The 115,343-nt window shown below is 40.3% G+C and carries 101 protein-coding genes, 5 tRNA genes, 2 pseudogenes and 1 riboswitch (2 of these 109 cut by a window edge); of the genes and pseudogenes, 50 read left to right on the plus strand and 58 right to left on the minus strand.

Annotated elements, in window-relative coordinates; genetic code table 11:
- From B806_RS0102410 to B806_RS0102420, 3 genes are all read right to left on the minus strand, one after another.
- Positions 1–116, minus strand: the start of a protein-coding gene (locus B806_RS0102410; RefSeq protein ID WP_002114898.1) for a YafY family protein. 580 nt of this gene lie to the left of the window's left edge; only the first 116 of its 696 coding nucleotides appear in the window; it begins with the start codon at positions 114–116; its stop codon lies beyond the left edge, outside the window.
- A 74-nt stretch (positions 117–190) separates the two neighbouring features.
- Positions 191–865, minus strand: a complete 675-nt coding sequence (locus tag B806_RS0102415; protein ID WP_017385681.1) for an HAD-IA family hydrolase — start codon at positions 863–865, stop codon at positions 191–193.
- A complete protein-coding gene (locus tag B806_RS0102420; protein WP_017385680.1) occupies positions 862–1,794 on the minus strand; it encodes an RluA family pseudouridine synthase in 933 nt (310 codons plus the stop codon). Before B806_RS0102420 ends, B806_RS0102415 begins: the two co-directional genes overlap by 4 nt.
- A gap of 721 nt (positions 1,795–2,515) precedes the next feature.
- On the opposite strand from B806_RS0102420, the gene B806_RS0102425 reads away from it, so the two are divergent.
- The 4 genes from B806_RS0102425 to B806_RS0102440 all read left to right on the plus strand — a co-directional run bounded on the left by B806_RS0102425 (position 2,516) and on the right by B806_RS0102440 (position 8,278).
- A complete protein-coding gene (locus tag B806_RS0102425; RefSeq protein ID WP_017385679.1) occupies positions 2,516–5,839 on the plus strand; it encodes an Rne/Rng family ribonuclease in 3,324 nt (1,107 codons plus the stop codon).
- A gap of 191 nt (positions 5,840–6,030) precedes the next feature.
- A complete protein-coding gene (locus tag B806_RS0102430; RefSeq protein WP_017385678.1) occupies positions 6,031–7,872 on the plus strand; it encodes a long-chain-acyl-CoA synthetase in 1,842 nt (613 codons plus the stop codon).
- A 232-nt stretch (positions 7,873–8,104) separates the two neighbouring features.
- A tRNA-Lys gene (locus B806_RS0102435) sits at positions 8,105–8,180 on the plus strand.
- Between the two features lie 22 nt (positions 8,181–8,202).
- A tRNA-Lys gene (locus B806_RS0102440) sits at positions 8,203–8,278 on the plus strand.
- 63 nt (positions 8,279–8,341) lie between these two features.
- Here the strand turns inward: B806_RS0102440 and B806_RS0102445 are convergent.
- A complete protein-coding gene (locus B806_RS0102445; protein ID WP_017385677.1) occupies positions 8,342–9,238 on the minus strand; it encodes a LysR family transcriptional regulator in 897 nt (298 codons plus the stop codon).
- Between the two features lie 112 nt (positions 9,239–9,350).
- On the opposite strand from B806_RS0102445, the gene B806_RS0102450 reads away from it, so the two are divergent.
- On the plus strand, positions 9,351–10,106 hold the full coding sequence (locus B806_RS0102450) for an SDR family oxidoreductase (RefSeq protein WP_017402570.1): 756 nt from the start codon (positions 9,351–9,353) through the stop codon (positions 10,104–10,106).
- Positions 10,107–10,151: 45 nt separating this feature from the next.
- Here the strand turns inward: B806_RS0102450 and hemW are convergent, their stop codons facing one another.
- Complete coding sequence (hemW, locus tag B806_RS0102455; RefSeq protein WP_017385675.1) at positions 10,152–11,306, minus strand: radical SAM family heme chaperone HemW; 1,155 nt, start codon at positions 11,304–11,306, stop codon at positions 10,152–10,154.
- A 116-nt stretch (positions 11,307–11,422) separates the two neighbouring features.
- Between hemW and B806_RS0102460 the strand changes: the two genes are divergently transcribed.
- Complete coding sequence (locus tag B806_RS0102460; protein ID WP_005065993.1) at positions 11,423–11,884, plus strand: DMT family transporter; 462 nt, start codon at positions 11,423–11,425, stop codon at positions 11,882–11,884.
- A gap of 32 nt (positions 11,885–11,916) precedes the next feature.
- On the plus strand, positions 11,917–13,263 hold the full coding sequence (gene abeM, locus B806_RS0102465) for a multidrug efflux MATE transporter AbeM (protein WP_017385674.1): 1,347 nt from the start codon (positions 11,917–11,919) through the stop codon (positions 13,261–13,263).
- Between the two features lie 33 nt (positions 13,264–13,296).
- Here the strand turns inward: abeM and B806_RS0102470 are convergent, their stop codons facing one another.
- Both B806_RS0102470 and B806_RS0102475 read right to left on the minus strand, forming a co-directional pair.
- Complete coding sequence (locus B806_RS0102470; RefSeq protein ID WP_005301987.1) at positions 13,297–14,547, minus strand: acyl-CoA dehydrogenase family protein; 1,251 nt, start codon at positions 14,545–14,547, stop codon at positions 13,297–13,299.
- A 32-nt stretch (positions 14,548–14,579) separates the two neighbouring features.
- Positions 14,580–15,827, minus strand: coding sequence for an SfnB family sulfur acquisition oxidoreductase (locus B806_RS0102475; RefSeq protein WP_017385673.1), 1,248 nt, complete (start codon positions 15,825–15,827; stop codon positions 14,580–14,582).
- Positions 15,828–16,083: 256 nt separating this feature from the next.
- On the opposite strand from B806_RS0102475, the gene B806_RS0102480 reads away from it, so the two are divergent.
- From B806_RS0102480 to B806_RS0102490, 3 genes are all read left to right on the plus strand, one after another.
- Positions 16,084–17,382: an AarF/ABC1/UbiB kinase family protein gene (locus B806_RS0102480; RefSeq protein ID WP_017385672.1), complete on the plus strand. Its 1,299-nt coding sequence runs from the start codon at positions 16,084–16,086 to the stop codon at positions 17,380–17,382.
- A 101-nt stretch (positions 17,383–17,483) separates the two neighbouring features.
- On the plus strand, positions 17,484–17,738 hold the full coding sequence (locus B806_RS0102485) for a type B 50S ribosomal protein L31 (protein WP_002114896.1): 255 nt from the start codon (positions 17,484–17,486) through the stop codon (positions 17,736–17,738).
- 249 nt (positions 17,739–17,987) lie between these two features.
- Positions 17,988–18,320, plus strand: coding sequence for a HopJ type III effector protein (locus B806_RS0102490; protein WP_002114866.1), 333 nt, complete (start codon positions 17,988–17,990; stop codon positions 18,318–18,320).
- A gap of 158 nt (positions 18,321–18,478) precedes the next feature.
- Here the strand turns inward: B806_RS0102490 and B806_RS19110 are convergent.
- From B806_RS19110 to B806_RS0102510, 5 genes and pseudogenes are all read right to left on the minus strand, one after another.
- Positions 18,479–18,606: pseudogene (locus tag B806_RS19110) on the minus strand (hypothetical protein).
- Between the two features lie 166 nt (positions 18,607–18,772).
- Positions 18,773–19,153, minus strand: coding sequence for a fluoride efflux transporter CrcB (gene crcB, locus B806_RS0102495; protein ID WP_017385671.1), 381 nt, complete (start codon positions 19,151–19,153; stop codon positions 18,773–18,775).
- Between the two features lie 124 nt (positions 19,154–19,277).
- A riboswitch (Fluoride riboswitch) is annotated at positions 19,278–19,344 on the minus strand.
- Between the two features lie 45 nt (positions 19,345–19,389).
- Positions 19,390–19,800, minus strand: a complete 411-nt coding sequence (locus B806_RS0102500) for a GFA family protein (RefSeq protein ID WP_017385670.1) — start codon at positions 19,798–19,800, stop codon at positions 19,390–19,392.
- 78 nt (positions 19,801–19,878) lie between these two features.
- Complete coding sequence (locus B806_RS0102505) at positions 19,879–21,084, minus strand: TIGR03862 family flavoprotein (protein ID WP_017385669.1); 1,206 nt, start codon at positions 21,082–21,084, stop codon at positions 19,879–19,881.
- Positions 21,074–21,712 carry an SAM-dependent methyltransferase gene (locus tag B806_RS0102510; RefSeq protein ID WP_079380909.1) on the minus strand — a complete coding sequence of 213 codons (639 nt, stop codon included), beginning with the start codon at positions 21,710–21,712 and terminating at the stop codon, positions 21,074–21,076. Before B806_RS0102510 ends, B806_RS0102505 begins: the two co-directional genes overlap by 11 nt.
- A gap of 87 nt (positions 21,713–21,799) precedes the next feature.
- On the opposite strand from B806_RS0102510, the gene B806_RS0102515 reads away from it, so the two are divergent.
- Positions 21,800–21,994 (plus strand): DNA gyrase inhibitor YacG, encoded by a 195-nt coding sequence (locus tag B806_RS0102515; RefSeq protein WP_002114956.1) that lies wholly within the window; start codon positions 21,800–21,802, stop codon positions 21,992–21,994.
- On the opposite strand, the gene B806_RS0102520 is transcribed toward B806_RS0102515, so the two are convergent.
- The 5 genes from B806_RS0102520 to B806_RS0102540 all read right to left on the minus strand — a co-directional run bounded on the left by B806_RS0102520 (position 21,991) and on the right by B806_RS0102540 (position 26,394).
- Entirely contained in the window at positions 21,991–22,635 is a 645-nt protein-coding gene (locus tag B806_RS0102520) for an MBL fold metallo-hydrolase (protein WP_017385667.1), read from the minus strand. The two genes, B806_RS0102515 and B806_RS0102520, sit on opposite strands and share 4 nt — an antisense overlap.
- 23 nt (positions 22,636–22,658) lie before the next feature.
- The gene (hemH, locus tag B806_RS0102525) at positions 22,659–23,675 is read right to left on the minus strand and encodes a ferrochelatase (RefSeq protein ID WP_017385666.1); all 1,017 of its coding nucleotides are present in this window, start codon (positions 23,673–23,675) and stop codon (positions 22,659–22,661) included.
- 73 nt (positions 23,676–23,748) lie between these two features.
- Positions 23,749–24,753: a DUF4062 domain-containing protein gene (locus B806_RS0102530; protein ID WP_017385665.1), complete on the minus strand. Its 1,005-nt coding sequence runs from the start codon at positions 24,751–24,753 to the stop codon at positions 23,749–23,751.
- Between the two features lie 116 nt (positions 24,754–24,869).
- Positions 24,870–25,736 carry a glutamate racemase gene (murI, locus tag B806_RS0102535; protein ID WP_005804179.1) on the minus strand — a complete coding sequence of 289 codons (867 nt, stop codon included), beginning with the start codon at positions 25,734–25,736 and terminating at the stop codon, positions 24,870–24,872.
- Between the two features lie 46 nt (positions 25,737–25,782).
- Complete coding sequence (locus B806_RS0102540; RefSeq protein ID WP_017402571.1) at positions 25,783–26,394, minus strand: DUF1285 domain-containing protein; 612 nt, start codon at positions 26,392–26,394, stop codon at positions 25,783–25,785.
- Between the two features lie 187 nt (positions 26,395–26,581).
- Between B806_RS0102540 and B806_RS0102545 the strand changes: the two genes are divergently transcribed.
- Both B806_RS0102545 and B806_RS0102550 read left to right on the plus strand, forming a co-directional pair.
- Positions 26,582–28,294, plus strand: coding sequence for an electron transfer flavoprotein-ubiquinone oxidoreductase (locus B806_RS0102545; protein WP_005804177.1), 1,713 nt, complete (start codon positions 26,582–26,584; stop codon positions 28,292–28,294).
- A 69-nt stretch (positions 28,295–28,363) separates the two neighbouring features.
- Positions 28,364–30,214 carry an AAA family ATPase gene (locus B806_RS0102550; protein ID WP_017402572.1) on the plus strand — a complete coding sequence of 617 codons (1,851 nt, stop codon included), beginning with the start codon at positions 28,364–28,366 and terminating at the stop codon, positions 30,212–30,214.
- Between the two features lie 51 nt (positions 30,215–30,265).
- Here B806_RS0102550 and tusA read toward each other — a convergent pair whose 3' ends face one another.
- Positions 30,266–30,523 carry a sulfurtransferase TusA gene (gene tusA / locus B806_RS0102555; protein WP_002053527.1) on the minus strand — a complete coding sequence of 86 codons (258 nt, stop codon included), beginning with the start codon at positions 30,521–30,523 and terminating at the stop codon, positions 30,266–30,268.
- Positions 30,524–30,707: 184 nt separating this feature from the next.
- Here tusA and B806_RS0102560 point away from each other — a divergent pair, with 184 nt between their 5' ends.
- Both B806_RS0102560 and lnt read left to right on the plus strand, forming a co-directional pair.
- On the plus strand, positions 30,708–31,547 hold the full coding sequence (locus tag B806_RS0102560; protein WP_001154809.1) for a CBS domain-containing protein: 840 nt from the start codon (positions 30,708–30,710) through the stop codon (positions 31,545–31,547).
- Positions 31,544–33,103 carry an apolipoprotein N-acyltransferase gene (lnt, locus tag B806_RS0102565; protein WP_017402573.1) on the plus strand — a complete coding sequence of 520 codons (1,560 nt, stop codon included), beginning with the start codon at positions 31,544–31,546 and terminating at the stop codon, positions 33,101–33,103. Before B806_RS0102560 ends, lnt begins: the two co-directional genes overlap by 4 nt.
- A gap of 1 nt (position 33,104) precedes the next feature.
- Here lnt and B806_RS0102570 read toward each other — a convergent pair whose 3' ends face one another.
- The 4 genes from B806_RS0102570 to gspF all read right to left on the minus strand — a co-directional run bounded on the left by B806_RS0102570 (position 33,105) and on the right by gspF (position 35,943).
- A complete protein-coding gene (locus B806_RS0102570) occupies positions 33,105–33,443 on the minus strand; it encodes a tRNA-binding protein (protein ID WP_017402574.1) in 339 nt (112 codons plus the stop codon).
- Between the two features lie 143 nt (positions 33,444–33,586).
- Entirely contained in the window at positions 33,587–33,931 is a 345-nt protein-coding gene (locus B806_RS0102575) for a hypothetical protein (RefSeq protein WP_017398750.1), read from the minus strand.
- Between the two features lie 267 nt (positions 33,932–34,198).
- Positions 34,199–34,714 carry a type II secretion system major pseudopilin GspG gene (gene gspG, locus B806_RS0102580; protein WP_017402575.1) on the minus strand — a complete coding sequence of 172 codons (516 nt, stop codon included), beginning with the start codon at positions 34,712–34,714 and terminating at the stop codon, positions 34,199–34,201.
- 23 nt (positions 34,715–34,737) lie between these two features.
- Complete coding sequence (gene gspF, locus B806_RS0102585) at positions 34,738–35,943, minus strand: type II secretion system inner membrane protein GspF (RefSeq protein ID WP_005065941.1); 1,206 nt, start codon at positions 35,941–35,943, stop codon at positions 34,738–34,740.
- A 148-nt stretch (positions 35,944–36,091) separates the two neighbouring features.
- Between gspF and B806_RS0102590 the strand changes: the two genes are divergently transcribed.
- From B806_RS0102590 to B806_RS0102615, 6 genes are all read left to right on the plus strand, one after another.
- The gene (locus B806_RS0102590; RefSeq protein ID WP_017402576.1) at positions 36,092–38,320 is read left to right on the plus strand and encodes a primosomal protein N'; all 2,229 of its coding nucleotides are present in this window, start codon (positions 36,092–36,094) and stop codon (positions 38,318–38,320) included.
- Between the two features lie 76 nt (positions 38,321–38,396).
- The gene (locus tag B806_RS0102595) at positions 38,397–40,241 is read left to right on the plus strand and encodes a monovalent cation:proton antiporter-2 (CPA2) family protein (protein ID WP_017402577.1); all 1,845 of its coding nucleotides are present in this window, start codon (positions 38,397–38,399) and stop codon (positions 40,239–40,241) included.
- A 163-nt stretch (positions 40,242–40,404) separates the two neighbouring features.
- Positions 40,405–41,280, plus strand: coding sequence for an Hsp33 family molecular chaperone HslO (locus tag B806_RS0102600; protein WP_017402578.1), 876 nt, complete (start codon positions 40,405–40,407; stop codon positions 41,278–41,280).
- Positions 41,281–41,417: 137 nt separating this feature from the next.
- Complete coding sequence (locus tag B806_RS0102605) at positions 41,418–42,029, plus strand: LysE family translocator (protein WP_017402579.1); 612 nt, start codon at positions 41,418–41,420, stop codon at positions 42,027–42,029.
- 134 nt (positions 42,030–42,163) lie between these two features.
- The gene (locus B806_RS0102610; protein ID WP_017402580.1) at positions 42,164–43,120 is read left to right on the plus strand and encodes a DnaJ C-terminal domain-containing protein; all 957 of its coding nucleotides are present in this window, start codon (positions 42,164–42,166) and stop codon (positions 43,118–43,120) included.
- A gap of 11 nt (positions 43,121–43,131) precedes the next feature.
- Entirely contained in the window at positions 43,132–43,461 is a 330-nt protein-coding gene (locus B806_RS0102615) for a chaperone modulator CbpM (RefSeq protein WP_017402581.1), read from the plus strand.
- Between the two features lie 230 nt (positions 43,462–43,691).
- Here B806_RS0102615 and B806_RS0102620 read toward each other — a convergent pair whose 3' ends face one another.
- The 3 genes from B806_RS0102620 to rpsO all read right to left on the minus strand — a co-directional run bounded on the left by B806_RS0102620 (position 43,692) and on the right by rpsO (position 47,603).
- Positions 43,692–44,903 (minus strand): magnesium transporter CorA family protein, encoded by a 1,212-nt coding sequence (locus B806_RS0102620; protein WP_014208248.1) that lies wholly within the window; start codon positions 44,901–44,903, stop codon positions 43,692–43,694.
- Between the two features lie 85 nt (positions 44,904–44,988).
- Complete coding sequence (gene pnp, locus B806_RS0102625) at positions 44,989–47,076, minus strand: polyribonucleotide nucleotidyltransferase (RefSeq protein ID WP_170814194.1); 2,088 nt, start codon at positions 47,074–47,076, stop codon at positions 44,989–44,991.
- Between the two features lie 257 nt (positions 47,077–47,333).
- The gene (rpsO, locus tag B806_RS0102630; RefSeq protein ID WP_002114951.1) at positions 47,334–47,603 is read right to left on the minus strand and encodes a 30S ribosomal protein S15; all 270 of its coding nucleotides are present in this window, start codon (positions 47,601–47,603) and stop codon (positions 47,334–47,336) included.
- Positions 47,604–47,813: 210 nt separating this feature from the next.
- Between rpsO and B806_RS0102635 the strand changes: the two genes are divergently transcribed.
- Complete coding sequence (locus B806_RS0102635) at positions 47,814–49,112, plus strand: EstA family serine hydrolase (RefSeq protein WP_017402582.1); 1,299 nt, start codon at positions 47,814–47,816, stop codon at positions 49,110–49,112.
- 702 nt (positions 49,113–49,814) lie between these two features.
- On the opposite strand, the gene recD is transcribed toward B806_RS0102635, so the two are convergent.
- The 3 genes from recD to B806_RS0102650 form a co-directional block, all read right to left on the minus strand.
- Positions 49,815–51,566 (minus strand): exodeoxyribonuclease V subunit alpha, encoded by a 1,752-nt coding sequence (recD, locus tag B806_RS0102640; RefSeq protein WP_017385386.1) that lies wholly within the window; start codon positions 51,564–51,566, stop codon positions 49,815–49,817.
- A gap of 108 nt (positions 51,567–51,674) precedes the next feature.
- Positions 51,675–55,373: a UvrD-helicase domain-containing protein gene (locus B806_RS0102645; RefSeq protein ID WP_017402583.1), complete on the minus strand. Its 3,699-nt coding sequence runs from the start codon at positions 55,371–55,373 to the stop codon at positions 51,675–51,677.
- Positions 55,374–55,376: 3 nt separating this feature from the next.
- Positions 55,377–59,012 carry an exodeoxyribonuclease V subunit gamma gene (locus B806_RS0102650; protein ID WP_017402584.1) on the minus strand — a complete coding sequence of 1,212 codons (3,636 nt, stop codon included), beginning with the start codon at positions 59,010–59,012 and terminating at the stop codon, positions 55,377–55,379.
- A 168-nt stretch (positions 59,013–59,180) separates the two neighbouring features.
- Here B806_RS0102650 and B806_RS0102655 point away from each other — a divergent pair, with 168 nt between their 5' ends.
- Positions 59,181–59,687, plus strand: coding sequence for a hypothetical protein (locus tag B806_RS0102655; protein ID WP_016142355.1), 507 nt, complete (start codon positions 59,181–59,183; stop codon positions 59,685–59,687).
- Positions 59,688–59,709: 22 nt separating this feature from the next.
- Here B806_RS0102655 and B806_RS0102660 read toward each other — a convergent pair whose 3' ends face one another.
- The gene (locus B806_RS0102660; RefSeq protein WP_017402585.1) at positions 59,710–61,128 is read right to left on the minus strand and encodes a polyphosphate--AMP phosphotransferase; all 1,419 of its coding nucleotides are present in this window, start codon (positions 61,126–61,128) and stop codon (positions 59,710–59,712) included.
- Between the two features lie 209 nt (positions 61,129–61,337).
- Here B806_RS0102660 and B806_RS0102665 point away from each other — a divergent pair, with 209 nt between their 5' ends.
- From B806_RS0102665 to B806_RS0102735, 15 genes are all read left to right on the plus strand, one after another.
- Complete coding sequence (locus tag B806_RS0102665) at positions 61,338–62,045, plus strand: hypothetical protein (RefSeq protein ID WP_017385382.1); 708 nt, start codon at positions 61,338–61,340, stop codon at positions 62,043–62,045.
- Positions 62,046–62,192: 147 nt separating this feature from the next.
- Positions 62,193–63,140 (plus strand): bifunctional demethylmenaquinone methyltransferase/2-methoxy-6-polyprenyl-1,4-benzoquinol methylase UbiE, encoded by a 948-nt coding sequence (gene ubiE, locus B806_RS0102670; protein WP_005079312.1) that lies wholly within the window; start codon positions 62,193–62,195, stop codon positions 63,138–63,140.
- Positions 63,141–63,151: 11 nt separating this feature from the next.
- On the plus strand, positions 63,152–63,820 hold the full coding sequence (locus B806_RS0102675) for a hypothetical protein (RefSeq protein WP_017385381.1): 669 nt from the start codon (positions 63,152–63,154) through the stop codon (positions 63,818–63,820).
- Between the two features lie 12 nt (positions 63,821–63,832).
- On the plus strand, positions 63,833–65,452 hold the full coding sequence (locus tag B806_RS0102680) for an AarF/UbiB family protein (protein WP_017385380.1): 1,620 nt from the start codon (positions 63,833–63,835) through the stop codon (positions 65,450–65,452).
- A 123-nt stretch (positions 65,453–65,575) separates the two neighbouring features.
- Entirely contained in the window at positions 65,576–66,889 is a 1,314-nt protein-coding gene (locus B806_RS0102685; protein WP_017402586.1) for an NAD(P)/FAD-dependent oxidoreductase, read from the plus strand.
- A gap of 26 nt (positions 66,890–66,915) precedes the next feature.
- Positions 66,916–67,302 (plus strand): VOC family protein, encoded by a 387-nt coding sequence (locus B806_RS0102690; RefSeq protein WP_017385378.1) that lies wholly within the window; start codon positions 66,916–66,918, stop codon positions 67,300–67,302.
- A 174-nt stretch (positions 67,303–67,476) separates the two neighbouring features.
- Complete coding sequence (hisIE, locus tag B806_RS0102695; protein WP_017385377.1) at positions 67,477–68,250, plus strand: bifunctional phosphoribosyl-AMP cyclohydrolase/phosphoribosyl-ATP diphosphatase HisIE; 774 nt, start codon at positions 67,477–67,479, stop codon at positions 68,248–68,250.
- A gap of 9 nt (positions 68,251–68,259) precedes the next feature.
- Positions 68,260–69,762 carry a UvrD-helicase domain-containing protein gene (locus tag B806_RS0102700; protein ID WP_017385376.1) on the plus strand — a complete coding sequence of 501 codons (1,503 nt, stop codon included), beginning with the start codon at positions 68,260–68,262 and terminating at the stop codon, positions 69,760–69,762.
- A gap of 23 nt (positions 69,763–69,785) precedes the next feature.
- Entirely contained in the window at positions 69,786–71,171 is a 1,386-nt protein-coding gene (locus B806_RS0102705; protein WP_017385375.1) for an AAA family ATPase, read from the plus strand.
- Positions 71,172–71,466: 295 nt separating this feature from the next.
- Positions 71,467–74,316 (plus strand): monovalent cation/H+ antiporter subunit A, encoded by a 2,850-nt coding sequence (locus tag B806_RS0102710; protein ID WP_017385374.1) that lies wholly within the window; start codon positions 71,467–71,469, stop codon positions 74,314–74,316.
- Positions 74,313–74,681, plus strand: a complete 369-nt coding sequence (locus B806_RS0102715) for a Na+/H+ antiporter subunit C (protein ID WP_002115033.1) — start codon at positions 74,313–74,315, stop codon at positions 74,679–74,681. The genes B806_RS0102710 and B806_RS0102715 overlap by 4 nt, the downstream gene beginning before the upstream one ends.
- A complete protein-coding gene (locus B806_RS0102720; RefSeq protein WP_017402587.1) occupies positions 74,681–76,492 on the plus strand; it encodes a monovalent cation/H+ antiporter subunit D in 1,812 nt (603 codons plus the stop codon). The genes B806_RS0102715 and B806_RS0102720 overlap by 1 nt, the downstream gene beginning before the upstream one ends.
- A gap of 2 nt (positions 76,493–76,494) precedes the next feature.
- Positions 76,495–77,022 (plus strand): Na+/H+ antiporter subunit E, encoded by a 528-nt coding sequence (locus B806_RS0102725; protein WP_005079335.1) that lies wholly within the window; start codon positions 76,495–76,497, stop codon positions 77,020–77,022.
- Positions 77,019–77,294 carry a monovalent cation/H+ antiporter subunit F gene (locus tag B806_RS0102730; protein WP_005065886.1) on the plus strand — a complete coding sequence of 92 codons (276 nt, stop codon included), beginning with the start codon at positions 77,019–77,021 and terminating at the stop codon, positions 77,292–77,294. The genes B806_RS0102725 and B806_RS0102730 overlap by 4 nt, the downstream gene beginning before the upstream one ends.
- Positions 77,295–77,305: 11 nt before the next feature.
- Entirely contained in the window at positions 77,306–77,710 is a 405-nt protein-coding gene (locus B806_RS0102735) for a Na+/H+ antiporter subunit G (RefSeq protein WP_005065884.1), read from the plus strand.
- Positions 77,711–77,766: 56 nt separating this feature from the next.
- Here the strand turns inward: B806_RS0102735 and B806_RS0102740 are convergent, their stop codons facing one another.
- The 9 genes from B806_RS0102740 to tpiA form a co-directional block, all read right to left on the minus strand.
- Positions 77,767–78,168 (minus strand): ribosome-binding factor A, encoded by a 402-nt coding sequence (locus B806_RS0102740; protein ID WP_002114836.1) that lies wholly within the window; start codon positions 78,166–78,168, stop codon positions 77,767–77,769.
- On the minus strand, positions 78,168–80,867 hold the full coding sequence (gene infB, locus B806_RS0102745; protein ID WP_017402588.1) for a translation initiation factor IF-2: 2,700 nt from the start codon (positions 80,865–80,867) through the stop codon (positions 78,168–78,170). Before infB ends, B806_RS0102740 begins: the two co-directional genes overlap by 1 nt.
- 10 nt (positions 80,868–80,877) lie before the next feature.
- Positions 80,878–82,362, minus strand: coding sequence for a transcription termination factor NusA (gene nusA, locus B806_RS0102750; protein WP_002115134.1), 1,485 nt, complete (start codon positions 82,360–82,362; stop codon positions 80,878–80,880).
- 37 nt (positions 82,363–82,399) lie between these two features.
- Complete coding sequence (rimP, locus tag B806_RS0102755; protein ID WP_002114922.1) at positions 82,400–82,924, minus strand: ribosome maturation factor RimP; 525 nt, start codon at positions 82,922–82,924, stop codon at positions 82,400–82,402.
- 215 nt (positions 82,925–83,139) lie between these two features.
- Positions 83,140–83,216, minus strand: a tRNA-Met gene (locus tag B806_RS0102760).
- Between the two features lie 89 nt (positions 83,217–83,305).
- Positions 83,306–83,382: transfer RNA gene (locus tag B806_RS0102765), tRNA-Met, on the minus strand.
- A 38-nt stretch (positions 83,383–83,420) separates the two neighbouring features.
- A tRNA-Leu gene (locus B806_RS0102770) sits at positions 83,421–83,505 on the minus strand.
- A 56-nt stretch (positions 83,506–83,561) separates the two neighbouring features.
- A complete protein-coding gene (secG, locus tag B806_RS0102775; RefSeq protein ID WP_017398731.1) occupies positions 83,562–83,891 on the minus strand; it encodes a preprotein translocase subunit SecG in 330 nt (109 codons plus the stop codon).
- A gap of 12 nt (positions 83,892–83,903) precedes the next feature.
- Positions 83,904–84,698: a triose-phosphate isomerase gene (gene tpiA, locus B806_RS0102780; RefSeq protein WP_017402589.1), complete on the minus strand. Its 795-nt coding sequence runs from the start codon at positions 84,696–84,698 to the stop codon at positions 83,904–83,906.
- Positions 84,699–84,989: 291 nt separating this feature from the next.
- Here tpiA and pilB point away from each other — a divergent pair, with 291 nt between their 5' ends.
- Genes pilB through coaE form a run of 4 tightly spaced genes read left to right on the plus strand, consistent with a single transcriptional unit; the run spans position 84,990 to position 89,414 of the window.
- Complete coding sequence (gene pilB / locus B806_RS0102785) at positions 84,990–86,702, plus strand: type IV-A pilus assembly ATPase PilB (protein WP_017402590.1); 1,713 nt, start codon at positions 84,990–84,992, stop codon at positions 86,700–86,702.
- A gap of 27 nt (positions 86,703–86,729) precedes the next feature.
- Positions 86,730–87,956, plus strand: coding sequence for a type II secretion system F family protein (locus tag B806_RS0102790; RefSeq protein ID WP_017402591.1), 1,227 nt, complete (start codon positions 86,730–86,732; stop codon positions 87,954–87,956).
- Positions 87,956–88,816, plus strand: coding sequence for an A24 family peptidase (locus B806_RS0102795; protein WP_017402592.1), 861 nt, complete (start codon positions 87,956–87,958; stop codon positions 88,814–88,816). Before B806_RS0102790 ends, B806_RS0102795 begins: the two co-directional genes overlap by 1 nt.
- A gap of 1 nt (position 88,817) precedes the next feature.
- Positions 88,818–89,414, plus strand: a complete 597-nt coding sequence (gene coaE / locus B806_RS0102800) for a dephospho-CoA kinase (protein ID WP_017402593.1) — start codon at positions 88,818–88,820, stop codon at positions 89,412–89,414.
- Here coaE and B806_RS0102805 read toward each other — a convergent pair.
- From B806_RS0102805 to B806_RS0102820, 4 genes are all read right to left on the minus strand, one after another.
- Positions 89,411–90,325 carry a DMT family transporter gene (locus B806_RS0102805; RefSeq protein WP_017402594.1) on the minus strand — a complete coding sequence of 305 codons (915 nt, stop codon included), beginning with the start codon at positions 90,323–90,325 and terminating at the stop codon, positions 89,411–89,413. The two genes, coaE and B806_RS0102805, sit on opposite strands and share 4 nt — an antisense overlap.
- A gap of 35 nt (positions 90,326–90,360) precedes the next feature.
- The gene (gene rlmB, locus B806_RS0102810; RefSeq protein ID WP_016142380.1) at positions 90,361–91,110 is read right to left on the minus strand and encodes a 23S rRNA (guanosine(2251)-2'-O)-methyltransferase RlmB; all 750 of its coding nucleotides are present in this window, start codon (positions 91,108–91,110) and stop codon (positions 90,361–90,363) included.
- 102 nt (positions 91,111–91,212) lie between these two features.
- Positions 91,213–91,539, minus strand: coding sequence for a pyrimidine/purine nucleoside phosphorylase (locus B806_RS0102815; RefSeq protein ID WP_002115102.1), 327 nt, complete (start codon positions 91,537–91,539; stop codon positions 91,213–91,215).
- A 76-nt stretch (positions 91,540–91,615) separates the two neighbouring features.
- The gene (locus tag B806_RS0102820) at positions 91,616–92,926 is read right to left on the minus strand and encodes a tetratricopeptide repeat protein (protein ID WP_017402595.1); all 1,311 of its coding nucleotides are present in this window, start codon (positions 92,924–92,926) and stop codon (positions 91,616–91,618) included.
- 114 nt (positions 92,927–93,040) lie between these two features.
- Here B806_RS0102820 and recN point away from each other — a divergent pair, with 114 nt between their 5' ends.
- The 3 genes from recN (at position 93,041) to ruvX (ending at position 95,826) form a co-directional block, all read left to right on the plus strand.
- On the plus strand, positions 93,041–94,708 hold the full coding sequence (recN, locus tag B806_RS0102825; protein ID WP_005079353.1) for a DNA repair protein RecN: 1,668 nt from the start codon (positions 93,041–93,043) through the stop codon (positions 94,706–94,708).
- A gap of 123 nt (positions 94,709–94,831) precedes the next feature.
- Entirely contained in the window at positions 94,832–95,386 is a 555-nt protein-coding gene (locus tag B806_RS0102830; protein ID WP_017402596.1) for a YqgE/AlgH family protein, read from the plus strand.
- Positions 95,386–95,826 (plus strand): Holliday junction resolvase RuvX, encoded by a 441-nt coding sequence (ruvX, locus tag B806_RS0102835; protein WP_002115066.1) that lies wholly within the window; start codon positions 95,386–95,388, stop codon positions 95,824–95,826. The genes B806_RS0102830 and ruvX overlap by 1 nt, the downstream gene beginning before the upstream one ends.
- A gap of 31 nt (positions 95,827–95,857) precedes the next feature.
- Here the strand turns inward: ruvX and B806_RS0102840 are convergent, their stop codons facing one another.
- Genes B806_RS0102840 through B806_RS19115 form a run of 4 tightly spaced genes read right to left on the minus strand, consistent with a single transcriptional unit; the run spans position 95,858 to position 99,319 of the window.
- Complete coding sequence (locus B806_RS0102840; RefSeq protein ID WP_002114928.1) at positions 95,858–96,859, minus strand: HlyD family secretion protein; 1,002 nt, start codon at positions 96,857–96,859, stop codon at positions 95,858–95,860.
- Positions 96,860–96,898: 39 nt separating this feature from the next.
- Entirely contained in the window at positions 96,899–97,105 is a 207-nt protein-coding gene (locus tag B806_RS0102845) for a DUF1656 domain-containing protein (protein ID WP_017402597.1), read from the minus strand.
- Entirely contained in the window at positions 97,098–99,197 is a 2,100-nt protein-coding gene (locus B806_RS0102850; RefSeq protein WP_017402598.1) for an FUSC family protein, read from the minus strand. Before B806_RS0102850 ends, B806_RS0102845 begins: the two co-directional genes overlap by 8 nt.
- Positions 99,188–99,319, minus strand: a complete 132-nt coding sequence (locus B806_RS19115) for a hypothetical protein (RefSeq protein ID WP_002115031.1) — start codon at positions 99,317–99,319, stop codon at positions 99,188–99,190. Before B806_RS19115 ends, B806_RS0102850 begins: the two co-directional genes overlap by 10 nt.
- Positions 99,320–99,686: 367 nt before the next feature.
- Between B806_RS19115 and B806_RS0102855 the strand changes: the two genes are divergently transcribed.
- Positions 99,687–100,460: an IclR family transcriptional regulator gene (locus tag B806_RS0102855; protein ID WP_002114686.1), complete on the plus strand. Its 774-nt coding sequence runs from the start codon at positions 99,687–99,689 to the stop codon at positions 100,458–100,460.
- A 194-nt stretch (positions 100,461–100,654) separates the two neighbouring features.
- On the opposite strand, the gene B806_RS0102860 is transcribed toward B806_RS0102855, so the two are convergent.
- The 9 genes from B806_RS0102860 to lpxO all read right to left on the minus strand — a co-directional run bounded on the left by B806_RS0102860 (position 100,655) and on the right by lpxO (position 108,807).
- Complete coding sequence (locus B806_RS0102860; protein ID WP_017402599.1) at positions 100,655–101,266, minus strand: alpha-ketoglutarate-dependent dioxygenase AlkB; 612 nt, start codon at positions 101,264–101,266, stop codon at positions 100,655–100,657.
- Positions 101,263–102,117, minus strand: coding sequence for a methylated-DNA--[protein]-cysteine S-methyltransferase (locus B806_RS0102865; RefSeq protein ID WP_017402600.1), 855 nt, complete (start codon positions 102,115–102,117; stop codon positions 101,263–101,265). Before B806_RS0102865 ends, B806_RS0102860 begins: the two co-directional genes overlap by 4 nt.
- 130 nt (positions 102,118–102,247) lie before the next feature.
- On the minus strand, positions 102,248–102,835 hold the full coding sequence (gene pgsA / locus B806_RS0102870) for a CDP-diacylglycerol--glycerol-3-phosphate 3-phosphatidyltransferase (RefSeq protein WP_002114808.1): 588 nt from the start codon (positions 102,833–102,835) through the stop codon (positions 102,248–102,250).
- A 118-nt stretch (positions 102,836–102,953) separates the two neighbouring features.
- Positions 102,954–103,748, minus strand: coding sequence for a thioesterase family protein (locus B806_RS0102875; RefSeq protein WP_017385361.1), 795 nt, complete (start codon positions 103,746–103,748; stop codon positions 102,954–102,956).
- Between the two features lie 121 nt (positions 103,749–103,869).
- Complete coding sequence (uvrC, locus tag B806_RS0102880) at positions 103,870–105,669, minus strand: excinuclease ABC subunit UvrC (protein WP_031944454.1); 1,800 nt, start codon at positions 105,667–105,669, stop codon at positions 103,870–103,872.
- Positions 105,670–105,802: 133 nt separating this feature from the next.
- Positions 105,803–106,333 (minus strand): peptidoglycan hydrolase, encoded by a 531-nt coding sequence (locus B806_RS0102885; protein ID WP_025465945.1) that lies wholly within the window; start codon positions 106,331–106,333, stop codon positions 105,803–105,805.
- A gap of 309 nt (positions 106,334–106,642) precedes the next feature.
- Positions 106,643–107,686, minus strand: coding sequence for a DUF1311 domain-containing protein (locus B806_RS0102890; protein WP_014208214.1), 1,044 nt, complete (start codon positions 107,684–107,686; stop codon positions 106,643–106,645).
- On the minus strand, positions 107,683–107,808 hold the full coding sequence (locus B806_RS19120) for a hypothetical protein (RefSeq protein ID WP_014208213.1): 126 nt from the start codon (positions 107,806–107,808) through the stop codon (positions 107,683–107,685). The genes B806_RS0102890 and B806_RS19120 overlap by 4 nt, the downstream gene beginning before the upstream one ends.
- An 84-nt stretch (positions 107,809–107,892) precedes the next feature.
- Positions 107,893–108,807: a lipid A hydroxylase LpxO gene (gene lpxO, locus B806_RS0102900; RefSeq protein WP_000598899.1), complete on the minus strand. Its 915-nt coding sequence runs from the start codon at positions 108,805–108,807 to the stop codon at positions 107,893–107,895.
- Positions 108,808–109,113: 306 nt separating this feature from the next.
- Between lpxO and B806_RS19125 the strand changes: the two genes are divergently transcribed.
- From B806_RS19125 to fadA, 3 genes are all read left to right on the plus strand, one after another.
- Entirely contained in the window at positions 109,114–109,230 is a 117-nt protein-coding gene (locus B806_RS19125) for a hypothetical protein (protein WP_079381177.1), read from the plus strand.
- A gap of 150 nt (positions 109,231–109,380) precedes the next feature.
- Entirely contained in the window at positions 109,381–111,534 is a 2,154-nt protein-coding gene (gene fadB, locus B806_RS0102915) for a fatty acid oxidation complex subunit alpha FadB (protein ID WP_017385357.1), read from the plus strand.
- A 12-nt stretch (positions 111,535–111,546) separates the two neighbouring features.
- Entirely contained in the window at positions 111,547–112,719 is a 1,173-nt protein-coding gene (gene fadA, locus B806_RS0102920; RefSeq protein WP_005065826.1) for an acetyl-CoA C-acyltransferase FadA, read from the plus strand.
- Between the two features lie 47 nt (positions 112,720–112,766).
- On the opposite strand, the gene B806_RS0102925 is transcribed toward fadA, so the two are convergent.
- Both B806_RS0102925 and B806_RS0102930 read right to left on the minus strand, forming a co-directional pair.
- Entirely contained in the window at positions 112,767–113,258 is a 492-nt protein-coding gene (locus B806_RS0102925) for a hypothetical protein (protein WP_005065822.1), read from the minus strand.
- Positions 113,259–113,500: 242 nt separating this feature from the next.
- On the minus strand, positions 113,501–114,148 hold the full coding sequence (locus B806_RS0102930; RefSeq protein WP_017385356.1) for an alpha/beta hydrolase: 648 nt from the start codon (positions 114,146–114,148) through the stop codon (positions 113,501–113,503).
- Between the two features lie 71 nt (positions 114,149–114,219).
- Between B806_RS0102930 and B806_RS0102935 the strand changes: the two are divergent.
- Positions 114,220–114,586, plus strand: a pseudogene (locus B806_RS0102935) (MerR family transcriptional regulator).
- Positions 114,587–114,607: 21 nt separating this feature from the next.
- Here B806_RS0102935 and B806_RS0102940 read toward each other — a convergent pair.
- Positions 114,608–115,343, minus strand: the 3' portion of a protein-coding gene (locus tag B806_RS0102940) for a hypothetical protein (protein WP_017402601.1). 23 nt of this gene lie beyond the right edge of the window; 736 of the gene's 759 nt are visible here — the last part of the coding sequence; its start codon lies beyond the right edge, outside the window; the stop codon is at positions 114,608–114,610.

Genomic DNA, 115,343 nt, shown 5'->3' on the forward strand with positions numbered 1-115,343 from the left:
CGATAGACACTTCGAACACTAATGTTTAGGCTTTCAGCCAAGACTTGTGCTGTGATTGGGTAACGGGCTTCACGGAGCTGTTGTAAAAGATTTAATAGACGAATTGAACGGCTCATTTTTCTCTTCTTATTGTTTTGTTATTCAGCTTAAAGAAAGAGGGAACGTATTCCCTCTTTAATACTATTTCAATTTAAGCGACATCTACAGTAGGTAACTGAGCATACCCTCTCAAAAAGCTGTGAAGCTCTTGTACATCTTTAACAATCGTTAAAGGTTGGAACTTTTGCAGAACTTCAATCGAATGTACGCCATAGCCTACTCCGATACGCGGCATCCCTAAACGCTGTGCCATCTCAAGATCATAGCTGCTGTCACCAATCATAACCGCTTGCTCAACATTCACACCAGTTACAGTCAATATTTCTTGCAGCATGAGCGGATCTGGTTTTGAACGTGTTTCGTTGGCTGCCCGAGTCACATCAAAAAGATGAGTACTTTGTGTTTTTGCGATTACACGGTCTAACCCACGGCGGTTTTTACCCGTTGCAACTGCAAGCTTTAAACCTTGGGCTTTTAAATCACGGAGTAGTTCAGAAATACCCTCAAACCATGCGTCACTAGTCGAGTTCGCAATATAGTGATCGCCATATGCCTTTAAGATCGAGTCATGCAATTCTGGCGCTTCTGGAAATAAGGTCTGCATCACCTCAGGCAAGCCTAACCCAATAATACTTTTTGCAGCTTCATCGCTTAGAGACAATTCATGTTGCTCTGCTGCATGTTGTAGGCTCGCAACAATCTGGCCAACAGAGTTATATAAAGTTCCATCCCAGTCAAAAATTACTAATTCGGTTTTCAGACTCATTTTGCTACTCTCAAAGCCTTTAATAACTGGGTCATGTCTTCTGGCAACGGCGCTTCAATCGGTGGATAACCCGGAATATCTAAACGCATCGCGTGTAAACATAAACGTCTTGCCTGCGGACCTACGTACTCAGTGGTATGTCCATATTTATCATCACCCAACAACGGATGTCCAATACTTAAACCATGGACACGAATTTGATGAGTACGGCCTGATAACGGCGATGCATGAACTAAAGTGGCATTTTTAAAACGCTCTGCAACCACCCATTCGGTTTTACTTGGCTTACCTTCTTTAGACACTCGTACACGACGCTCGCCATTGGCTAACTCGTAACGAAATAAAGGAGCATCAATGAGTTGTTTATCAAGACTCACCTGACCTTTTACAATCGCTGCATAAGTCTTACGAATTTTGTGCTCACGCAACATATCTTGTAGCAGCTTTAAAGTACTACGTTTCTTGCTAATCATGACCAGCCCAGAGGTATCACGGTCAATGCGGTGAATCAGTTCTAAATATTTTTTACCTGTCGCGGCGCGTAAAGCCTCAATCAAACCATACGCCACACCACTACCACCATGTACAGCAATACCTGATGGTTTATTGATGACTAACAGTCCTTCATCTTCATAGACCACACGGCTGAGTAGGCTCTGTGCTACACTGTCACTTACAGGAGCAGCGGTTTCATCCTTTTGTTCATAGCGAATAGGTGCAACACGAATCAGATCTCCAATCTCTAATTTGGTCTCAGCTTTAATACGTTTTTTGTTTATTCGAACCTGACCTTCACGAATCAAACGATAAATACGACTCTTAGGTACACCCTTTAAACGCGAAAACAGGAAATTATCAATTCGCTGTCCTGCTTGATGTTCATCCACCTCAAACCAAGTGACACTTTGCCATTGCTGTGTAGAATTCATACTAATATTTAAACCTGAAATTTTGCTAAATTTGATTAATAAATGACCGATTAGCTTAGTTTTTTCACAAGAAATCTAAGCTTAGCCCATAGGCAGATGCTGCAAGGTTTGATATAGTCAGCGCACGGATACCGCCGTAAGTGAACATCTAATAGGGAATTTCCCTGATTGAAACCTCAATCAAAATGATGCTTTCATCACCAGCTCGGATTGGTCCTAAAGAATTATGCCGACGCCGAAGGCTTATTATATCGGCAAAATGACAAACTGTTGCGTTTAATTCAGTTTGTTCAAAAAAATATGTTACCAACTCTAGTTGGTTATGGAACGTAAACTGATACACATCAGACAAATCGCTCCTTAATGTTGCCTTCAGGCTAAAGCGTTGATGCATTGGAACTGCCGAAAGCACCGATACGATGAGCATTCCGTATCAAACTTCCAAAAAGAAGTCACTTCGCGCCCAATGACAGTGAAAGTCATTAACCAATGCACCGCTCACCCGCCAGTGAAGCACTAAGGAAGTCCGATTTAAAGGTTGAAGCAGTATTGCCTACATCACAGACGAGAATCGAAGCTAAGGCTAAATGTAGCCGGTAACAGATGACTCAGACCACAAATATTTTGAGATCTGGGAAATGATCCGTCATGTTCGATGTTCGTTCAGAACCTTTAAGTTTGTGCGATATGTTTGTGTGGGTCACTATTAGGTGTCACACCCATGAAACGTATGTTGATTAATGCAACTCACGCAGAAGAAGTCCGCGTTGCACTTATCACTGGTAATCGTCTTTACGATTTTGATTTAGAGAATCGTACCCGAGAACAGAAAAAATCCAATATCTATAAAGGCCATGTAACCCGCGTAGAACCCTCTTTAGAAGCTGTTTTTGTTGAATACGGCGCAGGCCGTCAAGGCTTCTTGTCTATGCGCGAAATTGCTAACAGTTATTTCCAAGCAGACCCACGACAAACTTCAAACATTCGTGAACTTATCACTGAAGGTACTGAATTACTTGTTCAAGTCGAAAAAGAAGAACGTGGCAATAAAGGTGCAGCCCTTTCTACATTTATTTCACTTGCAGGACGTTATTTGGTTCTTATGCCAAACAACCCGAAAGGTGGCGGTATTAGTCGTCAAATTTCAGGTTCTGTACGTGAAGAGTTAAAAGAAATTCTAGCTTCTTTAAATTTACCACGTGGTATGAGCGTTATTGTACGTACCGCTGGTATTGGCCGTACCCAAGAAGAATTACAGTTAGACTTACAGCATTTGCTTGACCTTTGGGCACAAATCCAAGGCACAGCGAGCTCTGGTCCTTCTCCAATGCTGGTTCATCAAGAAGCTGGTGTTGTTACTCGTGCTATCCGCGATTATTTACGTGATGATGTTGCAGAAATTTTAATTGATAGCGAACAGGCTTATAATGAAGCTTATAACTTTGTTAAAGCAGTGATGCCTCGTCAATTAGACAAACTTAAAACTTATACTTTAAACGAGCCATTGTTTGCTCATTTTGGTATTGAAAGTCAAATTCAAACTGCTTATGAACGTGAAGTAAAACTTCCTTCTGGCGGTTCAATTGTGATTGACCAGACTGAAGCTTTAGTTTCAATCGATATTAACTCTGCGAAATCGACTCGTGGACATGACGTTGAAGAAACTGCGCTGAATACTAACTTAGAAGCAGCAGAAGAAATTGCTCGCCAACTTCGTCTTCGTGACATTGGTGGTTTAGTTGTAATCGACTTCATCGATATGACTAAAGAGCGCAACCAACGTATGGTTGAAGCAAAACTTCGTGAAGCAACACAAAGCGATCGCGCACGTATTCAGTTTGGCCAACTTTCTCGTTTTGGCTTAATGGAAATGAGCCGTCAACGCTTACGTCCATCTCTTGAAGAAGCAACAGGTTATGTGTGCCCACGCTGTCATGGTACAGGCATGGTTCGTGACTTACGCTCACTTTCGCTTTCTATTATGCGTAAAGTAGAAGAGATCGCGCTTCGTGAACGTCATGGTGAAGTACAAGTAGAAGTGCCTGTTGAAATTGCAGCATTCTTGCTCAATGAAAAACGTCATAGTCTTGTTTATTTAGAACAAACTTCTAGTGTTCGTGTGACTGTTTTACCTCACCCGCACTTAGAAACCCCTCACTACGAAATTCAGTACAATCCAGATGGGTTTGCCCCATCTAGCTACGAACGTACTGAAGCAACTCGTTCAAGTGAAAAAGAGTTAGGTTATGAATCTTCTGAATGGCATTTAGAAGAAGCTGATCATGGCCATACTCATGCAGCCCCTGCTGCCAATAACGCAGCTAATCAAAAGAAAGTCAATCAAGCGGTTCAACCTGCTGCTCAGGCAAGCGCTCAAAAAGCAGCAAGCCCATGTGCATGGTTAGAAAACCTTTTTGTTCAAAAACAAGCTCAAACAGTTGATCAATCTCGCTCAGCACAAAATGCTGCTGCCGCAATTGAACAAATGGTGAATACAGGCGCTGTTAGCCGTGGGCAGTTTGGACAAGTTGTAGCACCAGCTGTTGCTGAAGTTACTTCGGCTCCATCTAACAATGCCTATATTTCTCAATCTCCTGTTAAACAGGAAACACGTGAGAATGTTGAGAAAGACGATAAAGTACAACAGCAACGTCCAAACAACAAAAAACGTAAGCACAAAGAGCAACGTGAACAACATCAGCACCACCACAATCAAGAACCACAGCAACAACAGGTTCATGAAGAGGTTGTACAGTTATCACGCCAAGAGCAACGTGAATTAAAACGTCAACAAAAGCGTCAACAGCAAGACCAGCCGCATGCACAACATCAAAATGATGGGCAACAAGCTGAACATGCTGTACCACGTCGTGACCGTAATAACCAACAACGTCCAAACCGTCCGAATCGCCACCGCGATCCAAGCGTATTAAATGAAAATCAAAATACGCCGGCACCAGCAGTTGTTGATGAAAAACAAATTAAGGTTGATTTGATTGATGCTCCACAGCATGAAGTCATGAATACAGCCTTAGTCATCAATGTTGATCAAGCACAAAGCGAAATTATTGCTTTAACCCCTGAGCAACCTGTTGAACGCACTGAAAAATCACCTGTTGTTGAAGCTACTCAAGAATCAGCTCCAGCACCAGTTGTGGCAGTGGAAGAGACGGTAACTGCTGAAGCAGAAGCTCCTCAACCAAAAGCTGAGAAAACTCAACCGCAAGTTCAACGTGCAAGTAATGATCCTCGTATGCGTCGCCGTGAACAACGCAATGCAAAACGTGCTAAAGCTGCTGCACCATCAATTGCCCCATCGCAAATTCCAACGTTGGCGCAATATACAATTGGCAGCTTGATCCGTCATGTTTACGGTGAAGACTGCACAGTGCTGATTGAACAGTTTGGTTTAGTTCCAACATTCAATCGTGCATTGCAGAAATTTGCAGAGCAATACGCAAGTACTCTAGTGACTGAAGTCGCAGCTGAAGCTGAAGACAAAAAGCCTGTTACTCGTGATGCCGAGCTTCCAAGCAATAAGCCTTCACAAGAAACAGAACCTGCGCCAGTACTTCCGTTGACGCCACCAAAAGAAGCGACACCACGAGTTGCTAATGATCCGCGTGAACGCCGTCGTTTAGCGAAACTTGCAGCTGAACAAGCTTTTGAGCAAGTTAAACAACAACATTCTGCATCAGAAGAAGCTGCCCCTGTAGCTGAGACTGTGGAAGAAGCCGTTGTTGCTCCTACTGCTGAAACACAAGCACCTGTTGAATCAAAACAACAACCGCTTGAGCTTGATCAGCAAGTTGAAGTAGTAGCTAATGTAGAAGAGACACCAGCTAAACCTGTAGTAGAAGCTCCGGTTACAAAACAGCCAAAAGCAGCTGCAAAAGCCAAAGCAGCTACAGAACAAGCTGTAGAGCCAACTGAAGCTCCTGCCGAGAGTGAATCGGAAGATTCTAAAGCTGATAAGGACAAACCAAGTCGTCCTCGTCGCCCTCGCGGCCGTCCACCAAAGAAAGTAAATCCTGTAGCTGAGTAAATCATTTGCTCAATTGCAGCTAATTTAAACAAACCTAGTCATTTCGATGACTAGGTTTTTTTTGTTATTTTTAACCAATTAGGTTGATTGCACTAGAAGAAAAGTTTTAAAAGCATGGTGAACCATGAAAAATACTGTACTTTTGCCAACGCAACCTTTTTTGGATTGATCGAAAAATAAATAGGATTGATATGAGCCAGACAACACAGACCGATATCATTACGCTTGGGGATGTTGCCACTAGACTTCCTAGCTTTATTCCCAAAGTACCCCATATCCTGAATGGTCTTAAACAGGCTTATTTAAGAACAGCAAATACACCAACTGGATTAGGTGTAGCTTTTGAGAAAGCTGTTAAGCGAAATCCGAAAGGTATTGCTTTATTATTTGAAGATCAAAGTTACTCATATGAAGCTTTAAATGAATGGGCTAACCAGATTTCTCACTATTATTTATCTCTCGGCGCACGTAAAGGCGATGTGATTGCCGTAATGGTTGAGAACCGTTCTGAGCTTATTGCCACTATTGTGGGCTTAGCTAAAATTGGGGTAACGATTGCGCTTGTAAATACATCGCAAGTCGGTAAAGTTCTCGCTCATAGTATCAATCTTGTAAAACCAATTGCAGTCATTGCGGGCGAAGAGGTCCGTGCTGCAATCGATGAAATTCGTCAAGACTTAAACGTTCCTAAAGACCGTTTCCACTGGTTTGCAGATCAGGCTACTCGTCAAGATGCAGGAACAGCACCTCAAGGTTATGCCAATCTTGCAATAGAAATTGATCAATTCCCGAAATTCAATCCATCAACCACACATTCTGTTCATGGAAATGATGGTCTGTTTTATATTTATACTTCGGGTACAACGGGCTTACCAAAAGCAGTTATTTTTAAACATAGCCGCTGGACACTTGCCTATGGCACTTACGGCCACATTTTAAACCTTGGCCCAGATGATGTGATGTATGTCACTTTGCCGCTGTACCATGCAACAGGTGTGGTGGTGTGCTGGTGTGGTGTGATTGCAGGAAGCTCTACGCTTGCCATTCGACGTAAATATTCAACCAGTGCTTTCTGGAAAGATGTTCAGAAGTTCAATGCGTCTGCAATCGGTTATGTAGGTGAACTTTGCCGTTACTTGATGGATGCTCCAACTACAGAGCTTGACCGTGCTCACCGTGTAACCAAAATGATTGGTAACGGCATGCGTCCAAACATCTGGGATAAATTCAAACAACGTTTTGGTGTTGAAGAAGTTCTTGAACTTTATGCATCAAGTGAAGGCAATGTCGGCTTTAGTAATATTTTCAACTTTGATAATACGGTAGGCTTCTCCCCTATGCCGTATGCAGTCATTCAATTTGATAAAGAAAAGAATGAGCCTGTACGCGATAAAAATGGCTGGTGCAAAAAAGTTAAAGCAGGTGAAGTCGGTTTATTGGTAGGTAAAATTACCAGTCGCTCTCCATTTGATGGCTATACTGACCCAGAAAAGAACAAATCTGTGATTATGCAAGATGTCTTTAAAAAAGGTGACTCATATTTCAACACAGGTGATCTTGTTCGTAATATTGGTTTCCGTCACGCTCAGTTTGTTGACCGCTTAGGTGATACCTTCCGCTGGAAAGGCGAAAATGTATCTACCACCGAAGTTGAAAACATGGTGTGTGAATATGACAAGATCGCTGAAGCTGTGGTTTACGGCGTAGAAATTCCAAATACCAATGGTCGTGCAGGTATGGCAGCAATCACGCTTGCTGATGGTGCTGAATTAAATGACACTGACTTAACAGAAATGGTGACTGTATTTAAAAAATGCTTACCTGCTTATGCGGTACCAGTGTTTTTACGTATACAAACTAAAGTTGAAACTACAGGTACTTTTAAGTACCAAAAGAATAAATTGAAGGAAGATGCGTTTAATCCAAGCAAAACTTCTGAACGTTTACTCGCTTTATTGCCTGGTGCAAGCAGTTACTGTGACATCACAACTGAAATTTTTGACAACATTCAGGCATATAAATACCGTTTTTAGTTCATTTTTTAGCTAAACAAGAGGAAATCGTGCTTTTTATAGGCAATCATGCAAATGTTTTTAAATTTCCTCTTGTGTTAGTTGAATAACTTGCTAAAATACGCGACATCAAAACGATACAGTGTTTAGAAGTATTACTTCTCTCTGAGTCAATACGAGTTTGATTGCTTAAGAAAATCATAGATTTTCTCTTGCACTCGGGTAAAACATTGTTTTACTTAATCCTCGCTCAGGGTCGTTAGCTCAGTTGGTAGAGCAGCGGACTTTTAATCCGTTGGTCCCGCGTTCGAGTCGCGGACGACCCACCACTTATCTGTTTTGAACCTATTTGGGTCGTTAGCTCAGTTGGTAGAGCAGCGGACTTTTAATCCGTTGGTCCCGCGTTCGAGTCGCGGACGACCCACCAAATTCTAAAAAGCCTCTCAGTTCGAGAGGCTTTTTTTATTGTTAATGTATTTTAGTTTTATGACTAAAAGATGACGATGCACTTCTTATATAGAATATCCCTAGCCCATTCCATAAAGATTTCCAAACGTTTAGGAATATAACTTCTATTCGGATATAAAATATTAAGTGGAAGTGATTGAGCAGTATAGGCGCTTAGTACTTCAACTAAAGTTCCCTGCTCGATTTTATCCTGAACATCGTAGTATGGAAGTTGAATAATTCCCAAACCTGCAATAGCCGCTGCAATATAGGCTTCCGTATTATTTACGCTTAAAGCACTATCCATCATCACAGTTCCATCTTGATATAAAAATACGCCCTGTTTTTCTCCTACGGCTCCTGCATAGTTAATGAGTTTGTGTTGAGATAGATCTTCTAATTGTTCAGGAATACCGTACTGTTCTAAATAGTCAGCACTTGCACAGTTCACCATAATCAAGTTACCAACGAACTTCGCAATTAAACTACTATTATCTAGCTGCCCCACCCGAACAACACAATCGATTCCTTTCTCGATTAAGTCAGTGATGTCATCAGAGCTATGAAGTTGTAAATGGATATCTGGATAGCGACTATAAAAATCGGGAAGTTCAGGAATAATCACTTGGTGTACGATTCGGCTGGGCATTGAAATTTTTAGCGTGCCACGGTAATGCTGCTTTTGTGCCTGTATAAGCTGTTCGAGCTGTTCATAATCAAATAATAGATTTTGACACTCAGGTAATATTCGTTGTCCATCTTGGGTAAGGCTAACTTTACGCGTAGTTCGATGAAATAAGCGTACCCCATAGTGAGTTTCTAGCTGTTGAATTGCGTTCGTTACTGTCGAGCGAGGTAAATCAAGCTGATTTGCCACTTCACTAAAGCTTTGTCGTTTAGCGACTTCTGTAAAAATAAAAAATTGCTGCAACCGATCCATTTAATTGTTCGTATTTTCTGAATAGTTAAACCAAACTAGCATAATTGATCAAAAATTACCGCCAATCTAGACTAAAAACACATTAAAACAAGTCATCATAGGAACAATCATCATGGCAACTCATACTCTTAAAGATAAAGTTGTATTGATTACAGGCGGCGCAAAAAACTTAGGTGGACTGATTAGCCGTAAATTTGCAGAACAAGGCGCCAAAATCGCGATTCACTACAATAGCGCTGAAACTCAAGGAGATGCTGAACAGACGCTCGCAGATGTAAGAGCATTCGGTGTAGATGCCGTTTTAATTCAGGCAGACCTAACGGATATTGATAATATCGAAAAGCTATTCTTAGACACTAAGCAGCATTTTGGCGGAATTGATATTGCCATTAATACAGTTGGAAAGGTTTTAAAGAAATCTTTTTTAGATACCACCGAACAAGAGTTTGATAGCATGAGCGATATCAACTCAAAAATTGCCTATTTCTTTATTCAATCGGCAGGTCGTCATTTAAATGACGGCGGCAAGATTTGTTCAATCTTGACTTCTCTTCTTGCAGCCTACACTGGACTCTATTCAACCTATGAAGGTTTAAAAGCACCTGTTGAGCATTACACACGTGCTGCATCAAAAGAATTTGGTGATCGTCAGATTTCTGTGACTGCTGTTGCACCTGGGCCTATGGATACTCCCTTCTTTTATGGTCAGGAATCTGCCGAAGCAGTGGCTTACCATAAATCAGCTTCAGCTTTAGGTGGGCTTACCAAAATTGAAGATATTGAACCTCTAGTTCGCTTTTTGGTAACTGATGGTTGGTGGATTACAGGACAGACTATTTTTGCAAACGGCGGCTATACCACTCGCTAAAATCAAAAAGCCGCATCTCAATGTGCGGCTTTTTAATTTGCTTCTTTATAAGAACTCTTCTAGTACCGAATTTAAGAAAATATGTCCCTGCTCAGTACAAGCCAAACGACAATGATCATCGACCAATAGCTTTCTAGCTCGTAGTGAAGTGAGTACTTCATTTAAGTGATTTAGGCTTAAACCTGTGCGCTGCTCATATAACTCAGCTTTTACCCCATCATTTAGACGTAAAGCATTCATCATAAACTCAAAAGGTAGCTCTTCTGCTTCAATCTTTTTCATTTGCAAATGTTCGGCTGGAACCTTAGCCAAATAGTCTTTCGGTAAACGAGTCTTTTGGAAACGATACACGCCATCTGGTCGGGTTACTTTGCCATGTGCTCCTGCACCAATTGCAAGGTAATCACCAAATTCCCAATAATTTAAATTATGAGCTGAAGGCTGCTCTTTACGCCAAGCCGATACTTCATAGTTTATAAAACCATTGGCTTTTAGATAAGCCTCACCCTGCTCTTGAATTTCTTCCAGCACTTCATCTTGAGGTAAAACGGGCTGCGCACGGAAGAATACTGTGTTTGGCTCAATAGTCAGTTGATACCAACTGATATGTGTCGCGCCATGCTCTACAGCCATCTTTAAATCATAAAGTGCTTGCTCTAGCGTTTGCTCAGGTAGGCCATGCATTAAATCGACATTAACTCGCTTAAAGCCTGCTTGTCGTGCCTGCTCTATTGCATCCATAGCATTGTTGGCTGAATGAATACGCCCAAGCTTTTGCAAGTGCTCTGTATTAAAAGTCTGCACACCAATCGATAAACGGTTAATACCTGCTTCTAAATAGCCTGCAAACGGGTCATGTTCTAGTGTTCCGGGATTTGCCTCTAGGGTGATTTCACAGCCATCCTCAAATTTGAGCAATGACTTAAGCTGTTCAAACAGCCACGCATAGCCTTTAGCAGAAATAAGTGAAGGTGTTCCACCACCAATAAATACACTATGAATTGAACGTCCCTGAGCCATCTCAACTTGAGTTTCAAAGTCGACCACCAATGCTTTTAAATAGGTTTGCTCGAGTTCTGCCGAAAGCGCTCCATCTGGTACGGCATGCGAGTTAAAGTCACAATATGGACATTTACGCACACACCAAGGCATGTGGATATATAAAGATAAAGGAACAGAAGCAGGATTTAATACGGCCAAGGAGCAGGTCCAATTTACACAATATTTCTATTTTAACATGACTGCATCAATGGGCTTATGAAAACATACCTTAATTGCTTTAGACTGTTTTTAAACATACTTAAATATTGATAAAAATGATGAAATTCTCTAGTCAACTTTTCCTGATCTTACCTCTAGCTATGGGAATCGGTGTTGCCATGGCTTTTCAGACTGCAATTAATGCTCAACTGCGCGAGCAACTACACTCACCCTTGCAGGCAGCTTTATTATCATTTTTCATAGGTACTATTGTTTTAGCCGTTATGGTTTTCTTCCAAAGTGCCGAAAAGCCCTCTTTAAGTGAAATATCAAATATTCCATGGCTTCTTTGGACAGGAGGATTCCTTGGGGTTTATGCAATTAGCATGAGCATTTATACTGCACCTAAACTTGGTTTTTTAACCTTTACAGGGCTAGTCGTTTTTGGGCAATTGCTCATTTCAATGTTGCTTGACCATTTTGGCTGGTTAGGTACAGAAAAGACACCTGTTACATGGCAACGGTTTCTTGGTGGCGTGATCATCTTTGTCGGTGTGTTACTCACTTTGCAACGTTAGCTTCATTTTTATATTTAAAAAGAGTACCTTTTGTGTCGAATGTCACATCTTTTCGGTCTGAATTAAAACAACTCTTCCACTTAATGCTACCGATTTTAATTACCCAGTTTGCTCAAGCGGGATTTGGGTTAATTGACACTATTATGGCTGGGCATTTATCTGCAACCGATTTAGCAGCAATTGCGGTAGGTGTGGGCTTATGGATCCCAGTCATGCTCCTGTTCAGTGGCATTATGATTGCAACTACACCTTTGGTCGCTGAAGCAAAGGGCGCAAGAAATACAGAACAAATTCCTGTCATTGTTCGTCAATCCTTATGGGTCGCCATCATTTTAGGCGTAATGGCTATGCTCATTTTGCAGCTTATGCCGTTTTTCTTACATGTGTTTGGCGTACCAGAAAGCTTACAGCCTAAAGCAAGTTTATTTTTACATGCGATTGGTTTAGGCATGCCAGCTGTGACCATGTACGCAGCCCTACGCGGTTATTCTGAGGCTTTAGGCCATCCACGTCCTGTAACGGTCATTAGCTTACTGGCCTTAGTGGTTTTGATTCCTCTTAATATGATTTTTATGCATGGATTAGGACCAATACCTGCATTAGGTAGCGCAGGCTGTGGTTTTGCAACCTCCATTTTACAGTGGCTCATGCTAATTACTTTAGCTGGCTATATTTATAAAGCTTCGGCTTACCGTAACACGTCTATTTTTAGCAGATTCGATAAAATTAACCTGACTTGGGTTAAAAGAATTTTACAGCTTGGCTTACCAATCGGTTTAGCCGTGTTCTTTGAAGTCAGTATTTTTAGTACTGGCGCATTGGTGCTTAGCCCACTAGGTGAAGTGTTTATTGCAGCACATCAAGTCGCAATTTCAGTCACCTCTGTGCTGTTTATGATTCCGCTTTCACTCGCGATTGCCTTAACTATTCGTGTGGGAACCTATTATGGTGAAAAGAACTGGGCTTCGATGTACCAAGTCCAAAAGATTGGTCTAAGCACGGCAATATTTTTTGCCTTATTGACCATGTCTTTTATTGCTCTAGGACGTGAACAAATTGTCTCGGTTTATACTCAAGATATAGATGTGGTTCCTGTTGCCATGTATTTACTCTGGTTTGCAATGGGTTATCAGTTGATGGATGCATTACAAGTCAGTGCCGCAGGCTGTTTAAGAGGGATGCAAGATACGCAAGCACCGATGTGGATTACGCTTATGGCATATTGGGTGATTGCGTTCCCTATCGGACTTTATTTAGCACGTTATACCCATTGGGGTGTAGCTGGTGTTTGGCTAGGTTTGATTATTGGTTTAAGTATTGCCTGTGTTTTATTGCTCTCACGGCTTTATTTAAATACCAAACGTTTAAGTCAAACTTAATAAAAAAGCCGATGAAACATCGGCTTTTTTATTTTATGCAGACTTTGCCCGCGGGCTTGCTCCAATTTGCCAGACAAAGGGCAAATCGGTCCGGTTAACTTCCCAATCTCCAATCACCTTTTCTTTATAGATGAGCGGATTATGTGAAGAGACCGTTCGTGCATTACGCCAGAAACGGTCGAGTTGTTTGACCTGACTACTTGCTGACGCGCCCAAAGCATTAAATAATTGGCTGGTTAAATCAAGCACTAGGTTAGAAATCACCACCTGCCCTTGCGCCGACTCAAGCTCTGCATCTACGTTAAACTGATGTTCTTTTACCTCTAACTCACTAAAGTGACTTTCATAAGCCTTCTGCAATGCTTCAGCTGTTTTAATCGTAATTGCTAGACTTCCATAAGCTTGAGCAGAGGCTTTACCCACCACCTGTAAAACTTGTGGGTCGTGACGAACAAGGTCACCATTACCATGACTAAAAATACGCTTTCGCTCTCGTATTTCTTGACTAAAAGTTTCTACTGCCGCATGTGCAATACCCGTTAAAGTTGCAAGATGGACGACTTGATAAAAAGCAGTTTGATATTTAAAACGCTGGTCAAATGGAATAAGGTGCGAAGCCGGCAAGTGAACCTGATGTACTTTTAAAGTACCGCTACCCGTTGTCTTTTGACCAAAGCCATCCCAATCATCAATCACACTCACGCCCGTTTCATGGCGATAAATAGCAGCAATCACGTGGCGGTCATTTACTTCATCGTAAGCAAATAAATCGATCCAGTCTGCAAAGATACTTCCGGTTGAATAGTACTTTTCACCATTCACTACCAAGTTGCCCGAAGCATCTTTGGTTACTCGTGTAACGACATCACCGATTTGCACATTTCCAACTTCAGTCCATGCATTCCCAACTAAATCACCTTGTACAAAACGCTGAAACCAAACCTCTTGTGAGTGCTCTTTATGAGCAACTAAACGGTCTTCAACAAAAGCAAAGTGCCCACGCAAAGCTTGCACAATATTCGAGTCCGCTTGCGCCAGTTCTGCTAAAAGCTGGAAAAGTTGTGGCAATGACACCCCATCTCCACCATATTTAACAGGTACACGTACCGCACCTAATTTGAGTTCTTTTAACCACTGAATCGGTTCAAAAGGCAATATTCGTTCTTTTTCTCGCTGAATTGCACCTTGGGCAATTTTTTCAAAAACTGGGCGAAATCTACTTGCTACCTTTTCATAATCGGCGCCTACAGACAGTTCTTCTAATTCAATTTGGGTAATCGTCATATTTATTCTCCTAATCTTATTTTTTCTTCACTTTAGCTCCATGCATGACGAGGTGGATGGATGCCATTGAGGTAGTAATTACCGACAATGTGATATTTCCAACGCACTGGATCATGCAAGGTATGAGTACGCGCATTACGCCAATGGCGGTCCAGATTAAGCTCAGACAAGGTTGACCGTGTTCCCGACAACTCAAAAAGCTTATTCGCTGCTAAAATCGCAACTTCTGTAGTGAGTACTTTTGCTTCAGCAACCAGTAATGTCGCTTGGTTTACATGCTCTTCTGTCGTGTCGGCAATCGCCTGATCGATCGCATCTCCTGCTAAATCTAATACCGCTTCTGCTGCACGCAGCTTAATTTTTAAATCACCAATATTTGCAATTGTGTAAGGGTCATCGCTGGCTTTTTCCAAATCTGAGTCGACCCATGCGCGGCTATAATTTTTGACATAGTGAATTGTTTCTTCAATTGCACCACGCGCAATACCAGCATCAACAGCAGCTTGAATAAATTGTGAAATTGCACCTGCTGGAGTAGGACGTTCGAAAGCCTGATAAATCGGAATTAGATATTCTTCACGTACTGGAACCTGATTAAGTTCAACGGTACCACTGGCTGTGGTTCTTTGTCCGAAACCAGACCAGTCATTAATAATATTCACCCCTGAAGTTTCCCGAGGAACTAATGCTGCGTAAGGCTGCCCCTGTTCATTTACAGCGACAATTGGAACCCAATGTGCCAGCAATGCACCTGTTGCAAAAAACTTCTTGCCATTAATTTCATAACCGTGCTCGGTCTTTCGTAATGTGGTAGTGAGGTCAGCCACCGTTTTGCTATGCTTTTCTGAAAAGGCATTGCCAAAACGAATCCCCCTCAACACTAAGTTAAAGAAAAACTGTTGTTGTTCTGGGCCTGCATCAAGGCGTAAATGTTCAATAAAAGCTAAATGGTTTTGGGGAAGCTGTGCAAGAGATGGATCAACACTCGCAATTGTTTTGATGACCTCAGCCAAGGTTCGATATTTAACTTGGACACCACCAAATTGCTTGGGAACCGTAATAGCCCATAAGCCACTTTGTGAGAACTGTTGAATTTCGTTTAAAGGTAAACGGCGCTCTCTGTCTCGCTCAGATGCTTCTTGTGCAAACTCTTGAGCAAGTTGTTTGGCAAGCTCAATTGCTTCTTCATCAGAACGAATAATATGCGCATCTTTTGACTGCTCAAACACAGATAAAGGAACCGCCTGAGACCGCCCATGAGCTGAACTTAAACTTGTCATAACTTTTGTTATCTCTATTTTTATTTAACTTGCCATTCACATTAGCACCAAAAAAACAGACACTTTATAGATATTAAAGCTTTGTTTATGAAATGGATTTTCACAAGCTTTTCATATTTTTTACTATAAAAATAACATTTTGTTTTTCGAAAATTTTCTTACATGAGATAAACAATTTCATATAGGCTTTTTAAGCTTTGTCACCTATGATCAAAACTAGGCAATATTATGTTGTAGTCAATGAGGTATCGAAGATATGGCAAAGAATGCAAGTTCACCCGGCAAACGATTTATGAAACTTGCAGGAATGACCGCGAGCATTGCAACGAAAACCGTTTCTAACTCGATTCGAAACTTGACCGCAGACGAAGAGCAAAAGCTGGCTTCAAAAACTAAGCTATTTCAGGATATTGGTTTGCAAATTGCCGACACCTTAGGCGAAATGAAAGGTGCCGTCATGAAGGTTGGCCAAATTGCATCACAATATAAAGATATCTTCCCACCCGAGGTCGCTAAAGCAATTTCTAAGTTACAACGCCAAGCTCCCCCTATGCCGTTTGCTTCTATTCAGCAACAAGTTGAACGTGAGCTTGGAAAACCGCTGAATATTGCCTTTAAATCTTTTGATCAAGAACCTTTTGCTGCTGCATCGATTGGGCAAGTTCACAAAGCTGTTCTGCCAAGTGGCGAACAAGTTGTGGTTAAAGTTCAATATCCCGGTGTTGATGAAGCCTGTGAAAGTGACTTAAAACAAGTACGTTTAGCCCTTCGCTTAATGGGTGTACTTAAAATTGATAAAAAGCTACAAGATCAGCTTTTTGCAGAGATTCAAGATAGTCTGTCAGCAGAGCTTAACTATGAAATCGAGGCTCAAAACCTTGAAGTTTTCAAAACATTTCATAGCCAATTAGATGACAAAATTATCATCCCGACTGTTTATAAAGATTACTCTTCAAGACGTATTTTAACCTTGAGTCTCGAACAAGGTGACAGCATTGAAACTGCCAGCGCTTGGCCTATCGAAATTCGAAATACCATTGGACGCCGCTTGATTCGTGCTTTAGGTCAGGAAATGTTCTTTTTAAAACGTTTCCACTGTGACCCTCATCCGGGTAACTTTGCTTTCCGCCAAGATGGCAGTGTCATTATTTATGACTATGGCAGTGTTAAAACGCTCTCAAATGAAATCGTGCAGCACTTTAAACGCTTAGTAAATGCAGCTCGCCATGAAAATATTGAGCTAATCGAAACAGAATTATTTGAACTACATTCACTTGCTGAAAAAGGCAAATTCCCGAGTGATCTATATAAACTCTGGATTGAAGTATTATTACGTCCGCTTACCACCACTTATAATTTTGCAGAGAACTCATCACATCATGATGGCATGTTACTTGTGAAAAAATCTTTGAAGTATTGGGATGTCTTTAAACCATCACCAGATACTTTAATGGTCAACAGAACCATTTCAGGACATTACTGGAACCTGATTCACTTAAAAGTTCATGACAATCTAAACGATCTATTTGAAGAGCTTGTTCCACCTTCTAACTAACTTAATTTACTGATCAGTGTAGCCTTTTATGGGTTACATTGACTTTTTAATTGTTATGTTATAACATTTCTTTAATCAAAAATAATTTAGGACAATCTCTCATGCGTAAAGATATTCATCCTGCTTATCAACAAGTGTTATTTCATGACACCAATGCAGACGTGTACTTCTTAATTGGTAGTACTCTTCAGTCTAAACAAACCAAAGAGTATCAAGGGAAAGTCTACCCTTATGTCACTCTTGATATTTCAAGTGCATCACACCCTTTCTACACAGGTGAAGTACGTCAAGCAAGTAACGAAGGCCGTGTAGCAAGCTTCAATAAACGTTTCGCTCGCTTTAATCGTAAGAGTTAATCTTGCGTTAAGATTTGACCAATACACTTAAATCATTGGAAGCCTAAGACTATCTCCTCCACTTAGGCTTCTTTTTTTATGTGTATTTTTCATCATTTATAAACTGTGTATAAAAGAAAATTTATCCACAAGTTGTCTAAAAACACTTCTGATTTTTTTCAATAACTCCTCAATTTTTATAATTGCCAAGCTTTCAAAGCATGTATTCAATGCTATGCTTAAGCCCCATTTGATAGGAAGTTTAAGATTATGGCACAAGAGTTACTTGCCCAATTACAAGCAGGCACAGCAAAATTTTCAGACGTTTTAGCTCATATTGAAGCACGTTACCAACATACTCCAACGGCTTTTCAAAATGGTGCACAGCATAACGCTGCTACTGAAAATCAAGGCAGTGCAAAAGTTTTCTCTTTTGCCAAGTTACAAGGTTTAGACCAAGCACAAACTTTAAGTTTATTTGCAGAACACTACGCATCTGTATTAGCTACCCCAGAAGGAACTGATCATCAAAATATTCGTCAGTTTATGCAAAATGGTTGGGATGGTGTGAAGTTTGAAGGTCAGGCTTTAACTGAAAAATAATAAGTGCTAGTAAGTAATGTCTTAAATTAGAAGATTGTCACAACAGAGTTTTTTTAGTGACGTTCTATATCTAGATTAGCCTTCGGCTCGACCTACTTTTCTTTTGGGAAAAGTAGGCAAAACCATTTTCATCAACAGAACCTGTTATCTGTTTGCACTTATCCCATATCTTGCAAAAACAATATATAGCTAATTTCAGTCAGGCTGTTGATGACTTTAACGCGTATCAAATCCCAAAATAAATCAGAATTTTTAATTCATCATTTACTATCGTGACAAGCGGCATGGATGCCGCAGTTTTGCTGTGCTACATGGATGTGGCATCAGCGAAACAAAAGATTTTTGCTTACTTTTGATCTTTCAAAAGTAAGGTAGGCCTACACAAATGGTATGAGAGAACATCGTAAAACGGAGGCCGTGCAATATATTTCGGTGCTTACACACCTGAATAATCAGTTACCCGCCAGCCAATGATAAGCCGCCAAACCCAAACACGTAAAAATTAACGATCCAATTAAATGGATGGAAATCCCCAACATCGCCATACCCAACTTACCACTTTGTAATAAAGTGACGATCTCTATCGAGAACGTTGAAAAGGTAGTTAAAGCACCACAAAAACCAGTAATCACAAGAAGCTTATAGTTCGGACTTAAATCACTTTGAGCAAAATAGGCAATTGCAAAACCAATAATAAAACCACCGACCAAATTAACAGTGACAGTACCGAGCGGAATTTGCGGGTAAATCGGGTTGAGTTTTAAACCTAAAAACCAACGCAACCATGCCCCTAGAACTGAGCCTAAAGCAATTGAAAGTAGAGAGTAATACATAGGACCACCCCTTTAGATAGACGCTAAAAGAGCAAAAAATAATGAAGGGAAATATGACACAGCGTACTCCAAAAATAAGCAGAGTACGTAATAACCTACGTACCCAGCGATATAAATACATGAGGGTAACGTAGGCATCATTAGCCAATACGGCGGTTTTTCAAGGGAGGAATGCCATCTCCCTGTTTTAAGTATATTAGATCATCTTGAATTTGATTTAAACATACTTTTTAAAATCATGGGCGTTCAGCAAATTGTGGTAAATCGTCACAAATACTTTCCCATTCTGCCTTAGAAGCAGCAAAAATATGCATTGTCGGCTTTTTGTCTAATAGTGTATCAAGGGTCCCAATTCTTAAACGATACAGTTCAGGCTGAGCATCACGCGAGCTAATAAGCGGTGAACCACATTCGCTACAAAACCAACGGTACACACCGTTCACAGCAAATTTTTTGACAAGGTTTTCACCTTGGGTAATTTTAAAATCTGTACTTTTAACAGGAGCATTTGTTGCAAATGCTGTTCCATTGGATTTTCGGCAGCGTTGACAATGACATTGAATAATATCCCCGATATCGCCTTTAATTTCATAGCGAATACCTTGGCACAAACAACTTCCTTGATAAACTGGTGATGCTTGAGACATGTTCTCGTAAATCCTATTATTATTGATCGCTCAAAAATAACACTTTTCACATATCAAAAATAGCACCAAATTATCCTGTTATTTTTCTAAAAAAAAATGCACACCTTCACCAGCCGCTCGCCCTGTAACAAAGCATGCTGTAAGTAAATATCCACCTGTAGGAGCATCCCAATCCAGCATTTCACCACAACAGAATACACCTGAAGTTTGTTTAAGCTCTAAGCTTTCAGTTAGTGCATTCTGCTTAACACCACCAGCACAGCTAATCGCTTCTTCAATGGGTCTAAACCCTTCTAGCTTAATTTGGAGCGCTTTGATCTGCTGAGCCATAGCCTCTGGTTGGTTCCATAGTGCTTTATCGACCACTTCTCTGATTAAGTTAATCTTGGCTGTGTCTAAGCCTGCTTTACGCCAGATATTGGTGAGCGATTGTTTTTTGCTAACTTGTAATTTTTTAACTAACTGTGACAACTCTACATCAGGCAATAAATCTAAAAATAAATTTAAGCTTTGCCCTTGTTTTTGCTGCTCTCGTAAAGCACGTCCGAGTTTATAAATAACACCACTTTCTAAACCATAGTGAGTAATCACAATATCGCCATGAGTAATCTGGCTAGGATCAACCCATGCATTGATACGTTTTAAAGGTTCACCAAAACAGCTTTCCATAAAAGCTGACCAAGTGTGAAGTACACCTGCATTACTTGGCTGGAAAGGTTCAATATTGGATTGATCCATCCATTGCTGCCATGCACCATCACTACCTAATTGTGACCAAGACACAGCACCACAAGCCAATATTACCGCATCGTATTGCTGGGTAAAAATTTCAAATTTTTGATTATTTTGATTTTCCAAAGTTACCGTTGTGCCTTGCAAATTAATACAACGATGACGATAAAAGAATTTAACTTGCTGTTCTGCTAAGCGTTTTAGCCAAGCACGTAACAGAGGGGCCGCTTTCATTTCGACAGGAAAAATGCGACCTGAGGTGCCAACGTAGGATTCTATTCCCAGATTTTTCATCCAGCTTTGAATCCAGACTGCATCCCATTTTTCAACCCATGGTTTAAGCCATTCTGCATGGTCATAGCGCTCAATAAACTGAACTAAAGGTTCGGCATGCGAGATATTTAACCCCGTTTTACCTGCCATGAGAAACTTACGCGCAGCTGAAGGCTTTTGCTCGTATACATCAATATCATAAGCATATTGGCTCAGTACCTCAGCTGCCATTAAACCAGCCGGACCTGCACCAATAATGGCAACCCGCTTATTCGCCATGCACTTGACCTTGTAATGGGGCAAACTCATCAAAACGTGTGCTGTAACCTTCAGGTTTAGTGATCACAAGCTGTTGGCAAAGTTCTCCACGTTCCAAATACTTAATTTCAAAATGAGTACGTGCAGATGTTTGAGCAATTTTTTCTTTTTGATAAGGCAGTTTCCAGACATTAATTAACTGTTGTTCTGCTTCTTCAATATATTCAGGGATATTACTTGCCAAAGTAATGGTTCCACCCGTGTGTAGGCGTGACAATAAGAACTCAAAAAATGGCATATTCAACCAGCGCTGTGCTGGATTATGGGGTTCTGGGTTTGGATAGAGAATAAAGAAATGTTCAACTTGAGCAGGATGTAGTGCATGTACCACCCAAGGCAAAGCATCTGCATGTACAGGAATTAAATTATCTCTTGGTTCCAGACCGTGCTGTTTTTGCATTGCCAAGAATTTTTCTCGGGTTCGTTCAATTGCATACAATGTGTGCTGCGGCTGTAGCCCGCTAAAAAGCAAAGCATGTTTACCCTTGCCCGCTCCAATTTCTACACAAATCGGCGTATTTTCAATTGGGGTAAAATCGCGAGGCGCTTGCATACGTTGTGCTTGAAATTGACGAATCTGCATAATCACATCAAACTAAATAAAAATCGGCATAAGTCTAACAAGTCACCTGACTTTTGCCTAATCTATTTCTCTTCACTTTGAGGATATCGCTTTATGCCACGTACATTCCCCTGCCCACGTTGTGGTGAACCAAGTGTTTGGGAAGGCAATGAATTTCGTCCATTTTGCTCTGAACGCTGTAAATTAATTGATTTAGGTGCGTGGGCAAATGATGAATATAGACTGCCTACCCAAGATGCGCCTCAGCATAACAAGGGTAGTCAAAATGAAGATGATTACGAAGATTAACCTGCTTTACCCGCGACAAACGGGTTAAATTGTTTTTCATAGCCAATGGTACTCATTGGACCATGTCCCGAAATAAACTGAGTATCATCTGGCAAACTAAAACACTCTCGTTTAATCGATTCAATCAACTGATCATGGTTTCCACGCGGAAAGTCTGTTCTGCCAATTGAGCCTTTAAACAAGACATCACCAGTCCAAAGCAAGCCATGATTTTTATTATAGAAAATAACATGCCCTGGTGTATGACCCGGCGCAAAACGTACCTCAAACTCATCTTCACCCAGTTTTAGCACTTCACCGCCTTCAAGCCATTGATCGACTTTAACAGGCTGTGGAATTGGAAAGCCATAACGTGCTGAAACTTCCTGAATCATATCTAGCCAAAACTGATCTTCTTTATGTGGCCCAATAACTGGAACGCTCCATTCTTTGGCAAGTTCACCCACCGCTCCAGCATGGTCTAAATGCCCATGAGTGAGCCAAAGAGCTTTCACCTTTAACCCTAAGGCTTCAACTTCTTTTTTCAAAACCGAAGCGTCACCACCCGCATCAATCAAAACTGCTTCTTTTGTTTCACTGTCCCAAACAAGAGAACAATTTTGGGCAAATGCAGTAACTGGAACAATTTTGACTTGCAGCATAAGAACCTCTGGCTAAAACGCAATTAACGGTGGGCTAAGGTATAGGTAAGGGCATCAAGATTAGCCTGAACTAACCCTGCAAGCAAATCAATATGGGCTTGATCGCTATTTAAAGCAGGAATATAAGCATAGCTACCACCACCCGCCTCTTGAAACAACTCAGCATTTTGTATAGCTAACTCTTCAAGTGTTTCCAAGCAGTCAGCAGAAAAAGCTGGGCTTAATACCTGTACTGACTTAATGCCTTGCTTCGCCCAATCTTGTAAAAGTTGGTCTGTATATGGTTTAACCCACTCTTGTTTCCCAAAACGTGACTGGAAGCTAATCGCCCATTCATCATCTTTTAAATGCAAAGCTTCAGCGACTAACTTTGCTGTGATGCGACAACGGTCTGCATAAGGATCGCCTTTGTCTGCATAAGGCTGTGGAATACCATGAAATGACATCAACAGTTTTTCAGGCTTACCATGTTGCTCTTGATAAGCTAAAACACTTTCTGCCAATGCCTGAATAAACATTGGATGCTGATAGTAGTCTTTAATAATTGTTAGACCCGGCAAGTTTCGCTGGGCTGGAATCCACTTGGCAAATGCATCGTATAGCGGTGCTGTAGAGGTGGCTGAATATTGAGGAAATAAAGGCAATAAAATGACATGCTCTTGCGGGTTAGTCGCCAGTTTTTCTAAAACTGCGTCAATACCTGGATTACCGTAGGTCATCGCCGGTACCACGGTTAAATCAAACTGATTATTTTCTCGCTGCAAATAAGCCTGGATACGTTGAGTTTGCTCAAACACAATTTCACGCATGGGCGAATCTTTTGACCATACCGAAGCATAGGCATGTGCTACCCTTTTTGGGCGAAAAGGTAAAACAAACAGATTTAAAATAATCCACCAAATGAATTTCGGTATTTCAATTACACGTGAATCAGATAAAAACTGCTTTAAAAAACGGCGTACCGCAGGCACAGTCGCCTCATCCGGTGTACCTAAATTCGCTAAAATGACAGTAACTTTCGGTTTTTGTTCAAACGACATGTGTAAATGCCTTTCAGTTCATCTTATGGCATTAATGTAACAGCTTTTATTGTCATATATAAATTGAATCGCTCTAAGCTTTTAATCGAGTACCCCGATGGCTCCATTTATAGCTAAGTAATAACTTTTGAGCTTTAGCTGTGACTTTCCATAAGCTATAGGATTGTTCAATCTGAGTTGGAACAATCCAGCCCTGTGACTGCATTTGCTTTTTGATCCTAAACAATGCCTTATGGTTAATCTGAGCGCAGGCAACAGCATGAGCGCGAGGTAACTCCTGACGAGCATCTTCTAGGCCAACCTGATTTAAATATTCATTTAAACATATCCCAAAATTCTCTTCTGGTGTCGCTGTTTCAAACTGCTTTGCTAATATACTTAACAGCTGGGACCAAGTCATTTGTCGTTGTCGTTTCAGCTCTTTAAAATTGCCATCCTGAAATGCTTGAATTTGATATTCAAATGCAAAAACATCTTGAGGAGCAACCTCATTTACTTGAGCTGATGACTCTGTTAATTGCTGTTCTAACTGTAAAATTTTATTTTTTAATAACTTAATTTCATCTTCTAAGTGATGAGCCTGATGAGCAGGAACCCAACCTTGTCCCATATGCTGTTCAACTATTAAAGGCATATTTAAACGGACAGCCAACTCTAGTTCACGTGGAGTTTTAAAGTAAAAAATATGATTCGCATCAAGTAATAACCTTTTTCTAAATGCGAGAAATTTATCTTTAAGCTGTGGATGTGTTTCTTGTAAATGCATATCACGACTTTCGGGCTGCTCATGCATGAATACAATAATAGGTTTAGCCTGACTTAACGCATATTCATATTCTAAAGATAAATAACTCACACCAGAAATCGACTGCTCTCCATACTGGCTACCTAAAAGTAGGATTACATAATCACATTCATCAATTTGTCGACGTGCAAGCGTAGTGGTTAGGGGTGTTCGTTGTTCTAATCCCCAAGCAAAGAAACCCATCCCTACCAAGGTTTGAGACAGAATCATCCGCTCTGGCTGCATATCGCGGCCGGATGTTGAAATAAAAATCTGATAGCGTGTATCGAGCATAACAATACCCTTTCGCCCCATGATCTGTCCGTGACTTAATATCAGCCAAGATCATGAACCGCCCCAAATAAAATAATAAATCTAAAAAACACTATTTTCTAAATGATGCTAAAAGATCAGTTCAGATTATGAAGTGTCCAAGTTAACTCTTGTGGAATCATATGTTGTAAAACAGGTTGCAGTGCCTCAGCATTATTACCGCTGACATAACATTCAATACGTGCAACATTCTGACCTATTTGGTCACATAATAACTCATTTTTTATTAAAATACGGGCTGTTTGTCGGGCAACTGCCAATCCAGAATCAACCAGTGTGAATTGATTATCAAAAAGATGATGAATTGCTTGATTTAAGAAAGGATAATGCGTGCAACCGAGCACTAAATAGTCGGCACCTTGTTCAGCGGCGGGCTGTAAAACTTCTTTTAATGCCTTTAAACATGCCTCACCCATTTGCTGACCTGCCTCTACACAGGGAACAAGTTCAAGGCTAGTTAAAGTCATCACCTTAACGCCAGCCGGAACAGCAAACTTCTCGACTACATCTTTAATAAGCTGGCCGCGAAAAGTAGCAGGCGTTGCCAAGACAGCAACCACTTTAGAACGAGTCTGTAATACAGCAGGTTTTAATGCTGGAACCAATCCTACAATTGGAAAGTGTTCTCCATAATGCTCACGCAAATGATCAAGGCTAAATGCGGAAGCCGTATTGCAGGCTACGACTGCAATTTTACAACCTTGACGATATAGCCAATCGACTGCTCGAGCCGTGAGTTCTCTGATTTCTTCATCCGAGCGAGGACCATACGGAACATAGGCTGTATCTGCATAATACACAATACGCTCATTGGGTAAATATTTAGCAATTTCTGCTGCAACTGACATCCCTCCAATTCCCGAATCAAAAATACCAATTGGGGCATCTGCTGATGCTTTAGGCATAGGTTCTAGCTCGGAAAATAAAGGTTGTATGGCGGTCATAGCTGTACTGAAGTGTCAGAAAATTTCACTCCCTAAAGCTTAAACCTCAAGTGCCTAATTGCAAGAGCAAATTACCACTTTTTAGCTCTAAAATGGTTTCACCTTTATCGTTTTCAATCAGTGTTCCATAGTTCACCAAATGATAGAAAGCCTGACGTTGAATCAGCGCATTAATCCCAAAACGGACATGCACATAAGGACGCAACTCTCCTGCATATTCACGCATAAAAATAGGATGCTCTGCATCAACCAAAATTACATCTTGGTTGGTGGTGGTCAGTTGTAAAAACTGATCACCTGAAATTTCGACCTGATCTGCCTGATTGACCAATAAAGGTTCATCTTCAACTTCGATTTCAATTTGTTCTACAGGGGTTTTCAGGTAGAATTTACCCTCTTCTTTCCATAGGACTTTGGTAAACAGATCTAATAGAGCTTGGCGCTTGATTAATTGACCTTCGTGCCACCATTCTCCATTGGATTTCACCGTCAAATCCATTTTGCCGCAATGCTTTGGATGCCACTGCTCTAAAGGTGGAATTGACCTTTTGTGACTTTGCTGTACACCTTTTAAGTATTGTGCAATGTTCATTAAGTTTTTATCATCAGATAACGGTATTTTTCCCATATCCGATGGTGAATTATTTTGATTTACCATAGTTTATGCCTTGCTGACGAAAAAATGTTACGACTCAGCCAATTGGCTAGATCATGGTTTAAAACTATACTAGCCCAAACGATAAAAGGCACAATAGCATATTTGCGCCTATGGATTAAAACACTCACGGCAGCACCGAATTATCTGAATATGACGGTTGCCACCTTTAAGTATTGAGGAGTCCTACATGGAACACATCGAACGTGAATCGATGGAGTTTGACGTTGTCATCGTAGGTGCAGGACCTGCAGGTCTATCTGCTGCGATTAAGATCCGTCAATTAGCGATTGAAAAAAACTTACCCGATCTTTCTGTTTGTGTAGTTGAAAAAGGCTCTGAAGTAGGTGCGCATATCTTGTCTGGTGCTGTGCTTGAGCCACGTGCCATCAATGAACTTTTCCCGAACTGGAAAGATGAAGGCGCGCCTCTTAATGTCCCTGTAACTGAAGACAAAACATTCTTCTTACTTTCAGACACCACTTCTAAAGAAGTACCTCACTGGATGGTTCCTAAAACCATGCATAACGATGGTAACTATGTGATCTCTTTAGGTAACGTAGTTCGCTGGTTAGGGCAAAAAGCTGAAGAGCTAGAAGTATCTATCTTCCCTGGCTTTGCTGCATCTGAAGTACTTTACCATGAAGACGGTACTGTAAAAGGTATTCAAACTGGTGACATGGGTATTGGTAAAGACGGCGAACCAACGCATAACTTTACTCCCGGTTATGAGCTTCACGCTAAATACACCCTCTTTGCTGAAGGTTGCCGTGGTCACCTAGGTAAACGCCTAATTGCGAAATACAACCTCGATAAAGATGCTGATCCTCAGCACTACGGTATCGGGATTAAAGAGCTTTGGGAAATTGACCCAGCAAAACATAAACCGGGCTTAGTCATGCACGGTGCAGGTTGGCCTTTAGCAGAAACAGCTTCTTCAGGTGGCTGGTGGTTATACCATGCTGAAAACAACCAAGTTACTTTGGGCATGATTGTGGACTTGTCTTATGAAAATCCACACATGTATCCATTTATGGAAATGCAGCGCTGGAAAACTCACCCACTAATTAAACAGTATTTAGAAGGTGGTAAACGTATTTCTTACGGCGCACGTGCGGTAGTGAAAGGCGGTTTCAACTCTCTTCCTAAATTAACTTTCCCGGGCGGTTGCTTGATTGGTGATGATGCAGGTTTCTTAAACTTTGCAAAAATCAAAGGCTCACACACTGCTATGAAATCAGGCATGTTATGTGGTGAAGCTGTATTTGAAGCGATTGCTGCGGGTGTAGAAAAAGGCGGTGATCTTGCGATTGCACGTGTTACTGAAGGCGAAGATTTATTCGTTAAAGAATTGACTTCATACACTGACAAATTTAACAACAGCTGGTTAAAAGAAGAGCTTTATAACTCTCGTAACTTTGGCCCAGCAATGCATAAATTTGGTCAATGGATGGGTGGTGCATTTAACTTTATCGACCAGAATGTCTTTAAAGTGCCATTCACTTTACATGACTTGAAGCAAGACTTTGCTGCATTGAAAACTGTTGATGCAACAAGCTTTAAGCCAAACTATCCAAAACCGGATGGCAAACTTACATTTGACCGTTTATCTTCAGTATTTATCTCAAACACTGTACATGAAGAAAACCAGCCAGCTCACTTGAAGCTTACTGATCCTTCAATTCCAGTGAATGTGAACTTACCAAAATGGGATGAGCCTGCACAGCGCTACTGCCCAGCTGGTGTTTACGAAATCATGGAAAATGATGATGGTTCTAAACGCTTCCAGATTAACGCAGCGAACTGTGTTCACTGTAAGACCTGTGATATTAAAGACCCATCTCAAAACATCACATGGGTAACGCCTGAAGGTGGTGGTGGTCCGAATTATCCTAATATGTAATACTTAGGTAACTTGCATAATCCTCTAAAATAATTGATTATTTTAGAGGATTTTTTATTATTGATAATTATGAAATATAAACTGGAAACAAAATATAAGTCTTTAAAACCATTTGAAATTGAGTTACCAAATTTTGTTATTTTGACTGGTATCAATGGTGTTGGAAAGACGCAAGTACTTCAAGCATTAATTCAAGGTCAATTAGCAAAAATTACAGTTGCTGATCAAATTATTCAATTTCATCAAATCAAATACATTGATAAATTACTTACACCTAATGATATTCATCCAATAGAGCGACATTCATTTGATGAAATAGAAGATTTCGAATTGCATCACCAATTATTTCCTGCATATTCACTATTGTTAAATTATTTATCAGAGTTTGGACAATTTCCTGAATCATATGAAATATATCAACAGTATAATAATGAAAGAGCTGGACATCAGCCAGTACTCCCTATTACTTTTGAAAAACTGAGAGAATTTATTAAAAATATCTCACCAGACAAAAGAAATGATTTTGATTTTTTTAAAAATAATTTTCCTAGAAATTATCGTCCTCAAGTAAATGAACTATTTACTCACAATTTCTCTCAAATATTTAGAACATACCAGAACTTAATTTTTAAGAATGAATTTAATCAATTTCGAAGTGAACGCAAAGGGAAAAGTATTGATTTTCTGCAAGAGGATGAGTTTATACAAGTGAATGGCAATCCTCCTTGGGAGATTATTAATAATATTATAAAAACAGCAACATTAGACTATATGTTTGAGGTCCCAAATGATTATGATCCAAACATCACATATCAACCTAAATTTATAAAGAAAAGCACCGGTGATAGTGTACAAATATCTGAACTATCATCGGGAGAAAAAATTCTGATATCTTTAGCATTCGCACTTTATAATAAGGATTATCTAAATCAAATACCAAATTTAATTTTACTTGATGAGACAGATGCTTCACTTCATCCATCTATGACTAAACAATACTTAAATATTCTAAAAAATGTTTTTGTAAAAGACTTAGGAATTAAAGTAATTATTACAACTCATTCTCCGAGTACAGTTGCATTAGCCGATGAACAAGATATTTTTGTTGTTGAAAATTCAGAACAACGAATAAGAAAATGCAGTAAAGACGAAGCGTTATCAGTTTTGACAGCAGGCGTTCCATCTTTAAGTATAAATTATGAGAATCGAAAACAAGTTTTCGTTGAGAGTCCTTTCGATGTCAAATATTACGATGCAATTTATAAAATTTTAAGTCCGCAGTTAAATAAAGAAATTTCACTGAATTTTATTTCTTCAGGGGATTCAAGAACAGATAGAAATGGTGAGCCTGTAGCTAATTGTTCTCAAGTAAAACATATTACTCAGACTATGCGTCGCCATGGCAATAAAAGCTGTTTCGGAATTATTGATTGGGATTTACACAATAAAGAAACTGAAGAAGGAATTATAGTTAACGCTTTAAATAACCAATACAGCATAGAAAACTGTTTACTAAATCCTTTATTTATTGGATTATTAATATTAATAACAAAAAATGGGCCGTACAATGAGGTTGAATATAATTTCCGTGATTTAGATTCATCTTGTTCAGATACACTAAACACTATTCATGATTGGATATTAACTAAAATCTCCTCCCAATTTACAACCGCAGACAATAACCTCACCTCAATTGAACTTAATAATGGTTTAATCATTAAAACGCCACAATGGTTTACACACCATCAGGGGCATGAACTAGAAACCAAAATCTTGCAAGTTATACCTGAATTACATTCATTGAAACGTGGAAAAGAAGAGGCTTTAAAATTAGAAATCATAAATAGAGTTTATGAAGATTGTCCAGAACTCATCCCAGTAAACTTCCGAGAAACATTTCAACGAATCCAAAACTCTTAAAAACGGAATCCCTGCTCCACGTAGGGATTTTTTATGCGTTCAATACAGTGATTACCCTTTCTTCACCAGATAATGAAATTCTTTATGACCATTTTCATCTAAGCGTTCTTCTTGCAAAAGCAATTCGTGACCCAAGTGCATACAAAATTTAGGAATATCCCACGAAGTCGAATTGTCTGTTGCGAAGACCTCAACCACGTCTCCAGATTTAGATTTACGAATGGCTTGATGCAACATCATGACAGGTTCCGGACAACGTAAACCACGTGTATTAAGTTGTACAGTAGGTGAAATAGGTTGTTCTGACATAACAAACTCGAACAAATAGAATTTTCACATTTTAGCATAAACCCATCACTGTCTAATGAACTGTAACTGGTGTTTACATAACAATATGTGTTTTGTCTTTTACTTTGTTTTATAGATGCATAAGGGCTTTTTCTTCGGTATGATCAGTGTATTCATTTGATACATTGAGTCTTTAGGAAAGATCATGCAAGAGGAACCGAGTCCGTCGTGGGGAATGCGAGGCTTACGAAAGTGGTTAGGTACAGCGCCAGAAACCCGAGATGAATTATTAAAACTAGTCCAAAATTCACGTCGTTTTTTAGAACCTGATACTGTTGCCATGCTTGAAGGTGTTCTTGACCTTCCTGCTACAAAAATTCGTGAAGTCATGACGCCACGAACAGCAATGATCAGTATGCAAGAAGATGATCAGTTACTTGATATTCTTCACGTATTGGTTGAGTCTGCTCACTCACGTTTTCCAGTTTTCTCAGCTGACCAACCTGATAATGTTGTTGGTATTTTACTGGCAAAAGATTTACTACCATTTTTGACTGAACCAAATACTAAATTAGATATTGGCTCGCTTATGCGCCAGCCATTATTTGTGCCTGAAAGCGCACGTTCAGATCAAGTTCTTCGTATGCTCAAACATACCCAGACCCATATCGCGATTGTGATTGATGAATATGGATCAACAGCGGGACTGGTCACGCTTGAAGATATTCTTGAAGAGATCGTTGGTGAAATTGAAGACGAACATGATACTGCGGATGAAGATGCACAGTACATTGTTCCAGATAACGACCATACGATAGCGAATGCATGGATGGTGCAGGCACTTACACCAATTGAACATTTCAACACTGTTTTAGATGCTGATTTTTCTGACGATGAAGTAGAAACTGTCGGCGGTTTATTGCTTCAAGAAATTGGTCTAGTTAGTGATTTACAAGGTCAGACTGTTGAGCTTGGAAATTGGTTATTTACGATTGTTGAAGCAGATGCCCGCACTATTCATCTGATTCGAGCTGTACGTCAATGAGAGCATACTTTGAAAAGCTGTTAGATTCTTCGCAACAACAAAAACAGCTTCCTTTAATTTTTCCATTGCTCATTGCTTTATTTTCAGGTGCCGTGTTCAGTTTTGCACTGGCACCTTATTATTGGTGGTGGCTGGCAATTTTGTCTCCTGCCCTACTCTATGCGACATTGCATAACCGCTCAGCCAAACAAGCATTTGCAATTGGCTGGAGTTATGGTTTTGGTTTATGGTTTGTAGGGGCTTTCTGGCTCTATACGTCGATCCATGTATATGGCGATACCAATGCTTTTCTAAGCGTATGTATGATTGCGGTTATGGCCCTTGTAATGGGCTTATTTACAGCATTTCAGACATGGATTTATCGACGCTTCTTTCCTGAAACACCGCTGACTTTCGCCCCTCTCTGGATTATTTTTGAGTGGGCTAAAACTTGGGTATTTACCGGTTTCCCTTGGCTGTTTGTAGGTTATGCTTTTACTGAACGTTTACTCGATGGTTATGCACCGCTATTTGGTATTTATGCAATTTCCTTTGTCGTTATTGTATTAGCGTGCGCTTTAGTTGAAGTTCTACGTAAGCGTATTTTCTGGGTTATTCCTTCTGCCCTATTAGTTTTAGGTGCATGGGGAGCATCATATATTCAGTTTGTACAACCTAAAGCGGCTAAACCGCTTAGTGTTTCGCTTATTCAAGGTAACATTCCACAAGATTTAAAATGGCTAACCGAATATCAAGTTAGAACATTAGAAATTTATGCAGGTTTAACTCAATCTGAATGGGGCCGTGACCTCATTGTATGGCCTGAGTCTTCAATTCCACTCTTCCAAACCGATATTGAACCGTTTTTGGATGCCATGGATGCACAAGCGAAAAAGAACCATACTGCTTGGGTAACCGGTATTCCTTATTGGGATGTTGCAAAATCACATCAAGTCGGCAGTCCTCTGTATTACAACAGTATTATGGCGTCTGGCAGCGATTCAAGCGGCCTTTATAAAAAGCAGCGTCTTGTGCCGTTTGGTGAATATATTCCGCTTTCAGGTTTACTCTCTTGGGTGTTACCAGCCATGCAAAATGATATCAGCATGAGCGGTTTTACACGTGGTGAGAGTGACCAGAAGCCCCTCTTAATTAAAGGGCATGCACTTGCTGCTGCAATTTGTTATGAAGTGGCTTACCCCAACCTGACAAGACGTAATGCAGAAGATAGCGACTTCTTGGTGACTGTATCGAATGATGCTTGGTTTACGGGTACTGCTGGGCCTTGGCAACATTTACAAATGGTGCAGATGCGGGCGAAAGAAAATGGCCGCTGGTTTATTCGTGCAACCAACACAGGTGTAACAGCGTTTATTGATCAAAATGGTCATATCACTGAACAAGCACCAATCGATAAAGAGTTTGTCTTGAGAGGTGATTTACCAGCCATGCAAGGCCAAACTCTTTATAACCGTTTAGGTGATTATCCAATTTTAGGATTCGCGGTCTTACTGCTGATTTTAGGTTGGGTTTATCGTCCGCGTAAAGTTGACGTTTCTTTTAAATCTCGTCGCTAATTTACAATAACTTTGTACCCAGAGGCACTTCAAACTCTGGGATACAAAGTGCAACATCACCATCTGCATTATGAAATCCTGTCACCAAACATTCTGACTGAATAGGCCCTATTTGTTTTTTAGGGAAATTCACTACAGCAACGACTAATTTACCCAACAAATCTTGTGGCTGATAGAGCTTGGTAATTTGTGCACTTGATTTACGCACTCCCAACTCTTCACCAAAATCTACATGCAAAATATAAGCAGGTTTACGTGCCTTTTCAAAAACCTCGGCTTGAATAATTTTACCAACGCGAAGCTCTACTTTTAAAAAATCATTCCAATCGATTTGTTCCATTTCATATTTCTCATGTTCTTAAATTGCTGATTTGAAGCATATAATATGTACAAATGAAGAAACATCCTGTTTTAAGTCCAGTTAAAAAATAAAACGTAGATGTTTAGTCTACGTTTTATCTAAAATTTGGTTTTAAAATATTATTAAAAAGTGATCGATAATTGCAAAGATAAATAAGCAACTAAACTCGATAAAAAAACCATGGGTACATAACGGTAAGCTTTAAAAAGAAATTGCTCATATTGAGTAGAGATTTGTTTAGCTTGCCAGACGCTCGCTTTTAATGCAGTAAAGAAGCTCACCATTAACCATGCGCTCACAATACTTAATGCGAAGAAACCAATCATGATTTGGCTACTTCCCTCTGTACTCAGCCATAACTTTAATGAAACCTCAGCAATCGGCAATAAACCCAAAATCAATAGGACAGACTTGAGCATTACCCAATGAAACTGAGTCAGTTCATCTAATATGAGAAATGCTTTCATTTAATCTCTCCTTTTAATTGAATAAAGTGCTTTTTATTTATTATGCAAAGCTTTTATTTAAATATATAGCTTATTTTTCTCTACATTTTAACTTTCTTGTAACTATTAAATATGGGAATAATTCTTATTATAAATCTCAAATATTGATATTAACTTTAATTTATATTTTTCAGTTAGTTATTATATTTTTCTGATTGAGAGAGATTATCAATTCGTATTTATCATTTTAACTGTTTAACTGAATTGATAATCTCCATTACATTTTAATTAAGGTTGATAATAAATATCTGCATCATTACCTTCACCGCCTTCTTTGCCATCTGCTCCAAATGAGTACAAGTCAAAAGCTCGACCATCTGCCCCAGGAATGACATATTGAATATCATTTTTCCAGCTGTCTTTAGGATAACCACCTTTTACATAGCCACCTGGCATCCAGTTTTTCGCTGTAGCAGGCTGATTAACCAAAGCATCTAGCCCACCTTCTTGCATGGTTGGGAAATGGCCATTATCAAGCTTGTACTGATCTAAAGCACCCGCTACCCCCTTTAATGCAATTTGAGTCGTATCAATTTTAGCTTTTTCACTACGCCCCATGACATTTGGTACGATTAAAGCTGCTAACACGCCTAAAATTACAATCACGACCATGACCTCAATGAGCGTAAAGCCTGAGGCACGCTTCATTCGAGCACCGCTCGAACGTGCCGCAAGTCCGAAAGCTACGCTTGAGTTTTTTTGAGCATCCTTAACGTGCTCTTTTTGTTTCATGACCATCTTCATCATTATCTCTAATATCAAAGTTATTAAATCATATTGTTCATATTTACGATTGGCAGCATAACCGCGATTACAATAACCAGTACAATGCTTGCCATTAAAACCAGCATAAGCGGTTCAAGTAATGCCAGTAAGGTTGAAATAAATGTCGTCACCTCACGGTCTTGCATGGTCGATGCTCGTTCTAACATTCTGTCAAGCTCGCCTGATGCCTCTCCACTTCGAATCATTTGTACCATCATTGGTGGGAAATAACCACTGCGCTCCAGTTGCGTACCTAGGTTACCACCTTCGGTAACACGCTCAGCCGCGTGGGCAATTGAATCTCGGATGACCCAATTGTTAGTCACTGCTGCACCAATTTTTAAGGCATCAACCAAAGGGACACCTGAACGGGTCAAAATAGATAAGGTACTAGCAAAGCGTGCAGCATTAATACCACGTGATAGTTTACCGAATAATGGCAATTTGAGTGTTAATCGATCAAAAGCATAATGTCCAGCAGTGGTTTTTAAAAACCTTACGAATGCAATAACACCCACCACTGCAAAAAGAATAATGAACACCCACGCGTGGCGAATAAAATCACTGGCTTTCATTAAAGCGACTGTAATCCACGGTAAAGCATCTTTATTTTGATCAAAAGTTTTTACAATCTCTGGCACAACATAAGTCATTAAACCCATCACAATACCAAAAGACATCAGCATTAAAATGATTGGATAAATCATGGCGCCCTGAACTTTCTTTTGCATGGCAAAGCGGTTTTCAGTGTAATCCGAAAGCTGATCTAAAATGAGATCTAAATGTCCCGAGCGCTCGCCAGCAGCCACCGTTGCAATATAAAGGTCAGGGAAACGTCCAGACTGCTGCATACCTTGTGCAAGTGAATGCCCTTCTAAGACTCGAGAACGAACAGATAATAAAAGATTTTGTACATGTGTTTTTTCACTTTGCCTACTCACGGCGCGCAAAGCTTCTTCAAGTGGAATAGCAGCGGCAACCAAGACCGAAAGTTGTCTGGTCATGAGTGCCAAATCGTAAGCACTGAACTTTTTTTGGAATAACCCCTGACTCTGATGTTTATCTTTTTGTTCAACAGGATCGACACTAATGGGAGTCCATGCTTTATCGCGTAATTGTTGGCGAATCTGGCGCGCTGAGTCTCCCTCAAGCACCCCTTTTTGCTGCTTCCCTGAAGCATCAATGGCAGTAAATTGATATGCAGGCATGGTAATGTTCTAATTTTCCAAAAATAATAGTCGCTGCTGTTGCATCTATGCTACGCAATCATTCATATTCGTTCTATAGCCTGTGTAGAATACCCAAGTCCTCTTCACGACGCTATGCCGTTTTTTAAAATTGACGAAATGAGCCTCTATGACCATAACGCCAAAGCCTGATTCAGTTGTTTATCGTGTGCGTGTAGCCGTACCTGTACATCTGTACGACACTTTTGACTATACACTCACCCAAGCACAATATGAACGGGCTCATGTAGGCTCACGCGTCGCTATTTCATTTGGGCGCCAAAACCTGATTGGCATCATTACTGAAAAAGTTGACCCAAGTGAATCATTTACAGGCACCTTTCAGCTTAAAGCCATTTCTGACCTTTTAGATGAAGAACCAATTTTAGATGAACAAGTTTTAAGTTTATTGACATGGTCCGCGCAATATTACCAATTTCCAATTGGTGAGGTCATGCAAACTGCCCTACCCGCGTTATTGCGTCAGGGCAAACCGATGGATGTTTTGTTCCATCTTTGGAAAATCACACCATGTGATAATGTTGAAGCACTTCTTAAACGCTCTGTTAAGCAACAAGACGCGTATCAAATTTTAAAATTACACCCTGCCGGAACTACAGAGAATATTCTTAATTTAAGTGGTGTAGAAACGGCTACGCTTAAAGCACTTCAAAAGAAAGGACTGGTTGACTGTACGCTTGAACCGCACGACTTTAGCCCATCGCCTGTTAAATTGGCACAAATGCCGCTCACGCTAAATGAAGACCAAAAGAAAGCAACCCAGCACGTCGTAAACGCACAGCATCAATACCAAGCCTTTTTATTAGATGGTTTAACAGGAAGTGGTAAAACTGAAGTTTATCTGCACATCATGCACGAAGTGCTAAAGCAAGGTAAGCAAGTACTGGTGTTAGTCCCTGAAATTGGTCTAACCCCTCAAACGATTTCTCGTTTTAAATCACGTTTTAACTGTGATATTGCTCTATTACACTCGGGCTTAAATGACTCCAAACGCTTGCAGGCATGGCAACAGGCTCAGACGGGCAAAGCATCTATTATTTTAGGAACCCGCTCAGCCATCTATACGCCACTGCCACGTTTGGGCTTAATCATTTTAGATGAAGAACATGACCTCTCTTATAAACAGCAAGAAGGCTTCCGCTACCATGCGCGTGATGTCGCACTGTACCGCGGTCACTTGCAAAGCTGCCCTGTTATTTTAGGTTCAGCAACACCAAGTATTGATAGTTATTATTTGGTCGAAACTGGCAAATTAACTGCGCTGCAACTCAACAAACGTGCTGGACATGCACTTTTGCCTAAAATGCATTTGATTGACCTTAAAATTGTCAAAAAACAGCATGGAATCAGCCAGCCCCTTATTGAACAAATCAAACATACATTAGCTAGAAAAGAACAGGTTTTAATCTTTTTAAACCGTCGTGGCTATGCACCTGTACTGGTTTGTGAAAGCTGTGGGTGGCAAGCAAATTGTCCGCATTGTGATGCGCATTTTACGTTGCACACTCAGCCTTATTCTTATTTACACTGCCACCACTGCGGTACTGTTCATCGCTTGCCCGATCACTGCCCTGAATGCCAGCAAAAAAGCCTAAAAACCTTAGGTGCTGGAACGGCTAAGGTTGAAGAGCACTTACAAGAATTATTTCCAGACTATGATGTGATTCGGGTTGATCGTGACAGCACCAGTCGTGTCGGTAGCTGGCAAAAAATCTATGATCGTATTCATCAAAACAAACCAACAATTTTGCTGGGCACTCAAATGTTGGCTAAAGGCCATCATTTCCCACACGTAACTTTGGTTGCTATTTTAGATATTGATGCTGGGTTACTTAGTGTCGATATTCGTGCGCCAGAACGTACTGCGCAGTTAATTGTACAAGTCGCTGGTCGTGCAGGTCGTGGTGAACACAAAGGCCATGTTTATTTACAGACCTTAAGACCAGATCACCCTTTACTCACCACACTCATCGAAAAAGATTATCGGGCGGTTGCCAAACAAACTCTTGCGGAACGTAAAGTCGCATTGCTGCCGCCTTACCGTTATGCAGTACTGATACGTGCAGAGTCCAAAGATCGCGACTACACCTTACATTTCTTAAATGAAGCGGCGGAACAATTACGCCAAATTGCAGGTGACATTGTTGATATTTGGGGACCGATTCCAGCCCCTATGGAGCGTAAAGCAGGACGCTACCGCGCCCACATGGTAATTTTATCTACTGAACGTGCTCGTCTACATTTTTACTTAAGGCAATGGTGGTCACAATTGGTTCATGCACCACGGCAGCATCAACTTCGGCTATCAATTGATGTTGATCCGCAAGAATTTAATTAGATGATTTGAATATCATGGTGTGAAGAAGCCTTTTTGGCTTTACACTTAAAAGAGACTAATACATTCGAGGCAATGAATGTCATTCTTACTGCAAGCAACAATTTTTCTTGGAGCTTCTCTGATTTTAGTCCCTCTTGGCAAGCGCCTAGGGATAGCAACAGTTTTAGGTTATTTATTTACAGGAATACTTCTGGGCCCTAGTGTTTTAAATATTGCACATGACCCTGAAGCGATTATGGAACTTGCCGAATTTGGCGTTATCTTATTAATGTTCCTGATTGGTTTAGAGTTACGCCCCCAACGTTTATGGGAAATGCGTGACTCTATTTTTGTAATGGGAAGTCTGCAAGTCCTCATTAGTGGGGCTATTCTTATGCTGATCGTACTATTACTCTTTCAACAGCAGCTCTCTGTCAGCTTTGTCATTGGTTTTGCCCTTGCGCTGTCTTCTACCGCATTTGTATTACAACTTCTGACCGAAAAGCAGCAACTCAATACGACTTATGGTCAGCAGTCTTTTTCCATTTTACTTTTCCAAGATATAGCGGCTATTCCCTTACTTGCCATCATTCCATTATTGGCAGGAACAGAATCAACCCATCATGGGGTAGCTTATTTTGCGGCTATCATTGCAACGTTTACTGGTCTATTTCTGTTTAGTCGCTATGTGATGCGTCCATTCTTCCGCTTTGTTGCCAAAAGTGGAGCGACTGAACTTATTACAGCAGTAGGATTATTTATTATTCTTGCTGTTGTCTTGCTTATGGATACTTTAGGAATTAGCACCACATTAGGTGCATTCCTTACAGGTGTATTATTAGCAGATTCAGAATTTCGCCACGAAGTTGAAGCGAGTATTGCACCGTTTAAAGGTCTACTGCTTGGCTTATTCTTTATGACCGTCGGCATGACCACACAGCTGTCACTGCTCATTGAAATGCCTTTGCTTATTATTGGTGGTGCAGTCGGCTTATTGCTCATCAAAACGCTGATATTGACCGCTATTGCTCGCTATAAAAAATACAGTTGGAATAACAGCTTGCTTTTAGGTACTTGCTTGGCACAAGGCGGAGAATTTGCTTTTGTGATTTTGAGTCTTGCAAAAAGTGAGAAGGTTTTAACTCAAGCTATATTAGAACCCGTGACTCTGATCGTGACATTGTCGATGGTACTTACTCCAGTAATTTACTGGATCATGGCAACTCAGGTCATTCCTCTGTTTAATAAAGAACGTCCACCTGAGTATGACGAAATTCCACAGCAGGATAATCCGATTATCATTGCTGGTTTTGGTCGATTTGGACAAATTATCGCCCGTATTGCCCGCCTACAGCATTTAGGCTTTACTGCAATCGACAACAATCTTCATCAAGTGGACTTTGTGCGTCGCTACGGCGGCAAGCTCTATTATGGCGATGTAACCCAGCCCGATTTACTGCGTTCTGCCGGTATTGAAAAAGCCAAAGTATTTATTTTAGCAATCGATGATGTTGAAGACTCTATGAATGTCGCGCGTCATCTTAGATTAAATTATCCAAACTTAAAGCTATTAGCCCGTGCTCGCGACCGTCACCATGTCCATCTTTTAAGAGATTTAGGCGTGGAATATATTTGGCGTGAGACGTATTTATCTTCATTAGGAATGGCTTATCGCGCTTTGCGAGAACTTGGAATCTCTGATGAACAAGCCTATAACAATATCGAAATCTTTCGGGATTATGATGAGAAATTGCTCATACAGCAGCAAAGTATTTATACTGATGAACAGAAGATTTTTGAAACACATCGTAATGCCTTAGCCGAGCTTGAACATTTGTTTGAAAGTGATGCGCAGCAACAGGCTACATCAAAACATGATGTTAATTTAAAGCGTCATTTACAACCAAATCGCATCGACATTACAAGAGATCATCTAGAATAACTTGAGATTTCAGAAAATGGCTATATTAAGGACTTATTCACATTGCCTAAATAATTGGACAATGGGCACAAAGCTGCCCCTGTCCGGCTTGCGGCTTCGCTGCATTTCCTGAGCTTGATTAAAACGAAATAGTTATACTCTGCTTAGGGCCCTGGAGAATATTATGTCTGATTTACGCCAACGCTTTTATATAGAGAACTTTCCAGTACGTGGAGAAGTAGTTCATCTAGAAGAAGCCCTACAAACTATCTTAGCTCAACGTGACTATATGCCTGCGGTTAAAATTCTGATAGGTGAAATGTTGAGTGCGACTGCATTACTTGCAAGTACACTAAAAATCAAAGGCCGTATCAGCTTGCAAATCCAGGCTAGCGGCACCTTCAAATGGGCGATGGCTGAATGTAACCATTTAGGAGAGGTTCGTGCTTTAGCGGACTATGAAACCGACCCTCGCTTTGTTGAAGCAACAGACAGCAGCACAGTTCTTGGCGCTTTAGTTAATCCGGTTTTATTTATCAATATTGAACCGGAATTTGGCGAACGTTATCAAGGGATCGTGCCGCTTGATCAAGTGACTTTAGCGGGTTGCTTAATGCAATATTATGATTTATCTGCACAAATTCCGACTCGTATTGTGTTGGCAAGTACAGATAAGCGTTCTGGCGGTTTACTGATTCAACTCTTACCACGTCATGATGAAGAAGAGCAAAACTTGGTTGATGAAGATTTATGGCCACGTTTGACGATGTTGACTGAAACATTAAAAGCTGAAGAGCTTACCAATTTAGATGCAAATGAAATCTTATATCGTTTATATAACGAAGAAGAAGTTCGTTTACCAGAAATTGAAGCATTAAAATTTGGCTGTACATGTTCAAAAGAACGCTGTGCAAATGCCCTGATTCAAATTGGTGTAGACGCTGTTCATGAAACTCTAGAACAGCAGAACCCGATTCGTATGGACTGTCAGTTCTGTAATACGCAATATACCTTTACCGCTGAAGAAGCTTTAGCGTTATTTGGTGAACATTTAAGTTAATATTTTAACTTTATAAAAAGGCGGTTACACCGCCTTTTTATTTACCTGTATTTTTTGATGATAATTTTCAACATGTTAATTTAAATAGGATAATATAAGGCTACTTTATAGCCTAATAAATAAGATGCCTAAATACCATGAATTATTTTGATTATTTTCTCTTTATTTTTAGCGTAGTTATTATGATTGCGACCCCTGGCCCTGTCATGATTTTAGTTGCAAGCGCTGGACTTAAAGGGGGCTATAAAAAAGCACTGGAAACCATTTTTGGTACAAACCTAGCATCCCTTGTTTTAATTTTTATTTCAGTACTGGTTTTAAAAGGAATACTGAGTATTAATGATAGTTACCTCAATATCATTCGTATTTTAGGCTGCCTATATATTGGTTATTTGGGTTTTAGTATTCTCAAAGAAGTGATTCAGGCACCTCACCCAGAAGCGATACAAACAGTTTCAGCACAAAATGGTGGCTTTAAAAAAGGCTTTCTTGTCGGTATTTCAAACCCAAAAGATATTATCTTTTTCTCTGCTTTCTTTCCGCAATTTGTCTCTATTACCCCTCAGTTAAATTTAAGTTTAATCCTACTTACTCTGACATGGATTGTTTTAGACTTCCTCACACTATCTTTGGTTTATATCTTTTTCCGCCGCCTTTCTAACAGTCATTTATATCCAAAAATATTAGGCCTCTGCGGTTTATTACTTCTACTTATTGCTCTGTACGGCTTATATCAGAGTTTCATCTAATTCATTAGAGGTATAGTCTAATTTTTCTATACCTCTTTATTTCGTAATAGAACAACTCTTATACAATCTAGCTTATTGAAAACTCTAAAAATCGTTTCATAATGAAATAAACAACACCATCGTGATAAAACATTATGGCAAAAAATTATTATGAAGAATTAGGGGTTACACGCAAAGCCTCTGCTGATGAAATTAAAAAAGCTTATCGAAAATTAGCCCGTAAATATCATCCCGACATCAGCAAAGAAAAAGATGCAGAAGAAAAAATGCAGGCCATTAATGTTGCCTACGACACATTAAGCAACGCAGATAAAAAAGCCGAATATGACCAAATGTTAGATCATCCTCAAGGTTTTAATAACTTTGGTCAAGGTGCTGCACAAGGTGGTTTTGATGGAGCACAGTTTTATCGTCAAGGCTTTACAGGCGGTGAACAAGCAGACTTTAGCGGTTTTGAAGATTTATTTGGTCGCTTTGGTGCAGGCTTTGGCGGTGGACAACAACAATATCAAAGACAACAACGTAGTTATCGCGGTGAAGATCAACATGCCAGCATAGAGGTTGATCTTGATATTGCCTATCATGGTTCAACCCAGCAAATTACTCTGCAAATTCCAACCATGAATGCTTATGGTGAGCCTGAAGTTCAACGCAAAACTTTACAGGTAAAAATACCAAAAGGCATGAAAGAAGGTCAGCAAATCCGCTTAAGTGGGCAAGGCCAAAGTGGGATTAATGGTGGTGCTAACGGCGATCTTTATATTGAAATCCAGTATAAAGATACAGACCGTGTTCATGTCGAAGGCAGTGACGTATATCTGACTGTAGATGTAACCCCATGGGAAGCGGCATTAGGTCAAGGTATTGAAGTGAAAACACCAGCAGGATCTTTACATGTCAATTTACCTAAAAATGCAAAACAAGGACAACAGCTACGTTTAAAAGACAAAGGGATACCAAATAAAACGCCAGGGCATCTGTATTTAATTTTAAATATTGTATTCCCGCCTGCAAATTCTGAAAAAGAAAAAGAAGCGTATCAGCAACTGGCAGAAGCATTTGCTTCATTCGAACCTCGTTCATCTCATTAGGGAGCAAGATCATGACAACCATTCACTATCGAGAAATTGTATATGACGGCCATACCTTTAGTGCAGAGATCGTTGATGAACAATCGACATTTGATTTACAACAATTTGCCCAAGCTTGCGGCCAAAGTCCTGACTGGATTCTTCAGCTCATTGAATATGATATTTTATCAGTCGAGAACACACCTGAAGCACATCAGTTTATGGGCGAAGATGTCGCACGTGCACGTAAAGCTTATCGTTTACAACGTGACTTTGACGCAAGTTTGGCGGCAGTTGCTGTGATGTTAGATTTGATTGATGAAGTGCAACAACTTAGAAAACAGTTGAAGCATTTTCATTAGATTAGATAGTCACGACGGAGTCCTACTGGCACTCCCTATCTATTTCATCAGCTAATTACGTTACTTTTGTTTTGGCAAAAGTAACCAAAACCATTGTCATCCACAAAACCTGTTCACTACTTTCATTTAAAATATTACTTTGCAAAAACAATAATTTCTAAATTATGGGCAGGTTGTGGATGACGCTTAGCTCAAGCAAATTTTGAAAAAATTCAATAAAAATTGAAGAATTATTTCAACCGAGTAATCTTCTCCACTTCCTTCAAAGTCTGCTTAATCGGTTCATATTCCAAAAACCAGAACAAATTCATCCGATCTTGGCGATGTTGTTGAGCCAATAAGTCAATCACACTTTTTTCACCGCGCCCCACCAAATGTTGTCGATAAAAATAGTACAGCAATAAAACAGTACTGAGCAGCATGACACCCAGCATAATCCAGAAACCTACTGGTGACTTAAGCCCTGGAATAAACTCAAAGTTCATTCCATAAATACCCGTTAAAAGAGTAAGGGGTGCAAATACGGCAGTAATAATGGCAAGAATACGCATATTTTCATTGGTCTGGTTTGCAATTGCCGAGAAATGCAAATCAATCGCCGACTGAATGGCACTACGTAAACGTAAAGTATGTTTTTGAATACGCTCGACATGACTCATTAAATCATTCAAACGAACCAACAGAAGATCTTGAGAACTATGCGTCTTCTCACCAATAACATGATGATAGTTTTCTACAATTTCATCTCGAAACTCTTGTAAGGTTTCGATTTGCTCTTCGCATAAATTTTCAACCTGCTGAAAGGCCATGTTTTCATGAAACAGCTGATGCCATTGTTTAAAACGGCGATTACCTTGCAGCAATTGCTGTTGCCAATGCTCGACCCTTCTAGTCAAAGGTGAACGGATATCAAGGTAGCCATCCACCATACTATTGAGCAGTCGTAAACATAAATCTACAGGTGAATTAGGCAGCTTACGGGTTTTATTTTGTTCTTCCAAAGTTTTACATAAAATATTTTCGAGACGTTGAATATAGTTTTCAATCGACTTATTGCCCTGCTCACGAACACTAATCAGAACTTTAGGAGTAAAAATAAAGCTAATCGGCGTAGTTGCTAGGCCAAATACACTCTCGTGGGATTCCCCATTTTTAATTTCATCATCAGGTGTAACGAGCTTTCTAAAAATAAGCAGATCATATTCTTCAAGCGTATCAAATGCACAAGGATGCTCAATATTCGCAATATCTCGCATATGAAATTCATTAATAACCACGCCTGAAAGCTGCTGAATCTTTTGTTGCCATTCTTCGTTATGGTTCACCACATCAGCTCTGACACTATCAATCCAGAAAAACTCCAGAATGTGTTCATTATGCTGTTCACGGCTTAAAAAGACATAACCGTCAGCTTGATGGCGATAAAAGTAATAAACCTGCATACCACAATGATCTGTTTTTGTATTACTTGCATCATGCCATAAAAAAAGTCCGCATCAAGCGGACTTTTTCATGTCACTAGAACAATTATGCTTGTTCAATGTCTTTCATAGTCAATTTGATACGACCACGATTATCAACATCAGCAACTTGTACTTTCACTTCCTGACCTTCTTTAAGAACATCAGTTACGTTCGCAATACGTTCATTTGAAATTTGCGAAATGTGAAGAAGACCATCAGTACCCGGCATGATATTTACAAACGCACCGAATTCTACGATACGGATTACTTTACCGTCATAGATCTTACCTGGTTCAACTTCAGCAGTAATTGCTTGAATCTTAGCAATTGCAGCTTTAGCAGCAGCTTTAGTTTCACCAAATACGCGAACAGTACCATTGTCTTCGATATCAATTGCAGCTTTAGTTTCTTCAGTAATTTGACGGATAGTTGCGCCGCCTTTACCAATAACATCACGGATCTTGTCTGGGTTAATGTTAATAACTTCAAACGTCGGTGCATGAGCACTGATTTCAGCACGAGCACGTGAAATGACTTTATTCATTTCGTTTAAGATGTGCATACGACCAGCAAATGCTTGGTTTAATGCAACTTCCATGATTTCTTCGGTAATACCTTCAATCTTGATGTCCATTTGAAGCGCAGTAATACCGTTTGCAGAACCTGCTACTTTAAAGTCCATATCACCTAAGTGATCTTCATCACCCAAGATGTCAGAAAGTACTGCGAAACGCTCGCCTTCTTTCACTAAGCCCATTGCGATACCCGCAACTGGTGCTTTAAGCGGAACACCTGCATCCATAAGTGATAATGAAGCACCACATACAGAAGCCATTGAAGATGAACCGTTAGATTCAGTAATGTCAGATACAATACGAATTACATACGGGAAGCGGTCAGCAGCAGGAAGAACTGCTTGAACACCACGACGTGCTAAACGACCGTGACCAATTTCACGACGCTTAGGACCAGATTCACGGCCTGTTTCACCTACAGAGTATGCAGGGAAGTTGTAGTGCAACATGAAGTTGTCAGTTTTAGTACCAGCAAGGGTATCAACCATTAACGCATCACGAGTATTACCCAAAGTTGTTGTTACCAACGCCTGAGTTTCACCACGTGTAAACAATGCAGAACCGTGTGCACGATCTAATACGCCAACTTGAACGTCGATAGCACGAACAGTTTTAGTATCACGACCATCGATACGTGGCTTACCTGACAAGATGTTGTCACGTACTGTACGGTATTTAAGGTCTTCGAATAATTCGTTTACTTCATCAGCAATACCAGTTTCGTCATTTTCTGGAACGAACTGAGCTACAGCTTCTGCATAAAGTGCATCAAGTGCTGCATAACGATCTTGTTTAACCGCAATTGTATATGCTTCAGAGATTTTCGCTTCGAAAGCTGCTTTTAATTGCTCAAGAAGAGCTTCGTTTTTAGTTGGAGCAACCCAAGTTGACTCAACAGCACCAGCAGCGGCAGCAAATTCTTTAATCGCTTGAATTGCGATTTGCATTTCGTCATGACCGAAAAGAACAGCACCAAGCATTTGGTCTTCTGAAAGTTCTTTCGCTTCAGATTCAACCATCAATACAGCAGATTCTGTACCTGCAACCACAAGGTCAAGGTCACTTTCTTTCAACTGTTCGAAGTTCGGGTTAAGAACATATTCACCGTTGATTAAACCAACACGTGCGCCACCAATTGGACCACGGAAAGGAGTACCAGCAATAGACAATGCTGCTGATGTACCAAGCATTGCTGCAATGTCAGCATCCATAGTTTTGTCAGAAGAAACAACAGTTGCTGTTACTTGGATTTCGTTGAAGTAACCTTCTGGGAACAACGGACGAATTGGACGGTCAATAAGACGTGAAATTAAAGTTTCAGCTTCAGAAGCACGACCTTCACGCTTACCGTAACCACCAGGGATACGACCAGCTGCATATTGTTTTTCTTGATAGTTCACTGTTAACGGGAAGAAGTCTTGACCCGCTTTTGCTTTAGGCTGAGCAACAACTGCAACTAAAACAGTTACGCCACCCATAGTGATTAAAACTGTGTTTGCTTGACGTGCAACGCGACCCGTTTCTAAAACGACTTGATGTTGACCGAATTGGAATTCTTTACGAACGATATTAAACATTGACATGTATTGTATTTTCCTAATTTTATTCTAGTGAGACCCCTAAGGTTTGGCATTCAGACTACACCGATTGGTAGATAAATGACAAAGCTTAGAAGCCATCACACTAGATCAATTATTTAAAATAAGTTAAACGCAAAGAAGGAGCGCACAAGCGCCCCTTCTAAAAATCACTTAACCTAACATTAAGTGAAACTCTCTTTTCAGCGATAAAGCATTGCGACATGCGAAATAGCGAAAACAAAGTAAAAATCGAATTAACGACGTAAACCTAAAGCACCGATCAAAGCAGTGTAACGACCGTGGTCTTTACCATTTAAGTAGTCGAGCAATTTACGACGTTGGTTAACCATACGGATCAAACCACGACGGCTGTGGTGGTCGTGTTTGTGAGCTTTGAAGTGACCTTGTAAATCATTGATTTGAGCAGTCAATAAAGCTACTTGTACTTCTGGTGAACCAGTGTCATTTTCAGCGCGAGCAAATTTAGCAATGATCTCTGCGCGGTCTGCATTAGTTAAAGCCATTCGATTTCTCCGAGATGCTTAAAAAAGTAAACGATATGAATCAGTTGAGGCAACTGACTGCCGTGCATCACTACAGCAAGTCGCCTATTTTAAGGTATCTATAGGTGGATTGCAAAATAGTTTTCAGTAACTTGTCATTTTAGACACTGACATGAAGACCTTAACCCTGCACACTAGCCTCGAATAAAAAGAAAGAAGCGCGAGGGACGTGTGAAAATTTTTTCAACCAACACTTGTCCAGTACCGGACAATATTGAGCAAGTCATTCGACAAAAAGATGAAGTTGCTGCTGAACAAGGTGGAATGAGTGATCACCAGATTCAAAAAATCTGGAAAAGTATAGAAGGACTATATAAAACCGAAAACTATCCACTCATTACCTTTTGTTTACGCAGACAAGGTAAAATTTTACTCAATCGAAGCATTGGATATGCTCAAGGGAACTCTCCAGCAGGCCTTCAAGAAAATGCCCTGATTGCAACACCTGACACACCTGTTTGCCTATTTTCAGCATCAAAGATGATTACAGCCATGTTGATTCATCTATTAGATGAAAAAGGCGAAATCAACTTGCTTGATCCCGTGAGCTATTATGTTCCTGAATATGGGGTAAATGGTAAGCGTCGTGCAACGATCTTTCATTTATTAGCACATCGTGGTGGCATTCCTTATATTGATGGCGATGTCACACCAGATTTATTATTTGATAAAGACGAAATTTTAAAACGTTTATATGCTGCCCGACCTGTGTCTCCTGCTGGTAATCACCTTGCCTATCATGCTGTTACGGCAGGTTATATTTTAGGAGAAGTTATTGAACGGGTGACTGGGCAGGATTTACGTGAGTTTGTACATCAAACTATCGAAAAACCAATGGGGATGCCTTATTTCAATTATGGCTTAAAACCAGAATACCGTTCAGAAGTCGCCTTAAACTGTGCAACAGGTCTGCACCCACGCCTTGGTACCGATCACTATCTGAATCATGTATTAGGTGGCGGTTTACAACTTGCAGTTGATGTAACTAACGATAGTCGTTTTATGGACACCATTTGCCCAGCTGGAAACATCTATACCAGTGCAGAACAAGCTGGCCGCTTCTTTGAAATGCTTTTAAGTGGAGGAAGCTACGGCGGTCAGCAAATCTTTAGTGAGAAAACAATTTTCAGAGCAACACTGCCAACCACAGGCGTTAACATTGACCGTACTTTGCTGATTCCAATGCGCTATGCTTTAGGACCAATGTTAGGTAGCAATCCTGTAGGTCTTTTTGGCCCAATGACAGGACAAGCATTTGGTCATTTAGGATTCTCTAACATTTTATGTTGGGCCGACCCTGAAAGAGATATCAGTGTTTCCTTATTAACAACTGGTAAATCTGTAGTGGGTACTCACCTACCTGCTTTAGCTAAAGTGCTCTATCAAATCTCAACCCAATGTCCACGTATACCGAGAGATCAACGCCGTTCGTTATTTGGTAGTGATTCTCATGAAACTGACTTAGTGTAGAAACAAATAAAAAACCCAAGCATTTCTGCTTGGGTTTTTTGCGCTGTAGTTTTTGTTTATCGTGTTATTGCTGTTTTTATTGTCGTTGGTGAGATGCTAGTCACATCCTTCTTGTTGTTTTAACTCACTTCCGATGTTTTTGTTTCTATTTCCTTATGTGATGTATTGTGACATATCCAATTATGAAGAAAAGTAGTATTTTTCTTATCATCATGTAAGTGAAAACGTACAGGTCTGTATAATATTTGGTAAATAGCCATTTTTAACCTTTAACGTACAGTTCTGTATAACATATAACTTAACAATTCACAGGAAAAATGCCTGTTTTGAAATCATATTATAGATAAATATATTGATATTATTGATTTAAATCTTTAGACAAAAAACAGAGTGAAGATAGTGCTAAAAACGAAATGTTGTAATGCTTTTTGAAACATGGTGAAAAGTAGAATATAAAAAAGCCCTGTAGTCTCTCCCAAAACTACAAGGCTTAGCGGCTGTAAGTTTCCTCTTTATACACCTACTTCATTGTAAGTTCGCAGTCTCTCGACTTAAGTTATTATTATTGTGCGATTTTGCCCGACATTCCGTGCCAAGCTCGTTGTGCGTTTATAATCTCAAAAACACGGGGTGTACTCTAGCAGCAAATATCTCGAATCTATGTAAGCTTTTTCTTACAAGGGTGAAAATATTAAGTTTGTCTTAACGAACTAATCGATTAACTTTTTGAACTAAACCGCTTTTTCGTATAGTACGAACTGTAAATGCTTGTAATAAAGCCTCTTGATGCACTAAAAGACTGACTACTTTCTTAGCTCTTGTAATCGCAGTGTAAATAAGTTCTTGGCTTAATAAGTTCTTGGCAGCCTGATCTAAAACGACAGCAGTGTGTGTAAATTCAGACCCTTGCGATTTATGAATTGTTAAGGCAAATGCGCTCTGAATACTTTTAGGTAATCGATTTGCAGCAACCCATTTGTTCAAACTTGGAAAATATACTTCAAACTGCTGTGGCTGAGTTCTGTGCTCAAAACACAAACCAATATCGCCATTTGAAATACCGAGCTGATAATCGTTATAAGTCATCATTACAGGACGACCGACATACCATCCCCCTGCTGTCACTATTGAAAGTTGCTGTTGCAACCAACGCTGCGCATATTGGTTTAACTGCTGCAATCCAAACGGACCATGACGAACTGCGGTTAAAATCCGGTAGTCATCAAATGCTTTTACAACGTTTTGGACCTGTTCAATCGAGCGTTCTTCTTTTAAATATTTTTTTAGGCTTTTTACATATTCTTGGAAACCTAGCATGAGCTTCTGATAATAAATTTCGACTTCTGCGTGATTCCCTTCTGGTAAATACTCAAGCTGAACCACATCTGGCATGTCACTTTGTAAAACTATAGGCTTTAATTCTGAAACCTCAACAATATCAATTTCAAACTGCTGCAAAACAGCTGCATGTTCCTGTTGATAGGTTTGTGCCTGAATAAATTTGGCCACTTGTCCAATCAATGCCCCTTCAGCAAAACGACGACTGGTTTGTAATTGTACCCGGTTATCAGCCAATGCCTGTATTTGCTGCAAATCTGCAAGAACCGCGCCGACATCGACAGAAGCAAGCTGGTTGGCATCACCTAATAAAATAATTCGGCAAGACTCAGGGACCGCTTCAAATAATAACGTTGCCAGATTTAAGTCCAGCATAGAGGCTTCATCCACCACAATAACGTCATAAGGCAAAGGCTGTTTTTGATTAAAGCGTGGAGTTTGACTATGCCCCATACCTAATAATCGATGGATAGTTTGGGTACTTTGGTTTCTTAGCTCATCACTCATTAGCCCCGACTCAAGCAGTTTGGGATCATTAAACGAGTTTTGTAAGGCTTCTTGCATACGCTGTGCAGCTTTACCCGTCGGAGCAGCCATCGCCACACGGATATGCGGAATTGCCTGACTAAGCACAGCAATAATACGAGCAAGCGTATAGGTCTTACCTGTACCCGGCCCACCTGTAATAATACTTAAGCTCTGCCGAGTCACCATTTGCAAAGCAGCTCGCTGATGAGGATCAGTTAATAAGTCTAAATGCTCTTCACATGAAACAGGTTGAATTGGTTGTTGCTTTAATCGGCGAATTTGTTCAGCTAGACGTTGCTCTAGGTTCCAATATCGGTATAATGCCAACCCCTGCCCGTCGTGGACACAAGGGGCAACTTGAGACTTTGCTTGTTCAGCAGATATCACCAGTTGGCCAAGTGTTTCTATTTGCTCTGGGCTAATCTCAATACAACTGTCACCCTGCAAGCTCGCTTCAATTAGCTGCTGCAAAAAATAAGCTGCCTCTGGAGCTTGTGTCTGTGCAGTAAACGGGGCTTGATTTAGAAAGGTACTCCAAGTCATTAACCAGCTTAAATCGCTTTGTTCAGGGCTATTTAGATTGTCCACACACTTATCCACCTAGTTTTCCACACGCTTGTCCACATGGTTATAGACAGGCTTATCCACACCCCAAGTATTTGTTAATTCTAAAATTAGATCATTTATCAGCATTTTTTATGCAATTTTATCCTCAGCAAAGTACCCTAAAATAGCATCGAGTCGTAGAACAAATTCTGTACTTGGCTGCCAATAATAATAACCCTGCTCAGCTTCGCCATTCATACCGCGCAAGTAAAGATAAGTCGCCCCACCTAAGTGTTGTTCAATATCATAATTCTGCATTTTGACTTTTAAATAACGATGTAATGCAACCAAATACAGGCCTGCTTGTAGCCAATAGCTGGCTAAAGACATACTTTGTGCAATACTTTCTACACTGTAATCAGCAAGGTTTTCACCCAAGTAGTTACTCTTATAGTCAGCAATGTGATAACGCTGTCCATCAAAATAAACCAAGTCTATCGAACCATTTAAATAGCGTGCAGAACGAGCCTCTAATAACTCTGGCATTTCCATACCATATTCAGCAAACAACTGCTGAATACGTTTCATGGCTAGTACACGATCTGACAGGGCCAAATAAAAAGGACACTCTGATAAATAGTATTCTGGTTGTAACTGATTTAAACGAAAACCTTGATATAACGGCGTGCTTAAAATCTCTTGCAACCATTCGGCTACAGCGTGATAAAGCGAATATTCTGCTTCTTGTTCTTCGGGAAAGCTTTCTTGGTATTTGATTAATAAATCTTGCCACAAACTACTGTAGTCATTTTTAAAACGACGGCGTATTTCACTTACCCACTCATCTGAACATTGAAAATCAATATGCTCAAAAATTTCATGTAAGAAATTACCTGCGAGCGTCCCTCTTGGAAAATTGCTTTTGATCCAGCTAATTGGCTGTGCTGCGGGCGCCTCAACAGAAATAACCTGATCGAGCTCATCTTCGGCTAAAACAGCTTCATGGCTCTGACTCGCGAGTAAATCTGTACCTACTTTATGTCTTAAATGCTGTGCTAGATAACTAAAACTGGTTTTGCCTCTTGAATAAAAGCGCTGATCAGGAAAATGCTGCGCCTGTATCTCAATAATATTGATGTGTTGATTTAAATGTCTTGCAGCAGGTGGTTGCTCCAAAATTATTTCATCGGTACAACAACGGTGCTGGAATGGTTCAGCTCTGTTTTTCCAAAATGCCAAACCTGAAACAGACTTGCCATCCGTATCTTGTAAGAGCGCATAAACACGATGACTTGCCCGAGTTAAAGCAACGTACCATAGACGGTTTTGTTCCGCCAAAGTCCGTTCTTCATGCTGCTTCAGCTCGGTTTCGTTTAAATACGTTTTATCGGCAATCGCAACAACACGTTGTGTTAGAGTTTGAGCCGACTCCGAAACCGTTATATCTTGGGTCGAGAAGTTAAGTGTTTTGTTATTTTCCCGAAATGGCTTGTCGGCCCCGAGCAAAAAGACAATTTTAAACTCAAGACCTTTTGACTGGTGAATGGTCATGAGCTGTACGCCAGCTTCACTCGACAATCTACGCTCTAACTCCCATTCACGATCAAGCGGTGATTGTAATTGCTTGAGATACCAGTGATAGAGATTTTGCGCGCCCTGATATTTCTCGCTATGTTGGCTCAAAATTTCGGTCAAATGACGCAAGTTCACCACAACCCGCTCATTATCTTTACTCTGGACAGCAACCAGATTTTTCCAAATGCCAAATTGGTTTAAACATTGCTGCCATGCCACTAAAAAGCCCTGAGCTGACCACAATTCCCGAATAGCATCAAAACCCGTCATAAACTGGCTTAAACCTTCGGCCGTTTGCTCGAATTGCAACAGCTGTTTAAGGTCCATAGCAAATAAACGGCCAATCAAAGCTCGTTTCACTTTGGCCTCATCGTAAGGATGAAGAATCGCAGTGAGTAAGGCCCCAACATCCTGAGCAATTGTGCAATCAAAAACACTTCGTTTTGATGGCCGATTAACTCGTATTCCTAAACGTTCTAATTCAAATTGAACTTTATCAAGACCATCATGATTACGGGACAAGACCGCAATATCATCTTCATTTAAGGTTTGAGTCTGAGCATCTTTTTGAAAATAAAGTTGTCCAGCATGTGACTGATTGAGTAAATCACGTATTTTCCACGCGACTTGCTGTGCTTCCATTTCCTTGTCTTTTAGCATGAGCCAACGTAAAGGATGCGGATTAGGCTGGTTTTGATCGATTAAAACCGGATGAGGTCGAGTCCCTGCCCGAATTGGGTCATATTGAACCTGTTCACCAAAGTCGATTTGCCTTTGAAATAACGCATCAACCACTTCAACCAAGTCAGCGACTGAACGGTGGTTATGAATTAACTTATATTCGCGACCATGCTTTGCCTGAATATCTTTGTAGGCATTCAAGAAGGTGAGCATATCCCCACCACGGAAACCGTAAATTGCCTGCTTACGGTCACCCACCATAATCATGCAACCTTTTTGGTAACGTTCTGGATGACGCCAAATGCTGGCAAGCATGTCATCTTGGTCTTGGTTGGTGTCTTGAAACTCATCAACCAAAATTAAGGGGTATCGAGCCTGCACAAATACGGCGAAACGTTGCCCCTGCTCGCCCTTTAAAGCTTCTGACAAAGTGCGAATTTGCTGAGAAAAAGTCGTCTCGCCCTTGTTTTGTAAAACCTGTGGTAAACGTTTTTTAACCTCTACACACAAATAGGCTTTTAAATAAATATGAAGCTGATCGAACTGTTCAGCATAGTTTTTCAGCACACCAAATAACTGCTGAATCTGCTGAATACAAGGATGCTGATAAAATCCATCCGAAATTTCGGCAGGACATTTCTTGAAAACTTTCTGATCGGCAAGTTGGCCTAAAAACTTAAAAACAAGTTCCCGTTGTACTGCCAAAGACCCATCAAAAACTAAAATACTGTCGCTTTGCTTTAAAACTTGTAATAACTGTGGCAAACATTCACTAAATAACTTATTAAATGCCCCATTACGGAATATTGTGCCGCTTACATGTTTATAGTGCTCGCCATCAAGCGAGTAATACGGTTCTAGAAGACTGATATCAATTTCTGCTGCCAGCTGTTTGAGCTGAGCAAGCTGTTCAAACTGAATGGTAGGCTTTTCGGGAAGTTTAAAGTGAGCCGAACTAAAATTCAGTGAGTCTTCGACCAGTTTGACAAAACTGTCGACACTTTTTAACTCACCTGCCAGATACAACGCATCAATCACCGTTTGAGGCTGAGACTGTATCCATTCACGTAAAACATCATGAATCAGTTGTCGGCTATAGGTTTTAGCGTCATCGGTAATTTGAGCACGTTCAATTTTGCCACTTTCAAAGGCAAACTCACGTAATAGCTTTTGGCTAAAGCTATCAAGTGTTCCGACAAACAGCTCATCTAGCTGATCGATGACGAGCTTTAAACGCTCACAGGCATAGGCAATACGTGTCGCAAAATGCTTGAGAACATGTTGGAGTAATAAGTCAGATTCTTGCTCGGCCTGCAAAAGAATCTCTTTTTCAGTCAAGCTCCGCTTGGCATCTAAGTAACGGTAGGTTTCGACCAAACGTGTACGAATTCGGCTTTTTAACTCAGCCGCAGCCGCACGGGTAAAGGTGGTCGCAATGACTTGGCCCGGTAAATATTTCTCAAGAAAAATACGGACCATTAAACTCGACAGTGTATAGGTTTTTCCAGTACCCGCCGAAGCTTCAATTAAATGCAGTCCACTAAATTCAATATCAATAATAGGTTGATAAGACACCTGTACTCTTGAGTTCATGTCTTACTCCGAATGTTGAAATTGAAAAACCGGATGATACAGGTCATAAGCAAACTCATCACAAGCATGTTGAAGTAATGCTTGTGCATCTTGTTCTTGCAAAATTAAACGCCAGTCTTGATGTAACTTGCACGCTTCATTTTGTGTCATATCGATAGAGGTAAATGTCCCCGTTTCATTCCAGTATTTTAACAGCTCTGCATAGCTCTTCTCATCCAGTTTTATTTTTTCTGTCGGATTTGTTGTTTCCCACTGATATGCCTTAGCTTTTTCAAGTGGCTTTAATAATAAAGCTGCTGGTAACACGAGTGGCTGCTGTTGAGCATAACGCCAGATTTTAAACCACGGTTGTAAATACTGCCGAGCTTGCTCCGAACTAATACCTTTACAGATGACAGTTTGGTCACTAAAAACCACAATACGGCGTCTTTCAGTTCCTGCACTTCCTTCATTTAAATAGACCAACCAAAGCAGGTACTCTAACCAGACTTTTGCACGTCTTTTTGCCCGAGCACTTGATGCTTCCATACTGACCCAATCCTGAGTTTCAGATTTTGGCACCGTAATATTCATATGTAGCTGTTTGGCAATTCGCCACACACGCTGAGTCGTTTGTGTCACAGCTGGCGCATAATGATGAAGGCGCTCAAGCAAACATGCCTGTTCAAAAATGCCCTGTTGCCATGCACTGTATTGAACTTTGCCTACAGGCAACTGATCAAGTAGAACTTCAGGCTGTGCCTGCTGTTCGTTTTGCTGTAAAAAATGTCGAATGGTATAACGGCCCAAACCATCTAAAAGCAAAGGTTCATTCTGATCTAATACGCTTACATTTCCTAAGTTTTCTACGCCTAAAGTTTTTAAATATAAACGTGCGGGGAAAGTCACATCCTGTATCCACTGATGGCTGTCTAAAACCAACATGTCAGGTATTTCTAAAGGATAAGATATATTTGCCCAAGGCTTAAGAACACCGGAAGCTTGCTGAATTTGCATCGCCACGTTAAACCAGTGATCTTGATAACGAATATAGCGGTTCTCAGCCATAAAACCTTTCGGGTCAAACGGCTGTAAATAATGTAAGTGATAGAGCTGTTTTAATTGAGTCGGGATTTCAATACCTTCAATCACTTCTCGATCGGGTGCATTTGGTTCTGGCTTTACAATAAGTGCAAGATGCTCACGGAACTCTTGAAGAATACTAGAAGGATCTCTCACCTCACCGTCATTGACATCAAAGCCGTTATAAAACAGCCATAAGTTTTCTTGAGCTAAAAGTAGGGCATCTAAGAAAGCGCCTTGGTCATCCTCAAGACGGGAACGATCACCTAATTGTTGACGTAAGGCATCCATCAAATCAAATGGCACATGGGTGTCTCGATTTGGAAACTGCCCTGCATCAAGGTTCAACATCACAATTAAACGATAAGACAACGGACGAATTTGTCCAATCTGGGCAAAGGTAATCTGTCCAGTCGGTTCAGCTTGAGCCGTTTGATTTTCTAAAGTTCGCTGAATCTCATCCAGAATATAAGGCAAAGGCAAGGTGATTTTACGTAAGGTGCCTGTTTCTGTCTCGGCATAGTAGCTTGCGAGCGTTAACATACGCTCTTGTTTTTTTACAATTTCCCGCGCAGTTTTTAAAGCAGTCACACCGGCCTGCTCAAACTCGATAATATCTTGCGAGAGTGTTTGCAACCAGTATTCCACCGTATGACTTTTCTTCTGCTCATGCATAATGAGCCAGTCACGGCGTTCATTTAAATCTTGATAAATCTGAATGATCGTACCAATAAGCTCAAAATCGCCCGGTTGAACTTTGGCATAACTCAACACCTGATTAAACGTCGCATGTACAGGCACGGCAATGCCAAGAGCCAATCGCTCTAAGGCAAATTTAAAGCTATATCGATAATCATCATCACCGTCACACAAACTGCGCTTGAGATGCTCTGCATCAAGCCCTCGTTTAAAACCCGTATCGGCAAGCAAATTTAAAATCCGCTCGACCTGAACATACTCAAGTTCGTAACGTTGCTGGGTCGCATGCAAACTTAACCAGTCAGCAAAATCATCAAAGCTAAAACGGCCCTGCATCAGTTGAATACGCCCAATTACGGCACGCCAAGCATTAAGTGCATCAAGTGATGCAACACCTGCAATTTTCACTGGCAAATGTACACCTTGCTCAGTGGCAGTAGCGGGAAATACACTTCGAATTAAAGGCTCTATATCAGCCAAATTAGGCACTAAAACTAAAATATCGTTTGGGCGGCGCGGCTGTTCATGCGGTTTAGCCAACCAGCCAATCAATTGCTCTTTTAGTACTTCAAGCTGACGTAAAGTTGAATGACAAACATGAATCTGAATAGAGTCATCGTCTGGAGCGAGTTCATATTGCTTAGCTTGCGGTTCTACCAAATGCAAAATATCTGACTGAACTTTACCAAGTAAACTTTCAGGAAAATCATCCACAAAAGCATCAATCCACTTACCTTCTTCACCCGTAGATAAATTCGATAATAAAGAAAAGTGGTCGCGGGCTTGTTTACCCAATCTGGTTAAAAGCGGATGTCTAGACTCACGCGCTTCAGCATTAAAGTTGAGTGTGAATTTATTAAAGAAATCGCTAATTTCAGCATCAGTAGCCTTTGGATTTTTCGCAATAAAACGCTCTTTTACCCCTAAGTCATAACGCTGTTTCCAGAGTGGATCGACACTATCGGCCCAATATTCTTGTGAAGGGTTATAGTGCAAAATCAAGACATCAATATATTGGCCTAAACGGCGCAAGAACTGTAACTGACTTGGCGGCAAATCTAATAACGTAAAGATCACCACTTGATTAGGTAATCTTGAAATAGCACGCTTACCACGGTCTGGATGATCTAACTCTTGCCAAAACAACGCGTCAATTTGCTGCATTTGCACAAAATCATCATGAAAATGTTGCTGCCACAACCAACGCTGCCAACGCTCTAGCTCCTCAGTTTGATGTAATGCAAAAGCAGTCACTTCTTCATCTTTCTGCACAATATATTTTTCAATATCGAGTGCTCGCCCCTGTCCCCAAGCAGACAACCAGTTTTCCGGACAGGTACAACTATTTTCACAACCACGCTGGCACTGTCCACGATAAATCATATAGTTGCTAAATAGATCGGCAACCTGCTCAGCGACCCAATACAGCATTTTTTGTTTTTTTAATTGTTTATCTATGCCTTGTTCGAGTCGATCTGCACTGTCATAAATACGCTGAACAATAGAATGTAAAGGATGCGATGTGTCTATGCTCATCGTGTCAGGTTGAATAAATTCGTGCAAAGCCTGATGCACCCGCCATTTAAAAATCAAACGCGGGATGTTCGCTTTACGGACCTGTTCTTTATGCGCAGTTAAAACTTGCTGATAGGCATACCATTGGAAACCTCGTACCCGTTGGTGAAACTGGTAATTGGCACTCATGCCTTGTTGTTCTGCAAGTTTTTGTATCAGCCACTGCTCGACCGCAGGACTTGGAACAATAAAATGTTGGGTTTTCAAAACCTGTAATGGATGCGTTGAAGCTTGAGATGTAGACGCCAATACACCTTGCAACAACACATCAATACGTTGACTTTGAATAACATGGATCCCCATTTATTTCATTTCCTGCTTGCATAATTTATGCACAAAATCATAAACATTCATTACTATACAACTGAATCTGACTATGTCACGTTGGTTTAAACACAGCATAATTTAACTTAAGGTGTCACTTACACTTGGTTTGAATGACGCCATCAAGAACTTATACAGGTAGACATTATGAAAATTGACAAGATTCCTGACTATATTGATCCTAGCCTAAATCTGGAACAAATTCGCGATGAGTGCCATGATCTCATCAAAAAAAGAGCTTACGTCTCAGCCGGAGCGGCAATTGTACCGATTCCTTTTTTTGACGTGGCGGTAGATTTGGGAATTTTGTCGCACCTGATTCCAGATATCAATTCCCGTTTCGGTTTAGCACCTGAGCACGTGAGCGTTTACGACCCAAAAACTAAAACTATTCATTGGGATGAGTTACGTAAACGCGGTTTTGAATTTTCAGGTTTTGTAGTCGCACGTACTACCGTTAAAAAAACATTTAACGGCTTTTTAGGCAAAATCGTAACAAAACAGGTGACTAAATTTATACCGCTAGGCGGACAAATTGTAGCAGCAAGTTTAGGCTATTTCATGATGAAAAAAATAGCAGAAACTCATCTGAATGACAGTTATAACCTTGCAAAACGTATTCAGCAAAAAAGCCGTGGCACTATTGTAAATTAATGTTTGCCTTGTAGCTGAGAGCTTAGTCTGCTCTCAGCTGTTTTAAAATGGCCTTCAATACTTCCAGACGTGCCGTATATTTATCATCAGTTGCGACGATATACCACGGTGCATATTCAGTACTGGTTCGCTCAAACATATCGGCTGCTGCTTTTAAATAATCGTCCCACTTATCACGATTACGCCAATCTTCTGCTGTGATTTTAAAACGTTTATGCGGTGTTTCTTCTCTGGCCTTAAAACGCTGCTCTTGCTCATCTTTACTAATCGCTAGCCAAATTTTTACTACAATCGTTTGACTATCAAATAAATCTTTTTCAAAGCGGTTTATTTCATCATAGGCACGCTGCCATTCTAAAGGTGAAGCAAAACCTTCGACACGTTCAACGAGTACACGTCCATACCATGTCCGATCAAAAATCGTGATTTTTTCAGCTTCATTAATGCGGTTCCAAAAACGCCATAAGTAAGGATGTCGAGCTTCAAAGCGTTCAGGTGCACTAATACAATGAATATCGTATTCTCGTGGGTCTAAGTTTTTAACAATTCGCTTAATGGCCCCGCCTTTACCAGCAGCATCCATACCTTCAAAAGCAATCACGACATTGCGTTTATCAAAACGCATGGCATCGGCAATTTTTTTACTCAGTTTATCGAGCTCTTTTTTATATTCAGCTTTTTCAAGTGGTTCATTAGAAGGTTTTAATAAACTCTCTGGAATTTTAGCTTGTTGCCATTTTCCTTTAACTTCAGTTTCATGCTCTGGAAGTTGACGCATGTGATGTAAAAGGTATTGAGCAAAAAATTGATCACGTTGCTTTTCATCTTCGCCATCAATAATGTACCAATCATCGGTAAAACGACGGCGTAACTTTTGCAAAGTGTCATATTGTTTTTTATTACGCCAGTCTAGGCCGTGGAGCTTATGCCAATGTTGTTCAGATGGATCTATTTTATCTAAACGTTTTTGCAGCGATTTCCATGATAGATCGAACCAGACTTTAACTACATCGACATAGTTATTTTTTAAATCTTGCTCAAATGCCCGCATATTTTCAACGTATTCATCAAAACGTGAATCATCTAAAGGCTCGGAAACATGCGTTGCGGTGACGAGCAAATCGCTATACCAATTGCCGAACATCACCACAATTTGTCCTTCAGTCGGAATAAACTCCGAGTAAGATTGCCAAAATGCTTCTGTATCTGTCAGCACACGTGGCGCGTCTGCTTTGACTCGTAAATATCGTGGATCTAGCCATTCACGGAGTTGCTTAACAGCCTCACCTTTTCCAGCCAATTCAATACCGCTCATTAAAATGAGTGTGCTTTTAGCGTTGGGTTTGCCCCGACTTTCTTTTAACGCGTATTGTGCTTCAATCAAATCGACTGAAAGCTGTTCTTCATCACGAATCTCAAATTTTGGTTGTTGTTCACTCATAGTCCACGGCTCTAATCTTTTATTGTTTAATTTCGATGATCTTTAACTTATGCGGTTAAATGATGAATTGCTATACAAATTATGTCATTGCGAAAAAATTCTGTTTAAAAATTGACGCATGAATCATTTTTTTTACATCTACTCGCCATAGTACAAGGTTACAATGCCTTTTATGATTTTTTGCAAATAGCCCAATATTAGAGCCTTAAATGTCTAAACTCGCTGCTTTTGATGATCTTTTACAACAATATAAAACGTTTAATTATCACGATAATCCAGTGCTTGCCCAGCGTTTGCAAGATGTACAAACATGGCTAAAAGAGCGGATGAAAGATACGCATCATGACTTTTTTAATCTGCCAACACACAAGCTCATGTCAGAGTACTTTTTAAATCGTTTATATGGTGGCCCAGAGTTTGATGCTCTTGCAGCTCAAATTGAACGCCTATTGAAATATGCGCATAAAGCAGAAAAAGTCTTACCTGAAAATGCAATTAAAACGGGTACTAAATCGGTAAGTTTGGCTGTACTTGCAACCCAACTTGATGAGCAAGTAGCAATGCAACTTCTTGAGGACTATCCGGCAGATACAGTACTCACTGATGAAATTATGCGTTTAACCTTAATCAAGCTTGATCAGGCCGAAACTCGTTACCAGCAACTTGCTCTTCTTGACGATTTAGGTGCAGCACTCGATAAATACATGCGTTCATTTATGATGTTTACTGCTTTTAAAATGTGTAAAGGTATTGCCCAAAAATATCACTTCGAATTGATGTATGATTTCATTCAAGATGGTTTTAGTGCGATGAAACCGTTAAAATCGGCCGAGACCTTTATCAAGACTTTTACTGAAAAAGAACGCCAGATTATTGAAAATGTACATTCAGGGCATCCGAATCCGTTTAGAGTGTGATAAGGTCGGCACATAGAAAAACTCAACCTCGCGAAGTTGAGATTTTATTCATTATATTTGCATGATGATGCCTGTAAAAATAGACAAAATCTGTCATCATGCAGAACTTATTCCGTTTCACTTGAGTTTGAGTCTAGGAGAGACAATATGTCTAACGAAAACCAAAAGCCAACATCTCCAACTGAGCAGGCACAAAGTTCAGACAAAGTTAGCCCATTCCTAAACTCACCTTTACCTCAAGGTACTCCTCAAGGGCAACAACAAACTTTACAGCAAACCTTAACAGACACACCTGTGAATGGTTCTGTACCTAAATACAATTTACCTCGTGGTGCTGGTAATACTGGCAACGTTGGTGAAACCACACACTTTGGTTACTCAACTGTTAGAACTGAAGATAAAGCACAAAAAGTTGCAGAAGTTTTCCATTCAGTTGCAAGCAAATATGACTTGATGAATGACTTGATGTCATTTGGTATTCACCGTTTGTGGAAACGTTTTGCAATTAACATGTCTGGTGTTCGCCGTGGTCAACACGTGTTAGACATTGCGGGTGGTACAGGCGACTTAGCAAAAGTATTTAGCCGTGAAGTTGGTCCGCAAGGTCATGTTGTACTTTCAGACATTAACGAATCTATGCTCAATGTGGGTCGTGACCGTCTAATTGATGCAGGCTGTACCAATGTTGACTTCGTTCTTGCCAATGCAGAAACATTAGAACCTTTTGCAGACAACAGCTTTGACCTTGTAACAATCAGCTTTGGTTTACGTAACGTGACAGATAAAGACGCAGCACTTGCATCTATGTTCCGTGTGTTAAAACCAGGTGGCCGTTTACTGATTCTTGAATTTTCTAAACCTGTATTTGAGCCATTCTCAAAACTTTATGACCTCTATTCATTCACTGCTTTACCGATCATGGGTAAATTGGTTGCGAATGACTCAGAAAGTTATAAATATTTGGCTGAATCAATCCGTATGCACCCAGACCAACGTACTTTAAAAGGTATGATGGAAAATGCTGGCTTCCAGAACTGTGACTATCACAACCTTACTGCTGGTATCGTTGCCGTTCACCGTGGCTTCAAACTGTAAGGGATAACGATATGTGGTCGATTCTGGCACTCGGTGCAGTCGAACGTATCATTCATCATCTGATCGATCTGGATGCGGTTACTCGCATTCAGCTTAATCAGTTACAGGGCAAAATGTTGCGTGTTGTGATTGATAGCCCGCAACTTTCTGTCGATGTATTCTTTGACCAAGAAAAAGTACGTCTTGAACCTACCGTAACAGGTCATAGTGAAAAGCCTTCTATTTTTGAACAGCGTCCTTTTGATGCCCAATTCAAAATTTCTGAAGCAACTGCAACTTTGCATGTTAAAGATGTCATTGAACTGATTAAATTATTGATCAGCGATCCAGACCAGATTGGCAATATCCCATTGCAAGGTGATTACCACCTCCTACAAGATATTCAAAAGATTATGCAGCAAGCTGAACCAGATTTAGCTGCGCATTTATCAAGATGGGTGGGTCCTCAACTCGCTCATGAAATTGGCAAGATTCAACTTGCACCAAAACATTTAAAACGCTCCGTGCAAAGCCATCTGTTTTTTGCTGAAGACGCATTAAAAGAAGATAGCGGTCTATTTGCCCCTCGCTGGGAAATGGACGACTTAACTCAAGCAACGCGCAAGCTTAATCAAGACATTGACCGTCTAGAAGCAAGATTGCAGCAACTCAATGCACAACTACAACCCTCTCAAGACTAGGTAAGACTGTATATGATTCCGCATGTTTCACGTTTACTCGAACTTTGGCGTATTGCAGCGCACTATAGACTCGATACGTTGTTCCCTGCGGATGAATTACCAGTTAAAGCTCAACGTGCATTAAGTGTTATTAAAATGCACCCAGCTGCATGGTCAAGTCGCGAACGTAAAAATCCTTTAAAGCTCAAAGAAGCTTTAGAAGAGATGGGGCCGCTTGCAATCAAGCTTGGTCAATTACTGTCAACTCGACGTGATTTAATTCCACCAGAAATACTCGCTCAATTGGTTTTACTTCAAGATCAGGTAAAACCTTTTGATAGCAATGTTGCCAAACAACGTATTCAAGAATCGTTAAAAGCTGACGTAAATACCTTGTTTGCACGATTTGATGACCAGCCATTAGCTGCCGCATCAATTGCCCAAGTGCATACTGCTGCATTGCATGATGGTCGCGAAGTTGTGGTTAAAGTGACTCGCCCTGATATTCGCAATCAAATCTTACAAGATTTTGAAATTTTGGCATGGTTAGGCAATACGCTAGAAAGCCGCCTTGAAGCTGCTCGTGCGTTGCATCTCACTGAAATTATTCAAGACTACCGCCAGATCATTTTAAATGAACTGGACTTGAGTATTGAGGCAGATAACACCCGTCGTATGCGCCATTACTTTACTGGCTCAACCATGATGTATGTGCCAGAAGTGTACATGGACACCAAAGATGTCATGGTGGCTGAGCGCATTACTGGTGTGCCTATTTCAGATACAGCAACCTTTGACCGTTTAGGCATGGACCGCGCACAACTTGCAGAAAAGGGTTTAACCATTTTCTTTACGCAAGTCTTCCGCGATAACTTTTTCCATGCCGACATGCATCCCGGTAATGTCTTTGTAGAAACCATTAATCCAAGCAATCCACGCTTTATTGCACTGGACTGTGCGATTATGGGTGAGCTTTCTAAGCACGACCAGATGACAGTTGCCCGTATGTTGCTTGCTGTGATGAACAGCAACTTTATGCAGCTTATTCAAATTGTGCATCAAGCTGGCTGGATTCCACCGGGTACAGATCAAGACGCGTTAGCACGTGAAATGCGTCGCACTGTTGGGCCAATGGTGTCTAAACCAATGGATCAACTTGATTTTGCGGGTATCTTAATTCAAGTCATGGATATTGCTCGACGCTTCCATCTTGAGATACCACCACAGCTCATGCTGCTACTAAAAACTTTAGTGCATGTAGAAGGCTTAGGTACTGATCTTTATCCGCAGCTCGACATCTGGAAATTGGCAAAACCAATTTTGACAGAATGGGTCAAATCCAATATGAACCCAGTCAAAAATGTAAAAGAGCTCGGCCAGCAATTACCTGACCTGCTTTTAGGTGCTCAAGATTTCCCAAGTTTAATTATTGACAGCCTAAATGGTTTAAAAAATCAGTCTGCTTGGCAAGACCGTCAGTTACGTGAAATTCAGCAACTTCGTTTGCAAATGGAACACCAACAACGCCGTAGCTGGATATTCGGCAGTACTATGCTGATTTTACTAACTATTGCGATTATTAGTCCTTGGTTTGTCTCGATTATTCTGATTGTGCTGAGTAGTTTACTAGCGCTTTGGCGTATATTGAAATAAGTTCAAAATCCCTTGCCAGTGCAAGGGATTTTTTATGGAAAAACTTTAGTTTTAAAAAAATTTATAGCTCACCTATTCATTCATTGCTAAATTGAAGCTATAAATGCTTCAAAAGAACAAACAATGAAAACACCTCATTTTGCCATTATCGGTGCAGGTACAGCAGGTTTAGCCACAGCCATTTTGCTCGCCCGCCAAGGCAATAACATTACTATTTTTGAACAAGTTGATGAGTTATCCCCGGTAGGTGCTGGTTTATTACTCCAACCTGCGGGCTTAGCAGTATTTGAACACTTAGGTGTGCTCGATAAAGCGCTGCCATTAGGTGCAAAAGTCACAGGCTTAGAAGGCCAACTTCCAGACAAGCGTCTTTTAGTTAACAGTCACTATCATGAAGCATCAGCAAACCTCTATGGTCTGGGTATACACCGAGCCACTTTATGTCATGTACTCACTCAAAGGCTTAGCGAGTATTCAAACCAGATTACTTGGTGTATGAACCATTCTGTTGAAAGATTTGAAGAACATAACAATGAAGTTCAGCTATTCGGAAGTCATCAAAATCAAAAGTTTGATGCTCGCTTTGATGCCGTACTTATTGCCAATGGTGCTCGTAGCCAATTACGTCCCAAAGCATGGGTAAAGGTTGACCAAGCCTACCCTTGGGGTGCGGCGTGGAGTATCGTGCCTGAATGCCAAGTTCTCGATTCTGAAATTCTGCATCAATTTTATGATCGCTCGAAAATTATGATGGGAATTCTTCCTACAGGAGCCATTCCAACAGAACCTCAACAGCGCCTTTCAAGTGTATTTTGGAGCTTACCTAAGCCAAAATTACAAAGCTTTTTACAAGATGAGCAGGCTAAACAAGCTTGGATAAAGCAAGTCTCAGAACGTTGGCCCAAAGTTGCAGAATGGCTGAAAGAAATTTTGTATAACAGTCAAACTCAGCCCAAATGGTTATCTGCAAACTACCGTGATGTCGTTATGACTCAATTTGGTCAAGGTCGAATTGGGGTAATTGGCGATGCAGCTCATGCAATGAGTCCACAGTTAGGTCAAGGTGCAAATATGGCATTATTGGATGCTTGGGCTTTCTCTCAATCATTGCAACATGCTCAAAAAAACCAGAATATTGATTGGTCCCTGCTCTGGCAGCACTACCACCAGCTTCGCCGTTCATCCACCCAGTTTTATCAATTTCTTAGTCGCTTATTAACACCACTTTATCAGTCTGATCATTGGTGGGCTGGAGGTTTAAGAGATTTAGTTTTTCCGTGGATGTATCAAATCCCTTATTTTCGAAAAGAAATGGCAATTACAATTTCAGGCTTAAAAACAGGACCATTCAAGCAACTTGATTATGATCAGGTAGCTCAATTTCCTAAAGAAAACAGTGCATTTCATTTAGAAAGCCAATCTTTGTCTGACTATTAACCCCACCAAATAATAGTGATTAACACATGAAAATCAGCCATCTTGATCATCTTGTTTTAACTGTCTCAAATATTGAAACTACCTGTCATTTCTATCAAACCGTATTGGGGTTTGAAGTCATCACGTTTAAAGGTAATAGAAAGGCTCTAAAGTTTGGAAATCAAAAAATAAATTTACACCAGCAAGGCAACGAGTTTGAACCGAAGGCATTACAGCCGACTCCCGGATCTGCCGACTTGTGTTTTATTTCAGACACTCCCATTTCAGAAGTGGTTGCGCATCTTAATCAGTTAAATATTCAAATTGAAGAAGGTCCGATTGAGCGTACTGGTGCAATGCATCCTATTCTTTCAGTTTATATACGCGATCCAGATCAAAATTTGATTGAGATTTCAAATATCCTCACGCCTTAGTCATTCGAATAATATACAGATTGGTAAGTGTTACAAGCTATTCATTACGCTGACAAAGACAAAAAGGACAAAGAATTTTTCCGCAAAGCGACGTTGATGCCGTACACTATACAAGCTATTTTTTAGCATCAGATTGAAATCAATTTATAGTTCATATTTCTTTGGTGATTCCTCATGAATAACACGCAATGGCTCGATGAAGTAAAATTTAACGAACAAGGTCTTATCCCTGCCATTGCTCAACATCATCAAACCGGACGTATTTTGATGGTGGCGTGGATGAACCGTGAATCACTTGCACTTACAGCAGAAAAAAATCAGGCGGTGTATTTCTCTCGCTCTCGCCAAAAACTTTGGCACAAGGGTGAAGAATCAGGTCATTTCCAAACAGTTTATGAAATTCGTTTAGACTGCGACGGCGATGTAATCATATTACAAGTTGAGCAACACGGCGGTATTGCATGCCATACAGGTCGTGAGTCTTGTTTCTACCGTAAACTTACCCCACAGGGCTGGGAAATTGTCGATGCACAATTAAAAGACCCTACTGCAATTTATGGCGATAAAGCCAAAACTGAAAGCCACGATCATGCTCACACGAAAGAACAAGTGGATGTACTTGCTCACTTAGGGCAATTAATGCAAGAGCGTAAACAAGCAGAAGCGGATACGTCATATGTTGCAAGCCTCTACAAAAAGGGCATCAATAAAATCTTGGAAAAAGTCGGTGAAGAAAGCGTAGAAACTATTATTGCTGCGAAAGACTACGCTGCTCAAAATACAGAAAGTAATTTAAATGACTTGATTTATGAAACTGCCGATTTGTGGTTCCATAGCATTGTCATGTTGGGTTATTTCGATCTTAATCCACAACTTATTATTGACGAATTAGCTCGTCGTCAGGGTTTATCTGGTTTAGTTGAAAAAGCTAACCGCAACAAGGTTTAAAATCACTCAGTGTCGAATATCGAAAAACCTAAAGCCACCTATGAGCAAGCAATTGCCATAGATAACGCACGTCTTGGGCAATCATTTAAAGTGATTGCCTATGCGGGTACAGGTAAAACTACTACCTTACAAATGATTAGTGATGCCATGCCTGAACGGCGCGGTATGTATCTAGCATTTAACAAGGCAATTGCAGGCGAAGCACAAAACAAATTTCATCGTAATGTAGATTGTCGTACTTTTCACTCCCTCGCTTTTCGCAGTGTGCCACGAGGTGTGACTGATAAATTACGCTTACCTCGCTTAAGCCCAAGTTTTATTGCAAAAGAATATCGACTACAACCTATAACTTTGCGACGCATGATGGGTGGACGTTATGAAAAATACGTCTTAATGCCAAGTCGCCTCGCAAGTCTTGTCGCCAATGCTGTCAGCTATTTTTGCTCGACCAGCTCGCAATACCCTGCTCCTCGACATATTCAGGCACCCAACTGGTTACATCCAGACGATATTACTGCACTACAAACTCATCTTTACTCTGCTGTTGAACGCCGCTGGTTAGAGTCGATCGACCCAAATCATCAAGCAGGAATTGGTCACGATATTTACCTCAAACTTTGGGCATTGTCTGAACCGAACATTCCAGCCGATTATGTACTATTTGATGAAGCACAAGATGCCGATCCTTTAATGTTGGGCATTTTGCTTCGTCAAAAAAATACTCAGGTTATCTATGTTGGCGATGCACATCAGCAAATCTACGCGTGGCGTGGTGCAATTAATGCCATGCAGCAATTACCATTGCCAGAGTCTCGCCTCACCACTTCTTTTCGTTTTGGTGAAACGATTGCCGATGTTGCCAATGCATTGTTGGGCGGCTTAAATGAAACTGTTCCTCTGCTTGGTAATCCAAACCAGAAATCAAGTGTTGTAAATAAACCGCATACCAAAATGCGTGATGCGATTTTATGCCGTACCAATGCTCGGGCCATGGAACTTTTATTAGCTGGTTTAGTTCACGGCGATAAAGTGAGTTTGCAAGCTGACCATCAAAAACTAAACCGTTTTGTAGATGCTGCAAGTCTCTTAAAACAAGGAAAACGGGTTACTGATGTGCCTGAATTAGCATGGTTTAATTCATGGCATGATGTCCATGAATACTGTGAAACTAATGAAGGTAGTGATATTAAGCCATTAGTAAAACTGGTCGATGATCACGGCACAGACCCACTAAAAAAAGCACTTGCAAAGATTACACCACTTGAGCAAGCTGACTATGTCATCTCTACAGCCCATAAAGCGAAAGGGCTAGAATGGAACCGCGTTCATATTGAGGATGACTATCAATTTAAAATTAATGGGTTAGAACACAAGATTACCGATGAAGAATTAAGACTACTGTACGTTGCCTGTACTCGTGCTAAAGTAAGTCTAAATATCCATCATCTTTATGATCTGATACAACAATTAAAAGTAAGGGCGCCTTTAAGTCTTCGTCAGTCGGTTGGTTGAAGCGCTCATATTTAGGTGAGCCTATGAAACTTGAATCTGTCCAATTTAAACATATTGCTCTGTTTCACGACCTTAAAATACACTTTCACTATGAAAAACAGCCAATCACCTTAATTTTAGGTGAACAGGCAACTGGTAAAAGTATGTTACTCAAACATACTTATCATGCTTTAACTTGGCTCCCTGCTCGCCTTAAAGATTTGCGTAGTCCCGGTATTGTCATGCCTGATCAAGACATTACTCAGTCGCGTCTACAATCAAAAATTGAAGTGACTATTCAAATTCCTTCAGAAATTGGTCACCTGCCAGAAAGTACCTCTGCTCAGCAGCTAGACTCTTCACTATGTAGCTGGAAACTTTTTAAAACCTTAAATGCAAGTGGGATTGGAGTGAGCCAAGTTGAAACTCAGCAACTTGACCAAACCATGGCTCTTTATCAACAAGTCATAAAAAAAGATCCATTACAGGGGCTTCCCTTAATCGCTTACTACCCAGCCGAGCGATTTGTGAATGATATTAATCTTTTGAATAAAAATTTACCCGGCATTACTCAAGCCATTTCAGCCTATGACATTAGCCCACTACCGTTTACAACTTTTACACGCTTTTTTGAATGGCTACGAGAAATTAGTGATATCGAAAATGCGCAAGCCGCTCACCTCGTACAACGGATTAGGTCGAAACAATCAGATCAACAAGATCAAACAGAATTATTAAATGAGCTTCAAAAAGAATTATCAGGGCAACCTAAACAGCTCACTTCACCCAATCTCTATGCCCTCAAGAATGCATTGAATATCGTTCTGCCTGAGCTTAAAGACCTCTATTTACAATATCAGCCTCGACTGCAACTTATGGTCGACTATGAAGATCAAACCTTACCTTTTCAGCAGCTTTCAAATACAACAAAAACCTGGATTGCTTTAGTAGGCGATATAGCCCGCCGACTCTGTTTACTCAATCCTTTGAGCTTAAACCCTTGTCTTGAGGGAGATGGTGTTTTACTCATTGACCAGATTGATGCACAGCTGGACTCAACACATTGCTCCGAAATCTTAAATCGGCTTCATCAAGCATTCCCACACCTACAAATTATTGCAACAGGAAGTCGTGAAGAGCTACTTGAACATGCCTCGACCTATCAATGTCTAAAATTAGAGTCTGGTAAAATTAGCCATCTTGACCTAAATACGACCAAGCAACAGCTTGAACATATCTATACCTTACTTCAAAGAAGCGAACCTTTAACACCATCTATAGAAGCACAGCCTTTGAGTTTAATAGACCCAACACCAGCACCGATTGAAGTTTTATTTCAGCAGATTCAGGGTTTAAATGAACAACAAAAAAATGAATTATTAAGGATGATTCATGCGGGAGACGCACCGGAAGAAAGCCCTTCGGTTTGAGTTTTATAATCAAAAAAAACACACTCACAAAATATATGGTGGAGTAAGGTTTTTTAAACACAAAAATAACTAGATGTTGTTACTACATGTAATAACATCAGATTTTCAATGCTTTTTTAGTGTACAATAAATTTCATTTTGCGTTTTTATTCTTCAAGTTGCGCAATACAACTTGTTTCTCGCTTTATTTTCTAATTTGGTTGGGTTTTCGGAATAATAAGCTTTGGAACTCTCTTTGAATTCCTATCTATTCTGAAATTAAAATTTCACCTTTAGGTTTCGGCCTAAATCACATATGGATACGAGTGTGCTACCGATAATTATCTTATTACCGTTAATATTAGGCACCACCCTTGTTTCATTGCTTCAACGGTTCTCGCGTGGAGTAACGGCTTTAGGGGCAATTGGGGTCAGTTTAACCAGTTTTGGTTTATTACTGACTCAAGCTAAAACTGTGCTTGGTGGTGCAAGCATTCAACAAAGCTGGGATTGGCTACCTCAATTAGGGATCAATCTGAGCTTCAGGCTCGATGCTCTTGGTTTATTATTCTCTTTACTTATTACCGGTATCGGTACACTCATTTATATATACGCCTATTATTATTTAGGCCCTAAAAATTCATTAAGTAAACTCTATACGTTACTCATGCTGTTTATGGCAGCAATGCTGGGTATTTCGCTCTCTAATAATCTTATTATTTTATTAGTCTTTTGGGAGCTCACCAGTATTTCATCTTTCTTGTTAGTGGGTTATTGGAGTCATTATGAAGCTGCTCAACGTGGCTCTCGGATGGCACTCACCATTACAGGAATGGGTGGTTTAGCAATGCTAGGTGGATTTGTTCTCTTAGGACAAATCACTGGGACCTATGAAATTAGCGAAATCATGGGCATGAAAGATGCGATCCAAGCCCACGCTCTTTTTATTCCAATGTTATTGCTTATTTTGCTTGGCGCATTTACGAAGAGTGCTCAGTTTCCATTTCATTTTTGGTTACCTAACGCAATGGCGGCACCCACACCGGTGTCTGCTTACCTACACTCTGCGACCATGGTAAAAGCCGGGATTTTTCTACTTGCCCGCTTACTTCCAATTTTTATAGGCGCTGCGATTTATCATAATATCGTTACGTTTGTCGGCCTATTTACACTCTGTATGGCAGCATGTTTTGCCATTTTCAAAGAAGATTTAAAAGGACTGTTAGCCTATTCAACCATTAGTCATTTAGGGCTTATTGTTTGTTTACTCGGGATCGGTTCTCCTTTAGCGGTTGCCGCTGCTATTTTCCATATTATTAACCATGCAACATTTAAAGCAGCGCTGTTTATGCTTGCAGGGATTATTGATCATGAAACTGGCACACGTGATCTTCGAAAACTTAGTGGTATTTGGCAATTACTTCCTTTCACTGCCACACTCACCATGATTACCGCTGCCTCTATGGCAGGTGTACCACTTACCAACGGCTTTATTTCAAAAGAGATGTTCTTTACCGAGCTATTGGCGAATCTTTCAGGCTCAACAGTTATCTTTGCCAGCATCATTGCAACTCTGGCTGGTATCTTCGCAGTAAGTTATTCAATTCGCTTAGTACATGGTGTCTTCTTTGACGGCCCAATTGGCAAACAAGTGCCAAATAAAGACGCACATGAACCACCAATCGGGATGCGTGCTCCAGCCATTCTTCTTGCTGTGCTTTGTATCTTGGTCGGCATTCTGCCTTCGTTATTGGTAGAACCACTGGTCAATAGCGTAACTAGAGCAAGCTTGATGCAGCCAGAATTTGCAGGTACACACCTTGCAATTTGGCATGGATTCAACGCTCCTCTTGTGATGAGTATTATTGCTTTGGTTGGCGGTACGCTATTCTACTTTGCTTTAGCAAAAGACGGCATGATTCGTAAAATTGACCTTGACCCACGTCTAGGCAGATTACAAGGCCGCATCTTATTTGATTTATTTTTAAAACATCTGCTGCTTACAAGCCGAAAAATCAAACAAAAAACTGAAAATGGTTCATTGCAAAGTTATTTGTTCTGGATCATTGCTTTTAGCATCATCATGGTCACTCTGCCTTTACTCAATCAAGGGCTGAGCACAGGTACACGTGAACTCACCCATGCTCCATGGATTGCTGTAGTTCTTTGGCTGACGTTGTTCTCAGGCTGTTGGATGATGCTCTGGTTCCACCATGAGCGTATTAAAGCAGTACTTATTAGTGGTGCAATTGGTCTAGTAGTAACGATGGTCTTCGTCACCATGTCAGCACCAGATTTAGCGCTGACTCAAATTACAGTAGACGTTGTAACGACTGTTCTTTTATTAATGAGCTTATCTTTACTTCCACAGCTCACGCCGTATGAATCTCGTCGTTCTAGACGTTTGAGAGATGCTGCCTTAGCAATTATTGGAGGTTTAGGAATTGGCTGGATTACGTGGCTCATTTTAACCCGTGATCATAATTCAATTTCTTGGTTCTTTGCCCAACAGTCTTTACCACTTGGTGGTGGCTCAAATATTGTAAATGTCATTTTAGTTGACTTCCGTGGCTTCGATACCTTCGGTGAAATTACGGTATTAGGAATCGCTGCGATTGGTGCACTATGTTTAATGGATGGTATGCGTGTACACGGCACCACCATGACGCAAGGTCTCACCTATCGTTTCAATCCATCTCCGCTTATGTTCCGTATTACGGCCTCTTGGGTACTACCTCTAGCGCTTGTCGTCAGTGTTTATATCTTTTTGCGAGGACATAACTATCCAGGCGGTGGCTTCATTGCAGGTCTAATCACCTCAATGGCGCTAATCATTCAATATATTGCACTAGGTCAAGATCAAGCAGAACAGCTGTTAAAAGCGAAGTCTGGCCGCCTTTACGAAGTCTGGATTGGCACAGGATTAACGATTGCAGGTCTGACTGGTATAGCAGCATGGTTCTGGTTACGTCCGTTCCTCACGAGTGCTCATGTCTATGTTGAATTACCAATTCTAGGAAAACTACATCTAGCTTCAGCTGCAAGTTTTGACTTGGGTGTTTATATCACCGTTGTAGGCGCGACAATGTTGCTCATCTCTGTATTAGGCGACTCTCGTCATTCGAGTATGTCCGGTCCTGTACCACATCGGGAGGAATCATCATGATCAGTTTAGAATTCTTACTGGCTTCTGCTATTGGTTTACTTGTTGCCACAGGTATTTATCTGATTTTACGTGCTCGTACTTTCCCTGTTGTGCTCGGATTGGCTGTAATCGGTTATGCAGTAAACTTATTTTTATTTGCTATGGGTCGATTACAAATCAGCTCACCAGCAATTTTAACTGAAACCACAAAAATAACCGATCCACTTCCTCAAGCATTGGTGTTAACCGCCATCGTGATCGGTTTTGCAACTACAGCGTTTATTGTACAACTTGCGCTACGTAGCCGTTATGAATCAGGTAGTGATCATGTTGATGCTAAAGAAGATGCTTCCCCAACATACGACCCACGTGAGGATGAGCCGTGATGTTTGATTTTTTATCTTTTTGGCAACAACACACGCCTATTTTTAGCATTCTCATCCCAGCATTTACTGCTTTTATTTTATTACTGTTAGGCAACCCCGGGGCAGGTGCTTTAAAAGATGACTGGCGCCAACCTTGGCGTCGTGGCATTAGCCTTATCTCAGCAATTGCCGGATTAATTACCGCTATTGTTTATCTTAGTTACGCCAGTACGGGTCAAATTACTGTTTACCAATTAAGTGAATGGTCCGCGCCATTTGGTATTGTGCTTGTACTCGATCGTCTTTCAGCCTTTATGCTGGCACTGACTTACGCATTAGCAGTACCAGTTTTATGGTATGCAAGTGATAACTGGGATACGCGTGGTCGCTATTTCCATGCCATGGTACATTTTCTATTAATGGGGATTTGTGGAGCATTTCTAACAGGCGACTTATTTAACCTTTTCGTCTTTTTTGAAATCCTATTGATGGCTTCGTATGTATTGCTCTTACATGGACAAGGCAAACCTCGTTTTCAGCTTGGCGTTCACTATGTCATTATCAATCTTTTAGCCTCTGCCCTCTTCTTAATTGGGCTTGGTATGATTTATGGCAGTGTGGGTAGCCTCAACATGGCGGATGTCTCACGTCTTATACCGACTCTTGAAGCAGATCAACATAAATTAGCAGTCGCTGGTTCCTTACTTCTCTTTGTTGTTTTCGGTATTAAAGCAGCAATGCTTCCTGTTGGTTTTTGGCTGCCAAAAACCTATGCTGTTGCAAGTACGCCTGTAGCTGCAATTTTCACTATCATGACTAAAGTCGGGATCTATTCTATTCTACGTGTAAATGGAACAGTATTTGACGATGCGCTTAGTCAAGAAATCTTAAAAAGCTGGTTATTGCCTATTGGCTTAATTACTTCTCTTTATGGGGTGATTGCAGCAATTGGAGCAGATCGTTTACGTCGATTTGTTGGCTTTATGGTCCTTTCTTCAATTGGTACCTTGCTTACAGCAATTGCCATGTCTAATACGCAGGCATGGTCTGGTGCTTTATATTACTTAGTGCACAGTACATTGATCGGCGCAGCTTTTTATCTATTTTGTGGATGGATCACTTCACAACGTGGAGATTTTAAAGATCATTTAAAAGTTGCCCCAATAATCAAACAAGAAAAAGCAGCTATGCTGACTTATTTCTTGATTGCGATGATGATGGCTGGATTACCACCTTTTAGTGGTTTTCTTGGAAAAGTCTTCATTTTACAAGCGACAGTTGAAGCTAGCTATCAAGGCTGGATTATTGGTGTTGTGCTTGTTGTGAGCCTATTAAGTATTATTGCACTCACACGTGTTGGTTTTATCTTATTTTGGCGCGCATCTGCTCCAGAAGAAGATCCAATCCATCCAGCTTATATTCTTTATCGTGCTTTGCCAGAACGTGCACCACCACGTAACGATCAAGTCATTTATCTATTATTGGCTGGTTTAATTGCTTATGTTGTCTTTGCTTCACCAATTCAGCATTACACCTTAAGCACCGCACAACAGATCCAAGACCATGCGCTTTACCAACACTCTATTCTTAAAGTAGATCAAAACGGTGAAGTCATCAGTGTGCAACCATATGACCCAGCTTACTTACCAGAAACCAAGTACGGCGGTGAGGTTGAAGATCATAATGCTTATCTTGTTCCAGATATTATTTCGAAAGATACGTTCAATGGCGAACATATTTCTGAATATAAACAACGACAAATTCAGCAACAGGACAAACTCCAAACGCCTACCATTGTTGATGAAAGTCAATTGAAACCTATGGAGCCATAACAATGCAGTTAACTCATTTGCTTGAACGCTGGTTTCCACATCCATTTGTTTCGGTTCTCATCGTTTTATTTTGGTTGATGCTGGCGCATAGTCTTGATGCGAGTGATCTTTTGACTGCGATGCTTTTGGGCTTAATCATCCCTCGTTTAGTCAAACCGTTTATTACCCGTACACCGCATATTCACTGGAAACCTGCGGTTAAACTATGTTTTGTGGTTCTTTGGGATATTATTATTTCTAACTTTAAGGTCGCAAAACTTGTTTTGGGACCTACTAAAAAATTACATCCTAAATGGTATCGTGTACCTTTAGAGACAGAACATGAGCAGGTCAACACCTTACTGGCAATGATCATTACCACAACACCAGGTACGGTTTCTGCGGGTATTGATCAGGAACGCGGGGATATTCTGGTTCACGCTTTAAGCACAGATAATACCGAATCTGATATTCAAGACATCAAAGAACGTTATGAAATTCCTCTTATGGAAATTTTTGATGTGAAAAGTAAAACGGAGGCAAGTGCATGACAATCCTACCCTATGCTCTAGGTATTAGCTTGATTGCCGTTACAATCTCGATGCTACTTTGCCTTTTCAGACTAGTTATGGGCCCATCAATTGTAGACCGCCTTTTAGCGCTCGATACACTTTTCCTCAATGCAACTTGCCTCATTGTTGTGTTAGGCATTTATTGGATGACGACTTCTCTATTTGAAGGAGCACTATTGGTTGCGATGTTAGGTTTCGTATCTACAGCCGCCTTAGCACGTTACTTCACAACCGGTCATGTTATCGATTAAGGAGAGGTCAAATGCAATTTACAATGGAAATTATTGTTTCGGTCTTTCTGGTTTTTGGCGCCTTCTTCATGTTAGTTGGTTCAATCGGTATGGTCCGTTTACCCGACTTATTCATGCGCTTACATGCGCCAACTAAATCGAGTACGCTCGGCTTAGGAAGCTTTCTGATCGCTTCAATGATCTTTTTTGCTTTCCAAGGGCGGTTCGGTTTTGCTGAGCTACTCATTACCCTTTTAGCTTTCATTACCGCGCCTGTTTCGGCTAATTTGATTGCTCAAGCTGCGCTACATTTACGTTTACGCTCATTGAGTGGTGAAGTACCTGAAGCCATTGAACGCCCTCTACCTTGGGACCGTTACAAAATTGGTCAACGCTTTTCACAAAACAAACCGCCAATGGAACCTCCTAAAGAATAAAAAATTGAATCAATAAAAAAGCCACCCGAAGGTGGCTTTTTTATTTTGAGTTTTCATTACTCTTGGTCATCTGACTTACGTTCTGGTAAATCTTGTACCGCTTTTTCGATTAGACCAAACATATAGTTACCATATGCATTTGTCTTATCGTAATGGAAACGTAAGCGAGGCGTAATACGAGTCTTAATGCGACGGCTCAATTCATGACGCAAGAAACCAGAAGCTTTATTTAATACATCTAAAGTTTCTTTATTTGCTGCTTCACTTTGCTCATCGCCGAGTTCACGTCCCATAACGGTGACATAAACTTCAGCATAACCCATATCCGCACTGACTTTCACCGCAGAGATGGTCACTAGACCACCTAAGCGAGGATCTTTAAGCTCTTGACGGATCAGCTCAGACAACTCACGTTGTACTGAATCCGCCATGCGCTTTAAGCGTTGGCTACCCGCCATTAAAGACTCCGTTTAATCAATTGAACATCATACACTTCGATCTTATCTTGTGGCTTGATGTCTTTATAACCTTTCACCGCAAGGCCACATTCCATACCAGCACGAACTTCATCAACAACATCTTTATAACGACGAAGAGATTCAAGCTCACCTTGGAAAATTACAACATCATCACGTAATACGCGAATCGGTTTATTACGATGTAATGTGCCTTCAAGTACCATACAGCCTGCTGCTGCACCAAACTTACTTGAGTGGAATACTTCACGTACTTCCGCAACACCCAAGATTGTTTCACGATGTTCAGGAGCAAGTTTACCGCTCATGGCATCTTTCACATCATCAATTAATTCATAGATGATGCTGTAGTAACGAATATCAATACCATCTTGGTCACTTCGTTGACGAGCAGTCGTATCGGCACGAACGTTAAAGCCTAACAATACAGCTTCTGAAGATTCAGCAAGGATTACATCAGACTCAGTAATCGCACCAACACCTGAGCTAATTACACGAACTTTTACTTCGTCAGTAGATAATTCATGTAGAGCAGCATTCAGTGCTTCTAAAGTACCACGTACGTCTGTTTTCAAAACAACGTTCACTGTAGGAACATCTTTTTTGCCCATTGACGACATGATATTTTCAAGGCGCATAGCACTTTGACGATCAATACGTTTTTGACGCTCACGGTCAGCACGAGCATCGGCAACTTCACGCGCTTTCTTCTCGTCATTTACAACAAGAACTTCATCACCCGCCATTGGAGCATCTGGAAGACCCAGAATTTCTACTGGAATAGATGGTCCTGCTGATTTAATTGGCTTACCATTTTCATCAGACATTGCACGGACACGACCATAAGACGAACCTGCAAGAACAAGGTCACCAATGTTTAATGTACCGTTTTGAACAAGAATCGAAGTTACTGCACCACGGCCTTTATCTACACGTGCTTCAATAACAACACCTTGCGCAGCACCTTCAGCAGATGCTTTTAATTCCATCAATTCTGATTGAATAAGAATTAAATCAAGGAGTTCATCAATACCTTGTCCGCTGTGTGCAGAAACTTTAGCAATCGGAACATCACCACCCCATTCTTCTGGAACGATTTGTTTCGTTGTTAATTCATTTAACACACGGTCTGGATCAGCAGATTCTTTATCCATTTTGTTGATCGCAACAATAATTGGAGTACCTGCTGCACGAGCATGGTCAATTGCTTCTGCAGTTTGTGGCATTACACCATCATCTGCAGCAACAACTAATACAACGATATCTGTTGCTTTAGCACCACGTGCACGCATTGAAGTAAATGCCGCATGTCCTGGTGTATCAAGGAATGTAATAATTCCTTTGTCTGTTTCAACGTGATATGCACCAATATGCTGGGTAATACCACCTGCTTCTCCAGCCGCCACTTTCGAACGACGGATACGGTCAAGCAATGATGTTTTACCATGGTCAACGTGACCCATAATGGTAACAACTGGCGGACGAGTTGTTTGCTCACCACGAGCTTCTTCAGCTGCTTCAAGCAAGTTATCTTCCGCTTGTGTATCAGAAACTAAAACAGGGTTGTGGCCCATTTCTTCTACAACAAGTGCCGCTGTGTCTTGATCAATAGCTTGATCTTGATTAACCAATTCACCCATTTTCATAAGTGTTTTGATAACTTCACGTACTTTAATCGCCATTTTTTGAGCAAGATCGGCAACAACAATGCTTGAACCGATTTCTACATCATAAACTTGCTTTTTAACTGGCTTTTCAAATCCATGCTTATTCGCTTGGCTTGATTTTAAACCACGTTTGTTATGGTTAACAAAGCTTTGCTCTTCTTGACCACGACGACCACCTTTCTTCCCAGCACGTGGGTTAGTGGTTGCGCCACCGCGTTTAATTTCACGGTCTTCTTGCTTAAATGAATCTTCATAAGCTTGGCCAACTAGACCAGAAGCAAGTGGAGAATCATCAATAACACGAATTGTCGTAGTAGCATCGTCATTTGAATACTTAGACGCCATTTTGCGCATTTGTTCAAGTGTACGTTGCTGAGCTTCTTCAGCTGCTTTACGACGTGCAGCTTCTTCAGTTGCTTTTAACTGAGCTGACTGCTCTTCACGAGCTCGTTTCTGTTCTGGAGTTTCCGCTGGTTTTGGTGCAGGTTTTACTGTACCACCACCACGCTTTTTCACTACAACAGCAGCTTTGGGAGCTGTCTGTGCAGCACTATCTTGTTGATGAGCAGCACGCATCGCATCTAAAGTTGCTTTAGCTTTTTGCTCTGTTTGAAGACGCGATTTTTGCTCGGCAGTTTCACGCGTTTGCTGTTCTACACGTGCTTTTGCTTCAGCTTCTGCACGTGCTTTAGCTTCAGCTGCAATTTGTTCAGGGTTTGGTTTAGCAAAAACCTGTTTTTTACGTACTTCTACGTTAATTGTTTTTGCTTTACCCGAAGTACTTGCAACTTTAGCGGTACTGGTTGTTTTACGTTTCAACGCAATTTTTCCTGTGTTACCACTTTCTTGACCATGAACTTTTTTCAAATGATTGACCAAAGTATCCTGTTGTTCAGTGGTAATAATGTCGTCTGCTGTACGTTGAGGCAAACCTGCTTCACGAGCCTGTTCTAGGAGCTTCTCAACAGGACGTCCTACACTGAGAGCTAACTCTTTAATCGACTTGTCCGTCATATTTCATCTCCTAGTTAAACCATGATTCGCGAGCTTTCATGATCAATTGACCTGCTTTTTCATGACCAAGTCCTTCAATATCAGAGATATCGTCAGTAGCCTGATCTGCCAAATCGTCGACAGTAATAATACCGCGAGCGGCAAGCGAGTAAGCGATCTCAGAAGTCATGCCTTCCATAGTGAGAAGGTCTGCGCTCGGTTCTTGAATATTTTCTTGCTGTTTCAAAGCATCAGTAAGGGCTGCTTCTTTTGCACGACTTTGCAATAACTCAACCAATTCAGCATCAAGCTCAATTTCGTCAAAAGTTTCAGCAGGAACATAAGCAATCTCTTCTAAAGAAGTGAAGCCCATTTCCACCAATGCCATTGCTAAATCTTCTTCAATATCGAGACGTGATACAAACATATCAAGATATTGCTGAGCTTCATTTTGCTGACGAGCACGATACTCTTCTTCAAGCATCATGTCGAGTTTGTAGCCAGTTAAATCAGAAGCTAAACGAACGTTTTGACCTTGAGAGCCAATCGCACGAGCTAATTGATCGCTGGTTGCAAAAATAATGTCGGCACTTCTTGCATCTTCATCAAGCACGATGCCTGAAACATCAGCTGGTTCTAATGCACTAGCAATGTATTGAGCCGGATCATCAGACCAGACTACTACATCAATACGTTCACCATTTAACTCTTGCTGTACAGCTTGAATACGCGTACCACGCATACCAATACATGCACCTACAGGGTCAATACGATGATCATTTGTTTTCACTGCAATTTTAGCACGAACACCCGGTTGACGTGCCGCTGCTTTAATTTCAATAATTTCTTCAGAAATTTCTGGAATTTCTTTTTTCATTAAAGCAATTAACATTTCAGGCTTAGCGCGTGATAACAATAACTGAGCGCCACGACCTTCACGGTTAACATTATATAAAATAGCGTTTACACGTTGTTTTGGACGAAGAATTTCTTTTGGAATCATCTCTTCGCGTGCAAGATAAGCTTCTGCATTGTCGCCTAAGTCGATAATGAAGCCATCTTTGGTTTGTTTTTTCACTTCACCGTAAATTAACTCACCAACTTTAGACTCGTATGCATCAGCAACTAAAGCACGCTCAGCTTCACGAATTTTTTGTACGATAACTTGTTTTGCAATTTGTGCAGCAATACGACCAAACTCAATAGATTCTACTTCGAGTTCACGCACGTCACCAATTGACCATTTAGCTGGATCAACGTCAGAAATTGCATCTTGGCAAGCTGGCATTTCGTGATCTTCATCTGCCACAACAGTCCATTGACGGAACGTACGGTAATCACCAGTTTTACGATCAATTTCTACACGAAGCTGAGCTTCTTCAGCATGCGTACCTTCGTAAAATCTTTTCTTCGTTGCAGCAACTAGAGCTTGTTCTAAAGCTTCGAAGATCGCTTCACGACTAACACCTTTTTCATTACTAACCGTTTCAACAACGGTAAGAATTTCGCGGCCCATAAGTCACCTACCGATTTCTTATAAAATTTAAATAAATTTAATCTTGATAGATCAAGTTTGCTTTATCGATATTGTTGCTGTCGATCACAAGCACATGCTTCCCATCAACTTCAACCTGAATTTCTTCATTTTCAAGGTCTACTGCGATAAGTTTTGCTTGAAATTTACGACGGTTTTCTACTGCTGCAATTAAACGCAAAGCAATTTGTTGTCCGATGTAGCCTTGTAACTGTTCTAGTTGAAAAAATGGACGATCCCAACCCGGTGAAGAAACTTCTAATGAATACTCACCTGAGATTGGATCATGAACATCCAACATTGCGCCAACTTGTTGTGTTACACGCACACAATCTTGTACACCAATACCACGGCCTAGTTCTACTTCACCATCTTCATTAATTACTGGCTCAGCATCTTCACTTACCGCTTTATCGATATAAATACGCAATAATGAACGTTTACCTTGTGGGAGAAACTCGATTCCCCAAAGGTCGACACCACATGCTTCCACTGCCGGAACAATTAAGTCATGCAATGCTTGGGATTTATTTGATAATTTCATTTACTCTCGTCATTCTCGTGCGATTCAATCGGTTGTTTTAACCGACACAGACCTACTATAGTGAAGCATGACTATTTGACCAATTGATGTCGACACTACACGATAGCGATACGATAACCAATAAAAAAGGGCGTTAATCGCCCCTATTTAGCACAGAAAACAATAGTCCACTGTGCAGAAAGGCCCACCTGTCTGTGAGCCTCTTTTAAGAAACTTGGTAGCGGGAGCTGGATTTGAACCAACGACCTTCGGGTTATGAGCCCGACGAGCTACCAGACTGCTCCATCCCGCATCAACGTGCAAAAATTATATACAAATATCGAAAAAAGTCAATGTAAACTTATCTAATATTCGCTTGATTAAGTTGCACCTCAATCAAATTGGTAGCGGGAGCTGGATTTGAACCAACGACCTTCGGGTTATGAGCCCGACGAGCTACCAGACTGCTCCATCCCGCATCAAAAAACTGCTTGCACTCAACTTTCTGGTTCAAAGTTGGTGCGGAAGGGGGGACTTGAACCCCCACGCCCGAAGGCACTACCACCTCAAGGTAGCGTGTCTACCAATTCCACCACCACCGCAGCTTGTGGGACGCATTCTAGTCCTTCCCACTACAAAAGGAAAGCCCTATTTCGAATTATTGACTCGTTTTTGGTGCATTTGGTGAAGTTTCAGGCGATGTCGTTTGAACTGGCGCTGTAGTTTGTACAGTTTTCAAACTATATGCATCAGTAGTCTGTTTTTTCGCAAAAACAGCTAGAGTTAAACTCGTCACAAAAAACAACGCTGTTAAGATAGCAGTAAGTCGAGTAAGGAAGTTACCTGAACCTGATGCACCAAATACAGTTGCTGCTCCGCCACCGCCGAAAGAAGCACCGGCATCAGCACCTTTACCGTGTTGCACTAGAATTAAGGCAATCATCAGTACCGCTAAAATAATATGTACGATCAGTACAAAAGAGTGCATACCCTATCCTCGTTATTTACTTTGTGCAAAGGCTTGTACGATTTGATAAAAAGATGCTGCATTTAATGAAGCACCGCCTACCAACGCACCATTAATATCTGGACATGCCGCCAATTCGACCGCATTTTCAGCTTTTACACTACCGCCATATAAAATCGCAATGTCTGAACCCGCTGGGGTAATCTGACTTAAACCTTCACGAATCTTAGCATGCATTGCCTGTGCATCTTGTGGAGAAGCAGTTTTACCTGTCCCAATTGCCCAGATTGGCTCATAGGCAACTACAATTTGCTTTTGCCATTGCTCAGCAGTCACTACAGGAGCAATATCACAAATTTGTTGCAATACAACTTGCTCTGCCAAACCTTGTTCACGTTGTTCGAGGCTTTCACCAACACAATAAATGACAGTCAAGCCCGCATTTAATGCATTTTGGAGTTTAGCTTTCAAAATTTCAACGTTATCGCCAAAAATATCACGGCGCTCAGAATGCCCAACCAGTACAAAATTAATTTGGCTATCTTTTAATAATTCTGCGCTGACTTCGCCAGTATACGCACCAGTACCCGCTACACGTGATACATCTTGTGCAACTGTATATACTGTTCTTGCAGCATCTTGCAATTGTGTTTGTACCATTGCAAGCGCAATAGAAACCGGAGCAACCCCTACATGACAGCTTTCATCTGCAATTTGGTTTTGTTGCAATAGTTGTTTAAATTCTTCTATAAGTTGTTTGGCATTGGCGCGCATTGGGTTCATTTTCCAGTTGCCAACTACCCAAGGCGTAATCGTCGAACCCGACATACGGCTCACCTTTCATCAAAAATGCAGCACATTCTACACGCATTTATACAAATTTCAGATACTTTTCTTTAACGGCTTTGCCCATATCTTTTCTACTAATTGAAAACAGTTATAAAACTTTATCGAGTCTAAAGAATCGTCTTTTAAAAATTAATGAATAAAAACTTCGACTAGTTCAAGCTTTGGCGAGTGGATCAAGACCAGAGCATCATTTTCTCAGGTAGTAATTTTAGATAACAAAAGTATAATTTTTTATATACCAATTATAAACATATGAGCACAGGTAGGCAGATGTCAGTCATACATACATCTCCAAAATTTTCGGGGTTTTTTCGACGATTAGTCGAAGAAAAACATGTGTCGGCAGCGACCATGCAAACAGCATTAGATGCAGCAAAGAGAGCTAAACGGGATACAGTTGCGTACCTGATTGAAGAGGTTCATCTCTCCCCTTCTTTATTAGCTGAAACAATTTCTATTGAATTTGCTGAACCATATTTTGATCTGGATGTTTACGATACAAGCCAAATTCCCAAGGATTTGGTCGATCAGAAACTGGTTTTAAAACATCGGGTCTTACCTCTCATACAAAGAGGACAGATTTTATATGTCGCAACCAGCAACCCGAGTAATATTGAAGCAATTGATGCCATTCGCTTTAATAGCAAGCTCATGGTTGAACCAGTTATTGTCGAGCACCATAAGCTTGAGAAAATTCTGACGCAGCAATTTACCGAAGAAAGCAGTTTCGAGTTTAATGATGAAGAGTTTGATCTTGATGTAGACCTTGAAGCTCCACCCTCACAAGAGGATGAGGAAGAAACGCCTCAAGGCGATGAAGCACCTATTGTTAAATATATTAATAAATTACTCATCGATGCAATTCGTATGGGGGCTTCAGACTTACATTTTGAACCCTATGAGAAATCATATCGGGTTCGTTATCGAGTCGACGGCGTGTTGCGTCAGATTGCAAATCCACCTTTGCAATTGGCTAACCGTTTGGCTTCACGTTTAAAAGTCATGTCTCAAATGGATATTTCCGAGAAACGAGTGCCTCAAGATGGTCGTATCAAGCTTAAGTTATCAAAGACTAAAGCAATCGATTTTCGTGTGAACTCACTTCCAACTTTGTTTGGTGAAAAACTGGTTCTGCGTATTCTCGATCCTTCTAGCGCAATGCTCGGAATTGATGCTTTAGGATATGAAGAAGATCAGAAAGCTCTTTTTTTAGAAGCACTCGATAAACCACAAGGTATGCTTTTAATTACAGGTCCTACCGGTTCTGGTAAAACGGTATCTTTATATACTGGCTTAAATATTTTAAATACTGAAAGCTCTAATATTTCCACTGCCGAAGATCCAGTCGAAATCAACCTTGAAGGCATTAATCAGGTTAACGTTAACCCAAAAGTAGGTCTTACTTTTTCGGCCGCACTGAAATCATTTTTACGTCAAGACCCTGACATTATTATGGTCGGTGAGATTCGTGACTTAGAAACGGCTGAAATTGCGATTAAAGCTGCACAAACCGGTCACATGGTAATGTCAACACTACATACCAATAGTGCTCCAGAGACACTTACTCGCCTACGTAATATGGGTGTTCCATCCTTTAATATCGCAACGTCTGTCAATCTGGTGATTGCTCAACGTTTGGCGCGTCGGTTATGCCCACAGTGTAAAACACCTGCCGACATTCCTAAACAGAGCCTATTAGAAATGGGCTTTACCGACCAAGATTTAACCCATCCCGATTTTCAAGTTTTCCAGCCTGTCGGTTGTACTGAGTGTCGTGAAGGCTATAAAGGTCGAGTAGGTATTTACGAGGTAATGAAAGTTACACCTGAAATTTCCAAGATTATTATGGAAGATGGCAATGCTTTAGAAATCGCTGCTGCTTCTGAAAAACTGGGGTTTAATAATCTGCGTCGTTCAGGATTAAAGAAAGTCATGCAAGGGGTTACTTCTTTACAAGAAGTCAACCGTGTGACCAGTGAATAAAAGACAATTTAAAAATAAGGATAATTCATGACTGTGAAAAAGGCACAAATGATGCCGACTTTTGCTTATGAAGGGGTTGACCGTAAGGGCATAAAAATTAAGGGAGAACTTCCGGCTAAGAATATGGCCTTAGCCAAAGTCACCCTACGCAAACAAGGGGTAACTGTCCGTAATATTCGAGAAAAGCGTAAAAATATTCTTGAAGGTTTATTCAAGAAGAAAGTATCCACACTCGATATCACGATTTTCACCCGTCAACTTGCAACGATGATGAAAGCAGGGGTTCCACTGGTACAAGGCTTTGAAATTGTAGCGGAAGGTTTAGAAAACCCTGCTATGCGCGAGGTAGTACTCGGTATTAAAGGCGAAGTTGAAGGTGGTAGTACCTTTGCTTCAGCTTTAAGAAAGTATCCTCAACACTTCGATAACTTGTTTTGTTCTCTTGTAGAGTCTGGTGAACAATCTGGTGCACTTGAAACCATGTTGGACCGTGTAGCAATTTACAAAGAAAAAAGTGAATTGCTTAAACAGAAAATTAAGAAGGCTATGAAATATCCAGCAACGGTTATTGTAGTTGCTGTGGTTGTTACCATTATTTTGATGGTTAAAGTAGTGCCTGTTTTCCAAGACCTGTTTTCTTCTTTTGGTGCAGATTTACCTGCATTCACCCAAATGGTCGTGAATATGTCGAAATGGATGCAGGAATACTGGTTCATTATGATTATTGTGATTGGAGCAGTGATTGCTGCCTTTCTGGAAGCCAAGAAGCGCAGCAAAAAATTTCGTGATGGTTTAGATAAACTCACCCTGAAACTACCTATCTTTGGTGATCTGGTTTATAAGGCGATTATTGCCCGTTATAGCCGTACTTTAGCCACCACGTTTGCCGCTGGTGTTCCGCTCATTGATGCGCTTGAGTCAACGGCTGGTGCAACCAACAATGTCATTTATGAAGAAGCCGTCATGAAAATTCGTGAAGATGTAGCTACAGGCCAACAACTTCAATTTGCAATGCGTGTTTCAAATCGTTTTCCATCTATGGCTATACAAATGGTCGCAATTGGTGAAGAATCTGGTGCACTAGACAGCATGCTCGATAAAGTTGCCACTTATTATGAAAATGAAGTTGATAATGCCGTTGATGGTTTAACTTCAATGATGGAACCTTTAATCATGGCAATTTTAGGGGTGCTCATAGGCGGTCTAGTAATTGCTATGTATCTTCCAATTTTCCAAATGGGCTCAGTCATATAATGCAAGAAATTATTGCTTATTTTATTCAAAACTTAACTGCACTTTATATTGCAGTCGCACTATTGAGCCTATGTATTGGTAGCTTTTTGAATGTGGTAATTTATCGCATCCCCAAAATGATGGAACAAGATTGGCAGCAGGAATGTCAAATGTTGCTTAATCCCGAACTACCCATCATTGAGCATGAAAAGCTGACATTAAGTAAACCTGCTTCATCATGTCCTGCATGTCAGCAACCGATCCGTTGGTATCAAAATATTCCAGTTATAAGCTGGTTAATGTTAAGAGGAAAATGTGGCCATTGCCAACATCCTATTAGCATTCGTTATCCAGCGATTGAATTACTCACGATGCTATGTTCATTAGTAGTCGTCATGGTTTTTGGTCCAACCCTACAAATGCTTTGGGGGCTAGTGCTCACTTGGATTTTGATTGCTTTAACATTTATAGACTTTGATACTCAGCTACTACCTGACCGTTTCACCCTACCTTTGGCTGCTCTCGGCTTAGGTATTAATACCTTTAATATTTACACCTCGCCTAACTCAGCCATTTGGGGATGTTTAATCGGCTTTTTATGTCTTTGGATTGTGTATTACTTATTTAAAGTGATTACAGGCAAAGAAGGTATGGGCTACGGCGACTTTAAATTGCTTGCCGCATTAGGCGCGTGGATGGGGCCATTGATGCTGCCATTAATTGTGCTATTGTCATCTTTACTCGGTGCAATTATTGGCATCATTTTACTAAAATTGCGTAATGATAATCAGCCCTTTGCGTTTGGGCCCTATATTGCCATTGCGGGTTGGGTTGCCTTTTTATGGGGTGACCAGATTATGAAAATTTATTTGGGAGGTTAAGATGGCTTTTATTCTGGGAGTCACAGGTGGTATTGGCAGTGGAAAATCTGCTGCAACACAATGGTTTGAATCCCAAGGAATACAAGTCGTCGATGCCGATATTGTTGCTCGCGAAGTGGTTGAAAAAGGCGAACCTGCCCTCCAAAAAATCCAACAAACTTTTGGAGATTGGGTGCTTCAACCCGATGGCAATCTAGATCGTCGTGCCCTACGTGAATATATTTTTCAAAACCCTGAAGCAAGACAAACACTTGAGAAAATCACGCATCCAGCCATTCGCCAATCTATTATTCAACAGCTACAAAACCCAAAAAGTCCTTATGTGATTTTAGTTTCACCCCTACTTTTTGAAACCAACCAGCATGAATTGGTTAATCACACTCTATTAGTTGATGCGAGTGAACAAACTCAAATTCAGCGTGCAAGTCAGCGAGATGGGCAAAACCAAGAACAAATCCAGAAAATTATTGCAGCACAAATGCCACGCGAGCGTAAACGTGAACTTGCCAATGACATTGTGTTTAATGACGGATTACTCGAACATTTATATCAGCAATTAGAACCTTTACATCAAAGCTATTTGAAGCGCGCCAACTAATCTTGCTTATTTTGCTGTTGAATCTTTTGTGCCAAGCTATCTTGTCGAAACCAGCGCCAAGGTTGTAAGGCACCGATTCCCATTCCAACCAAGCCTACAACAATCGATGGACTTAATGATTCACCAAGTAAAGGTACAGCTAAAATGGCAGCAATAAACGGCGCCAAAGTAACAATACTTCCCGTTTTAAAAGCACCAAGTCTTTGGATAGCCGCAACATAGGTTAATGTCGCAATAATCACGACAAACACACCATGGAAAATACCTTGTATCGCTAGATGAACAGGACTGACTTCCATGAAATGCTTTGGTAAAAATAGAGCATAGATGGGTAAGTAAATAATTGCAGACCAAATCGCGACACTTGCCATAGAGTGCCATGCAGAAAGTTTCCACTGTTTAAGTAATACAGTGAAAATCCCCCACCAAATCGCACTAATAAAAAGAAGTAAATCCCCCATGCCAAAAGCAGAAGCATTACCTTGCAACATCAACACACTCATGAGAGCCAAGGCAGTGATCATAATTGCCAGACTCACCCATGTATGCTTATCAAATGGTTGTCTAAATAAAATGTATGCTGCAATTGCAGTACAAATTGGGATACAACCATTTAAAAAAATGGCAGCATGTGCAGCGGGAGCATAGAGAAACGCGGTATAGACGGTAAGACAATAAATAACTCCGCCAATGAGCGCCAAAATAACAGCGTGCTTACTCCATAAAAAAGCGAGATCTTTCTTATAGATCAAAATCGGCATCAAAATCAGGAAGGCGATAGCAAAGCGCAGCGCAGCAATGTCCCAAGCACTGATGTGCCACTGTGCATTTAAACGGGCAAAAAGTGTAAACCCGCCCCAAATGCACATGGTCACCAATAAAAAAAAATAACCTTGCTTACGGGGAGACATATCAAGACTGCTTACAAACTAGAAAGGCAGCTAGATTATACCTCAGAACGCTGACGGCAAGCCTCATAAAGTGCCATACCCGTTGCCACGCTCACATTTAGACTCTGTAAATTTCCAGACATCGGAATATAAACTTTATGATCACACTGTGCCTGTGTAATTGGGCGTAAACCCGTATCTTCTGCTCCCATCACGATCACGACTGGACCCGCGAAATCGCATTTTTGAATTGGCATTGCACTTTCATCAAGCATAGTGCCAATCACACGTGTATGAGTCGTTTCTTTGAGATGGGCTAATGTACGAGCCAAGTTTGTGACTTGAATGAATTTAACTTTCTCAGCTCCACCCGCTGCAACTTTACGAGCTGTTGGGGTTAAACTTGCCGAACGATCACGAGGTACAATCACTGCTTGCACGCCCATTGCAGCAGCGGTACGGATGCAGGCCCCTAAGTTATGCGGGTCTGTCACCTGATCTAATGCCAGCAATAAAGCATCTGGGGTTTCAGCTAAGATCTGATCTAGATCTTTTTCATTTAAAGTCGGATGCGGACGTACTGCTGCAACCACGCCTTGATGAAACGGTAGACCTGCAAGCTTTTCGAGACTATCACGGCTTGCTTTTTGTACACTAATTCCAAAAGGCTCTGCCAATTGCAAAATCTTTTGCAAACGCTGGTCATCCCGTCCTTTTAAAGTAAACAGGGTTAGCACACGTTCCGGTTCAAGTTCTAACAATGACTCCACTGAATGAACGCCATAATAATATTCCGGTTTTGCCATGCATGACCTCTAACAACGTTTGAGCAAAAAAATAAAAATCCTGCAAAGCCAACTTCACAGGATTTCTTTGGGCATAGTGTACCCGATTTGAATAGGAATTTCTTAGCCTTCTAAATGGCACACGTAATCGAGCACTTCATCAGTTTCGATTTTAAAAAGACTATTACCAGGCACATAAAATGATTGGCCTGCACGGAACAACTCACTTTCATTACTGTCCGCGATTGTTACACGGCATTCACCTGAAATAATTTCCATACGCTCAGGAACATGGGTTTCAAAAGTTAAAGCTTGCTCAGTCGGCAAAATAACACCTAGTGTTTTTTTTGTTCCATCTTCAAATTGCACGGTATGGCTGATACATGCTCCACCAAAATAAACGTTTGATTTTTTGATGACCGTTACATGATCAAATTGGGTTGAACTCATGCACACTCTCCAGATAATGCCGTATTTATATAAATTATGATGAATGTAGTTTAATTGTGCCTAAATAACTAATCAATCAGTTTTCATACGGATAGACTTGTAATTTCCACTGCTGTGCCTGAATTTTTTTGGCAAAAGCATAAGGTAAGTTAATCTCAATATTTCGACTATTCGACACAATTGCATCGTATCTGCAAACTTCGACCTGATTTTCATCTAGAAGTACCCAACACACTCTCTGTGCAGTTGGATGGGCAACTGCTGTAGCAACTACCGGTGAACCGTCATTCATTCCTACATGAAAATTTTCGCTGTCGTTTTGCATTAACGCCAGATCATAAGCTGGAAAATCGATAGCATCTGAATCGAATTGCTGGCTATCGTGTATAAGCACACTTTGTTTTAAAGTCGGCCAAATACAGTAGCGCAAATAATGCTGATCCATCACCCGATTATCCAGATAACGTCCGGTGGCAACATAATCCCTGATATGTGCTTCAATATTATGAAAAATCCCTGTATATCCACCCCACATTCCCGCCAAAATTAACTCGGTATGAGAATAATTGTCTCGCATTAAGTGAAACCATTTATCACTCTTGAGCCAAGCATCGACAGCTGCTTTTTCGCGGTGCGAGACAATGGAGTCGGCATCACGTATCAGAAAACGCTTAATTGTCGGATCATCCATCACCAAAAAGCGCCAAAACAAACCAGATAGCTGTTTTTGAGAATCTGTAACCTGAATAACTTGCGCGCCCTTCTCTTTTAAACGCTGTTGCACCAGTACTGGCACAGTATCATCGACATAAAAGCGACACGTCCATTCAGGATAAATTTGTTTGGCTAACTGAATATTTAAAATAGAGGTTTCACAATAGCGAGGGTTTGCCCCAAACAAAGAAAAAGCAATAATATTTTCTTGAGGGTTTGCACTAAATGCTGGTGGTACCTGATCTGGAATTGCCAAAACAGGTTCGCTCTTCGTTAGTTCTTTTTTAGTTGCAATTGCCAAGCGTCCAAATTTGATTGTTTCTTCTTTTTTCTTTAAATGATGACAAACTTCTGTGAGTCCATCATATAAGTTTGTATTTACATTAGCTCCACTTGCTTGAATCGCTTGTAAATAATGTTGATAGGCATCGTTATAACGGCCTAAGCGCAATTCGGTATAAGCTAAATCTGACAAGGCACCTGGATGCTTAGGAACTAAGCTAACAGCTTGTTTAACATGTTGATAAGCTTTGGCATAATTCCCTTGTGCTGCGGCTTGTTTAAATGCATTAAAATGCTGATTTAAAATTTTATTCATTTCCGCAGGATTGTTTTTTTTATGGCGGTTGATCATCCCTATTGGTGGTTTCGGTAAGCTTAATGTTTTTTTCATTGTAAATATCCGCAATCTTGCTGTTCTATAATTTCAGTTAGAATAATAGATCACTTGTAGCAAATTCAAAACTTCTCTATCTTTAACCCATAATTTGGCGCGTTGGATGCGTTTATGCTCACACATTTAACTTTAATTAATTTTGCATTAGCTGATCATTTGGCTATTGATATAGAACAAGGATTTAATGTTCTAACAGGCGAAACAGGTGCCGGAAAATCATTATTACTGGATGCACTCTCTGCCTGCCTAGGGGAACGTACAGATACAAATTATGTCCGTTATGGTTCGGATAAAGCGGATATCACCGCAGTTTTTACCTATCAAAATAATAGTCCTGAAGCAAAATGGCTCCAAGACCACGAGCTAGATGATGATTCTGGGGAAATTCATTTACGTCGTGTGATTTTCGCAACCGGACGTAGTAAAGCATGGGTCAATGGACGCCCAAGTAGTCTATCTGAACTCAAAGAATTAGGCCGTTTGCTCGTTCAGCTCTATAGTCAGCACAGCCAGCAGCAGCTGCTTGAACCGCCTTATCCAAAGCATTGGCTAGATCGTTATAACAATTTTTATGCTGAAGCAAATGATGTACGTGAAGCCTATAGCACATGGCAACGTACCATTCGTTTGCATCAAGCAGCCTTAGATGCACAAGCAACGCGTCTACAACGCATTGGTACTTTAGAGCATCAAATTGAAGAACTCGAAGAGGTCATTCAAACTGACTATAAAGAAATTGAGCAAGAGTTCGATCGCCTTAGTCATCATGAACATATCATGCAAGATTGTAGCTATAGCCTAAATGTGCTTGATGAAGCTGAGCAAAACATTACTCAAGAAATGTCTTCGATTATTCGTAGATTAGAATCCCACGCGGGCCGTAGCGAACAACTTTCCGAGATTTATAATTCTTTACTGAATGCTCAAAGTGAAATAGATGATGCAACAGCAAACTTGCGTCAATTTATTGATCGTCAAAGCTTTGATCCTGAACGAATGGAAGAACTAAACTCCAAGTTGGAAGTTTTCCATCGTTTAGCACGTAAATACCGAACTCAACCAGAAACGCTTAAAGAAGAATATGAAGCTTGGCAAAGCGAGCTTGAGCAATTACATCAACTTGAAGACCCAGAAACACTGGCAGAACAAGTTGAGAAGTCGCATAAGGAGTTCTTAGAGAAAGCTCAGCATTTAGACAACATTCGTCGTGAAGCTGCTGCTCCACTTGCTAAACAATTAACCGAACAAGTCAAACCTTTAGCACTACCAGAAGCACATTTTGAGTTTAAGTTTGAACCATTAGAGCAACCTACCGCTGAAGGCTTAAGCTTTATTCAGCTGTTATTTACTGCCAATAAGGGTATTCCTCCACAACCATTAGCACGCGTCGCTTCAGGTGGTGAACTTTCACGTATTGCGTTAGTTATGCAAGTCATGAACGCTGAAAAAACCGAAGCAGAAGTGTTAGTGTTTGATGAAATTGATGTCGGGATTAGTGGTGGTACAGCAGAAGTTGTGGGACGTTTACTTGCCGACTTAGCCCAACATGTTCAACTTTTATGTATTACCCATCAGGCACAAGTTGCTGCACAATCAGATCAGCATTTATTAGTTAAAAAGCAACAAACTGATCCGGCAAGCAGTACAATTGTGGAACTAGACGAAAATCAAATCATTTTTGAGTTAGCTCGCATGTCAGGCGGTGTTGAAATTAATGAAACAACCTTGCAACACGCAAAACAATTACGCCAACTTAAATTTCAGGCTTCTTCAAATTAATAAAAAATGAGAGAAAAAGATTGGCGAAATCCGATTAACTCTTGTATGTTGATAAAAAGAACCTATATAGATAAAAGGGTCGAGAGACCCTCTAGTGACATTTTTTGAGGGAGAACCGCTTAGGTGACCAAACAATATCTGACTCACCGTTGTCTGATTGCCCCGCCAGAAATGGCAGATGACTTTTTCGCAAACACTGTAATTTATCTTGCCCGTCATGATGAAGAAGGTGCTCAAGGCATTATTATTAACCGCCCTTCCGGCATTCAAATTAAAGAATTACTCAATGATCTCGACATTGAAGCAGACAATGTAAATCCACATGTGGTTTTACAAGGTGGGCCATTACGTCCCGAGGCTGGATTCGTTCTTCATACTGGACAACCGACATGGCATTCATCTATTGCTGTAGGTGAAAATGTTTGTATTACTACCAGTAAAGATATTCTTGATGCGATTGCCCACAATGAAGGTGTCGGCCGATATCAAATTGCTTTAGGTTATGCGAGCTGGGGTAAAAACCAGTTAGAAGATGAAATTACGCGCGGTGACTGGCTCATTTGTGATGCCGATATGGATCTGATTTTTAACCTGCCTTATGACGATCGTTGGGATGCAGCCTATAAAAAAATCGGTGTAGATCGTTCATGGTTAGCATCTGAAATCGGACATGCTTAATGACCGAAACACAATCAAAATCGATTATGGCTTTTGACTTTGGTACTCAAAAAATGGGAATGGCGATTGGTCAGTCTTCAATTGAAAGTGCCAATCCCCTCCCTCTATTTGTGATGAAAGATGGTATTCCAAACTGGGATCAGCTCTTAAAAATCGTGAAAGAATGGCAACCTGATCTATTTTTGGTTGGTTTGCCTTTGAATATGGATGATAGCGAGTCAGAACTTTCTACACGTGCCCGCAAATTTGCGAGACGTTTACGCCATCAAACCAATATTGAAACATTAATGGTAGATGAGCGTCTAACTACACGTGAAGCACGAGAAGAACTCGGTTTCTACCAAGAGCAAGGTCGAGCAAAAAAACTTTCTGCAGATAGTTTTGCAGCAGCCTTACTCATTCAAAGTTGGTATCGAAATCCGGTCGGTTTAACCCCGTAATATTAAAAAGGAAGGCTAAAGCCTTCCTTTTTTATTTCTCGATAATATGCACAGTTGCCGTACGTCCAGAGACGAAAGCAAGCTGGTTCTTTGGTGTTTCATCCAATACGATTTTTACAGGCACACGCTGCGCTAAACGAACCCAACTAAACGTTGGATTTACATTAGCAAGAAGTTTAGAGCTGCTTGAGCGTTCACGATCTTCGATACCAGATGCAATACCTTGTACATGGCCTTTAATTTTTTGGCTATCACCCATTAACTGTACACTGGCCTGATCGCCGACATGAATACGGTTTAACTTCGTCTCTTCAAAATAGCCCACAACATAGAGTTGTTTACGGTCAAGTAGTGCCGCAACAGCCTGACCAACTTGAACATAGTTACCTGGGCGCATATCAAAGTTAGATAAAGTACCATCAGCTGGGGCAATTACAGCAGCACGATGCATATTAAGCTCAGCCAAATGCAAATTACTCGTAGCCGCCTCAATGAGAGCCTGTTGTTGTTTAACAGTTGCTTCTGCTTGCTGAATGGCAGCTTGGAGTTGCTCATGTTCAGCATGGGATTGATCACGTGTTGCGAAAACTTGATCTTGTTCTTGTTTAGAGATGGCGCCATCCATAAGGTTTGAATAGCGGCTTGCGTTTTTCTCGGCTAACTTAATATTCGTATCCGATTTAATCAGGTTCGCTTTTGCTTGTGCTAAACCAGCTTGCGCTTGGGCAAATGCTGCATTTGCTTTTGCTAAATCAGATTTTGCCTGCTCTACATCTAAAGCTCGGCGAGAAACATCAATTTTAAAGAGCACCTGACCTTTTTTCACAGTCTGGTTATCTTGAACCAATACTTCTGTCACAAGCCCCGCGACATCCGAAGATACTTGAATAACGTCACCACGAACTCGACCATCCCGCGTCCACGGCGCCGCGTTATAGTAATTCCACAAATGCACAATGGTATAGACCGCCACCATTAATGCGACAATCAAAATTACTGGACGGATGACTTTTTTCAAATCCACCTGATTCATTTCACTCACCTAACTCAATCTTTAATTTCGCAAACATCTCTACGCACCGACCCCAACAAAAATTTGATGTATTACCAAAAGTAATAAGAGGTAAAAACACAAATTAAAAATACTAGATAATGCAATCCAGCCTTGTGCAATCAACTTATTTGTTAAAGGACTTAACCCACGGAAACAGATATATGCCAAGAGTGCTTGAACGAGCAAAGAAGGCACATAAATACCATAAACATTAAACTCACCCATTTGCTGTGGCTCCTCTCAGGGTGCTGTTTTCATTCATTTGCTCTGATGAAACGTGGCACATGCTATAAGCAATATTGTTCAGTGAAATGAGTAGTCTTTGTCGCATAGTCATATCTTCAACATTTGAAGCAAGCTGTTTTAATTCAAATAACGCTCGGTAGATTCGCTCTACTAAAGCGGTCGTATCATTTTCATCATTTTCTTTAGCTCTAAACAACTCATCCAGATTTTGTTGCAAATCGCCAATATGCTGAGTGAGTTCGGATGTTTGAGGAAACTGATTGGCTAACTCTTGCAATCGGCTTAAATCAACAATACTACTCGACTCAATCAGAGCCTGATGAATTGAAGTTTTAATCTCGTCTGATTGCACCATTTTGCTGTTTAGAATCCCAATCCGATCTAGCATACTGCGTAGATGAACTTTAAAATCAAGACCATATGGCAGATAGATCGCTTGTCGCATGGCGCGATAATGCAAGGCTAAAATACGGCTTGCACTTGTATCTGGTGACATGGCGCGAACAACATCAATGACAATCAAAGACACTAAAACACCTAAGATCATGGCAAATGAACTATCAAGATAAGACACTGCATCCATGCTATAAGCATTGTGCAGGTTTAGTCCCATCATGGTATTAATACCCAACACCATACCTACTGGCATCAGCATCTGGTTAGCCATCATAGACACTGCGAATAAGAACATCGGTAATAAAACCAGTCCAAGTTCCCAAAAGGTGGTGACATGCGGGAAAATACCAAATGCATAAACGAAAACTAAAACTGCTGAAGCTATACTGCCCCAGATAAAAATACGCAGAACCGGAACCGGGTTATCTAAGGCCGTTAAAATACAGGCGGTTACTGCGCCCATCTGTGCCATCATAAATCCAGCTTTCCACCCCGAAACAATCCAGACTCCAGTCACAATAAATGTAATAAGGACTGCACTAATACCGCCTCGTATCGCTACACCATGATCACGGTGCAAACTTGGATATTTGGTCGTCATTGGGGTAATGTTGTCAGGAATTTCTTTATTACCTTGCTGAATTCGCTGCCACAAAACTTTAACCGCTAAAACATTGCTAATGAAATGACGCACATCCATTTTCATGGCTGCAACTAAAACTTGTTGATGTGTAGAAGCCGACTCCATCAAACTTGCAAAATCGCTTTCAAACTCATCAGGCAACTGCAAAATATTTTCATCAATAATCAGATCTTTTTGCTCTAAAAACTGTACAACATGAGCTGAAAGCTGTTGCAGTTTTTCTGCATGAGTCTCGATAAATCGAAGTTCTTTAAGCTGCTTAATACGCTCAGATAAAGCGACTAGATTAGCGACCACCATTGAGATTTGATGAAGCATTTCCTGCAAGGGTTTGGTCATACCATGCAACTCGCCCTTCTCATAGCTCAAATGTACAGCCAAAGCATGAATATCTGTGGTGTCGCGAGTAATGGCAGCCAAGAGCTGAGTATTGTTCTGCTGCGAATCTGTATTTAATAAATTAGCAAAAAGATTCTCTGTATCTTTTAGGGTTTTTATCACCCGCTGTTTAATTGCCGAGCCAATATGCATTGGAAGAATCGTGGCAGAAACCACTGCACTTGAAATCACGCCAATCGAAATTTCTATAACCCGAGCTAAAGCAATATCGAATATATTGTATTGATCAATATAGGTAATCGCATTGAAGACGATCATGGCTGTCGAGTAACCCGCCAGCATAAAAGCGTAACTACGTGGAGTACGATCGAGTAACGACACATAAAGCGCAAAACCCACCCACAACGACAACACCACGGTAAATATCCAAGGTGTATTAATTAAATGCGGTGTTAGAGTTAAGGCAATCACAGCTCCGCCAATTGTCCCTACCACTCGATAGACACATTTAGAGGACACCATTCCTGAATATGGATTGGCAATAATCAGGACCGTACCAATCGACCACATCGGGTTAATCAGATCTAATTCAAACGAAACAAATAGTGCCAACATTCCGGCAATAAATGTTTTTAAGGCAAAGATCAGATCAAGCCTACTCGGGCGGAACGCCAGTATTTGCTTTAATAACATGAACTCATCTCAAATACAGATTTGAACTGATGAGCATGCCCTTCAATATTTGATTGTCTTTCTAAAGACAACACAACTTTGCCATTTGCCTCAAAGCAAATGATATGAGGAGCATCCTTCAATACAATGATTTTTCCACATCTCGCCTGATTGGCAGAGATGATTTCAGTTTGGGCGCCATTTAAACGGCCAAGCTTTGGAAAGAAGAGGTATCAAGAAATCAATCTAGAACCGACCAATTTCTCGATTAGATATTTTGTTTGGCAATTTTTTCAAAATAAAGCGATTTAGTCAACTAAAATATCTCTATTTGATAATTTGATATATTTTTTAATTATCGTATATGATGTATAAGCCGAGAGAAGTTTTCTCTTTGTCAGAGTAAAATACTCAAATCAGGCATTTATTTTAGAATTGAGACAAATCTTCTTTTTTTCTGTTATAAAAACTCAAAGATGACTCGTTGTTAAAGGATACGAACAAGACATTATGGCAATTTCAAGTTTTGGCAAAATTTTAACCGTACTGGACCTATTTTCAGTTTCGCGTCCAATCATTAATGTCGATATTATTTGCGAAGAACTTGGCTTGTCCAAACCAACGAGTTACCGTTACCTCAAAGAGCTAGTATCAGCTGATCTATTAAAACGCATTAATGGAACCTCTGGCGATTATACCTTAGGCTCAAAAATTGCAGTTCTTGACTATATATCTAGAACAACCGACCCACTGGTTCAAATCAGCACGCCATTTATGCGAAATATTGTAGAGCGTACCGAGCTGTGCTGTTTGCTTACCTATTTAAATGATGATTATTGCATTGACATACATCATGAAATATTTAAAGACACTGAGCTACTTTCATATGGCCGAGGCTGCCCAAGACCGATTTATGTTGGGTCATCTCCAAAAACAATGGTTTCGCATTTAAGTAAACAACGCATGCAAGACTACTACCACCGTTACCAGCAAGAATTAAAACAATCAGGTTTTGCTGAAGATGAACCGAGCTTTATTCAGCGTATGCGTAAAATTAAAAAACAAGGGTTCTATTTCTCACAAGGTGAGATTGACCCAAATGTTTCAGGTCTAGCGGTTCCTGTTCGTTTTTCAAACAAAGAAGTACCTTTAGCTTTGACTTTAGTTGCCTCTAAAAATCGTTTTGATTTTTTAAATGTTGAAAAGCTCATCGAAATTTTGCAAGAAAATGCAGCACTTATTGAACAACGTTTTATGGAATTATCTGAAAAAGGTGAAATCTAAAACCCCACCTTGTGATAATTTAAACTTTTCTTACACTTTAAAACATTGAATATCTCACAATATTCTCATATTATGATTTTAGCTCCTATTGATGATTCTTTTCATCAGCAGCTCATCAGTAGAAGCATCCCCCTCAGAGGAATAAGCTCATGCTGCCATCATGGGCTTTTTTCTTGCCCGCTTTTTAATGAAGGTTATAAAAACTTAAATTGCCGAAAAGTAAGATTAATACGTGGTTGTAAAATCTTTGTTGAGCGATTTAAACGGTGTTGCCAATATTGTTGAGTCTCACCACGCATCACAATGAGTTGGCCTGGCTGTAGCCACAATTCAACTTTCTCTTTACTTTGAATATGTCTAAAAGAAAATTTACGGGTAGCACCAAAGCTTAAAGAGGCGATTGTTGTCGTTCTTGCCAAAGATACATCCGAGTCACTGTGCCAAGCCATTCCTTGGGTTCCATCTTCATAAAGATTTGCCAAACAAGAATTAAATTTTTCTGAAAGTATTTGTTCTACCTGCTGTTTTAGTTTGGCAAGTGCTTTGTCCCAAGGTAAAGAATCACGTGCGACACCCGAATATTTATATTGATAGTAGTCATCTCCATACCATGCAACTTTTCGAGCTGTAATAAAGTGCTTGCCATACAACTTAGCCTCGTCATGTTTCCATGCGAGGTGTTGATAAAGGTAGTGAAAATATTGTTCAGCTTCTTCAGGGCTTAAAATACAACCATAGTCCTGAACTTCACCATCATAGGGTAATAAATTCTCACAAGGCTCTGGAGAAAATAAATCCAAGGTCATACAGTTTCTCCATGTTGCTTTGACATCTCCCAAGCTAACAATGCCAATTTACGCCCCTTTTGCCAATGATATTCTCCGACCATCCCTGTGGCACGGATCACTCGATGGCAAGGAATCAGATACGCAATCGGATTTTGTCCAATTGCAGTAGCAACGGCTCTGACTGCTTTAGGCTTCCCAATTTGCTCTGCAATGTCTTGATAAGTACGCAATTGGCCTTCTGGAATGGTGAGCAAGGCTTCCCATACTTGTAGCTGAAATGGGGTTCCAGCCAAATTAAGTGGAAGTTTTTGCTGTAAGTGTTCTGAAAAATCCTGTTCAAACCACGTTGCAATTTGTTGATGCCAAATCGGTGACTGATTTTTCAATTGAGCTTTCGGAAAGTACTGCTTAATGAGTTGTTCAATATTGGCGTGAGTTTCGATAAACCTTATAGAACATATGCCTTTTTCACTACTGACAACCAACAATTCACCGAAGGGACTTGTCTCAACCGAATAATTAAGAATAACGCCTTCGCCTTTTTGTTTATATTCCCCAGGCGTCATCCCTTCAAGCTGAATAAACAGATCGTGTAAACGTCCTGTGCCAGATAAACCCGTATTTAAAGCAGTTTCCAATAAACTCCGCTGTTGCATCAGATAATATTTAGCCTGTTGCAAACTCATATATTGCACAAATTTTTTCGGGCTAATCCCTACCCATTCCTGAAACTGGCGTTGAATATAACCTGAACTTAAATTCATATGGCTCGCAACATCGTCTAAACTGGGTTGCTGATCTAGATGTTCATATAAATATTCAATCACAGTGGCAATTACAGCAAATTGCCGAGAAGAAAGCATTTGCATGTGTCACCTCCTTAGTACTTATATCTTACATTAAAGTAGCCAAAGCCCTATGACGACCCGATTCTTGCACTCTTTAAAAATAAAAAAAGCCTTTCATTGTAGAAAGGCTTAATCATTCAATATGCAGCACTTAAGGTTGCTTTAAATAAGGCCAAGCTGCTTTAAGATAAATAAACATTGACCATAAAGTTAAAATGACTGCCGTATATAACAAAGCATATGCGAGCATTTCTAAAGGCTGCCAATTAAGTAAGAACACACTAATGGCAATCATCTGAAAGGCTGTTTTATATTTACCTACAGTCGATACTGCCACACTGGTTCGTGCGCCAAGTTCCGCCATCCATTCACGTAAAGCAGAAACTGTAATTTCGCGTGAAATAATCACAATTGCTGCAAAAGCCATTGAGATCGTTGGATTCCACTGCACTAAAACAATCAGTGCAGCCGCCACCATGAGCTTATCTGCAACTGGATCTAAAAAACGGCCAAATGCTGAAGTCTGGTTTAAAGTTCGTGCTAAATAGCCATCAAACCAATCGGTAATAGCAGCAAACACAAAAATAGCCGTCAAGATAATATGACGACTCATACTTCCTTCGTGCTCACCAATACCCATTGCAGGCGGCCAATACGCGATCACCAAAAATACAGGAATAAGCGCGATACGCGCTAATGTTAGGATATTTGGGATATTCAGGATTCGCCCTGTGGTCATAAACACCGCCAATTAAGTCTTCATGCATCTTGTAACAGACAAAAATACTTTCTTCAATATTGTATCTATCTGTAACAGCCACTTTATACGAAATATATGAATCGAGGAAGTGGACTGCTTAGGTAAATACCGTAACAGTTTGCCGTAAAATTGCAATTAAATGATCATTTTGGTCCCAAAGATGGGCATATTCTGTGGAATAACCTTCACCTGCATATTCAGTTACCACTTTATACTTAAACCAGTCACACAATTGATGTTGGAACGGATGGACATAGGTAATGTGCCAAGTTAAAGAACTTGCAGGAGCAACTTGCTTAAACATCGGCAATACACCAGGTGGCCAAATATCCATCAAGACAATTAAATCTGGCAAAGTCATTTGACGATTTTCATGCTTATTAGGATTAAACCTTGACCATCCTCCAAAGTCAGCATACTGACTTCCTGTAACAGGATAATGACCTTCTGCCCAGCATACATCAAAATGTTGATAGCATTCTGGCATTTGTCTAGCAAAAGGAATAGGTTGTAACTCTTCAGGTTGCCTATAAACTGGAACGTTAGGCTCATGTCGCACTTCAATATTCGACGCACGCGGCACACCAAAGCTTGCCACCAAAATCGTTTGTACCGCACCATCTTGCCATAAACGGGTTTCAAGTGTAGTGACCGACTTTCCTTCTCTTAAAATTTCAATAGTCAATTGAGCAGGTCCCTGCTGTACAGGCCCCACAAAAGTAATACTACAGCTTAATAATCTTTTATTTGGATCTTGAATATTGCAGCAGGCCTTTTGCATGAGTAATCCAGCGACAAGACCGCCAAAAACAGTTCGCCCCTGCAACCACCCTTCAGGTATTTCAATCCATTCCTTTTGTTTTATTTCTTCAAATAATTGCAATAATGACATTCACTTCCCTAAAGCACTCTGACTTTTGATGAAACATCTTTCATCATTTTAAAAGGAATGTGAATGATCATTCTTGTACTTATATGCCAACTATTTGGTCACTCGGTATAGAAACCTATCTTTATTCATGCAGAATTTTATAAATCGTTCTTGCCATCATTTCACCAAAACCGGGCACAAGAGTAAGCTCTTTTTCAGATGCTTTTAAAACGCCTTGGATTCCACCAAAATGAGTTAATAAATCTCGACGGCGCTTTGGCCCCAACCCAGGAATTGCCTCTAAAACTGAGGTACTTCGGCGTTTGTCGCGTTTAGCACGATGCTTGGTAATCGCAAAACGATGGGCTTCATCACGCACCTGCTGAATCAAATGCAATGCCTTATGGTCTTCCGGTAACTGGATTTTTGTGCCGTCGGTAAAATGCAGGGTTTCAAGTCCGGGTTTACGCCCTTCACCTTTAGATACACCCACCATAAAAGCGTCTAACCCAAGCTCTTGCATGACTTCCATTGCCATATGGAGCTGGCCTTTACCACCATCAATCAACAGTAAATCAGGCAATATGGCCTTTTTATAACGACGTGTTAAGGCTTGCCGCATAGCAGCATAGTCATCGCCTGCTGTGATGTCTTGAATCGCAAATTGACGGTAGTCGCGTTTACGTGCCCCACCTTGGTCAAACACGACACATGAGGCAATTGGAGCTTCACCCATGGTGTGACTAATGTCAAAACACTCAATACGATCGACAGGTCTTCCCACCACTTGCTCTAACTGATGGAAACGTTCATTAAGTTCTAAATGATTACTCAACTGCCCCTTAATGGCATGTTGAACGTTCATTTCGGCTAGCTCCAGCCACTCGGCACGAGTTTCTCGAACATTACTCTTAATCTGAACCTTTTTGCTAAATTGCTGTGCCAACGCTTCTTGTAATTCTTTACAGTCAGGCAAAGCAATATTTACGATAAGCTCATTGGGTACTTCATCTGCAACCTGAAAGTAAAAGTTCGCCATAAAATCACTGAGCATTTGCCCAAGATCATCACCGAGCATGTCTGGGAAATAACTTTTTCCACCCAGCATTCGCCCATTGCGTACATACATAATTTGCACGCATGTCACACCAGCCTGATATGCAATTGCCAGAATATCCGCTTCGCCTTTGACTTTAAATACGGCTTGTTGGGCTTGTACTTCACGCAATAAAGATAAACGATCACGATAAAAAACAGCTTTTTCAAATTCAAGCTCAGCCGCTGCTTGTTCCATTTTGGCAATGAGCTCTTGATTAAGCTCTTTGGTATCACCTTGCAAAAAGCGAATACTATTATTAACGTCTTCTTTATAATCTTCGGGTGAAATCAGACCTACACAAGGGGCCGAACACCGCTTGATCTGGTATTGCAAACATGGACGCTTGCGCTGTGAAAAATAACTATTTTCGCACTGACGCACATTAAAAAGTTTTTGCAAAACCAGTAACGTATCGCGTGCACTATAGGCACTTGGGTACGGGCCAAAAAACTTACCAATTTGGTGCTTACCTTTACCACGCCCACTGGCAAGCCGAGGATAAGGTTTATCAGCCGAAACAAAAATATAGACATAAGACTTATCGTCCCGCAGCATAATGTTATAAGGCGGACGATGTTGTTTAATTAAATTTTGTTCTAAGAGTAAAGCTTCAGTTTCTGAACGAGTAACCAAAGTTTCAATATCATAAATTCGCGCAACTAAGGCTTGTGTTTTAGGATGCTCAATCGTTTTAACAAAATAACTCGACACCCGATTTTTTAGATTTTTTGCTTTGCCGACATATAACAATTCACCCTCCTTCCCTAGCATTTTATAAACACCTGGAAGTTGGGTCATGTTGGCTAAAATTTTTTCAATATGAGGACGAGCGTTTTGATTCACTATTGGCATGCATGGCTTAATACTGAATACCTAATGTGATGTTTTCACCCCTAATTTTCAAGTGCTTTACTGTGCTAGAACATAAATTTGGAAAGCAATTTAAATATGGTCCGACAGATTGTGTCGTACTCGCTTAAGAATCTAGACGATAGTAACTATATTTAACGTCTTTTTCTTTGTAGACCGCATAGGTTTTTTGACGAAAATCCGAGAACCAACCATTGCCCGTATAGCCTGCAATATGACCATAAGTGTGGCCACTAGTCCGCTCAATAATGTAAATATCACCTTCTTGTGGACGGTTGAAAGCAGGTTTAATTTTCTTATAACCATTCTTTTCTAACGTTTGCCCCCAATCAGAAGCAGCTACAGGATGCTTTGATACATCTGCTCCAGCCGCTTGTAGAGCAATACGGATATTTTTGGCGCATTTCTCTTTACTATGGTTGGCAGAGATACTTTCGAGCTTACTTGAGAACTTATGCAAATTAATATTTTGGTCTTCAGTTTTATGATTTTTAGTTCTAGATCGATTAGATTTTTCAGTTGTCGAAGCTGCTTGTCTTAACATCACTTTTGTTTTTAAATCACCTTGAGAACTGTTTTCTTTTCTCTCTTCGATATGATGAACATGTGCATGAGCTGCGTGATGAGCATGAGCCATTTTAAAACCTACTTCCGCTGACCAGTCTTCGAAAAAACCGCGCCATTGTAGAATCAAAATTGCCTCTTGACTTTTAATAGTTGTAACAAATTACCAGCACCGTGAAATAGGTCACAAAATTTATTAGATACTCTATGTCATAAAAAAACGCCCTTCCGGGCGCTTTAATATTTATTTAAATATACATTACAAATGAAATTCAATTACTGAGCTTAAACCCCTACTTGTAAAATTAGAGTATTTGCCCGTAATTGGTTAATCGCATTCCTTTCAATACGACTGGCCAAGCATTTATAAAGAATTTTAGGATTAATTTAAATTATTTAAATAAACCGTTCGCTCTATCGTTTTTTGAGTAAAGCACTGTGTATATTGCATGTCTTGGTTTTGCTTACGCATGTCAGCAGTCCAATAATCGGATTGCTTTTGGTAAGTTTCTAAGTCTTTTTCAGGAATTTCATCTACAGTCTTTTGTGCCAGCACCTTACATTCAACATCACGTTTTTTAAACCAATCCGATTGATCTTGTTTAAATTGAATTTTTTTCTCAGCACTCAATTTGTCCCAAGTCTGATTTAAGCGTTCCACTTGCTTCGCTTTGTCACTATCCAATTCTTTTTTACGAACATCCATGGCTTCCTGAGCCAAAGCAGTCTGCTCTTCATTATTTTGTTCAGATATTTGCTGATTTTCTTCAATATTTTCTTCAATCAACTCATTTTCTTTAACATAGGCTGCATATTGCACAGCTTTAGTGGCAACAAAAACCAATCCTTCAATCACACTATTTTGAGTTGGCAAGTCAAACACCAAACCCTCTTTATCTGTTTTTGTGATGTTATAGAAAAAGTCACCTTTCAATTGGTCATTTTCAAGAGTCAAAGATGATTCATTATCCGAAAAATAGTCATTGAGCGTATCCGATTCTTTATCAGAATGACGCAGCTCTTCAATATATGCTTTTTCCGCACGTTTTTGTAAACCTTTCGGCAGTGAAATGACCAATTGGCTTTCACAACTTAATTGTGTATTTTTTTGGCTTTCGTCTTCTAATGGTAAAGTGCGGATATTTTTAATTTCAAACTTCAAACCTTGATTAATTTTATTAAGAATATCTGCATCAACCTGATATTGACTTTGTCTTAAGCTACGCTCAATTTGCTTTAAATATTCTTTTTTCAAAGAAGTTTGAATCTGATTTAAATTCTCAGGGTGTGTACAACTCCAATCCGAAACTACCTCAACTTTTTCTGTTTTTGATTTTGGCTCTGGCTTAGATTTACCACATCCAGTCAATATTACTGCTGCACTGAATGTAGTTATTACTAAAGCTTGTTTCATCACCGTATTCATTTATATTCCACGCAAATTTTTAAATTTATTAAGTACAAGAAAGGTATATATTTACCAGTTGTATTATCATCCCAATAATTAATATAAAATTCACCTAAAATTTTAAATAAAGTACTATTCATGCCAATAATCTTTTTTTAAATGCATAAAATAAATGCAAATTATTTAAATAATCAAAATAAAAAACGCCCTTTCGGGCGCTTTAATTAAAATACATATGGTCGAACAAAAATCAGGAAGAAAATCCCAAGCATGAGGAACCATTTTAAGAAGTAATACAACTTACGGTTTTTAGCTTTTAATGCTTTAGCTTTAATACGAATTTGATAGACATAACCAAAAGCTTTATTTAGGCCACCTGTTTGGTCACCTGTTTCATTCGGTGAACTTGCCGCAGTCATCACATTACGACCAAACCAATGGTTGAAACGCTCCATCCATTTTACTTTCATTGGACGTTCAACGTCTGCAAAGAAAATAATACGGTTTTGATCAGTCTTATTTTCAGCATAGTGAATATAAGTTTCATCAAACACAACACTTTGACCATCACGCCAAGAATATCTTTCGCCATCGACGTCAATAAAACAACGATCATCATTTGGTGTAATTAGACCTAAGTGATAACGCAATGAACCTGCATACGGATCACGGTGTCTTACCAAACGGCTGTCAGGTGCAAGTTCGGTAAACATTGCTGCTTTAATTGTCGGCAATGTTTTAAGAAGTGCTGTAGTTTTTGGGCAAAGCTCAGCAGCAGATGGATGACTCGATTCATACCATTTAAGGTAAAAACGCTTCCAACCTGTTTTAAAGAATGAGTTAAAACCTAAGTCATTATAGGTACTTGAAGCTTTAATCCCACCTTGGTCATATAAAGCTTTCGCTTCATCACGAATCATTTCCCAATTTTCATCCAGCACTTTTAAATCTTTAAAATGCTGTGTGTCGATATAAGGCTGATTCGGCACCTTTGAAAAGATGTACATTAAAAAGTTAATCGGTGCGAGCAAGGTTGAATGGTCAAAAAATTGACGATAAAACGAGTGACGCACTTTGCCGCGATGTTGGATATACAATGCTGATATCACAAAAATCGCTAATATGATCCACTTAATCATATTGCTACTCTTTCAAAAGATTAGGGGCAACTTCACCTTATATTTAAGGAGAGAGAAACCGGAAGTTTATTTAATTGGCGCAAATTTTAACAAAATTGACTTAGAAAAAGCGAATGTAAAAAAATTAAGTCAAATAATAGACAGCGCTGTTGTAATAAAAATTTTAAATATAGTGTATTTTTCCATAAATTTAAGGAAGTTAAAATTTATTACTATTATTACTGTTATTTACAGATGATCCCACTAACAATTGACATTTTTGACAAAAAATTAACTTTTAAAACTTATTCGTTTTTATATAAAAATTTGATAATTCCAATGCTTTATCAAGAAAAAGTTAAATTAAAACAAATGCCTTTCGTTATTAGCTATCTTTATGATTTCTTTTATGCATTTCATATAGATGAATTGAATAATAAATAAGATGACCCTTGCGTCACGGCTTGATACAACTTGTCAGGTTTTTTTTAGATATAGTTATCGTAAGATTAGCGAAGCATAAATGTGTACCTAAGATGTGCACACGCTTCATAACATCAACTTAGAAGTCCTCCAAAACTAAGGAGATCAGGCATGATCCACGCTGGCAATGCCATTACCGTCCAAATGCTTTCGGACGGAATTGCAGAATTCCGCTTTGACTTACAAGGTGAGTCGGTCAATAAATTTAACCGTGCAACAATTGAAGATTTCCAAGCTGCTATTGCTGCGGTAAAAGCAAATAATGATATTAAAGGCTTAGTTGTTACCTCGGGCAAATCGACATTTATTGTTGGGGCAGACATTACCGAATTTGGTGAAAACTTCGCACAAGGCGAAAAAGCGATTGTTGACTGGCTTATGCCTGTTCACGAAATCTTCAATAGCTTTGAAGATTTAGAGATTCCAAAAGTTGTTGCTATTAACGGTATGGCGTTAGGTGGCGGTTTTGAAATGTGTTTAGTTTGTGACTATCGTGTGATGTCAGAAGCTGCACAAGTGGGCTTACCGGAAATTAAACTTGGTATTTACCCAGGTTTCGGCGGTAGCGTACGTTTAAGCCGTCTGATCGGTATCGACAACGCGGTTGAATGGATGGCGATGGCTGCTCCTAAAAAACCGGCTGCTGCCCTAAAAGATGGTGCGGTAGATGCGGTTGTAGCTGCTGATAAATTACTTGAAGCTGCAACTGACTTAGTTAAGCAAGCAATTTCTGGTCGTTTAAACTGGAAAGCAAAACGTCAAGAAAAGCTTGAAGCTGTAAAATTGAACCCGCTTGAACAAATGATGGCGTTCAATACTGCAAAAGGTGCAGTGCTTGCTAAAGCAAACCCTGCTCAATACCCTGCTCCAAAATTATTACTTGATTCATTACAAGCGGGTGCAAGCCTTGCGCGTGACGAAGCATTAAAAGCTGAAGCTGAAGGTTTTGCAAAAGCTGCGATTACACCACAAGCTGGTGCATTGATTGGTTTATTCCTCAATGACCAAGTTGTTAAGAAAACTGCTAAAAAACATGAAAAAGGTGCACACCCTGTAAACCAAGCAGCTGTACTTGGCGCTGGTATCATGGGTGGTGGTATTGCTTACCAAGCGGCAAGCAAAGGTACACCAATTATCATGAAAGATATTGGTAACCCACAACTTGCTCTAGGTATGAAAGAAGCGAACAGCTTGTTAACTAAACAAGTTGAACGCAAGAAAATGAAACCTGCGCAAATGGGTGAAACGCTTGCACGTATCCGTCCTACTTTAAGCTACGATGAGTTTAAAGAAGTTGACATCGTGATCGAAGCAGTTACAGAAAATCCAAAAGTAAAAGAAATGGTACTTGCGGATACTGAGAAGAATGTTCGTGAAAATACGATTATTGCTTCTAATACTTCTACGATTTCAATCACGCGTTTAGCAAAAGCATTACAACGTCCTGAAAACTTCGTTGGTATGCACTTCTTCAACCCAGTTCACATGATGCCGCTTGTAGAAGTAATTCGTGGTGAAAAGACTTCTGAAGAAGCGATTGCAACTACTGTTGTTCTTGCTCAAAAAATGGGTAAAACACCAATCGTTGTAAACGACTGCCCAGGGTTCTTGGTTAACCGTGTATTGTTCCCTTACTTTGGTGCGTTTGACCTTCTTGTAAAAGACGGCGCAGACTTCCAGCAAGTTGACAATGTAATGTCGAAATTTGGCTGGCCAATGGGTCCTGCTTACCTTATCGACGTTGTAGGTATCGACACAGGTGTACATGGTGCAGAAGTCATGGCTGAAGGTTTCCCAGACCGTATGAAGCCAGACTACAAAGGTTCAATCCAAGCAATGTACGAAGCTAAACGTCTTGGTCAAAAGAATGACGTTGGTTTCTACAAATACGAACTCGATAAGAAAGGCAAAAAAGCAAAAACTGTTGATCCAACAGCATATGAAATCATTGCTCCTTTCGTAACGGGTGAGAAACGCGAGTTTGATAACCAAGAAATCATTGACCGCATGATGCTTGCTTTCTGTAACGAAACAGTTCGTTGCTTAGAAGACAACATCGTTGCAACTGCTGCTGAAGCAGACATGGCAATGATTATGGGTGTAGGTTTCCCTCCATTCCGTGGTGGTCCATGTCGTTATATCGACCAGACTGGTGTTGCTGAATACGTTGCACTTTGCGACAAATATGCACACTTAGGTAAGGCTTATGAAGCGCCACAAATGTTGCGCGACATGGCTGCTAACAACAAAAAATTCTACGGTTAAGGAGCAACGTGAATGGCTACTTTAAATCCACGTGACGTTGTCATCGTTGATGGCGTACGTTCTGCAATGGGTAAAACCAAAAACGGTATGTTCCGTAATGTACGTGCTGACAGCTTATCTGCTGAATTGGTTCGTGCACTCGTTGCTCGTAACCAGTTTGATGTAAACGAAGTTGAAGACCTAATCTGGGGCTGTGTAAACCAGACTCTAGAACAAGGTATGAATATTGGCCGTAACATCGGCTTATTGGCTGACTTACCAAAAACTGTAGCAGGTCAGACTGTAAACCGTCTTTGTGGTTCATCTATGCAAGCACTTCATACTGCTGCTGCACAGATCGCAACAAACCAAGGTGATATTTTCATTATTGGTGGTGTAGAGCACATGGGCCACGTAGGTATGATGCACGGCATCGACTTAAACCCAGAAGCATCTAAACACTATGCAAAAGCATCTAACATGATGGGCTTAACTGCTGAAATGTTAGGTCGCATGAATGGCATTAGCCGTGAAGAGCAAGACGCTTTTGGTGTTGAATCTCACCGCCGTGCTTGGGCTGCAACTCAAGAAGGTCGTTTCAAAAACGAAATCGTTGGTGTTGAAGGCCACGATGCAAATGGCTTTAAAATCCTTTGCGACATCGACGAAGTAATTCGTCCAGATGCAAACCTTGAAGCGTTCAAAGCATTACGTCCTGTATTTGACCCGAAAGGCGGTACTGTAACTGCGGCTACATCTTCAGCTTTATCTGATGGTGCTTCTGCAATGTTACTTATGTCTGCTGAACGCGCACAAGCGTTAGGTTTAAAACCACGCGCTGTAATTCGCTCTATGGCGGTTGCAGGTTGTGACGCAGCAATCATGGGTTACGGTCCAGTTCCAGCAACTCAAAAAGCGCTTAAACGTGCTGGTTTAACGATGGCTGATATTCAAACTATCGAGTTAAACGAAGCATTTGCTGCTCAAGGCTTATCAGTAATGAAAGGCTTAGGTATTTATGACAAGCAAGACATCATTAACTTAAATGGTGGTGCGATTGCTTTGGGTCACCCACTAGGCTGTTCTGGTGCGCGTATCACCACTACGTTGTTAAACGTAATGGAACAACAAGATACTCAAATCGGTCTTGCGACCATGTGTATCGGCCTTGGTCAAGGTATTGCAACAGTAATCGAACGTGTTTAATTAACACCAAGATAAAAAAATCCCCGCTCAATGCGGGGATTTTTATTTTAACGTCCTTTTAAACCATCTTGAATTTGCTGTTGTAATTTTATGAGGTCACTAAGGTTAACTTTCATCGTACCCTCACGATAAGCATCAACATTACTTCGATTAATATTCAAAGGTCTTAACATTTCAAAGATACCATTGGTTGGATCAGAAGACTGTATTCCACCCGCTACCGCTAAAATATATTCTTGTAGAAATGGCGAAAGCTGGGACAAATCGGGCTGAGCCATAACTGGCTGATAATCTACTGTCGTCATGCCTTCAGGGACTAAAGCATTTTGTATATCGTAATGCGTTTTATACTCATGATGTTGCAGAGCCTGACGCACTTTTTTATCTTCTTGGAAGGGTACAAATCCTACCTCTTCACGTAGCTCAGATTCAGCCATAACGCGAATTGTTGGTAAAGTCGCTACTTCCTCTGCTTGAACAGTCGGTAAACCCATAAAAGCAAATGCAGCAATGAAGGCTGATTGTTTTAGAAAGTTCATAACTTGCTCCAAAAATCAGTCACCCTATTTCAATTAAAAGATGATGATTAAATTAAAAGTATCTATAAATAGGCTACAACAAAGTCGAATTTGATTCAGTAAGGCTCAGATAAACGGTAAATATAATTAAATTTTTTAATGTAAAAGTATGGTTCTTCTATTTATTAAACTGCATCCTATAAAACACTCTATAACTTGAACAAAAGTGTTCAGATTATAGAGTGCGATTTAACTTATTGGTTTTATTTGCTGTCTAACATCTCTTTTAAAGAATTCACGACTTGCGGAAATGCCGTATAACCTTCACGACCTAAAAAATGCCCGCCATTAGGAACGGTAATGTACGGCGCATCAATTTCTTTTGCCAATTCAATAGTCAGTTTGGGCGGAACCAAATCATCATTATCAGATAAATACACCAGCTTTTTCTTTATGTCCTTAAAGTAGTTCGTATCGACTTTACTCTTCGTTATATAACTATTGAGAACAGAAGAATCTGAAATGAGACCAGAGAATCCAGATACTAAAATCATTCCTCCAATATTTTGATAATCATGCCTTTGCAAAAAGTACAGTAACGTAATCACCCCTAAACTGTGCGCAACAAAATAGGTATTTTCATCCACCTTAGGGATCTGTTGATCTAAAACTTTCTGCCATGCATCTACGTCTGGATTCTCAGAATCTGGAAATGGAATTAAAGTAACCGTTTTATTTTCATTTTCTATTTGATGTTTTAAATCTAGAAACCAATGATCATCGATAGAAGCAGAGTAACCGTGAAGCACAAATATTTGACGCATGTTCTTCTCCTGAAGTTCAAGTTTTTTGGCATTTGCAACAAATGACATTAATCCGAATAACACCAATAAAATGAGTTTTCTGATCATTGAACAAGTACCATTTTGAAAGATAAAAACATGCTAAACTATGACACCACTGTTAAGGTCAACCCCATTTTATGAACTTAGCTAAAGTTGCCGAGCTTACAAAAGTAAGTCCTCGTATGCTGCGTTATTACGAGAGCTTAGGGCTTATACAGCCTCTTCGAGCGAGTAATAACTATCGAAGTTATACGCAAAAAGATATTGAAAAATATTAAGAAAATTAAAATATTAAATGATGCAGGCATGCACCTAAAAGATATTCAGGTTTTGCTGCCTTGTTTTGATTTAGATGAACGCGTATTTACGTTGTGCTCAGTGGTTCAAGAAAAACTGCAAACTGAACTCATGCATGTGTCTGAGCAGTTAAACAAACTACAAACTTCTCAAAGTTTATTACAATCTTTTTTAACCAAAGGAAAAGTCGAGAGCACCAAATCATAATATTTGATGCTCATGCTCCGCTTATTCTTTTAAATCTCCTTCGAGCGAAGCCACATTTTTTTTCTTAATTTTTTCAATTTTTGCATTTAGTTTTAGAACATCTTGATAAAGCCCATTAAACTTTTTGACCTGAGCATTTTCATGAAAAAGAATCATCTGATCTTTCTTTTGCCATTCATAATTTTTTAGAAGCTTAAACATTTGTTCTGCTTTATCTAAAATTTGTAGCTCAATCATAAAAATTGCATGGTCTTGATCTGCTTTTTGCTGAGTTCCCAATTTCATTTCAAGAAGTTGCCTCATTTCTGCATCAACAGATAATTCTTGAACCTTTGCTAAGAAAGTTTTATGAATCTTTTCATATTCAGTTTGATACTGATCCGAAGCTGTACGAACATCAGCTAGCATCTTTTCGGTTTCTACAAATTTTTGTTTTTTATCAAGATCTAAACGGTCCACATTTAAAAAAGTGTCCCATTTTGCTGCTTTGAGTTCTCTTAAGTACGCATTCCGTGCATTAATATTTTGAATCCAATAACTTAAAAGAAATTCTGAAATTTGCTTATAGTGTCCTGCCAAACGCTTATCGTGAATATCAAGCTGGACGGGTTTAGACCAGTCTTGTGCTTGGTCATAAAGCTGATTCATTTTTTCAGTCATGACGACATCAAACATTTGACTACTGTCTTTGGCTTGCTGCTGTTTGATATGCTGATAGGTGAAAAAAATAATGCTTGTGATAACAATCAGACTTGCA

The sequence above is a fragment of the Acinetobacter sp. TG2027 genome (genome assembly GCF_000302435.1).
GTDB lineage: Bacteria > Pseudomonadota > Gammaproteobacteria > Pseudomonadales > Moraxellaceae > Acinetobacter > Acinetobacter pittii.

Excerpts from the sequence above, each read along its gene's own strand:
- B806_RS0102930 (WP_017385356.1), bottom strand. The coding sequence starts at position 114,148 with ATGATCAGAAAACTCATTTTATTGGTGTTATTCGGATTAATGTCATTT.
- infB (WP_017402588.1), bottom strand. The coding sequence starts at position 80,867 with ATGACGGACAAGTCGATTAAAGAGTTAGCTCTCAGTGTAGGACGTCCT.
- B806_RS0102650 (WP_017402584.1), bottom strand. The coding sequence starts at position 59,012 with ATGGGGATCCATGTTATTCAAAGTCAACGTATTGATGTGTTGTTGCAA.
- B806_RS0102925 (WP_005065822.1), bottom strand. The coding sequence starts at position 113,258 with ATGAACTTTCTAAAACAATCAGCCTTCATTGCTGCATTTGCTTTTATG.
- B806_RS0102740 (WP_002114836.1), bottom strand. The coding sequence starts at position 78,168 with ATGGCGGGTAGCCAACGCTTAAAGCGCATGGCGGATTCAGTACAACGT.
- B806_RS0102890 (WP_014208214.1), bottom strand. The coding sequence starts at position 107,686 with ATGAATACGGTGATGAAACAAGCTTTAGTAATAACTACATTCAGTGCA.
- B806_RS0102860 (WP_017402599.1), bottom strand. The coding sequence starts at position 101,266 with ATGACCTTGGATTTATTTTCTCCAGAGCCTTGTGAGAATTTATTACCC.
- B806_RS0102645 (WP_017402583.1), bottom strand. The coding sequence starts at position 55,373 with ATGAACTCAAGAGTACAGGTGTCTTATCAACCTATTATTGATATTGAA.
- B806_RS0102660 (WP_017402585.1), bottom strand. The coding sequence starts at position 61,128 with ATGAGTGAACAACAACCAAAATTTGAGATTCGTGATGAAGAACAGCTT.
- B806_RS0102600 (WP_017402578.1), top strand. The coding sequence starts at position 40,405 with ATGTCTGATTTACGCCAACGCTTTTATATAGAGAACTTTCCAGTACGT.
- B806_RS19120 (WP_014208213.1), bottom strand. The coding sequence starts at position 107,808 with ATGAATAGTACTTTATTTAAAATTTTAGGTGAATTTTATATTAATTAT.
- B806_RS0102705 (WP_017385375.1), top strand. The coding sequence starts at position 69,786 with ATGAAACTTGAATCTGTCCAATTTAAACATATTGCTCTGTTTCACGAC.
- B806_RS0102590 (WP_017402576.1), top strand. The coding sequence starts at position 36,092 with ATGACCATAACGCCAAAGCCTGATTCAGTTGTTTATCGTGTGCGTGTA.
- B806_RS0102795 (WP_017402592.1), top strand. The coding sequence starts at position 87,956 with ATGCAAGAAATTATTGCTTATTTTATTCAAAACTTAACTGCACTTTAT.
- hisIE (WP_017385377.1), top strand. The coding sequence starts at position 67,477 with ATGAATAACACGCAATGGCTCGATGAAGTAAAATTTAACGAACAAGGT.
- B806_RS0102730 (WP_005065886.1), top strand. The coding sequence starts at position 77,019 with ATGACAATCCTACCCTATGCTCTAGGTATTAGCTTGATTGCCGTTACA.
- crcB (WP_017385671.1), bottom strand. The coding sequence starts at position 19,153 with ATGTATTACTCTCTACTTTCAATTGCTTTAGGCTCAGTTCTAGGGGCA.
- B806_RS0102735 (WP_005065884.1), top strand. The coding sequence starts at position 77,306 with ATGCAATTTACAATGGAAATTATTGTTTCGGTCTTTCTGGTTTTTGGC.
- B806_RS0102815 (WP_002115102.1), bottom strand. The coding sequence starts at position 91,539 with ATGAGTTCAACCCAATTTGATCATGTAACGGTCATCAAAAAATCAAAC.
- B806_RS0102480 (WP_017385672.1), top strand. The coding sequence starts at position 16,084 with ATGGCAAAGAATGCAAGTTCACCCGGCAAACGATTTATGAAACTTGCA.
- B806_RS0102520 (WP_017385667.1), bottom strand. The coding sequence starts at position 22,635 with ATGCTGCAAGTCAAAATTGTTCCAGTTACTGCATTTGCCCAAAATTGT.
- ubiE (WP_005079312.1), top strand. The coding sequence starts at position 62,193 with ATGTCTAACGAAAACCAAAAGCCAACATCTCCAACTGAGCAGGCACAA.
- pgsA (WP_002114808.1), bottom strand. The coding sequence starts at position 102,835 with ATGACCACAGGGCGAATCCTGAATATCCCAAATATCCTAACATTAGCG.
- B806_RS0102540 (WP_017402571.1), bottom strand. The coding sequence starts at position 26,394 with ATGGTAAATCAAAATAATTCACCATCGGATATGGGAAAAATACCGTTA.
- rpsO (WP_002114951.1), bottom strand. The coding sequence starts at position 47,603 with ATGGCTTTAACTAATGCAGACCGCGCAGAGATCATTGCTAAATTTGCT.
- B806_RS0102485 (WP_002114896.1), top strand. The coding sequence starts at position 17,484 with ATGCGTAAAGATATTCATCCTGCTTATCAACAAGTGTTATTTCATGAC.
- B806_RS0102615 (WP_017402581.1), top strand. The coding sequence starts at position 43,132 with ATGACAACCATTCACTATCGAGAAATTGTATATGACGGCCATACCTTT.
- B806_RS0102805 (WP_017402594.1), bottom strand. The coding sequence starts at position 90,325 with ATGTCTCCCCGTAAGCAAGGTTATTTTTTTTTATTGGTGACCATGTGC.
- fadA (WP_005065826.1), top strand. The coding sequence starts at position 111,547 with ATGGCTACTTTAAATCCACGTGACGTTGTCATCGTTGATGGCGTACGT.
- B806_RS0102430 (WP_017385678.1), top strand. The coding sequence starts at position 6,031 with ATGAGCCAGACAACACAGACCGATATCATTACGCTTGGGGATGTTGCC.
- tpiA (WP_017402589.1), bottom strand. The coding sequence starts at position 84,698 with ATGTCGGGTTCGACGATTACGCCTTGGGTAGTTGGCAACTGGAAAATG.
- B806_RS0102545 (WP_005804177.1), top strand. The coding sequence starts at position 26,582 with ATGGAACACATCGAACGTGAATCGATGGAGTTTGACGTTGTCATCGTA.
- hemH (WP_017385666.1), bottom strand. The coding sequence starts at position 23,675 with ATGTCGTTTGAACAAAAACCGAAAGTTACTGTCATTTTAGCGAATTTA.
- B806_RS0102790 (WP_017402591.1), top strand. The coding sequence starts at position 86,730 with ATGACTGTGAAAAAGGCACAAATGATGCCGACTTTTGCTTATGAAGGG.
- B806_RS0102885 (WP_025465945.1), bottom strand. The coding sequence starts at position 106,333 with ATGGCTCATGCTCATCACGCAGCTCATGCACATGTTCATCATATCGAA.
- B806_RS0102420 (WP_017385680.1), bottom strand. The coding sequence starts at position 1,794 with ATGAATTCTACACAGCAATGGCAAAGTGTCACTTGGTTTGAGGTGGAT.
- gspF (WP_005065941.1), bottom strand. The coding sequence starts at position 35,943 with ATGCCTGCATATCAATTTACTGCCATTGATGCTTCAGGGAAGCAGCAA.
- B806_RS0102415 (WP_017385681.1), bottom strand. The coding sequence starts at position 865 with ATGAGTCTGAAAACCGAATTAGTAATTTTTGACTGGGATGGAACTTTA.
- secG (WP_017398731.1), bottom strand. The coding sequence starts at position 83,891 with ATGCACTCTTTTGTACTGATCGTACATATTATTTTAGCGGTACTGATG.
- nusA (WP_002115134.1), bottom strand. The coding sequence starts at position 82,362 with ATGGGCCGCGAAATTCTTACCGTTGTTGAAACGGTTAGTAATGAAAAA.
- B806_RS0102560 (WP_001154809.1), top strand. The coding sequence starts at position 30,708 with ATGCAAGAGGAACCGAGTCCGTCGTGGGGAATGCGAGGCTTACGAAAG.
- B806_RS0102715 (WP_002115033.1), top strand. The coding sequence starts at position 74,313 with ATGATCAGTTTAGAATTCTTACTGGCTTCTGCTATTGGTTTACTTGTT.
- ruvX (WP_002115066.1), top strand. The coding sequence starts at position 95,386 with ATGACCGAAACACAATCAAAATCGATTATGGCTTTTGACTTTGGTACT.
- B806_RS0102445 (WP_017385677.1), bottom strand. The coding sequence starts at position 9,238 with ATGGATCGGTTGCAGCAATTTTTTATTTTTACAGAAGTCGCTAAACGA.
- B806_RS0102500 (WP_017385670.1), bottom strand. The coding sequence starts at position 19,800 with ATGTCTCAAGCATCACCAGTTTATCAAGGAAGTTGTTTGTGCCAAGGT.
- fadB (WP_017385357.1), top strand. The coding sequence starts at position 109,381 with ATGATCCACGCTGGCAATGCCATTACCGTCCAAATGCTTTCGGACGGA.
- B806_RS0102515 (WP_002114956.1), top strand. The coding sequence starts at position 21,800 with ATGCCACGTACATTCCCCTGCCCACGTTGTGGTGAACCAAGTGTTTGG.
- recN (WP_005079353.1), top strand. The coding sequence starts at position 93,041 with ATGCTCACACATTTAACTTTAATTAATTTTGCATTAGCTGATCATTTG.
- B806_RS0102595 (WP_017402577.1), top strand. The coding sequence starts at position 38,397 with ATGTCATTCTTACTGCAAGCAACAATTTTTCTTGGAGCTTCTCTGATT.
- B806_RS0102685 (WP_017402586.1), top strand. The coding sequence starts at position 65,576 with ATGAAAACACCTCATTTTGCCATTATCGGTGCAGGTACAGCAGGTTTA.
- B806_RS0102610 (WP_017402580.1), top strand. The coding sequence starts at position 42,164 with ATGGCAAAAAATTATTATGAAGAATTAGGGGTTACACGCAAAGCCTCT.
- B806_RS0102720 (WP_017402587.1), top strand. The coding sequence starts at position 74,681 with ATGTTTGATTTTTTATCTTTTTGGCAACAACACACGCCTATTTTTAGC.
- murI (WP_005804179.1), bottom strand. The coding sequence starts at position 25,736 with ATGACCGCCATACAACCTTTATTTTCCGAGCTAGAACCTATGCCTAAA.
- B806_RS0102850 (WP_017402598.1), bottom strand. The coding sequence starts at position 99,197 with ATGTTATTAAAGCAAATACTGGCGTTCCGCCCGAGTAGGCTTGATCTG.
- B806_RS0102655 (WP_016142355.1), top strand. The coding sequence starts at position 59,181 with ATGAAAATTGACAAGATTCCTGACTATATTGATCCTAGCCTAAATCTG.
- B806_RS0102675 (WP_017385381.1), top strand. The coding sequence starts at position 63,152 with ATGTGGTCGATTCTGGCACTCGGTGCAGTCGAACGTATCATTCATCAT.
- B806_RS0102845 (WP_017402597.1), bottom strand. The coding sequence starts at position 97,105 with ATGGGTGAGTTTAATGTTTATGGTATTTATGTGCCTTCTTTGCTCGTT.
- B806_RS0102475 (WP_017385673.1), bottom strand. The coding sequence starts at position 15,827 with ATGACAAGTTTAAGTTCAGCTCATGGGCGGTCTCAGGCGGTTCCTTTA.
- B806_RS0102460 (WP_005065993.1), top strand. The coding sequence starts at position 11,423 with ATGATGAAATTCTCTAGTCAACTTTTCCTGATCTTACCTCTAGCTATG.
- B806_RS0102490 (WP_002114866.1), top strand. The coding sequence starts at position 17,988 with ATGGCACAAGAGTTACTTGCCCAATTACAAGCAGGCACAGCAAAATTT.
- B806_RS0102665 (WP_017385382.1), top strand. The coding sequence starts at position 61,338 with ATGTCTAAACTCGCTGCTTTTGATGATCTTTTACAACAATATAAAACG.
- B806_RS0102530 (WP_017385665.1), bottom strand. The coding sequence starts at position 24,753 with ATGCTCGATACACGCTATCAGATTTTTATTTCAACATCCGGCCGCGAT.
- B806_RS0102865 (WP_017402600.1), bottom strand. The coding sequence starts at position 102,117 with ATGCAAATGCTTTCTTCTCGGCAATTTGCTGTAATTGCCACTGTGATT.
- B806_RS0102570 (WP_017402574.1), bottom strand. The coding sequence starts at position 33,443 with ATGGAACAAATCGATTGGAATGATTTTTTAAAAGTAGAGCTTCGCGTT.
- B806_RS0102680 (WP_017385380.1), top strand. The coding sequence starts at position 63,833 with ATGATTCCGCATGTTTCACGTTTACTCGAACTTTGGCGTATTGCAGCG.
- B806_RS0102425 (WP_017385679.1), top strand. The coding sequence starts at position 2,516 with ATGAAACGTATGTTGATTAATGCAACTCACGCAGAAGAAGTCCGCGTT.
- B806_RS0102620 (WP_014208248.1), bottom strand. The coding sequence starts at position 44,903 with ATGCAGGTTTATTACTTTTATCGCCATCAAGCTGACGGTTATGTCTTT.
- lnt (WP_017402573.1), top strand. The coding sequence starts at position 31,544 with ATGAGAGCATACTTTGAAAAGCTGTTAGATTCTTCGCAACAACAAAAA.
- B806_RS0102550 (WP_017402572.1), top strand. The coding sequence starts at position 28,364 with ATGAAATATAAACTGGAAACAAAATATAAGTCTTTAAAACCATTTGAA.
- B806_RS0102875 (WP_017385361.1), bottom strand. The coding sequence starts at position 103,748 with ATGTCATTATTGCAATTATTTGAAGAAATAAAACAAAAGGAATGGATT.
- B806_RS0102820 (WP_017402595.1), bottom strand. The coding sequence starts at position 92,926 with ATGAAAAAAACATTAAGCTTACCGAAACCACCAATAGGGATGATCAAC.
- B806_RS0102605 (WP_017402579.1), top strand. The coding sequence starts at position 41,418 with ATGAATTATTTTGATTATTTTCTCTTTATTTTTAGCGTAGTTATTATG.
- B806_RS0102710 (WP_017385374.1), top strand. The coding sequence starts at position 71,467 with ATGGATACGAGTGTGCTACCGATAATTATCTTATTACCGTTAATATTA.
- B806_RS0102855 (WP_002114686.1), top strand. The coding sequence starts at position 99,687 with ATGGCAATTTCAAGTTTTGGCAAAATTTTAACCGTACTGGACCTATTT.
- B806_RS0102575 (WP_017398750.1), bottom strand. The coding sequence starts at position 33,931 with ATGAAAGCATTTCTCATATTAGATGAACTGACTCAGTTTCATTGGGTA.
- rlmB (WP_016142380.1), bottom strand. The coding sequence starts at position 91,110 with ATGGCAAAACCGGAATATTATTATGGCGTTCATTCAGTGGAGTCATTG.
- B806_RS0102725 (WP_005079335.1), top strand. The coding sequence starts at position 76,495 with ATGCAGTTAACTCATTTGCTTGAACGCTGGTTTCCACATCCATTTGTT.
- B806_RS0102840 (WP_002114928.1), bottom strand. The coding sequence starts at position 96,859 with ATGAATCAGGTGGATTTGAAAAAAGTCATCCGTCCAGTAATTTTGATT.
- B806_RS0102470 (WP_005301987.1), bottom strand. The coding sequence starts at position 14,547 with ATGACGATTACCCAAATTGAATTAGAAGAACTGTCTGTAGGCGCCGAT.
- pilB (WP_017402590.1), top strand. The coding sequence starts at position 84,990 with ATGTCAGTCATACATACATCTCCAAAATTTTCGGGGTTTTTTCGACGA.
- coaE (WP_017402593.1), top strand. The coding sequence starts at position 88,818 with ATGGCTTTTATTCTGGGAGTCACAGGTGGTATTGGCAGTGGAAAATCT.
- B806_RS0102505 (WP_017385669.1), bottom strand. The coding sequence starts at position 21,084 with ATGGCGAATAAGCGGGTTGCCATTATTGGTGCAGGTCCGGCTGGTTTA.
- gspG (WP_017402575.1), bottom strand. The coding sequence starts at position 34,714 with ATGAAGATGGTCATGAAACAAAAAGAGCACGTTAAGGATGCTCAAAAA.
- B806_RS0102690 (WP_017385378.1), top strand. The coding sequence starts at position 66,916 with ATGAAAATCAGCCATCTTGATCATCTTGTTTTAACTGTCTCAAATATT.
- tusA (WP_002053527.1), bottom strand. The coding sequence starts at position 30,523 with ATGTCAGAACAACCTATTTCACCTACTGTACAACTTAATACACGTGGT.
- rimP (WP_002114922.1), bottom strand. The coding sequence starts at position 82,924 with ATGAAATTATCAAATAAATCCCAAGCATTGCATGACTTAATTGTTCCG.
- pnp (WP_170814194.1), bottom strand. The coding sequence starts at position 47,076 with ATGTTTAATATCGTTCGTAAAGAATTCCAATTCGGTCAACATCAAGTC.
- lpxO (WP_000598899.1), bottom strand. The coding sequence starts at position 108,807 with ATGATTAAGTGGATCATATTAGCGATTTTTGTGATATCAGCATTGTAT.
- B806_RS0102450 (WP_017402570.1), top strand. The coding sequence starts at position 9,351 with ATGGCAACTCATACTCTTAAAGATAAAGTTGTATTGATTACAGGCGGC.